We start from the raw sequence: 101,820 nt of genomic DNA on the forward strand, positions 1-101,820 counted from the left end.
GTTTACCAAGGAGTTTCCCGTTTCGACTGCGCCGGAAGTGGGGCGAATTATAGACGTCCAGAATCTGCCGTCAACACCTAATTACGCTTTTCTATAAGGATGTTCAAAATCGCTGCTATATATAGACGCGCCCGTAACGAATGCGCAGTATATTGCTCAATAACACTCTTGCTTTCTACTTCGGACGATGCCACGCAATGAATGACCAACCCCGCAGCCTTGCCTCGACTCTGTTTTCGGTTGGCCTGCTGTTGATAGCCATGGCATCGATCCAGTCGGGAGCCTCCCTTGCTAAAAGTATGTTCCCCATTATCGGCGCGCAGGGGACCACCACCCTGCGACTGATCTTTGCCAGCGTGATCATGATGCTGATACTGCGTCCCTGGCGAGCGAAGCTCACCGCAAAATCCCTGCGCACCGTCATCGTCTACGGAATGGCGTTAGGCGGCATGAACTTCCTCTTCTATATGTCCTTGCAAACCGTACCTCTGGGGATCGCGGTTGCGCTGGAATTCACCGGCCCACTGGCGGTAGCCATCTTTGCGTCACGTCGCGCGATTGACTTTTTGTGGATCGCCCTGGCTACCATCGGTTTACTGCTGTTAATACCTACGGGAGAAACGACTGCGGGAATCGATCTGGTAGGCGCCGGTTATGCATTGGGCGCGGGTGTCTGCTGGGCGCTGTACATTCTGTTCGGCCAAAAGGCCGGCGCCGACAATGGCGTGCAGACCGCGGCACTGGGGGTGATGATTGCGGCACTTTTTGTAGCCCCTATCGGCATCGTCCATGCTGGCGCCGCGCTGCTCACTCCCTCACTGATCCCCGTGGCCATCGCTGTCGCCATTCTGTCCACCGCCGTGCCCTACACGCTGGAGATGATCGCCCTCACCCGAATCCCAACCCGGACCTTCGGAACGTTAATGAGCATTGAACCTGCGATCGGCGCACTGTCGGGCCTATTGTTTCTTCATGAGTACCTCTCACTGTCACAATGGATGGCCATCATGTGCATCATTCTGGCTTCCATAGGCGCGACCATGACGATGGGGCGTGCGGCCAAGCCTGCAGTCGCTGCAGATTGAGACAGGATTTGACGAGGGTCTGGTATTTGCCGCGCAATTAGGCCATGTTTAGGCCCGTAACCCAGTGTCAGACATGGATTTTTCAGATAGGGATATCAGAACGCTTCAAGCGAAAGCGAATGCAGCCAGACCCGGGCGCAAAGATCCGGGACGCTATAAGGACAGCAATGAAACGAATTTTGATACTGATCGCCGTACTTGCGGTTGCGGGCTGCGCGGCGACATCGAAAACCCAGGTAAAACACGGCAAGAAAGGGCTGCATATCAACTGTTCCGGGCTCTCATCATCCTGGGACAAGTGCTACACCAGCGCTGCCAACTCGTGCGCACCCAAAGGTTACAAGGTCATCGCCAAGTCGGGGGACGCCGTGGAGGAACCAGGCGATTACCCGTTCGGCCTCAACCCTGCCGGCTATACCAGCCGCAGCATGATTGTCATCTGCAAATAGGTTGATACCGCCTTGTCAGGTTCGTGGACCTGCAATCTGGCGGCCAATCTCATCGTAACTGGACTTCAGCACCGTGCGCTGGATGTCTGGCGTGGCCAGCATTCGTGCCACAACCAACGCACCGATACATTGCGACAGAATTGCCCATGCCAGGCTGTCGCTTTCCAGAACCCGCGCCCAACTCTGCTGAAGCCGACAAATCCAGTTCTCCGCCTGCTGACGAATCATCACGTCTGAGCGTGCAATTTCAGCCCCCAATGCCGGCAAAGCACAACCGGATTCCGGGTGCTCGACATGGGCCATGCTCAGGTAGCGTTTCAGGCAGCGCTCGAGCTTGTCACGATTCTGGTCCGCCCCTAAACGCTCCAGGCTTTGGCACAACTCACGCTCGACGATTGAGGCGAATAGTTCATCCTTCGAAGAAAAGTGACTGTAGAAAGCCCCGCCACTCAAGCCGATCGCCTTCATCAGACCGTCGACACCTACCATTGAAAAACCTGACTTCTTGGCCGACACCGCACTGCTTTCAAGTAGTTTCTCTTTGGTTTCGAGTTTGTGATTGGCCGAGTAACGCATTGCCTTGCCCTCAGGATTGATCGCCTTGACGCTTGCCGAATCGTAGCATAACGTTCGTTTAGTTAACGATCGTTTAGCAAAGGGATCTACCCATGAATAACAAGAAAGTCGTACTGGTTGTAGGCGCAGGAGATGCCACAGGCGGCGCCATTGCGAAACGCTTTGCGCAGGAAGGATTTGTGGCTTGTGTCACCCGCCGCAGCGCGGACAAACTCCAGCCGCTGGTGGATACCATCAAGGCCGATGGCGGTGAAGCCCATGGTTTTGCCTGTGATGCGCGCAAGGAAGAGGACGTGATTGCGTTGGTCGAGCAGATCGAAAGCCAGATTGGCCCAATCGAAGCGTTCGTTTTCAACATCGGCGCCAATGTGCCTTGCAGCATTCTCGAAGAAACCGCGCGCAAATATTTCAAGATCTGGGAAATGGCCTGCTTCTCAGGTTTTCTCAACGCTCGTGAAGTGGCCAAGCGCATGGCCAAGCGTCAACGCGGCACTATCTTGTTCACCGGTGCCACCGCAGGCATGCGTGGAGCAGCAGGGTTTGCGGCTTTTGCCGGCGCCAAGCACGGGATTCGCGCCCTTGCGCAAAGCATGGCTCGAGAACTGGGGCCAATGAACATTCACGTCGCCCACGTCGTAGTCGACGGTGCCATCGATACCGATTTTATCCGCGAGAGTTTCCCCGAGAAGTACGCGACCAAGGACCAGGACGGCATTCTCAATCCTGAGCACATCGCCGAGAACTATTGGTACCTGCACAACCAGCCCCGTGACGCATGGACCTTCGAGCTGGACCTGCGTCCCTGGAGCGAACGCTGGTAAACCCACCCTAAAATAATAAGCAGAGCGCATCGACCATGAGCAAAACCGTAGAGTTCTATTTTGACCTCGGCAGCCCAGCCACCTACCTGGCTTATACCCAGCTGCCGAAGATCTGCGAGCAGACCGACAGCCAGCTGATCTACAAGCCGATGTTGCTGGGCGGGGTCTTCAAAGCCACCGGCAACGCGTCTCCGGCAACCATCCCGGCCAAGGGCCGGTACATGTTTCAGGACCTGGATCGCTATGCCAAGCGCTACGGCGTGCCGCTGAAGTTCAATCCACACTTCCCTATCAACACCCTGATGTTGATGCGCGCCATCACCGGCATGCAGTTGCGCCATCCCGAACGCTTTCAGGCGTTCATCGATTGCCTGTTTCACGCGCTTTGGGTTGAAGGCCGCGACCTTGTTGATCCGGCGACTGTCGCGACAGTTCTGACACAGAACGGTTTCGATCCTAATGAGGTGCTGGCCCTGACTGCCGACGAGGAAGTCAAAGCCACTCTCAAGGACAACACAGAGACAGCCGTGCAACGAGGCGTATTTGGTGCCCCGAGCATGTTTGTCGATAATCAGCTGTTCTTCGGTCAGGATCGCCTGGACTTCGTCCTTGAAGCCCTGCGTTAAATTTCGTCGACTACAAGAGCCAGGCGCTTGAAGAAGCGCCTGAACTCCAACCGATCAAATAGCCGCAGTGCGGGTGTTCAACCACTCAAGGGCTGCACCGTCGAGCAACGGGCTCAAGCGCTCGCGCACCTCGGCGTGGTAGGCGTTGAACCATTGTTTTTCGTCATCCGTCAGCAGCGACGGCTCCAGGCAACGAGTGTCGATCGGGCACAACGTCAGGGTCTCAAACTTCAGAAACTCACCGAATTCACTTGTGCCCGCCTCGCGGTTCAACACCAGGTTCTCGATCCGCACACCCCAGCGTCCCGGACGGTAAGTGCCCGGCTCGATGGAGGTGATCATGCCCGGCTGCATTGCAGTTTGTGGCGCGGCGGCGGCTTGGTAGGCGATGACCTGCGGGCCCTCGTGCACGTTGAGGAAGTAGCCGACGCCATGACCGGTGCCGTGACCGTAATCAACGCTTTCAGCCCAGATTGGCGCGCGGGCAATGGAGTCCAGCAACGGCGACAGAATGCCTTTCGGGAATTGCGCACGGGACAGCGCAATCACGCCTTTGAGCACCCGCGTGCAATCGCGCTTCTGCTCATCGGTCGGCGTACCGACCGGCACCATCCGAGTGATATCGGTGGTGCCGCCCAGGTACTGGCCGCCGGAGTCGATCAACAACAGACCATCGCCTTCGATCACCGCGTGTTCTTCTTCGGTGGCGTGGTAGTGCGGCATCGCGCCATTGGCGTTGAATGCGGCAATGGTGTTGAAGCTCAGCGATACATATCCCGGACGTCGGGTACGCGCCGCCGTCAGGTGTTCGTCGATGGTCAATTCGGTGATGCGCTCACGACCCAGCGCAGTGTCCAGCCAGGTGAAGAACTCGCATAGCGCCGCGCCGTCCTGCTCCATGGCCTGACGAATGTGCTCGGCATCGGCCAGGCTTTTTTGCGATTTGGCCAACGTCGTCGGGTTCAGGCCTTCGACCAGCTTCACGCCGCTATCCAGGTTATCCAGCAAGCCTGCGGTGACGCGCGCCGGATCGACTTGCAGACTCGCCCCGTTCGGTACGGCGCGCAAGGCGGCAGCCACTTCGCTGTAGTCGCGCAGGGTTACGCCGTCCTGTTCGAGGACTGCGCGCAGTTCGGTATCGACCTTGCTCAGGGCCACGAACAGGGTTGCCTGCTGCTGGCTGATCAAAGCAAAGGAAACAAACACCGGATTGAACGACACGTCGCCGCCGCGCAAGTTGAACAGCCAGGCGATGTCATCGAGGGTGGCGATGAAATGCCAGTCGGCACCGCGATCTTTCAAAACCTCACGCAGCTTGGCCAGTTTCTCGCCGCGGCTGACAGTCGCCTGAGGCGGCAGGTGTTGATAGATCGGTTCATTCGGCAGCGTCGGACGGTCGCTCCAGACTCCGCTCAACAAGTCGATGTCGGTGCGCAGGCGTGCGCCGCGTTCTTCGAGCTTGCCACCCAACGTACGCGCCGACGCCATGGCCATCACTGCACCATCTACCGCGACGACGCCGCCTTCAGGGGTTTGCTCGGCCAGCCAGTCCAGCGGGCCGGGTTGACCCGGTTGCAGCTTGACCAGTTCGATACCGCTGCCCTTGAGTTCCTTGGTCGCTTGTTCCCAATAACGGCTGTCGGCCCACACACCGGCAAAGTCCGGCGTAACAATCAGCGTGCCGACCGAGCCATGGAAGCCCGACAACCATTGCCGCCCTTGCCAGTAACCCGGCAGGTACTCCGAAAGATGCGGGTCGGCCGACGGCACCAGCAGAGCGTGAATGCCCTCCCGGCTCATCAGTTCGCGGGTTTGCGCCAGGCGTTGGGGCACCGATCCATTGATCGAAGGCTGCGTACTCATCGTGTCTCCTGCTAATCACTGCATCATTATTGTTGAGTGCCGATCAACGCCGGCACTTTCAGACCTTATTGCCAGAATGCCGGAGCACTGGCGCAGGCCGCTTGAATCAGGTGTACCGCTTGGTCGATGTCCTGCTCGGTACTGAACCGGCCGAGACTCAAGCGAATGGTGCGACTCGCCGAGCGGGCGTCATGCCCCAGGGCCAGCAGCACATGGGAGGGAGCATTGCTAGCGGAGTTGCAGGCCGAGGTCGCGGAAAACGCAATCGAATGGCTCAGCGCCGCAGAGTTGAACTCGCCTTCGTTGAAGGTCAGGCTCAGGGTATGGGGAATGCGTTGGGTCGGGCTGCCATTGAGCCGAACCCCGGGAATGCTCAGCAGCGGCTCAAGCAAGCGTTCACGCAGACGCACGATCGTGGCTTTCTCTTCGTCGAACGAGGCCGCCGCCAATGCAAAGGCCACACCCATGGCGACAATCTGGTGAGTCGCCAGGGTCCCGGATCGCAAACCGCCCTCGTGACCACCGCCGTGGATCTGCGCCTGCAAGCGCTGTTGCGCGCGAGGCCCGACATACAACGCGCCGATGCCTTTGGGACCATAGAGTTTGTGGGCGGAAAACGACATCAGATCCACCGGCCACTGGGCCAGATCGATCGCCACTTTGCCCGCGCCCTGGGCCGCGTCGACATGGAACAACGCATCGCGATCACGCACTACCTGACCAATGGCCGGGATGTCGTTGAGGGTGCCCAGCTCGTTGTTGACCAGCATCAGCGACACCAGAAAGGTGTCTTCGCGCATCGCTTCGCTGACCGCTTGCGGGGTAATCAAACCCTCGGCGTCAGGCACCAGATAAGTCACCGCAACACCGGCGTCCTGCAACTGCTTTGCCGTGTCGAGAATCGCTTTGTGTTCAATCTGGCTGGTGATGATGTGGCCGCCAGCAACGCCAAGGGCCTGGGCCACGCCCTTGAGGGCAAGGTTGTTCGATTCGGTGGCGCCGGAGGTCCAGACGATCTGTTGCGCCTGAGCGCCGACCAGTTCGGCGACCTGTCGCCGCGCCTGCTCGACCGATTGCCGGGCCTGTTGCCCGAACGCATGGGAGCTGGACGCCGGATTGCCGAAGTTGCCGGTAAAACCCAGACACTCGACCATGACCTTGATGACCCGCTCATCCACCGGCGTGGTGGCGGCGTAGTCGAAATACAGAGGACGTTTATTCATAGAAGACTCGCAGAGCGTGTTCCGGGATCAGGAAGCTCGTCACTGAAACGTCAAACGCAGCCTCGTGAGCTGCGCCGACCGTTCATAGCGTTAGAAATACCTGATTGGAGGCCGTTAAAGAAGAACAACTTCATTTAAAAGTGCGTAGGAACGCTCCTGAAGTCGAGCTTAACAGGCATCGGGCAACCGGTTGAAGCAATGCGTCAGTCAAAGCTTTCGAGCAACAACGGATACAGCGAAGCCACCAGCAGCAAGGCCATGCCCCAGTTGAACAGCCGCAACCAGCGGCGATCCTTCAGCACGTTGCGCAACAACGTGCCGCAACCAGCCCAGACACCAACGCTCGGCAGGTTGATCAAGGCAAACACGGCCGCAGTCACGATGACATTAGTGAAGTAGCCCTGCATTGGCGTGTAGGTGCTGATGGCACCGATGGCCATGATCCAGGCCTTGGGGTTGACCCACTGAAACGCTGCGGCGCCCAAATAGCTGATCGGCTTACTCTCGCCCTTTTCGCTCTCGGAAACCGGACCTGAATGGGCGATTTTCCACGCCAGATACAACAAATACGCCGCGCCGACGTAACGCAGAACGCTGTAGAGCAAAGGATAGGTTTGAAACACTGCCCCCAAGCCGAAACCTACCGCCACGACGAGCACGAAGAACCCACAGGTGACGCCAAGCATGTGGGGAATGGTGCGGTTAAAGCCGAAGTTCACACCCGATGCCAGCAACATTGTGTTGTTGGGGCCGGGAGTAATCGAGGTAACAAGCGCAAACAGGGCGAAGCCCAGCAGCAAATCGAGCGAGAGCGTCATAGCGGCGATCCATCAGGTCAGTCAGGTGTTGACCCTATCGCACGCCTTGAGGGAAACCCATGGACAGTTACGTAAAACTTCGACCCGTACAGTCTCAGCCAGGACGTCCGTGAAGCTGTACAGCACGTTCGGCATTCATTTCGCCTTGTTTGTCGAAACTGAACGACTTTTGCGGTTGGCCGAGCAATTCGGCTTTTTTCGCGTGGTACTCCTCAAAAGACAGACCGCGACGATTCAACGCCTCAAGTGCCAATTCCCTGGTTTTTTCCGCGGTGTACGGCCGTAATTCCGGGGAAACATGGCTGGTACATCCGGCGAGCACGGAGACCGCAAGCAGCAAGAAAGTAGCGATTAGAGGTTTCATTGTGAGCGTCCTGACATCTGGGTTCGAGGCAATGAACACAGGCTACGCCGGGCATCCGATCAGCAGAAATCAACGCTCTCGATAGTGGCTATCGACTTTGACTAATGCCGCTCAGGTAGACCGCCTTATATCTCCAAACGATCTATAAATAATAATTTAATGTCTTTTACGGAATAACACCGAGTCTTTATAACAACCATCGCTTCACGCACTGTTGCCCAAGCAACTGTTTGCCGAGCAACAGTCATTCAAAAAACAGCGCTTCCATTCGAAAAGCGTCAACCGGCCAACGCGCTGAAAGCCCCGTGAATAGGGGCTCCGAGGGATTGGTACAGCTCTTGCTCACTGTCAGTGACTACTCACTGCTCCCTGAGCAACTGTTTAAAAAGGAACTGATCATGTCGCGTCCATTGAAAGTCGTTGCCCTCTCCGGCGGTACCTGGCATCCGTCTCGCACGTTAGTGCTCACTCAGGCGCTGTTGACGCAGCTGGCCGAGCAATTACCGATTGAAGGCAAGCTGATTGAACTGGGTGACATTGCCCGACCGTTGGGCGCCGCGTTGTCCCGTCAGGAATTGAGCGCCGAGATCGAAGCCGAACTGCAAGCGATCGAACACGCCGGTATTGCTGGCCGCCACCGGTGGCAGCGAGCGTCATGCACTGGTGCTCGATCACCAGTTGCGACCGCTATTCAGTTTCTTCCAGGCCCTGACGTTGCCCATTGGCGTCTATGCCTCCGAAGCCGCCTTCTCCAATTACCAAATAACCAGTGAGCCCTTGAAGGCCCGCATTCGTCTTGCTGCAGAACGCGCCGCGCCGTTGTTCGGCGTGCACCCCAAAAATCTGCTGAAAATCGCTTAAGGGTCTCTTCATGGATGTTTTCTGGTTTCTGCCGACTCACGGCGACGGCCATTACCTGGGCACCACTCAGGGCGCACGCCCGGTGACACTCGACTACCTGAAACAAGGGGCCCAGGCTGCCGACAGCCTTGGCTACCACGGTGTACTGATTCCAACCGGACGCTCTTGCGAAGATTCGTGGGTCATTGCTTCGGCGCTGGTCCCGCTGACCGAACGGCTGCGTTATCTGGTGGCGATCCGGCCGGGGATTATCTCGCCGACGGTCTCGGCGCGCATGGCCGCCACGCTGGCTCGACTGTCCAATGGCCGCTTGCTGATCAACGTGGTAACGGGTGGCGACCCAGATGAAAACCGTGGCGACGGCATCTTCCTCGATCACAGCGAATGCTACGAAGTCACCGACGAATTCCTGAAAATCTGGCGTCGGGTGTTGCAAGGCGAATCGGTGGATTTCGAAGGCAAACACCTGCAAGTGCAGAACGCCAAGGCGCTGTATCCGCCGGTGCAAAAACCCTATCCACCGCTGTACTTCGGCGGCTCTTCCGAAGCCGCCCATGAACTGGCCGCCGAGCAGGTTGATGTCTATCTGACCTGGGGCGAACCACCGGCCGCCGTGGCGGAAAAACTGGCCGATGTGCGTGAGCGTGCAGCCCGAAACGGTCGCACGGTGAAGTTCGGAATTCGCTTGCACGTGATCATCCGCGAAACAGCCGAAGAGGCCTGGAAAGCCGCGGAAAAACTCATCGAACACATCAGCGACGAAACCATCGCGGCAGCGCAGAAGTCGTTCTCGCGTTTCGACTCAGAAGGTCAGCGGCGCATGGCGGCGTTGCATGACGGGCGTCGCGACAACCTGGAAATCTCACCCAACCTGTGGGCCGGCGTCGGCCTGGTGCGCGGTGGTGCCGGGACGGCGTTGGTGGGCGATCCGCAGCAAGTGGCGACGCGAATCAAGGAGTACGCGGACCTGGGGATCGAGCGTTTTATCTTCTCCGGCTATCCGCACCTCGAAGAAGCTTATCGCTTTGCCGAGCTGGTGTTCCCGCTGTTGCCTGAGCCATACGCCAGCCTTGCTGGGCGCGGCGTCACTAACCTCACCGGGCCGTTTGGCGAAATGATCGCCAATGATGTGCTGCCGGCTAAAGCCTCGGCCTGACAAGCAATCCCTGTGGTCGACTTCACTGAGGAACCCTGCGTGACAGCCAAACCACAAAGCGCCCTGTTGTCCCCCTTGCAGACCGCCCGCCGATTGGCCGCCGAGTTTGCCCTGGCCGCTGTCGAGCGCGATGAGCGTGGCGGTACGCCCAAAGCCGAACGTGACGCCTTGCGTCACAGCGGTCTGCTCGCGTTAAGCATTCCCACCCAGTACGGCGGCCTCGGCGCCAGCTGGAGTGACACCCTGACCATCGTGCGCGAGTTCGCCAAAGTCGACAGTTCGATTGCCCATGTCTTCGGCTTCCATCACCTGATGCTCGCCACCGTCCGCCTGTTCTCCCGGCCCGAGCAGTGGCAGCCGTGGTTCGAACAGACGGCCCGCAAGAACTGGTTCTGGGGCAACGCCCTCAACCCGCTGGACACCCGCACCGTGGTGAAAGACCTTGGGGGCTGGCGTGAGTTTTCCGGCAAGAAAAGCTTCTGCTCCGGCGCCAGCAATTCGCAAATGCTGATCGCCTCGGCGGTGGATGAAAGCGCTGGCGGCAAGCGGTTTGAAGAGGCCGACGGCGGCACGTTGTTCCTCGACGAAATCGGCGATTTGCCGATGGCGATTCAGGTCAAGTTGTTGCGGGTGTTGCGGGTGTTGCAGGAGCGCGAAGTGGTACGACTGGGTTCGCGCAAGAGCATTCCCATCGACGTGCGCGTGCTGGCGGCGACCAACGTGCAACTGGAAAAAGCCATCAACGCCGGGCACTTCCGCGAGGATCTGTACTACCGCCTCGACGTGGTCAGCCTGGAACTGAGCCCGCTGCGCGACCGCCCCGGCGACAGCCTGCCGCTGACCCGACACTTCGTCGAAGCCTACAGCCAGCGCCTCGGATACGGCGCCATCACCCTCAGCAAAGAAGCCGAACTGAAACTGCGCAGCTACAGCTGGCCTGACAACATCCGCGAACTGGAAAACGTCATTCACCACACCCTGCTGATCTGCCGAAACGGTGTAATCGAACGCGACGACTTGCGCCTGTCGAACATGCGCATCGAGCGTCACTCGAAGAACAGGCCGGAGCGCTGCATGAGAAAGTCGAAGACGCTTTGCTGCGGGCGGCCTATCGTTTCAGCCATTACAACCAGGTGCACACCGCCGCGCTGCTGGGGTTGAGCAGCAACGTAACGCGCACGCGACTGATCAAAATCGGTGAGCTGGCAGTGAACAAGCGCCGGCCCACGGAAAACCTACAGGGCGAACGTGTCATGCAGTTGTCGATCTAACCCACCAGATTGCAGTGCAGCGCGTTGTCGTGGCTGCGTTCCAGGCTGTGCAGCACCTGGAACGAGCCAAAAGTCACGGTTTTCGCCTGATGGGCGCGGATCAGTTGCCAGAAATCCTGCTCGCCGCTTTCAAAGCTTTGAAACGCGGCATCTCCCGCCTCGCGTGTTTGCCATTGCAGGTAGTTGAGCACTCGCCGGCCATCGTCGCTGGCCTGGATGCTCGCACTCAGAAAACCGCTGTAGCCTTGGGCGAGGCGCTCGGTCTGTTTCGACAAGGCCGCCACCAGCGCGGGCTGTTGATGGGGTTCGATCTCGAATTCGATCAGTTGGGTAAAGCTGCGATTTTTCTCAGACGCTTGCATGAATAGTCCCCACTTACGTGTAAGCCGGACCTTGCGATCCGAAGGCCTGCAGGGTAAAACCTCTAGCTAACTAGAGGTCAAGGGGCATTTTTAAATGATCACCTCGGAAAATCTGCCTATGGAACTCACCGTCGGCCAATTGGCTGCGCGCAGCGGCGTCGCGGTCACGGCGCTGCACTTTTACGAGTCCAAGGGTTTGATCAAAAGTAATCGCAACCCAGGCAACCAGCGGCGTTATCCACGGGAAGTGTTGCGGCGGGTGGCGTTGATCAAAGTAGCTCAGCGATTGGGCATTCCACTGGCGGAGACTGGAGAGGCATTGAAATCGTTGCCGGACAACCGGGCGCCGACGGCGGCGGACTGGAAGGTGTTGTCGGCGCAATGGAGTCGGGATCTGGATGAGCGGATCAATCAGCTCGTGCTGCTGCGGGACCGGCTTAATGGCTGCATTGGGTGTGGGTGTCTATCGATGGAGGCATGTCCGTTGCGTAATTTTGGCGATGTGTTGGGGGAGCAAGGGCCCGGGGCGCAGCTGCTTTAATGATAACTGAACAGTGATTACTGCTCGTCGGGGGTTCGGTCGAGCGAAAAACGCTGACCTATAGTTACTCGACCGGAAATCGGCGAAGGAACACTTTTCACTCACGACAAGAGAACAGGGAGAACCATCATGAGCGTCAAACCCATTCCAGAGGGTTATCACAGCATCACCCCGTATCTGGGCATTCAAAAAGCGGCCGAAGCCATCGAGTTCTACAAAAAAGCCTTTGGCGCCACTGAAGTCATGCGCCTGTCCATGCCCGATGGCGGCATCGGGCATGCCGAACTGCGTATCGGCGATTGCCCGATCATGCTTGGCACGCCTTGCGATCAGGGCCCTTTGAGCAATCCGGACACGTCGCCGTCCGTGGGCCTGCACCTGTATGTGAACGATGTGGACAAGTCGTATAAACAGGCAATTGCCGCCGGTGGCACGGTGGTGTCCGAGGTCAAGGATCAGTTTTATGGCGACCGTTCGGGGACCTTGAAGGATCCCTAAGGGCATCTGTGGTTTCTGGCCACGCGCAAGGAAGATCTGACTCAGGAGCAGATTGAGCAGCGGGCGAAGGAGATGTTCAAGCAGGGTTGAACCTAATGATCGTTCCTTCGCTCTGCGTGGGAACGATCATGGCTCTACACACTTCATGAACAATTTACGCACAGCCGCACCCAAGTAAACAAAATCCCGCCCCCCAGCAATACGAAACATTTTCTTTCACATCCCCGTTCGGGATTTCCAATGCTCATCCGTCTTATTTAGATGCAGTCGGCCCGCGTAGGCAAAAGCCACGGCCTGGCCTTTCATGGACCTCATTGCTGGGAAGCCCCTAGCTGCGGCCCACTCATCGAAACAAGACCTTTAATCATGTCGAAGAAATCCCGTTCAAAACTCTGGTTTCTGGTCCATAGCTGGCTGGCGCTGCCGATCTGGTTTTTCGTGCTGATCGTCTGCGTGACCGGCACCCTGGCGGTGGTCAGTCAGGAAATCGTCTGGCTGGCCAACCCGCAAATGCGCGCCAGCCAACCCTCGGACGATGCGCCGCTGCTCAGCTATGACCAGATCATCGCCGCCATCAAGAAGGCTGAGCCCAACACCCTGGTCGAGGCCATCAGTCGGCCCGATGAATCGCACTTCGCCCTCGACGTAGACGTCAGCTATCCCGATGGTCGCTCCGTGACGGTTTACGTCAATCCCTACAGCGGCGTCATTCAGGGCACTGCCCCGCCATTCAATTTCAAGGCGTTTACCCGCGCGCTGCATGGCTGGTGGCTGGTGCCGTTTACCAATGGCTACAGCTGGGGATGGTATCTGGTGTCGTTTCTCAGCCTGCCATTGCTGGCTTCGTTGGTCACCGGGCTGGTGGTCTACAAGCGCTTCTGGAAAGGTTTCTTCCGACCGACTTTGCGCATTCGTCACGGTGCACGGATTTTCTGGGGCGACTTTCATCGCCTCAGCGGCATCTGGTCGATCTGGTTCATCGCGGTAATTTCCGTCACCAGCACCTGGTTCCTGATTCAGGCGTTCATGTTCGATAACCAGATTTCGATTTCCACCGCGCCGGTGACTGCCGTGGTTGCGCGTGAAAGTGTCTCGCTGACGGCCGACGGTTCGCCTGCGCCGATGATCAGTCTGGAGACGGCCATTCGCCAAGCCAAGGAACGTATTCCCGGCCTGGACGACAGTTTCGTCAGCCTGCCCGCCAATGCCTATAGCTATCTATCGGTGGGCGGGCGCAGTTGGTATCCGCTGATGTTCCAGACCGCCGACATCAACCCGTATACCGGCGACATCGCCGCCACCCGCCTGTTGTCGGACCGCTCCGGCCTGGAGTGGGTGACCGAATCCATGCGTCCACTGCACACCGGCGATTTCGGCGGCATCTGGATCAAACTGATCTGGTTCTTCTTCGGCCTGATCCTCAGCATGATGGTCCTCAGCGGCCTGTTGATCTGGACCAAGCGCACCGCCCTGGCCACGGCCAACGCCCTCAGACGCAGCAACAAACGCCCACGCAGTCAGGCCGCTGCGGCCACCCGCCGCGAAACCACGGAGGCCAGCCAATGAGCCTGTTCGCCGCAGAAAAACCGGGCTCGAAACTGAGCCGTTTCTGGCACAAATGGCGCTTCCATATCAACGTGTTGCTGTTGCTGGTGCCGCTCGGGTTCATGCCCAAATACTTCGCCGACGCCGCGTTGTTTCGCGGTGACACCGGTTTGGGTGAGCGGGAAATCGGCGAGGTTCAGGTGGGTCCCTGGAGCCTGCGACTGGCCGAGTTGCGTAACGAAGCGCCGACGCTCGATGGCCCGGCCGGCTACATGAAGAACTTCAACGCGGCGCTGTGCGACCGCTGTCGTGATCAGGTCAAGGCCACTTACCTGCGCATTGGTAAACCACGCAGCCTGCGCGCGGCCGGGGTGATTTTCTTCGGTACGCCGTACCGCATGGGCGCGATGCTGCCGATTCCCGAGAAGACCAAAGCCGACGCCGAGCTGTGGATCACCATGGAAGGCTGGGATGGCGCGATGCATCAGGCCGCCATCCCGCTGAGCCAGGCATCCCCCGCCACCGTCGAGTGGCTGAACAAACAAGGAGGAAAACCATGACTTTTCGTCCTCTCAGCGCCGTGCTGCTGGTGCTCTGCGCCGGTTTCAGCGCCAGCGCCCTGGCCCACAACCCGATGTGCGAATGCAAAGTCATCGACGCCGAGCAGATCAAATGCACCGGCGGTTTCTCCGACGGCAGCGGCGCGCCGGGCGTGACCCTGGATGTGATCGGCTACGACGAAACCATCCTGGTGCCCGGCAAGCTCGGTGCCGATTCAACCTTGACCTTCAAGAAGCCGGGCGCCGAGTTCTACGTGCTGTTCGACGCAGGTCCCGGCCACGTCGTCGAGATCGACCAAGCGGACATCGAAGCCCCATGAGTACGCCAACCACCCACGTCGTCCGCCCGGCCGGTGCCGGCCATGAAACCCTTTATGTGTTGCTGTTGTGCCTGATGATCCTGGCGGTTGCCGGCTCGGTGGTCGCCTGGCGCCATGAATCTCAGGAAGTCAGTAGCGTAGGCAGCCATCAACTGGATGCCCGCCGTGACTTGAGCGCGTCCGAGCAAGGCATCTACGCCGACCTGCGGGTGACGCTCGACGAAATTCACCTGCTGCGTCAGGAGCAACAGGCGCTCCCCGCCCCCGCGGCCCTTGCCGATGAAGGTTTTGCGCCGTTCGCCCAGGACGCCAGTTCCGTCAGCCGCGGCGCTCATGCCTGGCAATTGCTCGACGCCAAGGCTTACTTCGGCCAGAGCCAGACACCCACCGTGGCGGGTTCGTTTTTGATGCGCTTGACCGCTGACGGCGATGCTCCGGACGTCTGGCTCAACCGCGGCAAAGCCCTCGCGGTCCCGAGCGATCTCACCGACGCCGCGCTCGAAAGCGCCGGCTGGCAGCAGATCGTCGCGCAGTTCGATGCCGGCGTGACCCGCCAGCACCGGCACTGAACCCTCGCCTTCACCCGAGAGAAGAACGCTTTCCCATGCCTATTTCATCTCAACGTCGTCTACTTTTGCGCCTGCTGCTGGTTGGCCTGTTTGCCTGTCTGCTGACACCCATGACCCATGCTGACGAGGCCAAGCGCCTGCGCATCGGCATCACCCTGCACCCTTATTACAGCTACGTGGCGAACATCGTCGGTGACAAGGCCGAGGTGGTGCCGCTGATTCCGGCCGGTTTCAACCCACATGCCTACGAGCCGCGCGCCGAAGACATCAAGCGCATCAGCGGGTTGGACGTGATCGTGCTCAACGGCGTCGGCCATGACGACTTCGCCGACCGCATGATCGCCGCCAGCGAAACCCCGAACATCCCCGTGATCGAAGCCAACGAAAACGTGCCGTTGCTGGCCGCCACCGGCGTCGCCGCTCGCGGCGCCGGCAAGGTCGTAAACCCGCACACGTTCCTGTCGATCAGCGCCTCGATTGCCCAGGTCAACAACATCGCCCGGGAACTGGGCAAGCTCGACCCGGCCAACGCCAAGACCTACACCCAGAACGCCCGCGCCTATGGCAAGCGCCTGCGGCAGATGCGCGCCGATGCCCTGGCGAAACTGACCCAGGCGCCGAACGCGCAACTGCGAGTGGCCACTGTCCACGCGGCGTACGACTATTTGCTGCGCGAATTCGGTCTGGAAGTCACCGCGGTGGTCGAACCGGCCCACGGCATCGAACCGAGCCCGAGCCAGCTGAAAAAGACCATCGATCAACTGCGGGATCTGGACGTGAAGGTGATCTTCTCGGAGATGGATTTCCCGCCCACCTACGTCGAGACCATCCAGCGTGAATCCGGGGTGAAGCTGTATCCGCTGTCGCACATTTCCTATGGCGAATACACCGCCGACAAGTACGAAAAGGAAATGACCGGCAACCTCAACACCGTGGTCCGGGCGATTCAGGAGTCTGGCAAATGACTGTTCAAGAAACCCTGACGGTGCAAAGCGCCGGCCCGACCCTCGATTTCTCCGACGTCAGCCTGACACTGGGCCGCACGTCGATCCTCGACAACGTCACGTTCCAGGTTCAGCCCGGCAGCGTGCATGCGCTGGTCGGCCCAAACGGTGGCGGCAAGAGTTCGCTGATCAAGACCCTGCTCGGGCAGATGCCGCATCAGGGCCGTTTGAGTCTGCAATGGCCCGGCACGCCGGGGGCCATCGGCTATGTGCCTCAAGCCCTGGAATTCGATCGGGGCTTGCCGATGACCGTCGATGATTTCATGGCGGCCATGTGTCAGCGCCGTCCGGCGTTCCTCGGCTTGAGCAAACACTACGCCGCCGCTATTGGCGAAGCCCTGGAGCGGGTCGGCATGCAGGACAAACGCAAGCGGCGCATGGGTGCGTTGTCCGGCGGTGAACGGCAACGGGTATTGCTGGCTCAGGGTCTGATTCCGGCGCCGCAGTTGCTGGTGCTCGACGAACCGATGTCGGCGCTCGATGAGGCCGGTATTCAGGTGTTCGAACGGCTGCTCGGCGACTGGCGCCAGAGCGGGATCACCGTGCTGTGGATCGAACATGATCTGGAAGCGGTTGGACGGCTGGCGGATCGCGTCACCGGGCTCAATCGCCGGGTGCTGTTCGATGCCGCGCCGAAACAGGCACTGACGCCGGAGCGATTGCTGACGCTGTTTTCGACCCATCCACGGAGCGCTGCCTGATGAGTTACGAAGCCTTTCGTTTGATGGTTCAGGGTTGGGCCTCGTCGGGTTATCTGCCCGAGGCGCTGGCCTACGGATTTGTGGTCAACGCGCTGCTCGCCGGCTTGCTGATCGGCCCGGTACTGGGTGGGTTGGGTACGTTGGTGGTGGTCAAGCGGTTCGCGTTTTTCTCCGAAGCGGTGGGCCATGCGGCGCTGACCGGCGTGGCCATCGGCATTCTGCTGGGCGAACCTTACACCGGGCCTTACGGCAGCCTGTTCGGCTACTGCTTGTTGTTTGGCATCTTGCTGAACTACCTGCGTAACCGCACGGGTCTGGCGCCGGATACGTTGATCGGTGTGTTTCTGTCGGTGTCGTTGGCATTGGGCGCCAGTCTGCTGCTGATTCTGGCGGGCAAGATCAACGTACACATCCTCGAAAACGTGCTGTTCGGTTCGGTACTGACGGTGAACGGTAATGACTTGCTGGTGTTGGCCATCGTCGGCTCGCTGGTCATGGCACTGGCCTTGCCGCTGTACAACCGCATCATGCTGGCCAGTTTCAACCCGCAACTGGCGGCGGTTCGCGGTGTGGCGGTGAAGACGCTGGATTATCTGTTTGTGATTCTGGTGACGCTGATCACCGTGGCGGCGGTAAAAGTCATCGGCGCGATTCTGGTCGGTGCCCTGTTGGTGATTCCAGCGGCGGCGGCGCGTTTGCTCAGCCAGTCGCTCAAGGGATTCTTCTGGTGCTCGGTGCTGATCGCCACGGTCAGCACGCTGTGCGGGATCCTCGCGCCGATTGTGTTCGACCTGCCTATCCCGTCCGGCGCCGCGATCATTCTGGTGGCCGGTATCGCCTTCGCTCTCGCTGCCATTGCCCGTGGCGTCGTCCCAAGCCTGAAAGGGAATCTCGGATAAATGTCTTTTTCTCTGCGTCAACTGACCCTGGCATTGACCTTCACATTGCCCCTGTGTGGGCTGGTCAATACATCCATAGCGGCTGACAGCGCCAAACCGCTGCGTGTATTGGCCTCCTTACCGATCACCTACGGTTTGGGCGAGGTCTTGCTCAAAGGCACCGACGTCAACCTAGAACGGGCCGCGCCAGCCAATCTGCCAGGCAGCCGTCAGACCGCGTACTTCACAGGTCGTGGCGCTCCGGCGCTGGCCAAACTGGCGGCCGATGCCGATGCGGTGATCGGCCTGCGCTCGCTGTGGGCGGATGACCCGCTGTACCCGATCGCCCGGCGCAGCAACATCCGTATTGTTGAGGTCGATGCCGCGCGCCCGGTGGATGGCGCCTTGCCCGGCATCGCCCTGCAAGCTGGCAACAAGGTCGATGGGTTGAACAGTCAGCCGTGGTTTTCCAGTAACAACATGGGGCGGATGGCGGACGTGATGGCGGCGGACCTGGTGCGTCTGGCGCCCGAGGCCAAGCCGACAATCGAGGCCAACCTGGCGGCGCTTAAACAGCGCTTGCTCACGTTCAGCGCCGACAGCGAAGCGCGGTTGGCCAGCGCCGACAACCTCAGCGTGATGAGCCTGACTGATCACTTTGGCTATCTGATTGGCGGCGTCAACCTGGAGCTGATCGGCCTCGATGCGCGGCCGGACGCCGAGTGGACACCTGAAGCGCTCAAGCAATTGGGCGCGACGCTCAAGGACAATGACGTGGCGGTGGTGTTGCATCATCGGCAGCCGTCGGATGCGCTGAAAGCAGTGATTGCCGAGGCAGGTAGCCGATTGGTGGTGTTGAGTGTGGATGCGGCGGATCCGGTGGCCGAGCTGGAAGGGAATGTGGATTTGGTGATCAAGGGGTTGAGCGGGGCGTAAAGTCAGACAACACAAACTCCAGATCAAAAAAAGCCCGCTGACCTTACCGGTTCAGCGGGCTTCTTTTCTGCGCCGTGACTTAATGAGCCACAGCCGCCTGTTCTTCCATTTTCTGACGCAGGCTCAGAGGACGCATGTCAGTCCAGGTTTCTTCGATGTAGGCCAGGCATTCCTTTTTCAGGCCGCTCTTGCCCACGGTGCGCCAGCCTGCAGGCACCGCTTTGTAGTCGGGCCAGATCGAGTATTGCTCTTCGTGGTTGACCACGACCTGAAAGAGGATGTCCTCGCGGTCGAATACTGAAGTCATGGTGTTTCTCCATCGCTGTAGGGTGGGCTGCACTGCGTGCGCAGCCGTTATGTAAAAGGAACGTGCCAGAGGTGGAAAAATTTAGAGACTGGCGGTGGCCGCGGCCATGGCCCTGCCGAAAATCTCGGCCACCCGATCGATTTCCGCCGCAGTGATCACCAGCGGTGGCAGGAAGCGCACCACGCCGCCATGACGACCGCCCAGTTCAAGAATCAAGCCGCGCTTGAGGCATTCACGCTGCACCAGCGGTGCCAGACGACCGAAAATCGGTGGATGACCCAATACATCTGGCGCACCCGTCGGATCGACCAGTTCAACGCCAAGCATCAAGCCGCGCCCCCGAATGTCACCCAGTTGCGGGAAGTCCCGTTGCAAGATGCGCAGGTGTTCGCTCAAGCGTTCGCCCATGGCAGCGGCGTGCTCGCAGACCTTGTGTTCAGTCAGGTAACGCATCACCGCAGAACCTGCCGCCATGGCCATCTGATTGCCGCGGAAGGTCCCGGCATGGGCGCCCGGCAGCCAGGTGTCGAGCCAGTCACGATAGACCACCACGGCCAGCGGCAAACTGCCGCCGATGGCTTTGGACATGACCACCACATCGGGAATGATCCCGGCGTGTTCGAAGGCGAACATCTTGCCGGTGCGGGCAAAACCGCTCTGGATTTCATCGACGATCAGCGCCACGCCGGCCTTTTCGGTGATACGTCGCAGGCCGCGCAACCAATCGAGATCGGCCGGGATCACCCCGCCCTCGCCCTGCACCGCTTCAACGATCACTGCCGCTGGCAATTGCACACCCGCCTCGGGATCATTCAGCAGGTTTTCCAGGTAATTCAGATTGACCTGCACGCCTTGCGCGCCGCCGAGCCCGAACGGGCAGCGGTAATCGTAGGGATACGGCATGAACTGCACGCCACTGCTGAGCAAGGCGCCCAAGGGCTTTTTCGGCCCCAGACTGCCCATCAGGCTCAGCGCGCCCTGGCTCATGCCGTGATAACCGCCCTGGAACGACAGCACAGTGCTGCGTCCGGTGGCGGTGCGCACCAGTTTCAGCGCGGCTTCCACCGCGTCGGTGCCGGTCGGGCCGCAGAACTGGATCTTGGCTTCAGCGGCCAATGTCGGCGGCAGCAAACCGAACAGGTCCTGAACGAACTGATCCTTGACCGGGGTGGTCAGGTCGAGGGTGTGCAGGGGCAGTTCATCGGTCAGCACTTGCTGGATCGCTTGGATCACCACCGAATGGTTGTGCCCCAGGGCCAGGGTTCCGGCGCCGGCCAGGCAGTCGATGAAACGGCGGCCTTCGACGTCTTCGACATAAATGCCCTTGGCACGTTTGAGGGCCAGGGGAATGCGTCGCGGATAGCTGCGGGCATTCGATTCCTGCTGGTTTTGACGGGCCAGCAACGGCGATTCATTGAACTGATAAAGCGTCTCAGTCGGCGCCGGAGTGATCCGGGCCGACTGATCTTCCATAAGGCTGGTAGCGACTGACATCTCTCGACCCCTCAATAAGGTTTTCCTGTTCTGGAAACGCGTCAGGGCGCCGAGGATTTAGACCCTCGATCAGCTTTCTATGAAGGGGGTGTCAGCGCTTTGCACATGGGAATGGCATGGAGCCCCGCCACCGCGAAGGTTTCAGCGCAAGGCTGGTAACCCAGATGACGGTAAAAAGCTTCACTGGTTCGCGTGCTATTGAGTCGTGCCTGGCGCAAACCCTGATCGGTCAACCAGCCTTCGAGATCGTGCACCAGTGCTTGCCCGGCCCCGCGACGAAACCATTCCGGCTGCACGTAACAGAACGCGACCTTGCCACTGATGCCGGCCATGGCGACCCCGACCGGTTTGTCCTGCAACAGGGCGATGTTCAGGTACAACCGCGGGTCGGTCAGCCAGGGCTGCACGTGTTCGATGGTCTTGTTGTGGGTCCAGGTGGCGACGGTTAGCGGATTGTTGCGATGGTCGAGCGCGCAACCCACGCGAATGGAGCGCTCGACGATCCGGCTGATGATGCCGGCGTCGGCGGGGGTTGCCTTGCAAATGTGTAGGGGTGCATCCATGGCGCTGTTACCTCAATCCATTGAGTCAAAGCTGCCGGGGACGATAGCGCCATGGTGAGTGGGTGGCTAATGGAGAGACGTTACATTTGGTGTGCGACACGGAACCCCTGAGGGGGCGATCAGATGGGTTGCAACGGCATGGTCAACTCAACCCGCAGCCCATCCGGCCGGCTGTCGAAATGCAGGGTGCAGCCGCAGCGCTGGACAATCGCCTGGACAATCGCCAGACCGAGACCGCAGCCGGTGCTCTGGCCGTTGCGCCAGAAGCGTTGGGTCAGGTGTTGCAGATCGTCTTCGGCAATGCCGGGCCCGTGGTCGCGAACCACAAACTGCACGCGATTGCCGGTGGTGACCAGACTCAGCTCCACCGCGCCGTCGCCCGGGGTGTGACGCAGCGCGTTGTCCAGCAGGTTGCGCAGCGCGGCAATCGACAGCACGGCGGGCATTTGCACCGGGGCGTGAGAGATCTTCGGCGGCACCTGAAACTTGATCCGCTGACGATCACCGCTGGCGGCGTCCTGAATCGCCAGTTTCGCCACCTGCTCGGCGCTGCATTGCACACCATCATCGAACGACAGACTGCCCTCGACCCGCGCCAGTAGCAGCAATTGCTCAAGGGTCCGGTGCAAGCGATCGGCACCCTCTTCGGCCCGGGCCAGGGATTGATCCCGGGCCGCGCCGTCGGTCATGCGCGCCACTTGCAGGTGGGTCTTGATCGCCGTCAGCGGGCTGCGCAACTCGTGGGCGGCGTCACCGGTCAGACGGCGTTCCCGTTCGATGGTCTTGCCGATCCGTTGAAACAGCTGATTCTGGGTGTCCAGCAACGGTTGCAGTTCGCTGGGCAGCGGCTGGATCTGCAGAGGTTCCAGGGAGTCGGCACTGCGGCGCATCAAGGCATCGCGCATGCGGTTGAGTGGCGCCAGCCCCTGGCCGATGCCCAGCCAGAGCAGGCACAGACAACCGAGCAAGGCCACGCCCACCGGCACCGAAGCCGCCAGCAGGATCGACAGGTTCAGAGCCTCACGTTCGATCTGTCGATCGGCGGTGGTGATGCGCAGATCGCCGCGGGCCAGAGTGAAACTACGCCACGGTGCACCATCGATCATCTGGTCGTGGAAACCCATTTTCTCGGCTTCCAGGGTTTGTTGCGGATCGGTGTGACTGCGGGCGAGGATTTCTCCACGCAACGAACTGACCTGACAGGCCATGCCGCCGGGGATGTTCAGTTGTTCCGCGCTGAAATGGGTGCCCTCACCCTTAGTCGGCAATGCGGGCAATTGTTCCATCAGGCCGGCGACCATGCGTGCCGAGGCCACCAGCCGCTGGTCGAGGGAAAACATCATTTGGTTGCGCAGGTCGCTGAGCATCCAGGCCGCAGCCAGGGCCCAGATCAGCGCAAAAGCGGCGCCAAGTGTCAGGCTCAGGCGCAAACGCAGGCTCATCACTTTTTCAATTCCTCTGCGCCATCGGCCGGCCCCAGGCGATAGCCCAGGCCGCGCACCGTCTCGACAATGCCATTGCCGAGTTTGCGCCGCAGGTGATGGATATGCACGTTGAGGGCGTTGCTTTCCAGTTCATCGTTGAAACCGTAGACGCTGTCTTTGAGTTGCTCGGTGGACAGCACCCGACCCCGGTTATGCAGCAAAGCCTGCAGCAGCGACTGCTCGCGACGGGAAAGGTCCACCGGCTGGCCGCCCAGCATGGTTTCGCGGCTGCTCGGGTCGTAAGTCAAACGGCCGTGCTCGATCAGGTTGACGCTGCGCCCCGCCACCCGCCGCAACAGGGTGTGCAGGCGCGCCGCCAGTTCGCGCAGGTCGAAAGGTTTGAGCAAGTAATCGTCGGCGCCGGCTTGCAAGCCATCGACGCGGTCGGTGACCGAGTCCCGGGCCGTCAGAATCAGCACTGGAATCTCCAGACCATGATGGCGCAACTGCTGTAACAGCTTCAGGCCGTCTTCATCGGGAAGGCCAAGATCGAGCACCATCACGTCGAATTCCGCCACTTTGAGCATCGCCCTGGCAGACGATGCGGTAGCGACGTGCTCTACCGTCAGGCCTTGAGCGGTGAGGCCGGCGACAATGCCGCTGGCAATCAGCTCATCGTCTTCGCAAACCAGTACGTGCATGGGGAGCCCCGTAGAAAAAAGCTGATTAGGCCGGTGGCCGATTAAGCGGACATTATGCCGCAAGCGCCAATGCCACAAGGCCACCGCGGTTAATCATCGGTTAATCGACGCCGCCCATTGTGCACCTCACTTGCACAGGGACAAGGCTTACCCATGCGTCGACTGTTTCTATTCTTTGTTCTCATGATCTCGGGTCTGGCCCAGGCAGGGACTGATCCGTTCGCGACCAAACCCGACTTTCTTCCCGTCGGCAAGGCGTTCATCTTCACCTCCGAACGCCTTGATTCCGGTGAAACCCAGCTCTATTGGCAAATCGCCGACGGTTATTACCTCTACCAGCAACGCCTGAAGTTCGATGGCTTGCCCGCGGAACACAAGCCTGTATTGCCTGACGGCGAAGCGCACAGCGATGAATTCTTCGGCGAACAGCAGGTCTATCGTCAGGGTCTGGAACTGAAGATTCCGGCAGGTGCGACCGGCCAGATCAAGGTTGGATTCCAGGGCTGCGCCGACGCCGGTTTGTGTTATCCACCACAAACTCAGGTGGTGGATCTGGGCGGCAAATCCGCTATCGCTGCGACAAACGAAGCGCCGGATGAAGCCTTGGCCAGTGACCTGCAGCAACGGGCGCTGGGCTGGAGCTTGCTGGTGTTCTTTGGTCTGGGGCTGTTGCTGGCCTTCACGCCTTGCTCGTTGCCGATGCTGCCGATTCTGGCCGGTTTGATCGTCGGCAGTGGCGCCACGCCCAAGCGCGGTTTCGCCTTGGCGACCAGCTACGTCGTGAGCATGGCGCTGGTGTATGCGGCGCTGGGCGTTTTGGCCGCGCTGCTCGGGGCGAATCTGCAGGCATTGTTGCAAAACCCTTGGTTGCTGGGCAGTTTCGCGGCGGTGTTTGTGTTGCTGGCGTTGCCGATGTTCGGCTTCTTCGAGTTGCAACTGCCGGTGGCTGTGCGTGATCGCCTGGAACATGTCTCGCGTAATCAGCGCGGCGGCAGCCTGTTCGGCGCCGGTGTGTTGGGTGCCTTGTCCGGTTTGCTGGTGGGCCCGTGCATGACCGCCCCACTGGCGGGCGCCTTGCTCTACATCGCGCAAAGCGGCAATGCGCTGCAGGGCGGGTTGATTCTGTTCGCCATGGGCATCGGCATCGGTGTACCGCTGCTGTTGCTGGTGACCGTCGGCAATCGCTTTGTGCCCAAACCCGGCGCCTGGATGAACCTGCTCAAAGGTGTGTTCGGCTTCCTGTTCCTCGCCACTGCCCTGCTGATGCTGCGCCCGGTGCTGGATGAATCCCTGTGGGTCGGTTTGTGCGGCGCCTTGCTGGTGATCGCGGCTTACAGCGCCTGGCGCCAATCCGACGGTTTCGGACGCACCGCTCATGTGTTCGGGGCCAGCTCATTGTTACTGGGTTTGTGGGGCAGCCTGCTGCTGCTGGGGGCCGCCGGTGGCAGTGACGATCTATTCAAGCCGTTGCAGGTCTACAGCACTTCAAACTCGAGCCGTGCGGCAAACCCTGTCGGCCACGATGCCTTCACCACCCTCAAGGACACCGCCGAACTGCAACGGGAACTGGACGCGGCACGGGCCCAAGGCCAGTGGGTGCTGCTGGACTACTACGCCGACTGGTGCGTGTCGTGCAAGGTCATGGAAAAACAGGTATTCGGCAAACCCCACGTACTGGAAGCCTTGAGCGATGTGCGCTTGCTACGCCTGGACGTCACCGCCGACAATGCCGCCAGCCGCGAACTGCTCGGCCGTTATAAAGTGCCGGGGCCACCGAGCCTGCTGTGGATCGGTGCCGACGGCATCGAGCGTCGCAGCCAGCGCATTACCGGTGAGGTCGATGCCGACACCTTCCTGCAACGCTGGTCCACCACCCGAGACGCCCGTTAATGCTGACCTTTACCCTCGGCACTTTTGCCATTGCGCTTAATCACCTGCTGCTGATCAGCGCCCTGGCGCTGGCGACCTTCGTCGGCTGGCGAGTGGCCAAGCGCGGCGGCGAGAACCCGGAGTCGGTGCTGTTCAGCCTGTTCCTGCTGGGCATGCTGGCCGCCCGGATCAGCTTCGTGATCGCCTACTGGGCGCAGTACCGCAACGATCCGTGGCAGATCATCGACCTGCGCGACGGCGGCTTTCTCGCCTGGCCCGGTGTGATCGTGCTGCTGCTCGCCGCGTTGCATCGAGGCTGGCGTCGCCCGGGCTTGCGCCGCCCCTTGGGCTTTGGCGTGGCCAGTGGCCTGGCGTTCTGGCTGCTGGCGACTTTCTCCCTGACGATTTACGAACAAGGCACGCGCCTGCCGGAAATTGCCCTGCGCAATACCGCCGGTGAAACCGTGCAATTGGCCGACTACAAGGGTGGCCCGTTGGTGATCAATCTCTGGGCCACCTGGTGCCCGCCGTGCCGCCGGGAAATGCCGGTGCTGGAAAACGCCCAGCAACACCGCCCGGACCTGACCTTCCTGTTCGTCAACCAGGCTGAAAGCATGCAAAGCGTCAGTACTTACCTGGAAACCCAGGGCCTGAGCCTGTCCAACGTGCTGTTCGACGGCAGTGGCCGTTTGGGCCAGGCCGTCGGCTCCATGGCGTTGCCGACTACGCTGTTCTATAGTCCCGACGGTCGCCTGCTGGGCAGCCACCTGGGTGAGCTGTCGGACGCCAGCCTGGCCCGCGCCCTGGAAAACTTCGATACCCCGAGTCCTGCCGCACCGGCCACCTCTTCAAGGAAACTGCCATGCCCCGCCTCCACCACCTGCTGACGTTGACCCTGGGCGCTGCCCTGCTGCATCTACCGTCGGTCCAGGCTGAAGAGCTGCCCGACGCGATTAAGAAAATCGAAGCCAAGGGCGCGAAAATCGTTGGCCAATTCGACGCACCCGACGGTCTGCGGGGTTATGCGGCGCAGTACCAGAGCCGTGGCATAGCGCTGTACCTGACTCCGGATGGCAAGCATGTGTTGCTCGGCAATTTGTACGATGCCGACGGCAACGACCTGAGCAGTGCGCCGCTGCAGAAGCTGGTTTATGCACCGATGGCCAAGGAGGTCTGGGGCAAAATGGAAACCAGCAACTGGATCGGTGACGGGAAGAAAGATGCGCCGCGGATCGTCTACCTGTTCAGCGATCCGAATTGCCCTTACTGCAACATGTTCTGGGAGCAGGCGCGGCCATGGGTCAAGGCTGGCAAGGTGCAGCTGCGGCACATTATGGTCGGCATCATTCGCGAAGACAGCCCGGGCAAATCGGCTGCGCTGCTGGCCGCCAAGGATCCGAGCAAAGCGCTGGAAGATCACGAGAAATCCGGCAAGGGCAGTTCGCTAAAAGCGCTGAAGGACATACCTCCGGCGATTCAGGCGAAACTGGCGGCGAACATGCAGCTGATGGAGGACCTTGAGTTGCAGGCCACCCCGGCGATTTTCTACATGGACGACAAGGGCGAGTTGCAACAGCAGCAAGGCGCGCCTTCGCCGGACAAGTTGGTGAAGATTCTCGGGCCTAAGTGACGTCACCGACCCCTTCGCGAGCAGGCTCGCGAAGGGGCCTTCACAATCGCTAGAGAATCAAAGCCCTTCCAACTCCGCCATCAGATCATTCAACCGATCCACCTTCTCCTCGGTGATGTCGCTCGCCGCCAGCCCTTCGATGTACTCGGCCAGTTCTTCCACCGTGCTGCATTCAAACATCGCCCGCAGCGGCACATCACGTTGCAGGGCTTTCTGCACCCGCGAAGCGATCTGCGTCGCCAGCAATGAATGCCCGCCCAGCTCGAAGAAGTTGTCACGCACCCCCACCTTCCCGACCTTTAGCACTTCGGCCCAGATATCAGCCAAGATCTGCTCCAGTTCATTGCGTGGCGCCTGATAGTCCTGGCTCTGCAACTGGCCGATTTCCAGCGCCGGCAGGGCCTTGCGGTCGAGTTTGCCGTTGGCATTCAGCGGCATCCGGTCGAGCCACAACCAATGCAGCGGCACCATGTATTCCGGCAGCTCGGCACGCAGCCGTTGCTTGATGCGCTCCAGTCGCTCGGTTGGATTGATCAAAGAATCAGCCGCTACCAAATAACCGACCAGATGCTTGCCGTTGACCCCTTCCTGCACACTTACTGCCGCTTCGCGGACTTGCGGCTGTTCATGCAGACGCGCCTCGATTTCACCCAGTTCGATGCGGTAGCCGCGGATCTTCACTTGATGGTCGATACGCCCGACGTATTCCAACACGCCGTCACTGCGACGACGGGCCAGATCTCCGGTGCGATACAGACGATCACCGGGCGCGCCAAACGAGTTCGGCACAAACACTTGAGCGGTGCGCAAGGGGTCACTGACGTAGCCACGGCCGACACCGGTACCCGCGACGCACAACTCGCCCACCGCACCCAGCGGCACCAGTTCCAGCGCGCCATCAAGCAAGTACAAACGGTTGTTGTCGGTCGGCGTACCGATCGGCAAATAACTGCCGCGAGTCGACGCCATGTCGACGCGGAAGAACGCCACGTCATCCGAGCATTCCGCCGGACCGTAAGCATTCACCAGACCGATCTGCGGGTAGCGCAGCAACCACTGGTGCGCCAGCTCCGGCGGCATTGCCTCACCGGTCGGCAGCATCCAGCGCAGTCCGTCGAGGCTCATGCGTTCCTGGGCGAGCATGCCCTGAATCAGCGATGGCACGCTTTCCAGCACGGTGATGCCCTGCGCCGACACATGCGCCAGCAACCCTTGCGGATCATGGGCGATGGTGTTCGGCACGATGTCAACCCGAGCGCCGAACAACGGTGCGGCGAGGAACTGCCAGACCGAAATGTCGAAACTTTGCGAGGCGGTCTGAGCGATCACATCGTCGGCGCTCAAATTCAGGTACGGCACCTTGCTCAACTGGTTATTGAGCATGCCGCGCTGCTCGACCATCACGCCCTTCGGCAGACCGGTGGAACCCGAGGTATAGATCACGTAAGCGAGGTTGTCCGGACCACTGTAGACACCCGGATTGACCACCGAAACATCGCTCGCCTGCACCTCTTCCCACACCAGCAACTTCGGCCGATTGGCGCAACTGAACTCATCCAGTAGCGCGACAGCTTGTTCACGACAGGCCTCAGTGCAAACCAGCAACGGCGTGCGGCTCAGGTCGATGATCCGGCTCAGACGCTGGCTCGGCAGGCCCGGGTCCAGCGGCAGGTAACCGGCGCCCGCCTTGAAGCTGCCGATGATCATGCCCAGCAGATCGAGGTTACGTTCGGCGAGCAATGCCACCGGTTGATCCAGCCCGACGCCTGCCGCAATCAGCGCATGACCGAGACGGTTACTGCGCTGGTTCAGCTCAACGTAGCTGTGCAACTTGTCGAGGCAACTCGCGGCAATCCGTTGTGGATGTTGCGCGACCTGAGCCTCGAACAACGCGACGTAGCTCTGCTCCAGCGGATAGTCGTGTTCACTCTGATTGCAGCCATGGATCAGGAAATCCTGCTCTTCGGCCCCCAGCAGCGGCAAGTCAGCCATGTTGCCATGGAAACCTTCGACCAGCGCCAGCAGCAACCGCTTGAACTCGCCGAGCATGCGTTCGACGGTCGACTCATCGAAGTAACGCTGGTCGTAAGACAGGTGCAAGCCCAGGTCATCGCCCGGATAGCACACCGCCGTCAGCGGGAAGTTGGTGTGGGTGCGGCCCGAATCCGACGTCGCGTTGAGGCTCTGCGCTCGGTCCAGCACCGAGACTTCCACCGGGGCGTTTTCGAACACGAACAGGCTGTCAAACAACGGCTGGCCCTTGGGCAGTTCGCTGTTTTCCTGAATGCTCACCAGCGGCAGGTATTCGTACTCGCGCAATTGCATGTTGCTGTCGAGCAAGCCACTGAGCCATTGACGAACGCTGCACCGCTGATCGTCCTCGGGCATTTTCACCCGCAGCGCGATGCTGTTGATGAACAGCCCGACGGTGCGCTGCATCGCTGGCATTGCCACCGGACGCCCAGCCACCGTGACGCCGAACAGCACGTCGCGATCACCGCTCAAACGTCGCAGCGCCAGCGCCCACGCCGCTTGAGCGAAGGTGTTGATGGTCAGTTGATGCGCCTGGGCCAGTTCGCGCAGTTGCGCACCGTCACGAGCATCAAGCCTTGTGTAGCGGTCGCCGACGATCATCCCGCCGCTTTCACCGGCATGTTCACGCAGGAACGGCCGGTCGCTCGGAATCGGCGTGGTCCGCTCGAAGCCTTGCAGGTTGGTTTTCCACCACTGCCGCGCCTCGGCCAGGCTCTGGCGTTGCAGCCAGCCGATGTAGTCGCGATAGCGCGGTGGCACGGCCAGCTGCGCGTCTCGACCTTCGCCCAGTGCGGTGTAGATTTCGAAGAAATCGTTCATCAACAGCGAACGGCACCAGGCATCGATCAGGATGTGGTGGTTGCTCATCATGAACCAGTAACGCGCCGCGCCCACCCGGATCAAACGCAGGTGGAACGGTGCCTGATTGAGCAGATCGAACCCAGCCTCACGCTCGCGTTTGAGCAGTGCCTGCAACGTCGGCTCCTGCTCGGCATCGACGATTGCGGTCCAGTCCAGATACTCGATCGGCGTGCTGCCTGGCTTGTGGATAACTTGCAGCATGTCTTCGCCGACGTTCCAGCAGAACGACGCGCGCAGGGCTTCGTGACGGGCGATGACGGCTTGCCAGGCCTGGGCGAAACGCTGCGGGTCGAGCTCGCTGTTGATGCGGTAGCGATCCTGCATGTAATAGAGGCCGGTGCCCGGTTCCAGCAAGGTGTGCAACAGCATGCCTTCCTGCATCGGGGTCAGCGGGTAGACGTCTTCGATAGCGGCGGCGGGGATGGGCAGCGCGTCGAGTTGTGGCTGGGTCAGTTTCGCCAACGGGAAGTCCGACGGCGTCAGGCCACCCGCATCGTCGCCCAGGCAATGCTCGATCAGGCTCTGCAATTCGCCAAGGTATGCGTCCGCCAGTTCAGTGATGGTCTGCGGGTCGTGGCGTTCGGCGCTGAAGGTCCAACGCAGCACCAGCTCACCGCCGTAGACCTGACTGTCGACGCACAGCTCATTGGGCAGCGGCGCGCGAGGATCATGGGCCGCGCCGACCGCTTCATCGAGAGGCAGGAACAAGGCGTCCGCGCCGAAGCTCTGGTCGAACTGACCGAGGTAGTTGAAGGTGATCGGTGCCACCGGCAAGGCCGCCATGCTCTGACGGCTCGAGTCATCGGCGAGATAACGCAACACGCCATAACCCAGACCTTTGTGCGGCACCGCACGCAGTTGTTCCTTGATCGCCTTGATCGAGGCGCCCTGCCCGTCCACTGGCGTCAGCCGCAACGGATAAGCGCTGGTGAACCAGCCGACGGTTCGCGTCAGGTCGATTTCGTCGAACAGGGTTTCGCGGCCGTGGCCTTCGAGTTGAATCAACGCCGACGCGTGACCACTCCAGCGGCACAGCACGCGCGCCAATGCGGTCAACAGCAAGTCGTTGACCTGGGTGCGATAGGCACTCGGCGCTTGCTGCAACAATTGTCGGGTGCGCTCGCTGTCGAGACGCACACTGACGGTTTGTGCATGACGATTCTGCCGGCCACCCTCGGGGCGATCACACGGCAACTCGACGCTTTCACCGGCCAGTTGCGACTGCCACCCGCTCAGTTCTTCACGCAGGGATTCACTGCCGGCATATGCCTGCAAGCGTGCGGCCCAGTCCTTGAAGGCAGTGGTTTTCGCCGGCAGTTTTGCCGACTGCCCCGCGTCCAGTTGGCGATACACCGCTTGCAGGTCGTCCAGCAGCACTCGCCACGAAACGCCGTCCACCACCAGGTGGTGAATGGCGATGAACAGCCGCTGTTGGCCCTCGGGGCCGTCGACCAGCAGCGCCCGCATCAACGGCCCCGCTTCGAGGTCGAGGCTGCGCTGGGCATCGGCGAACAGTGCCGCGCATTTGTCCATGGACGTAACGCGCACTTGCCACAGCACCGGCGCATCGGAAATCGCCTGATGCTCGGCCTGCCATTGACCTGCGACGTCGGTGAAACGCAAACGCAAGGCGTCGTGCTGTTCGATCACCGCCAGCAATGCTTGCTCGAGGCGATGGGGCTCCAGCGCCACGGTGGGCTCCAGCAGCAATGCCTGGTTCCAGTGTTGGCGCTGAGGGATATCGGTGTCGAAGAACCAGTGCTGGATCGGCGTCAACCGTGATTCGCCGGCAAGCAAACCTTGCTCGGCCGTGACCTGCTCAGTGCGGGTCGCCACGGCGGCCAGGGTCTGTACCGTCTGATGCTGGAACAGGTCACGCGGGCTGAAGTGAATGCCCTGCTGCCGCGCACGGCTGACCACCTGAATCGACAGAATCGAGTCGCCGCCCAGTTCGAAAAAGTTGTCGTTGAGGCCCACTTGTTCGACATTCAGCACTTCGCACCAGATCGCGGCCAGCGTCAGTTCAAGCTCATTGCTCGGCGCCACGTAGTGCTGACGGTTCAGCTCCGGATCCGGCGCCGGCAGTGCGCGGCGGTCGAGTTTGCCGTTGGCGGTCAGTGGCCAGCGAGCCAGCAAGATCAAGTGCGTCGGCACCATGTAATCCGGTAACTGGGATTTCAGGTGAGCCTTGAGGGCCTCGCGCAGTGAGGCTTGTTGGGTTTCGTCCTGCTCGGCAATGTCAGTTACCAGGTAGCCGACGAGTTGTTTTCCGCTCGGTGCATCAAGGGCCAACACCACGACCTCACGCACGGATTCATGCTCCAGCAGACGGGTTTCGATCTCGCCCAGTTCAATGCGGAAACCACGAATTTTCACTTGATGGTCAATGCGCCCGAGGTACTCCACCAGACCATCGGCGCGCTGACGCACCCGATCGCCGGTGCGGTACAGGCGCCCGCCATTGGCGGCAAAAGGATCGGCGACAAACCGCTCGGCCGTCATGCCCGGACGCTGGTGATAACCCTGCGCCAGCCCGGCACCGCCGACGTACAACTCGCCGGTCGCGCCTTGCGGCACCAACGCCAGATCGGCATCGAGGATGTAAGCCACCCGAGCGCCAATCACGCTGCCGATCGGCACACTGCCCATTCCCTCTTCAAGCTGCTCAGGCGCCAGACTGGCCAACGGCATGACCACGGTTTCGGTCGGGCCGTAAGCGTTGAAAAACAGACTCGGCTTGAACGCTGCGCGAATTCGCGTCAGGTGTTCGCCGGTCAAGGCCTCACCGCCGGTGATGCACATCCGCACCGGTAATGTCTCGCCCTGAGTCGCCAGCCATTGCGCCAACTGGCTGCCGTAGCTTGGGGTGAAGCCGAGGATGTTGATGTTGTGACGGCGAATCAGACCGCAGATTTCTTCCACACCCCACTGGCCCTGAGCGCGCAGAACGACTTGAGCCCCACTCAACAACGGCACCAGCAAACGCTCGGTCGCGGCGTCGAAGTTGATTGAATAGAAATGCAGCTCACAGTCGTCCGGGCGCATGCCGAAGCGCTCGATCACGGCGCGGCAGTGCATGGCGATTTCACCGTGGGACACCACCACGCCTTTTGGTTTGCCAGTAGAGCCCGAGGTGTAAATCAGGTACGCCTGGTGTTGTGGCAGGCTGATAAACGGCAGCTCGGTGTCCGGGTAATTGGCCAGTGTGGCGGCGTCCTCTTCGAGGCACCCGCGAGCCACGGTAGGCGGCAGTTCGCCAAGCGCTTGGAACATCGCCGCATCGCTGAGCAGCAAACCGATGCCGCTGTCTTCAATCATGTAGTGCAAACGATCCAGCGGGTATTCCGGGTCCAACGGCACATAGGCGCCGCCCGCCTTGAGGATCGCCAGCAGGCCGACGACCATTTCCAGCGACCGCTCAAGTGCCAGGCCGACCCGAACCTGCGGCCCAACCCCACGCTCGCGGAGCATCCAGGCCAGGCGATTGGCGCGACTGTCGAGTTCGGCGTAGCTCAGGGTTTGCCCGACGAAAGTCAGTGCGGGTGAATCTTTGCGGGCCAGGACCTGCTCGCTGAACAGGTGCTGAATGCACTGATCGAGTCGATGTTCGCCCGGCTCGACGCCGAGGCTGTCGAGCAGGTTTTGCTGTTCGGCAGCTTCCAGCAACGGCAGCTCACTGAGGCGCTGTTGCGGATCGGCCAGCAGCGCCTCCAGCAGGTTGCGCCAATGCCCGGCCATCCGCGCAATGCGTGGTTCATCGAACAGATCAGTGCTGTAGGTCAGGCAGCAACCCAGGCGATGGTCGAGGTCGGTGACTTCCAGGTTGAGGTCGAACTTGGTCGCTCGCGCATCGTTGGCCAGGTACTCGACGGTCATGCCGGCCAGTGTGCGGCTCTGCTGGAATTCCCAGCGCTGCACGTTGCACATCACCTGGAAAAGCGGGTTGTAGGCGGCGCTGCGCGGTGGCTGCAAGGCTTCCACCAAGTGATCGAACGGCAAGTCTTGATGGGACTGACCTTCGATCACGGTGTGGCGAACCTGCTCGAACAACTCACCCACGGACATCTGCCCGTCAAGCTGGCAACGCAGCACCTGGGTGTTGAGGAACGCACCGATCAGCCCTTCACTTTCGGGACGAATCCGGTTGGCCACCGGCGCGCCGATGCGCAAATCGGTCTGGCCGCTGTAGCGGTAAAGCAGCACGGCCAGCGCGGCGGTCATGGTCATGAACAGGGTCAGACCGTTGTGTGCATTGAAGGCGCGGACCCGGGCGGCAAGGTCATCGCTCAGGTCGAAACGGAACAGTTCGCCCCGATGACTTTGCACGGGCGGACGTGGACGGTCGGCGGGCAATTCCAGCAGCGGATGTTCACGCCCCAGTTGTGCGGTCCAATAATCGAGTTGGCGCTGACGTTCGCCGGATTCCAGCCACTGACGCTGCCAGACGCTGTAATCCAGGTATTGCACTGGCAGTGGTTGCAGCGGCGATTCGCGGTCATCGACAAAGGCTTCGTAGAGTGCACTCAGTTCCCGGGCGAAGATGTCCATCGCCCAGCCTTCGGTGACGATGTGGTGCAAGGTCAGTACCAGGTAATGCTCCTGCTCGGCGGTCTTGACCATGCAGGCGCGCAGCAGCGGTCCGGTTTCCAGATCGAAGGCTTTATGCGCTTCGTCGTCCGCGAGTTGCTGGACGCGCTGTTCGCGGCTATCAGCGTCGAGCGCGGAGAAGTCCTTCCAGTCCATGCGCATGCCGGTGTCCGGGTGAACCCTTTGCTGCGCCACGCCATCGATGCTCGGGAACGTGGTGCGCAAGGTTTCGTGACGCATGATCAATGCGTGCAGCGCTGCTTCAAAGCGCCCGACATCAAGTACCCCGCGCAGCCGCGCCATGCCGCCGACGTTATAGGCCGGGCTGTCCGGTTCCATCTGCCAGAGGAACCACATGCGCTGCTGGGAATAGGACAACGGCACCGGTTGGCTGCGGTCGACTTTCTCGATGGGCGGTTGCCGGTTGGTTTTGCCGCTGGCCTGAATCAAGCGAACCTGTTCGGAAAACACGCCAAGCTCACTGTTTTCGAACAGCGTGCGCAGCGGCAACTCGACGTCGCAGGCCTGACGGGTGCGGGAGATGATTTGCGTGGCCAGCAAGGAATGGCCGCCGAGGGCGAAGAAGTCGTCGCGCAGACCGATTTGCGCCAAGCCTAATACTTCACGCCAGATACCGGCGATGTGTTGTTCCAGCGCGGTGACCGGTTCGACGTGTTCGCGCACTTGCCATTGCGGTTCCGGTAAGGCGCGACGGTCGAGTTTGCCGCTGGGGCTCAGGGGCATTTCGTCCAGACGCATCAGCTGCGCCGGGACCATGTATTCCGGCAACTCAGCCGCCAGCGCTATTGTCAGGCGGGCGGTTTGAACGTCTTCAGTTTCACTGGTTTCAGTGGCGGTGTAGTAACCGATCAACTGTGCGCCGGCCGCCGTTTCGCGCACCAGCGCCACGGCTTGAGCGACGCCGTCCTGAGCCAGCAGGCGTGCTTCGATTTCTTGCGGTTCAACGCGGAAACCACGCAGTTTGACCTGCTGATCGAGACGGCCGAGGTATTCGATCACACCATCGGCGGTCCAGCGCGCACGGTCACCCGTGCGGTACAAGCGAGCGCCCTGCTCGCCCAGCGGATCGGCGATAAAGCGTTCGGCGGTCAGGCCTGGACGACCCAAATAGCCGCGCGCCAAACCAATGCCACTGATGCACAGCTCGCCCGGCACACCGGCCGGAACGGGATTGAGTGCCTCATCGAGTACGCGGCACAGCACATTGCCCAGCGGACGACCAATCGGTGAGCGTTCGCCATCGGCGGTTGTGCAGTGCCAATGGGTGACGTTGATCGCGGTTTCGGTCGGGCCGTAGCGGTTGTGCAATTGCACGGCAGGCAGGTGTTCCAGCACGCGGTTGCGCAGTTCGGCGGGCAAGGCTTCGCCACCGGAGAATACCCGACGCAGGCTGGTGCATTCGGTGGTCAGCGGTTCGTCGATGAACAGCGCCAACAGCGGCGGCACGAAGTGCAGCGTGGTCACGCCGTACTGTTGGACAAGCTGCGCGATGCGGTGCGGATCGCGGTGTTCGCCAGGGCCGGCGATCAGCAAGCGTGCACCTGTAATCAGCGGCCAGAAGCACTCCCACACTGACACGTCGAAACTGATCGGTGCCTTTTGCATCAACACGTCAGTTTCGTTCAGGCGATAGGTGTTCTGCATCCATTGCAGCCGCTCGGCGAGGGCTGCGTGGGTGTTGCCGACGCCCTTCGGCTGGCCGGTGGAACCGGAGGTGTAAATCACGTACGCCAGGTTGTCGCCGTGCAAGTGCAGACCCGGCGTTTGGCTCGGCCAGTTCTCCAGATGCAAGGCGTCCATGGCGATCACGCTGACGCCGTCGGCGGTCGGCAGGCGGTCAAGCAGCTCGGTTTGGGTCAGCAGCAATTCGACGCCGCTGTCGCTGAGCATGTAGGCCAGGCGTTCGGCCGGGTAATCCGGGTCCAGCGGCACGTAGGCGCCACCGGCCTTGATGATCGCCAGCAGGCCAATCAGCAACTGCGGCGAACGCTCGGCGGCGATGGCCACGCAGACATCCGGACCGACGCCTTTGTCGCGCAGGTAATGGGCCAGTCGGTTGGATTGGGTGTGCAGTTCGGCGAAGTTCAGGCTGCCGTCGTCCCACATCAGGGCGGTGCGCTCAGGGGTCAGGCGAGCCTGTTCATTGAGCAACTCGGGCAGCCAAACGCGGGCCGGCGTACACGGTGCGGCGCTCCACAAAGTTTGCTGATCGAGCTCGGACGGGTTCAGCAGTTGCAGGTCGCCGATAGCGGTTTTCGGTTGCTCGCAGATCGCTCGCAGCAGGTTGCTGAAATGCTCGGCCAGACGCTCGATGGTCGCGGTGTCGAACAGTTCGCTGGCGTAGTCGAAGGACAGACTGAGGCGACCATTACGGTCTTCTTCGCTGTGCAACTGCAGGTCGAACTTGGCTTCGCGGCTGTGCCACGGCAGCTCTTCGGCCAGCAACCCAGGCAGGTGACGCAGTGCGCTCAAGTCCCGCTGCTGGTGGTTGAACATGACCTGGAACAAACCTTGTTCGCGGGCTTGCGGGAAGGCTTCGAGCAATTGTTCGAACGGCAGGTCCTGATGCGCTTGTGCGCCCAACGCGGCCTGACGGGTTTGCGCCAGCAACGCCACAAATGGCAGCTGCGAATCCAACTCGGCGCGCAGCACTTGGGTGTTGATGAAGAAGCCGATCAGCCCTTGGGTTTCCAGGCGCGGACGGTTGGCGTTCGGCACGCCGATGCGGATGTCGCGCTGGCCACTGTAGCGGTGCAGCAGGCTCTGGAACGCCGCGAGCAACAGCATGAACGAAGTGGATTGATGGGCCTGGGCGGTCTGGCGAATGGCGTCGCTCAGGGTCGCGCCCAGCTTCACGCAATGGCGGGCAGCACGGTGAGTGTGTTGCGCCGAGCGTGGATGGTCGGTGGCCAAACTCAGGGTTGGATGATCAGAGCCCAATTGCGCTTTCCAGTAAGCCAGCTGACGCTCGCCCTCCCCTTGCGCCAGCCATTGGCGCTGCCAGCTGCCGTAGTCGGCGTATTGCGTGGACAATGCCGCGAGCGTCGCTGGTTGTCCTTGGGACGCTGCGGCGTACAGGCGCGAGAACTCGTCGATCAGCACGTTCAGCGACCAACCGTCGGCGATGATGTGGTGCATCGTCACCAACAGTTGATGGTCCTCATCATCGAGGCGCACCAGGGTCACCCACAGCAGCGGGCCTTTTTCCAGATCGAATTGAGTACGGGCTTCGTCCTCACGGATTTGCTGCGCACGGCCTTCACGCTCGGCCACCGGCAGGTCGCTGATATCGATCAGTTGCAGGTTGAATTCGCTCGCGGCATCGACCTGTTGCAGCGCCACACCGTCACGCTCGAAGAACCGCGTGCGCAGGGATTCGTGACGCTCGATCAGTTGCTGGAAACTGGCGCGCAAGGCGTCTTCATCCAGCTCGCCGCGCAAGCGCAAGGCACCGGGAATGTTGTAGGCACTGCTCTGCGGGTCGAGTTGCCAGGTAATCCACAGACGGTTCTGCGCCAGGGATTGCGGCATGGCTTCGGCGCGCGACAGCGGGGTGATCGCGCCTTGGGCGAGGCCACCCTCCTGTTGTTGCTGAGCGACCGCGGCGGCAAACGCGCCAAGGGTCGGCGCTTCGAACAACAGGCGCAGGTTCAGCTCCAGAGCGAGTTCTTCGCGCAGACGCGCGACCACCTGAGTGGCCGCGATGGAGTTGCCGCCCAACAGGAAGAAGTGATCGTCGGCGCTGACCTGTTTGACCTGCAATTGTTCGCACCAGATCTGGCCGATCAAGGATTGCAGTTCAGAACCTGATTCAGTTGTGGATTTACTGTCGACGTTTGCCGACGGGAACAGCGCATAGCTGTCGAGGCTGCCGTCCACCAGACGATTGCGGCATGCCGAGCGTTGCAGTTTGCCGCTCGAGGTCTTGGGCAGCGCGCCCGGATTGAGCAGCACCACCACGCTCGGCGCTTCCTGATACACCTCGGCCACGGCTTGGCGGATGGCTTTGATCAACGCGTCGGGCGGGAGGATTTTTTGCACGCTGCGGCTGATTTCCGCCGCAATGCCGATGCCTTCCTGGCCTTCGATGTTGACCGCGAAAGCGGCGACCCGCCCTTTGCGCACCACCTCCACGTCGCGTTCGATGGTTTGCTCGATGTCCTGTGGGTAAAGGTTGTGACCACGGACGATCAACATGTCTTTCAGGCGCCCAGTGATAAACAGTTCACCGTTGCGCATAAAGCCCAGGTCGCCGGTACGCAGCCAGGTACGGCCGGCATGTTGAACGAACGTCTTGGCGCTGGCTTCAGGGTTGCGCCAGTAGCCGTGGGCGACGCTTGGCCCGGCGGCCCAGACTTCGCCAACCGTGTTGTCCGCCAGCGCGTTGAGCGCAATCGGATCGACAATCAGCACCGCGTGCTCCGGCTGACTGATGCCGCAACTCATGATCGGGCTGCCGTCGCCTGCCTCCGCACGGTTTTGTGCCAGGGCTTGATCGTCCACGCACAGGTTGCCAATGCCCTGACCGCGAGGGCTGCCGGCCACGAACAGCGTCGCTTCGGCCAACCCGTAGGACGCCATGAAACTGTCTTGGGTGAAACCGCAGGCCGCGAACTTCTCGGCGAAGCGTTCCAGCGTATCGAGGCGAATCGGCTCGGAGCCGGAGTACGCCACGCGCCAACCACTCAGGTCCAGACGTTCCAGGGCCGATTCACTGACCCGCTCGCTGCACAGTCGATAGGCAAAATCCGGCCCACCGCTGATGGTGCCGCCGTACTCGCTGATCGCTTCCAGCCAGCGCAACGGCCGGCCGAGGAAATACGCCGGCGACATCAACACGCACGGCACGCCGCTGAAAATCGGCTGCAACAGACCGCCAATCAGGCCCATGTCGTGGTACAGCGGCAGCCAGCTGACGATCACGTCGTCAGGATTCACATCAATGCCAAAGCCGTGGCGAATCAGCAGTTCATTGGCCACCAGATTGCCGTGGCTGACTTGCACCCCTTTAGGCAACGCGGTGGAGCCGGAGGTGTATTGCAGGAACGCGATGTGGTCGTCTGCAAGGTTCGGCGCCACCCAACGTTCGGCCAATGCACCGTCGAGCGTATCGACACACAGCAACGGCGGCGCGCCCTCGATTTGCTGCAACGCATCGCGCAGACCGGCGCTGGTCAGCAGCAGACGTGGTTCGGCATCGCTGATGATCGACAGCAGACGCTCCTGATGATGACGACGAGCCGACTCCGGCGGATAGGCCGGCACCGCGATCACACCGGCGTACAGGCATCCGAAGAACGCCGCGACGTAATCCGGGCCGCTGGGAAACAACAGCACCACGCGGTCGCCAAACGCAGCCTCGGCCTGCAACGCGCCAGCCATGGTCCGCGCCCGCTGATCCAGCTCGCGATAACTGAGCACCACAGCCTGATCCTGGGTTTCGGCGAGAAAACGCAAGGCCACCCGGTCCGGCGTCAGGGCCGCTCGGCGCTGAAGGGCTTGGACCAGTGTGCTGGGGAGTTCGAACGCGTCGGTCATGAGGTTTCCTGCCTGAATTCGGCTTGCAAGTGAAATCGGTTTTCTGACGTCACGCCCCTTCGAGGGCGCGCAGGACGCGGTCTTCGCCGACCGCGCAAGGTTTGGGAATGCTGTTTTGGCCGCAGGTGCTACCCGGAACCCTTCACCAATGAGAACGGTTGACGTCTTCAAATAATTAGTCGGAAGACCAGATCGCCAATGGGGCTGCGGTGCGGCAAGCGGGCGCGGCAGCGTGTCGCCGTTCTCACTCTGCACCCTTGTCGATCATTAGTTCTGTTTCTCATTTGACAATCATTATCATTTAGAATAATTTGTCGCTCGATGTGTAGGACGGCTCAGCCCCGTTTGCCGTCCCACGAACCTATTGGCAGCAAGGTGATTTCCATGACGGAACAAATGTCCACAGGCAGGTGCGATTCACCGCTACTTCAGGCATTCGTCGACAATCGACTGATTCTGGTCAAGATTGCAGCCCGCATTACCGGTTGCCGGTCGCGTGCTGAAGACGTGGTGCAGGATGCGTTCTTCCGGCTGCAATCTGCGCCGCAGATCACGTCCTCGTTCAAGGCTCAGCTCAGCTACCTGTTCCAGATCGTGCGCAACCTGGCGATCGATCACTACCGCAAACAGGCACTGGAGCAGAAGTATTCGGGCCCTGAAGAGGAAGGCCTGAACGTGGTGATTCAAGGCGCTTCGCCGGAAACCTCGCACATCAACTTCTCGACCCTGGAAAACATTGCCGATGCGCTGACCGAGCTGCCCAGCCGCACCCGCTACGCCTTCGAGATGTATCGCCTGCACGGCGTGCCGCAAAAGGACATCGCCAAGGAGCTTGGCGTCTCGCCGACCCTGGTGAACTTCATGATTCGCGATGCGCTGGTGCATTGCCGCAAGGTGTCGGGCAGTCGTGTGGATACCTTTGCTCGCCGCTGACACGCAAGCGCACGCAGGAAAAACGCAGCCCAAGGCTGCGTTTTTTTGTATCAAGCCAACGCACACCGATCAAAAAACCGCTCACGCCCTAACATCATCAACGCCGCGCGCTTGTGCGGGAAGTCGAACTCTTTCTGGCAGTGAAAACCCTGGTTCTGCATATGCCCGATCATCTTCGCGTTGTCGGCGCGAGGCTCGGCAACCACCCGCTGAGTGCGTGGATCGTCGAGAAACAGGTAATGCGTCAACGCCGATAACCAGCTCGCCACCTTGTGCGGGCCACGGTGATTTTCCTCACCCACCAGCATGTGAATACCGCGGTCGTAATCGCCGGCGTCATAGAACGGCGCGATGCGATCTTCCTTGGCCCAATAGGCTTCAAAGTAGGCGAACGGCTGATCATCGAAACAACCGATCAGCGTCAGTGTGCGGGGATCGGCTTCAAGTTTGCTCAGGTACTCGCGATGCTGGTCGAGGCTGCCCTCCTCCTGCCAGAAACTCGCCACTCGCGGACTGTTCTGCCAACGATTGAAACGCGCCAGGTCCAGGTCGATGTCCACCCTGCGCAGGGAAATCCAGGCACCGAGGCGCGCATCAAAACGCCGATAGACTTCACCGCGCGGTTTCATCGGGCGCAGCGGATGACGCTTGCCGCCACTGATGATCATTTGCTGGGGATAACTCGAAGTCAGCGACACACCCAGCCAAGGCTGAGGCAATTGCCAGAACAGTGTTCGCTCACAGCGATACTGGCCGACGAGTTCGGTGGGGATCAGCAACCCGCTGAGCAATGCTTCGGTGGGGGCTACATCGAGTTGCCAGATCAGGCGCTGACAGCCCGGGTCACGGGCAAACAGCCAATAACAGGCCACCCATACTGCCTGACTGTCGGCGTGGTCGAAACGCTCTTCGACTTGCACATGCAGCTCGGGCTCGCGAGTCAGGCGCAGCTGGATCAGCGGCTGCCCTTCAAGGCTGAGGCACAGGCGGCGTTCGGTTTCATCAGCTACAAGACGGCTTCCTGTCGGCAAGGCCAGGGCAGTCAGGACATTCAGAGTGGACATGGGTCGGGCTCACGTTAATCGTCGGCAGTTCAACGATGTGACGTGAGCCAGCGCGGGAAATTTAAGAGAGGTCGGCAAATACGCGACCTGTGGCGCGATCTCAGCTTCCCGGGACCGGCACCACGGCGATCTTGTAGGGGTCGAAAATCTTCAGCATCTGGCCATTGTCCCGCAACCCTTGCAGCAACTTGCTGAACGCCACGCCGCTGATGGGTGCGGCCGGACGGAGGATGGCGTAGTGGTGATAAACCTGATCGATACGCTGGGACACCAGCAGTTGATCAGCGACTTCCTTGTTGCGCAGCAGGTAATCGCTCAGGTACGAGCGTGTCACCAAGGCAACGTTGGCACGCCCGCGCAGCACCATCAGCAGGTTACTGTCATGGGAATACGTCAGCGTGGCGTTGTAGTTCTGCGCGAGGAATTTTGGATCGGCATTGAAGTTGGCGAATTCGTAGTGATAGCCGCTGAACAGCGCCAGACGCTTGCCGGTGAGGTCGGCAAAGTAACTCTCCCGGCGATCGAGCTCCCGTTGTGCGACAAAAATCTCGGCATCTTCCAGGCCCATGTCGACGCTGGTGTGAGGGATGTCCTTCCAGCCCCAATCCGGATTCTCGAAAATCGCCATGTCCACCCGGCCTTGCTTGAAGTCACCGAAGCGCCGGGGAATGGAGGTAGGTACCAGGGCGAACTGATAGTCGCTTTGCAAGGCATTGAGTGCCTCGACCAGTTGCGGCAACAGACCGGTATCGGCACCGGACTCCGGGCGCACGGTATAGGGCGGAAAGTGTGCGGCACCGATCCGCACCAGTTGCGCAGCCTGAGAAGGCAACACCCAGAACACTGCAAGCGCCGCCAGCAAAAGCCGCGAGGCCGTCCGATTTGGCGAAGATATCAAAACAACCTACTCCCCGAGAAAATACGCATCAATGCATTCAAGCTAGGTGGTTTCGGCCACTTAGCCAGTTTCCGTCTGACTTGGAAAGCTATTGTTCTCTTCCAGCACCAGAATCAACGCCTCATCGGCCAACTGATCGAGGTTCGTGCTGCCGCCGGCGCGAAACCAAGTGGTGGTCCAGGACAACGCCCCCGTCAGAAAGCGGCGGGTGATGAACACATCCCCGCGAATAAAACCGGCGTCCTTGGCCTCGCCCAGCACCTGTAGCCAGAGATCTTCATAAATGTCGCGCAGCGCCAGCACCTGCGCCTGCCCGTCTTCGGACAGCGAACGCCATTCATACACCAACACCGCCATGGCCTCGCCACTGCCGCCCATGATCGACTGCAATTCACAACGAATCAGCGCCAGCACGCGCTCGCGCACACTGCCGGCGTCTGCCAGGGCTGCACGCATTAACGCGGTGTTGTAGCGAATGGTTTCCTCCATCACCGCCCGCAGGATCTCGTCCTTGCTTTTGAAGTGATGAAAAATACTGCCCGACTGAATGCCCACGGCGCCGGCCAGATCGCGCACGGTGGTGCGCTCAAAACCTTTGTTGCGGAACAGGTGAGCCGCCACTTGCAGCAATTTGCCGCGGGCGCTGTCCGGGTCGGTCAATTGGCCGTTGTCGACCAATTCGCGCATCACCCTCAGGGCTTTTTGCTCGTCCACCCGTTCTCTCCTACAGTCGATCAATCAAATACGCCAATCACCGCTAAAACAGCGGGGTTGCGCGGGCAATTTAAGCTGGCCGGGGCGCCCAAGCAAGCGCTCGGGAAGAAGATAGTTAAGCCGTTTACAAACCAAGCGCTTGCTTGGTAGTCTCGATGCACTTCTGTCGGAGGTGGCTATGGAGTTGACTGGGCCTAAAACAATTCGCATCGGGTGCGCCAGCGCCTTCTGGGGCGATACCTCGACCGCCGCCGCGCAATTGGTGGAAGGTGGGCGCCTGGACTATCTGGTCTTCGATTATCTGGCCGAAATCACGATGTCGATCATGGCCGGTGCGCGGATGAAAGAGCCTCAGGCTGGTTACGCCAGCGACTTCATCGAAGTCCTCAGCCCGCTGCTGGGTCAACTCGCCGAACAGAAAATCCGCGTCATCAGTAACGCCGGCGGAGTCAATCCGCAGGCCTGCGCCGCCGCCCTGACCGCTGCCTGCGACAAGGCCGGGGTGGCGTTGAAAATCGCCGTGCTGCTGGGCGATGACCTGCAGCCGCAGTTCAAACAGCTGAGCAGCAGCGGTATCCATGAAATGTTCAGCGGCGCGCCCCTGCCGCCGATGTGCGTCTCGACCAACGCCTACCTTGGCGCACCGGGCATCGTCGAAGCCCTGCGCCTGGGCGCCGACATTGTGATCACCGGGCGTGTGGTCGACAGCGCGGTGGTCAGCGCTGCATTGGTGCATGAATTCAATTGGTCCTGGCACGACTACGACAAACTTGCCCAGGCTGCACTGGCCGGCCACATCATCGAATGTGGCGCCCAGTGCACCGGCGGCAACTTCACCGATTGGCGCGAGGTGCCCGACTACGAACACATCGGCTTCCCCATCGTCGAAGTCAGCGCCGACAGCCAGTTCATCGTCAGCAAACCCGAAGGCTCCGGCGGACTGGTTACACCGCTGACGGTCGGCGAGCAGATGCTGTATGAAATCGGCGACCCGCAGGCCTATCTGCTGCCGGACGTGGTCTGCGATTTCACTGAAGTCAAACTCGTGCAACAAGGCAAACATGCGGTTCAGGTGCACGGGGCAAAAGGCCTGCCGCCGACCGATCAGTACAAGGTCAGCGCGACTTACCCGGACGGTTTTCGCTGCACCGCCAGTTGCCTGATCGCCGGGATCGATGCGGTAGACAAGGCGCGTCGAGTCAGCGAAGCGATCATCAACAAGACGTCGGAAATCTTCAGCCAGCGTGGCTGGCCGCCCTACAGCGAAGTGAACATCGAACTGCTCGGCAGCGAAGCCACTTACGGCCCCCACGGTCAGCGCCATGACAGCCGCGAAGTGGTGATCAAACTGGCGGTGCGCCATCCGGGTAAACAGGCGTTGATGGTGTTCTCCCGGGAAATTGCCCAGGCCGCCACTGGCATGGCGCCGGGACTGACCGGGATTGTCGGTGGACGGCCGACGGTGTATCCGCTGATCCGGCTGTTCTCGTTCCTTATCGACAAAACTGCCTGCACGCTGGAAATTGACCTCAAGGGCCAGCGCCACCCATGCGCCCTGCCCGCCGTGGATGTGCTCGACACCGCCGACCTGCCCGTGGCGTGTGCCCCACCGAAACCCTCAGACCGGGCCGATGCCAGTGTGGCCCTGGTCAAACTCGCCGTGGCGCGCTCCGGTGACAAGGGCAACCACAGCAACATCGGCGTCATGGCCCGCGAGCCGGAGTACCTGCCGTGGATTGCCGAAGCCTTGACGCCAGAAGTGATCGTCGACTGGATGAGTCATGTCCTCGACCCGATCCACGGCCGTGTTGAACGCTGGTATCTGCCGGGCACCCACAGCCTTAATTTTCTGCTGGAGAACGCCCTTGGAGGCGGTGGCGTGGCCAGCCTGCGGATCGATCCGCAAGGCAAAGCCTTCGCCCAGCAACTGCTGGAAATCCAGATACCGGTGCCTCAGCGCATCGCCGACCAAGTCAACTAGAGGACTGTCGCCATGGCATACGATTCGATTTTCAAAGGCGATTTGTTTGCAGGCCAAACCATCATCGTCACCGGTGGCGGCAGCGGCATCGGCCGTTGCACCGCTCACGAACTGGCGGCCCTCGGCGCCCATGTGCTGCTGCTCGGGCGCAAGGTCGACAAGCTGAAAAACGTCACTGCCGAGATTGCCGAAGATGGCGGCAAGGCGGATTGGATGGTCTGCGATATTCGTGAGGAGGAAGCGGTCAAGCATGTGGTCAGTGAGTTGATCCGCAAGCACGGACCGATTCACGGTCTGGTCAACAACGCTGGCGGGCAGTACCCGGCGCCGTTGGCGTCGATCAATCAAAAAGGTTTCGAAACGGTGTTGCGCACCAACCTGATGGGCGGCTTCCTGATGGCCCGGGAAGTGTTCAACCAGTCCATGAGCACGCACGGCGGCGCCATCGTCAACATGCTCGCCGACATGTGGGGCGGTATGCCCGGCATGGGCCACTCGGGTGCAGCGCGTTCGGGCATGGACAACCTCACCAAGACCGCCGCGTTCGAATGGGGTTACGCCGGGGTTCGGGTCAATGCCGTGGCGCCGGGCTGGATCGCGTCCAGCGGCATGGACACCTACGAAGGCGCATTCAAAGCGGTGATCCCGACGTTGAGCGAGCACGTGCCGCTCAAACGCATCGGCACCGAATCGGAGGTCAGCGCGGCGATCGTTTTCCTGCTCAGCCCGGCAGCGGCATTTGTCAGCGGCAGCACCTTGCGCATCGACGGCGCCGCCAGCCTGGGCGGGCGCGCCTGGCCGATACACAAGGCGCAGATCAGTACGTCGTATAACGGTTTCCACCGCGCGTACTTACCCGACGTGCTCAGACCCGACGTGCTCAAGGACAAGGAATAAGTCATGCCGGTGATTCAGTCGCAAGTGGACCCGTTCAGCGAGCAGTTCGCGCTCAATCGAGCGGCGATGCTGGTCGGCATCGAGCACGTCCGCCAGCTCGAACAGAACCTGCTGAACAAGGCTGCCGAAGCCAAACCCAGGTTCGACAAGCGCGGCCAATTGTTGCCCCGCGAACGCCTCAATCTGCTGCTGGACCCTGGCGCACCGTTCCTTGAACTGGCCAGCCTGGCCGGCTACAAACTGCATGACGACAAGGACGGCAATTCGGCTGGCGGCGGTTTGATCGCCGGGATCGGTTACGTGTCCGGCGTTCGGGTTCTGGTGGTGGCGAACAACAGTGCGATCAAGGGCGGGACCATTTCCCCCAGCGGTTTGAAAAAATCCCTGCGTCTGCAACAGATCGCCATGGAGAACAAACTGCCGGTCATTACCCTGGCCGAAAGCGGCGGCGCGAACCTCAATTACGCGGCGGAGATTTTCGTCGAAGGTGCCCGCAGCTTTGCCAATCAGGCGCGGATGTCAGCCATGGGGTTGCCGCAAATCACGGTGGTTCATGGTTCGGCCACGGCCGGCGGCGCTTATCAGCCGGGGCTCTCGGATTACGTCGTGGTGGTGCGTGGCAAGGCCAAGCTGTTTCTTGCCGGCCCGCCGCTGCTCAAGGCGGCCACCGGCGAAGTCGCCACCGATGAAGCACTGGGCGGCGCCAAGATGCACGCGCAAATCGCCGGCACCGCTGAATACCTGGCCGAGAGCGATGCCGATGGCGTGCGGCAGGTGCGCGAGATTGTCAGCCTGCTGCCGTGGAATGCCCGGTTACCTTTAGCGCCTGCGCGGCACTGGGAAGAACCGCTCTACCCCATCGACGAAGTGCTCGGACTGATTCCTGACGACACGAAAAAACCTTACGACGTGCGCGAGATCATCGCGCGGATTGCCGACGGCTCGAACTTTCTCGAATTCAAGGGCGAGTTCGATCAGCAAACGGTCTGCGGCCATTTGCAGATTCAAGGCCGCGCCTGCGGGTTCATCGGCAACAACGGGCCGATCACCCCCAAGGGTGCGAGCAAGGCGGCGCAGTTCATTCAGCTCTGCGACCAGAGCCAGACGCCGCTGCTGTTTTTCCACAACACCACCGGGTTCATGGTTGGCACCGAGTCGGAGCAGCAAGGCGTGATCAAACACGGCGCGAAGATGATTCAAGCGGTGGCCAACGCCCGGGTGCCTAAACTGACCCTCGTCGTCGGCGGCTCCTACGGCGCCGGCAACTATGCGATGTGTGGCCGCGGCCTCGACCCGCGCTTCATCTTCGCCTGGCCCAACAGCCGCACGGCGGTGATGGGCGGCGCCCAGGCCGGCAAAGTGCTGCGGATCGTCACCGAGGCCAAACAGGCCAAGGACGGCCTGGTGCACGACCCGAAAATGCTCGACCTGCTGGAACAGGTCACCGCGCAGAAACTCGACAGCCAGTCCACCGCGCTGTATGGCAGCGCCAGCCTGTGGGATGACGGGTTGATCGACCCTCGCGATACCCGGACCTTGCTTGGGTACTTGCTGGATATCTGCCATGAGGCCGACGTGCGGCCGCTGCAATCCAACAGTTTTGGTGTCGCCCGTTTTTGATGACGCAGAGCGTCTAAGGCTGCATTCCCACGCAGAGCGTGGGAACGATCATTCAGGAGAACAATAAAAATGATCTTCACCCAGGAACACGAAGCACTGCGCCGCACCGTCCACCAATTCGTCGATCACGAGATCAATCCACACGTCGAGGAATGGGAAAAGGCCGGACGCTTTCCGATCCACGAGATCTTTCGCAAGGCCGGCGATCTTGGCCTGTTGGGGATTTCCAAACCGGAAAAGTTCGGTGGCATGGGTCTGGACTACAGCTACTCAATCGTCGCTGCCGAAGCGTTCGGCACCATTCATTGCGGCGGGATTCCGATGTCCATCGGCGTGCAAACCGATATGTGCACCCCGGCCCTCGCCCGCTTCGGTTCCGATGAATTGCGCGAAGAGTTTCTCCGTCCGGCCATCACTGGCGAGCAGGTCGGCTGCATCGGTGTTTCCGAAGTCGGCGCCGGCTCCGATGTAGCCGGTTTGAAGACCACCGCCCGCAAAGACGGCGACGACTACGTGATCAACGGCAGCAAGATGTGGATCACCAACGCACCGAGCGCGGATTTCATCTGCCTGCTGGCCAACACCTCAGACGACAAACCGCACATCAACAAGTCGCTGATCATGGTGCCGATGAACTCGCCGGGCATCAGCCTCAGCTCGCACCTGGACAAGCTCGGCATGCGCAGCTCGGAAACCGCTCAGGTGTTTTTCGACAACGTGCGGGTACCGCAACGCAATCGCATCGGCCATGAAGGCGCGGGGTTCATGATGCAGATGCTGCAGTTCCAGGAGGAACGGCTGTTCGGCGCGGCGAACATGATCAAAGGCCTGGAGTACTGCATCGACAGCACCATCGAGTACTGCAAGGAGCGCAAAACCTTCGGCAATGCGCTGATCGATAACCAGGTCATCCACTTCCGACTGGCCGAACTGCAAACCGAAATCGAATGCCTGAGGGCACTGGTCTATCAGGCCACCGAGCAATACATCAAAGGCCAGGACGTCACCCGCCTGGCGTCCATGGCCAAACTCAAGGCCGGACGGTTGGGTCGTGAAGTCAGCGACAGCTGCCTGCAATATTGGGGCGGCATGGGCTTCATGTGGGACAACCCGGTGGCCCGCGCGTACCGCGATGTGCGGCTGGTGTCGATCGGCGGCGGCGCCGACGAAATCATGCTGGGGATCATCTGCAAACTCATGGGCATCCTGCCGGGGAAAAAGAAATGAGCACCCTGCCGGTTTGCCAGACGTTGCTGCTGGAACCCCATAACGGTGTCCTGCACATCACCCTCAATCACCCGCAAAGCCGCAACGCCATGAGCTTGGAGATGGTCGCTGAACTGCGCGCGGTGCTGGCGGCCGTGCACGATGACCGCGCGGTTCGTGCATTGGTGATCGGCGGTGCCGGCGGGCATTTCTGCGCCGGTGGCGACATCAAGGACATGGCCAATGCACGCGCTCAAGGTCCGAGCGCCTATCGCGACTTGAATCGAGCGTTCGGTGCGCTGCTGCAAGCGGTGCAACACGCGCCGCAAGTGGTGATCACGGTCCTGCAAGGCGCGGTGCTCGGCGGTGGTTTGGGTCTGGCCTGCGTCAGCGACGTCGCCTTGGCCGATCACCAGGCGCAATTCGGTCTGCCGGAAACCAGCCTCGGTCTGCTGCCGGCGCAGATTGCGCCGTTCGTGGTGCAGCGCATCGGCCTGACTCAGACTCGCCGACTGGCGCTGACCGCGGCACGTTTCGATGGCACACAGGCACGGCGCATGGGGTTGGTGCATTTTGTCGAGCATGACGCGCAAGCGTTGGCCGAGCGTCTCGATGAAATTCTGGCCCATGTGTTGTGCTGCGCGCCGGAGGCGAATGCGCGGACCAAAAAACTGTTGCTGGCGAGTGCGGGGCAGCCGTCGAATGCGTTGCTGGATGAAGCGGCCGAGTGGTTCAGCGAAGCGGTGACCGGGGCTGAAGGTATTGAGGGGACCATGGCTTTTGTACAAAAGCGTAAACCGGGGTGGGCGCCTTAACAGCATCTCCATCACATTGACCGCAACACTTAAGGGAAGAAGCCATGCCCACCCTGAAAAAAATCCTGATCGCCAACCGTGGTGAAATCGCCTGCCGCCTCCAGCGCACCGCCCAGGCCCTGGGCTATCGCACGGTCGCGGTGTTCAGCGATGCCGACGCCGATGCCCTGCATGTGCAGATGGCCGACGAAGCGGTGAACATCGGCCCGGCCCCGGCACAGCAATCCTATCTGAGCATCCCGGCAATGCTCGACGCTGCCCGGCGCACCGGTGCCGACGCGATCCACCCCGGCTACGGCTTCCTCTCGGAAAACGCCGGATTCGCCCGCGCCTGCCAGGATGCCGGCATCACCTTCATCGGCCCCAGCCCCGAGGCCATCGAACTGATGGGCAGCAAACGCCTGTCGAAACTCGCCATGATCAAAGCCGGTGTGCCGTGCATCAAAGGCTATCAGGGCGCCGAACAGGACAACGCCACCCTGAGCCGCGAAGCCGCACGCATCGGCTATCCGCTGATGATCAAGGCCAGTGCCGGCGGTGGCGGGCGTGGCATGCGCCTGGTGCACGAGGCCAAGGATTTGCTGGAGCAGTTGCGCACTGCCCGCTCCGAAGCGCTGCACGGGTTTGGCAGTGACGAGCTGATCCTTGAGCAAGCGTTGGTTGATCCGCGCCACGTCGAGGTTCAACTGTTCGGCGACCAGCACGGCAACCTGATCTACCTTGGCGAGCGCGATTGTTCGATCCAGCGCCGCCACCAGAAAGTCATCGAGGAAGCGCCCTGCCCGGTGATGACCGCCCACTTGCGTCAGGCCATGGGTGAAGCGGCGCTCAAGGCCGGTCGCGCGGTGAATTACGTCGGCGCTGGCACCGTCGAGTTTCTGTTGGATGCGCGCGGGGAGTTTTACTTTCTGGAGATGAACACCCGACTCCAGGTGGAACACCCGGTGACTGAATTAGTCACCGGCCTCGATCTGGTGGCCTGGCAGTTACGCGTCGCTGAAGGGCTGCCGCTGCCGCTGCGTCAGGAACACGTACAACTCAACGGACATGCCATGGAAGTCCGTTTGTACGCCGAAGATCCGGCGCACGATTTTCTGCCACAAACCGGTCGCATTGCCGCGTGGGAGCCAGCGTTGCAGGGCGATATACGAATCGACCATAGCCTGATCGAAGGCCAGAACGTCAGCCCGTTCTATGACCCGATGCTGGGCAAGATCATTGCCCACGGTGCCACCCGCGAAGAAGCCCGGCGCAAGTTGCTGCGGGCGGTGCAAGACAGCGTGCTGCTCGGCGTGCAAAGCAATCAGCGCTTGCTCGCCAGTCTGCTCGAACACCCGCAGTTCATCAGTGGCGAGTTCAGCACCGGGTTCATCCCGACGTATTTTGCCGACCATGCCTGTCTGCACCCCCGTGCACCCGGCGCCGAAGCACTGGCAATCGCCGCAGCGTTGTTCTATCAGGCCTCGGCGCAGGTTCATCCGGCGCCACTGGCCGGTTGGCGCAACAACGCCAGCGTGCCGTTGCACTATCGAATCGGCCTTGATGATCAGGATTGGTCAGTGGAATTGAACGCTGAGCCGGGCGAACCGTATCGGATTCAAGTTGCCACAACGCCCTTTGAACTGAAGGTCATCCAGTGTGACGGACGCTGGGCGAGTCTGGAAATCAACGGTATACGGCGACGCCATGCCTACCGTCTTGAAGCCGGACACCTCTGGCTGTTCACCCGACCCGGCAGTTTACGGCTGGTGGAACGGACCCAGGCCTTGGTCAGCAGCCAGGTCAGCGTCAGCACCGGCACCCTCAAGGCTCCGATGGACGGGGCGATCGTCGACGTGCTGGTCACTGAGGGCAGTCCGGTCATTAAAGGCCAGTTGTTGGTCGTGCTGGAGGCCATGAAAATGGAGCATCCGCTCAAGTCGGGCATCGACGGTGTGCTCAAACGCTTGCAGGTCAGGGTCGGTGATCAGGTGAAAAATCGTCAGATTTTGTTGGAGGTCGAATAAGCCGCTAGGCGGATCCGCCGGGTTTGGCTACGCTCAAGCCCTATCAGGACGCGGATACCAGGAACCCTGCGATGCCTCACTGGCTGGTCATTGATCTCGAAGCCACCACCGATCAGGGTGGTTGGCCAGTAACTGAAATGGAAATCATCGAAATCGGTGCCACCCTGGTGGACCGAAAAGGTCGAGAACTGGATAGCTTTCAGCGCTTCGTGCGCCCGACGCGTCGGCCTTTGCTGACGCCGTTTTGTCGGGAACTGACCCACATCACCCAGGCCCACATCGATGACGCCGAGTCGCTGAGCGAGGTCTGGGTGTCGTTCGAACGCTGGCTCGGCCAACATCACTCGCGCCTGGAAGGCTGGGCCAGTTGGGGCGACTACGACCGCAAACAGCTGCTTCAGGAATGGCAAAAACTGCAACTCGACAGCGCCCTGAGCCGGGTGCCGCACATGAACCTCAAGCAGCGCTTTGCCAAGGCTCGCCGGCTGGAACGCCCGCTGGGGCTCAACGGCGCGCTGCAACTGGCGGGTATGCAGTTCAGCGGCCAACAACATCGGGCGCTTGAAGATGCGCGCAATACAGCGCGTCTGTTACCACTGGTTCTCCCCCTCTAGAGAGGTGACGGCGCCAAGGGCCTTGTGCATACTGGCCAGCCCTTTTTAGCCCTTTTCGAGGAATCGCCCATGTTTAAAGTCAACGAGTACTTCGACGGCACCGTCAAGTCGATCGCCTTTGGCACCGCTGAAGGTCCTGCGACCATCGGCGTCATGGCACCGGGCGAATACGAATTCGGCACCAGCCAGCGTGAAATCATGCACGTGGTGACCGGCGCCCTGACCGTCAAACTGCCGGACAGCAGCGACTGGGAAACCTTCGCCGCCGGCAGCCAGTTCAACGTACCCGCCAACAGCAAGTTCCAGCTGAAAGTGGCCGTCGACACCGCTTACCTGTGCGAATACCGCGGCTAAACCCTCGGGTTTTCACAGCGACAAAAAATGCCCGTGTCCAAGGACACGGGCACTTTTTATTCAAGGACAGTCGTTCAGATTGTCTTATTCCAGGATCGTCACCGGCATACCGACTTCAAGCCGGCCATTGCCGTCATTGACCAAGTTCTGGCCGAACATTGCGCCGTCTTCCTGCGCGCGGTATTTCTGCAGGGTCGCCAGCGGTTCGCGATCTTCACTGCGCTCGCCGGTTTGCGGGTCGATGGTGGTCAAAATGCAGCGTGAGCACGACTTGACCACGCGGAACTCGACATCGCCGATGCGGATGCGCTTCCAGCCATCCTCGGCATACGCTTCGCTGCCCTCGATCACCAGATTGGGCCGAAAGCGCAGCATTTCCAGCGCACGGCCGACCTTTTGCGACAAGTCCACCAGGGAAGCCTGTCCGATCAGCAACAGCGGAAAGCCATCGGCGAAAGCCACTTGATCGTCGTCCCTTCCGTAGCCCGCTTGAGTGGTGCGCGCGCGACCCAGAGGAATTTGCACCAGTCGCGTCGGCTTGCCAATGAACTCACTGACCCAGGCACCGGCCTCATCACCGGCATCGGGCACTCGCAGACTGTCTCTAAAGATCGTCACGCCGCGCAGTTCAGCGTCGCTGGCCGGCAAGGCAATATCGATCGCTGAGCGCCCCGGAGCCCTGAGGGTCAAACCACCGCCGGCATTCCACAGCGCCGACAACTGACTCATCTGCCCCACTACGCGCTGGGTCAGGAAACGGCCGCTGGCCTCGTCCACCAGCATCCAGCGTCGATCACCGTCCAGGCCCAGCTTGTCGAGGCTGACCTGCTGCAGGATCTCGCCCTTGCCGGATTTCAACGGATAACGATAAAGCGCGCTCAGACGCAGCATGGCCAGCTCCCTGGTGGGCAAAAAACGCCACCCTATACGAGCTTGATCGCCGAATCAAAGGCTGACTTCAGGCCAGCCTCTGCGGGGGGTGTCAGGCAGGCACTTCGTCGAGCATTAGGCGCTGGCGCACCACATCGACGAGTTTGTCCGGCTGGAATTTGGAGAGGAAGTTGTCGCAGCCGACTTTCTTGACCATCGAGTCGTTGAAGCTACCGGACAACGAGGTATGCATCACCACGTAAAGGCCACGCAGACGCGGGTCGTTGCGGATTTCCGTCGTCAGGCGATAGCCGTCCATTTCCGGCATTTCCGCGTCGGTGAAGATCATCAGCAGTTTGTCGGTCATGTTCACACCGGTATCGGCCCAGGCCTTGAGCATGTTCAGTGCCTTCAAGCCATCGCTGGCAATGTGCATCTTCACGCCCAACTGACCCAGGGTGTCACGCAATTGCGAAAGTGCCACGTTAGAGTCGTCCACCAGCAGCACTTCACGGCCACGGGCACGTTCCAGAACCGGATCGTCGAGTTTGTCGCGCGATACCTTCGCGTTGTACGGGACAATTTCCGCCAGGACTTTTTCGACGTCGATGATTTCCACCAACTGGTCGTCGACCTTGCTGATAGCGGTCAAGTAATGTTGACGACCGGCGCTGGCCGGCGGCGGCAGAATGGCTTCCCAGTTCATGTTGACGATGCGGTCCACGCCGCCGACCAGGAACGCCTGCACCGAACGGTTGTACTCGGTGACGATGATCGTGCTGGTAGGGCTTGGCACCAGCGGACGCATGCCGATCGCCTGGGACAGGTCGATCACCGGCAAGGTCTGGCCGCGCAGGTTGACCACGCCGCAGACAAACGGATGACGCTGGGGCATCAGGGTCAGCTTCGGCAGTTGTAGCACTTCCTGCACTTTGAAGACGTTGATCGCGAACAATTGCCGTCCGGCCAGCCGGAACATGAGAATTTCCAGGCGATTCTCACCCACCAGTTGCGTGCGTTGGTCTACCGTGTCGAGAATGCCGGCCATCAATGACTCCTGGGCTTGTTCTGATGAATTCACTAAAGGAGGTTATCGGCTGTTTTTGCCGGACCTTGACCCCCCTGTAAAATGCCACGATCGAACATTGATGTCACATTAACATCATGCTTTACTGGCCACGTGATTTCACCTGCTTCATTCCCTCCCGCGAGACCTCGTTTCGGTCGGTTGGTTCCTCTGTGTAAGGGATTCCCCTAGTAGCAATCAGGTCTAACCTGATGTTCGCAATATCCAATAGCCATTAATGTGACGCCATTCTCATTGCATGAACGGAGTCAGGCTTTTGTGTGCGATCGCAGGTCAGTGGCCATCCACCCTATCGAATTCCCCAACCTGCAGCGAGACAGGCCGGAGCGCGATCCCACGATGGCACGGCAATGCCGGTACTCTGATCGTCCTCGTCGACACACACGACATTCCCTCATTTGACATGACGTTGTGGAGCTAAGCATGCCGAACGATCCTAAAGAGTTGGCTCAGCAGCTCGCGGAGTTTCTCGTCGAAGCTGAGACGCTCCTGGACAAAACCGAGGAATGCCTGAGTCATTTGCAACTGATCAGCAATGACATGGACGCCATCGACTGCATGCTTAGCACCCTGCTCAAACTGGCCAAAAAGGCTGATGCGCTCGCCCTGGCAGCCGTTTCGGAGTTCTCGTTGCACATTCATGGTTTGCTGAGCCACGCCCAGAATCACATGGACTTGCACGAGCAGGCCTTGGGTGCGCTGAAAGACTGCCTGACGTTGATCGCCTGGCAACTCGAGCTTATCGATCAGAACACCGGCCAACTCAGCCTCGATGACAGTGAACAGACCTCTCTGATCGAAGCCTTCGCCTGTCAGGTCGGACACAGTCAGTTTCATCCACCCGCTCATTCCAAACCGTTTGCACTCGTTTCCTTTTCAGGGCGACAAGCCTGAATTTATCGGAGCACTCTGCCGAGCTCCGATTTTTTATTGCCGTGACCGCCTCTCTATCTTTAGCGAAGTCATGTCGCAATTGAATATCCCCTACCTGTTAACGACAACTCGAAAACCATAAACAATGCCTGCCACCCAACTTTTTCCATTATGGAACTGCAGTCCATAACCTCTTATTTCCTGCCCCTGCGGACCTATATACCAAACGCGACCAACGGTATCTTAAGTGGTATTATGCCGCCCATTAGTTGACGTCAATTAATGGCAGAGTGACTCCAGACAGAGACCGTCATCCGTTATGACCGGTCTTCCCGCAGCGAACATCCATTGGCTCCATCCGCTATGTACGCCAGCCTCAAGTCAATCACCCTATGGCCACCCTCCCGAAAAAACGCGCGCTTGGTCACGCTTATGTTGTGTACCTGCTCGGCGATTGGCAGCCTGCTGATTTACAGTCTGTCCACTCGCCTGCCGCTGAGCCTGCTGGTGCTCAATGTGGCGGCGCTGACCTGCGTCTGGGTGGGGCATTGCCTCTCGCGCAAATCGATAAAGTTTCAACCTCAAGAGTTGGCCGACCGGCTGTTGGAGGTTCAAGAAAACGAACGTCACCGGCTCAGTCGAGAACTGCATGACGACATCGGCCAGTTGCTGACCGCGGCAAAACTTCAAAGTGACTGGCTCAAACGCCGAATGCCCGAAGAACTTCAGGGCCAGTGTTCGGTGCTTTGCGACACGCTGGAAGAAACTCTGACCAAAGTTCGGGATGTATCGGCCATTCTCAATCCCAGGCAGTTGACCAGTCTCGGGCTGGAAGCCAGTCTGCGTGCGCATTTACTCAAGACACTGGCCAACACGTCGGTGCACTGGAGCCTGGAATGCCATCAGCGCTTAACCGGTCTGCCGGAAGAAATGGCGGTGGCCGCCTTTCGAATAACTCAGGAAGCGGTCACCAATATACTGCGCCATGCCGACGCGAAAAATCTGCTGGTCCGCCTGCAACGTCTGCCTCAGGGACTGGCGCTGTCGATCAGCGACGATGGTCTGGGTTTCGCGCCATCGATGGATCCAGGTCGTGAAGGGCAACGCGGAATGGCGGGGATGTCGGAACGGATCGATCAGCTCGGCGGCACACTGAGCGTTACCAGCGAGCCGGGCAAAGGCACTCAAATCGAAGCTCTCTTTCCCTGGGCGCCTCGTGCGCTCGAACGGGCCAGTCCGAATAAGGTTATGCATTGACTTGTAACTTACTTCTGGTGGATGACCACTCGCTTATCAGGGCAGGTGTGCGCGCTCTGGTGCTGGATATTCCCGGCTACGCGGTAATCGGTGAGGCCAATGATGGCTCGCAGTTGCTCGAGATGGTCGAGCAACTGTCCCCGGACATCGTCCTGCTGGATATTTCCATGAAGCAAACCAGTGGCCTTGAAGCATTGCTGCGACTCAAGCGAGTACGCCCGCAGAGCAAGGTGCTGATCCTGTCGATGCACACCGATCCTGCACTCATCATGCAGGCACTGGAATCCGGTGCACATGGCTACCTGCTCAAGGACACCACGGCCACCGAGCTCGAACATGCCCTGCAAGCCTTGCGTAACAACGAACGTTACCTTAGCCCGGCCATCGCTCACACCGTCATCAACCAGGCGCTGACCCGATCTCAGAAACACCCGCCGGAACCTGCCGACTCGCACAACCTGACAGCGCGTCAGCTGGAAATCCTTCGGCTGATCGTTCGCGGAAAATCCACCCGAGAGATCGCCAACGGCCTGGGTCTCAGTATCAAGACGGTCGAAACTCATCGCTCGCAGGTCATGAAGCGCTTGCAGATCTACGATGTGGCGGGCCTGGTGCTGTTCGCCGTTCGCGAGCAGATCATCAGCCTGGATGATTGATCAATTGCGATGCCCCCAGCAGCGGCGAGTTTTCAGGCAAATGTACGCGCAGTGCCGCCGGACGTGCCGAGAAACGCAAGTTGTCGCCTTCCAGAGGCTCGCCATCGAGGTTGATATAGAGGCCTTCCGAGACCTTGATTTCGACCCAGGGCAGTCGGGCTCGCACAAACATATTGTCGATGCCGAAGCCATCGGCCAGCAGGTTTTTCAAGGTGCCGACGAGTTCCTGTGGCGCAGGTAGAATACTGATGTCCAGCAGGCCATCGTCGGCCAGCGCTTCTGGACACAACACATGTCCTCCGCCGGCCTGTCGGCCATTGCCGACGCCCAATGCCAACAGCTCGCCACTCCACTGAAAATCAGGACCCTGCAACTCGCCATAGGCCGCGTGCAGTTCACTGAATCGCGATAAACCGGTGAACAGGTAAGCCGCGCCCCCGAGGATTTTTTTCAAGTCCTCCGAGGTGTTCGCAGTGACCTGACTGCCAACCCCCCCCGTGGCCATATTCAGGAACACCTGCCCGCCAACTTCCCCCAGATCGATGGCACTCGGCGCAGTGTCGAGAAGATCCAGCGCCTGAGCGGGCTCCAGAGGCACACCGGCGGCACGCGCAAAATCATTGGCGGTGCCCAAGGGCATCAGTACCAGGCTGGCCTGCGTCGAATGCGCCGCCATGGCCTCGGCAATATCACGCAAGGTGCCATCACCGCCGCCGGCGATGATTTGCATGTAGCCTGCCGCCAGCGCTTCATCCACCAGCCGCTGTGCGTCGCCGGCCTCCCAGGTCACTCGAACGGCTAGCTCCCAACCCTGCTTACGCTTGCCCTCGACGGCAGAACGAACCGCCTCGTTGAGCGCTTGCTTGCCATGCAGAATCAACACCGCCTTGCGTTCGCTCATTGTTGTCACTCCCATGATTGAATTCCGTATGAGAGATGTTGACCTCGTCGCGCCACATAAAAGTCGCAAGAATTTGAATTATTTGAAGGCGAGCAGTATGGCGTCCTACAAGGCGGGGCTTTTTCTTACAAAACCTGAGGAATCGGCTCAATTGACCGGCAAGTGCGATTGGTACACCTTGGCGTCTGCGGTTATCAAACATCAGCAGGAAACACACAGGGACGTGCCATGCATAACCATGAGATCAGGTCACCGGTCATTCCGGTCGTACCGTACGCAGAAAAACGCGCCAATCATCAAGCTGAACTCAAAAACAGCGCACAACCCACTGGAGAAGTTGATATGGAACCTCGCGTCGTTGAATTGGAGACTCACCTCAAATACATCCGACGAGACATGGATGAAGTCCGTAGTGACGTCAAATCCATTAAACACAGGCTTGCCTATTCGGCTGGCGGAACAACCGTGGTTATCGGGCTGCTGGCCTGGATCGCCAATAGCCGTTTTGACCAGGTCGTGACACTCCTGGCTCATTAAGGGGTAGCCATGAATGCAAAACCCGGTTCGATCAACCGGGGTTGCGGCAAGCCTGCTGCAGGAATCAGCTCAGGACTTCGCTCAGCGGGATAAAGCTTACGCAGTCACCTTCGATCAGCGTGCGATCCTCCAGCACCTCAACCAGACCATCGGCCCAGGCGGCGCTACGCAGTACACCAGAACTCTGATTCTTGTAGATGATTGCCCGGCCGTTCTCCAGACGTCCACGCAAGTACTCGCGCCGATTGCCTGCTTTGGGCCAGGCAAACCCTGCCGGCACCTGGAACTTCAGGGGTTCAACCTCTTTTACGCCCTGTCGACGCAAGAGATAGGGCCTTGCCAACAAAGCAAAGGTCACCAGGGTCGACGCCGGATTGCCGGGCAAACCAATCACAGGTACACCGCGAAAATGCCCGAATGTCAGCGGTTTGCCTGGTTTGATGGCGAGTTTCCACAACGTCAACTCGCCCTCTTCACGCAAGGCAATGCCCAGAAAGTCAGCCTCTCCCACCGATACACCACCGGTCGAAAGAATCAAATCGACACCCTTCAGTTCACCAAGGCGAGCGCGAGTGGTTGCTAAATCATCCGGAAGAATACCGGCATCGATCACCTCACAACCCAAGCGCTGCAACCAACTGCAAAGCAACACTCGATTGCTGTTGTAGATCTGTCCCGGCCCCAGTGCCTGACCCGGTTCAATCAGTTCATCCCCGGTGGACAGAACAGCAACACGAACCTTGCGAATCACGTCCAGCTCTGCACATCCCAGCGATGCAGCCAGTCCCTGTTCGATCGGCCCGAGGCGCGTGCCGGCTGGCAGAATCAATTCACCGACAGTGGATTCCTGGCCTTGGGGACGGATGTTTTGTCCTGAAGCCATGGTTTCGGTGAAACGTACTCGCTCATCCGCCTGAACCTCGGCATTTTCCTGCATCTCGACGCAATCAGCCCCTGCGGGAACGGGCGCACCGGTGAAGATTCGTGCACAGGTGCCGCGCTTCAAGGGCTCCGGAGCCTGTCCGGCAAAAATCTTCTGGCTGACCACCAGTGACTCTCCAGTCCAGTCGGCCATGCGCAAGGCATAACCGTCCATGGCACTATTGGGCCAAGGTGGTAGATCAAGCGTCGAGACCAAGTCATCGGCCAGCACGCGGCCCTGAACCTGCGCCAATGGTAAGCGTTCACGTTCACGAATCGGGGAAGCTTCAGCCATTGCCAGCAAGCGTGCCAGAGCCACCTCGACAGCCAGCAGACTACCCGTCTTGCCTGGCTTACCCACGGGATTCACAGGGTGCCGCCTGTTTGAGATGAGCCACAAAATTGCACGGGCGGTGCCGCGAATCGAGCTGCTCGGCCAGAATGCCATCCCAACCGGTACGCACGGCATTGGTCGAGCCCGGCAAACAGCAGACTAGCGTGCCATTTGCCAGGCCGGCCAGGGCACGGGACTGAACAGTGGAGGTGCCGATATCCGCCACCGATATCTGCCTGAATAGCTCACCAAAACCGTCGACCTGTTTGTCCAGAAGGCAACTCACCGCTTCCGGAGTGCTGTCGCGTCCAGTGAAACCGGTACCGCCAGTAATTAACACGACCTGCACGACATCGTCGGCAATCCAGTTGGCGACTTGCGCGCGAATTTTGTAGAGGTCATCTTTGAGCAGAATACGGGCCGCAAGGTTATGACCGGCGGCACTCAACCGGTCGACGAAGACCTGGCCTGAGGTATCGGTTTCCAGGGTACGGGTATCGCTGACCGTCAGCACCGCGATATTGAGCGGCGCGAAAGGCACATCAGCCTTGGCTGTCATAGGCTCATCCAGTTGTAGGAGAAACAGCCCGGTGTTATATCACAGCGCCTCATTTTTTCGCCGCCCCCGTGGAGACCTGCCATGACCTCGAATACACATTTGCCACCCTGTTCCATTCTGCTCCTGGCAGGTGGTCGTGGCCAACGCATGGGCGGACAGGACAAAGGGTTGCTGGAATGGCACGGCGAACCACTGATTGCCCACTTGCACCGCAAGACCCGTTCGCTGAGCGATGACCTGATCATCTCCTGCAACAGAAACCTGGAAAAGTATGCGCCCTACGCCGACCAACTGGTTCATGACGATGAAGGCGACTTTCCTGGCCCCCTGGCCGGTATTCGCGCAGGCTTGAAGGCCGCCCGCCATGCGCATCTGCTGGTGCTGCCTTGTGACGTACCGCGCATCGACGCCGCGCTGCTCAATAGCATGCGCGAAACCGCCAGCCAGCACCCGGACCAACCGCTAATGCTGCGCCATGGTGAACACTGGGAGCCCTTGTTGTGCATTATCCCCGTGGCACTCTTGGCAGATTTCGACAGTGCCTGGAACCACGGTGAACGCAGCCCGGGTCGCCTCATGCGCAAACTGGGCACTACCGCCCTGCAATGCTCCGACAATGACCCGCGCCTGGCCAACCTCAACACGCCAGAACTGTTAAGTGCTCACAACACTGTGTCAGACTGACAGGAGAAGGAACTTGCGCGCGCTGTACACGTCTCAAGCACAGTAACCAAAAAATTCATATTCGGAGACACACTCATGACTCAACGGACCCTCGCCACTTTCATGCTCGCACTGGGCCTCGCTACCCTCGCCGGTTGTGCATCGCCTACAGTGATCACCTTGAATGACGGTCGAGAAATCCAGGCTGTCGATGCGCCACAGTTCGATAAGGATTCAGGTTTCTACGAATTCGAACAACTGGATGGCAAGCAGACCCGCATCAACAAGGATCAGGTTCGTACCGTTAAAGAGCTTTAATTTTTGCGGTGATAACCGGATATGGAAAAGCCCGCTTTATGCGGGCTTTTTCGTGGCTGAAGATCAGCAGGTTCGCTGAACTCGCGATCACCACTGCAGGGTGATGGTACTTTCGAACACTCTTTCCTGGCCGGTGACCGGATCCATAAACCGTAGCCCCTGAGCGAGCAGTTTCAAAGGATTGTCATAGTCATCCTCAACATCCTGGAGTACCTGCGGATAAAACGGGTCGTTGCAGATACTGGCGCCCAAGGCGGTCATGTGTACTCGCAACTGATGTTTCTTGCCCGTCACCGGGTAAAGCGCATAGCGCCAGAGGTCACCATTCTTCTCCCTGACCTCGACTGCCGTCTCGGTATTACTGACGCCAGGACCTTCCTGCATGCGGAAGAAAGGCTCGCCATCGATGAGCCGGCTCTTATGGACCAATGGAAAAGAGCGTTCAGGCAATGCTCGGGCAATTGCCTCGTAGCGCTTTTCGATCTGCCGCGTAGGAAACAACGACTGATACACCGAACGACTCTGAGGGTTGGCGGAAAACAGCACCAGCCCCGCCGTGTGACGGTCAATGCGATGCAAAGGCACCAGATGCGGGTTATCGAGTCGACGTATCAGCCGTCGCAGCAAGGTCTGCTCCACGTATTCACCCGCCGGAGTCACTGGCAGAAAATGTGGCTTGTCCGCCACTACCAGATGCTCATCCGCGTACAGAATCGACTCAACCACCGGAATCGGCTTTTCGTCCGGCACTTCGCGAAAATAGTGAATCCGCAGGCCTTCCTTGTAAGGCAAGTCCAGGGCGATTGGCATGCCATGGCCATCAAGCACACGACCGCGGGCGATTCTGTCCAGCCATTGATCACGGCCAATGGCACTGAAATGTTCGCACAGACAATCGAGTACGGTCTGCCACGGGCCAGGCGGCAAGTAGAGCGTGCTGGCCTGGTTGTGTGCAGCAGAAAAAGATGAAGTGGACATACGAAAGCTCTAACCCTCAATACAGGGCGGCATTATCCAACAGCGGCCGGGACGAACCTAGAAGAGAATCCTCAAGCCGTTATCTGCGTGCGCGCTGCCGCTTCGGTGAATTCCTTGAGCCAGCGCAACACATCGACCGCTTCCCAGCGACCGGGATCATAAAGCGCGTACAACAACCCCTGATAACCCACGACATCCAGCTGCCGGTGATAGCCCGCGCGCTGGAACAAGGCTTCGATTTCGGCGAAACAGGTATTGAAATGCAGTTTGTTGAAGGGGGTTTTTCCTTCTGTCACCAGGCCATCCAGACGCAATTCGAGGACAGCCTCGCGTACCACGTCCGCCGACATCCGGTTCACGCTGTTCTTCAATTGTTCGACATTGACCACGATTCATCCCTCTCACGCCCGGACTGCCTACGCGAGGCAGGCATTACGAATAACTGTATGCGCATACAGTATCCGAACAACACCGGTAAAGCCAAGGGGATCAATCGCAAAGTTCGACAGGCGGGAACACCGTCACCGTAAAAACCGCTTAACTCAGGAACGCCACTACCTGATCGGCACTAAACGGCCAACCCAGCTCCGCGCCGGTATCAACCCGTCGTAACAGCGGAATACGCAGACTGTAAGCTTCGAACCATGTTTCGTCGTCAGCGATATCCACCCGTTCCACCGGAAGACCGCGCTCGACAAATTCCATCAGCATGGCTTCAGCCACTTCACAGAGATGACACCCAAGGGTGCCGAACAGCTGACATTCAGGAAGCATGACCATAAGACCCGGCAAAGTAGGCGTTCATTCTAGGCCCGCCATGAAAAGCAGTCGAGCCAGTGATCCGGACGTCTGGACCAAAGCCGGGTTTCAAGAGATTTCGGCAACTCCCTGACGCACATCAATCGGCCTGAACATCACTTGCACCATGCTCACGGTTTTTTTTGCCTCTACGCTTGAGTGGCCAGCGTCCATCACCGGAGTTTTTTGTGTTCGCCAACCTGTTGATCATCCTCGCCTCCTCCCTGGTGGTGATTGCACTGTTCCAGCGCCTGCGATTACCACCGGTGCTGGGCTACCTGTGCGTGGGGCTGATGATCGGGCCGACGGCGTTCGACTGGATAAATGATAGCGAAGAGTTACCAGACCTCGCAGAGTTGGGCGTGGTGTTCCTGCTGTTCTCCCTCGGTCTGGAATTTTCCCTGTCGAAAATGCTCGCATTGCGCCAGGTGGTGTTCGGGCTTGGCAGTCTGCAGGTGTTGTGCTCGGGGATGCTGTTGGGCGGTTTGCTGATATTGCTCGGCATGCCGATCACGCCTGCGCTGTTACTCGGCGCCGGCCTGTCGCTGTCATCCACTGCCATTGTCAGTAAAGAGCTGAGCAGTCTTGGCGAGATTTTCAGCAGCCACGGCCAGAATGCCATCGCCGTGTTGCTGTTCCAGGACATCGTGGCTGTATTGCTGCTGACCCTGGTGCCAGTGTTCGCTGGCAGCAGCGATCAGGCCTGGTATTGGGCGCTGCCACTGACGCTGGGGAAAACCGTCGTGTTGTTCGTCGGCCTGCTGCTGGCCAGTCGCTGGGTGCTGCCGAGGCTCTTCCATGAAGTGGCGGCGGCCCGTTCCGCGGAACTGTTCGTGCTACTGGCGCTGGTCATTGTGCTGCTGACAGCGTGGCTGACTCACCTGCTCGGCCTCTCCCCTGCCCTGGGTGCGTTTCTCGCCGGCATGCTGCTGGGGGAAAGCCACTACCGGCATCAGATCGAAGCCGACATCCGCCCGTTCCGCGACATCCTGCTCGGGGTGTTCTTCGTCAGTATCGGCATGTTGATCGACTTGCAGTTGTTCGCCAGCCACGGCCTGCTGATTCTCGGCCTGACCCTGGGATTGTTGCTGATCAAGGGCAGCGTCGTTGCGCTGCTGGTCAAATGGCGCGGCAGCGATGGTGAAACCGCCTGGCGCAGCGGCTTGGCATTGGCCCAAGGCGGCGAGTTCTGCTTCGCGCTGATGGCACAGATGCAGCTGAACAAACTGATGCCCGCCGACCTCGGCGGCCTGCTGCTGGCGGCGACCTTCTGTTCGATGCTCGTCACCCCGTTGCTGCTGCGCACCGCGCCTCGTATCGCCACACGCCTGCACCGCAAACCCAACGAAGAAGCGAAACTTGAAGAAATCAGCGCGCTCAATGCGGGGTTACACAGCCATGTCGTGATATGTGGCTACGGTCGCGTCGGCCAGTCCATCGGCCGCTTTTTACGCTACGAGCATCAACCCTACATTGCGCTGGACAGTGATCCGGTGCGAGTCCAGGAAGCAGCCGTCGCTGAAAGCTGTGTGCATTACGGCGACTCCCGTCGCGGCGAACTGTTGGTTGCCGTAGGGCTGGAGCGCGCAAGGCTGTTGGTGGTTGCGGTCGACAATACTGACATCGCCCTGCTGATACTCAAGGAGGCACGGCGCTTCAACCCGACCGTGCCGATCCTGGTGCGCACCCGCGATGACAGTCAGTTGGCCGAGTTGAAGGCGGCCGGTGCCAGCGAAGTCGTGCCCGAGTTGCTGGAGTCCAGCCTGATGCTCGCCTCCCATGCGCTGATCATGCTCGGCTTGCCCGGACAGCAAGTGCAGGACCGGGTCGATCAGGTGCGGCATGATCGCTATCGCTTGCTGCACGGGTTTTATCCCGGTGCAGACGATGAAGAGAACTAGTCCTGGCTCACGGCGCCAATCTTGTGCACCGACAAGTCTGCACCGTAATACTCTTCTTCCTGACTCAGGCGCAAACCATGGAACGCCTTGATCACGCCATACACCGCAAAACCACCGGTCAGCGCGACGACCACGCCCAGTGCCGTGCCGATCAGTTGACTGATCAGGCTCACACCGCCCAAACCGCCCATAGCACTTTGACCGAAGATACCGCAGGCGATCCCGCCCCAGACGCCACACAAGCCATGCAACGGCCAAACCCCCAACACATCATCGATATGCCATTTGCCTTGGGCCGCGGTAAAGCACCAGACGAACAGAGCCCCGGCGATAGCGCCCGTCACCAGTGCTCCCACCGGATGCATCAGATCGGAACCGGCGCAGATCGCCACCAATCCGGCCAGCGGGCCGTTATGCAGAAAGCCCGGGTCATTGCGCCCGACGATCAGCGCCGCCACGGTACCGCCGACCATGGCCATCAACGAGTTCACCGCCACCAGCCCACTGACACCTTGCAGGGTTTGCGCACTCATCACGTTGAAACCGAACCAGCCAACGATCAGGATCCACGACCCCAACGCCAGAAAGGGAATGCTCGAGGGCGCGAACGCCACCAGGCGCCCTTCGCGATAGCGGCCTTGACGTGGCCCGAGCAACAACACCGCTGCCAGCGCCAGCCAACCGCCCATGGCGTGGACCACGACCGAGCCGGCAAAATCATGGAAGCTGGCGCCAAAGCGTTCCAGCAACCAGGCTTGCAGGCCAAAGTTGCCGTTCCAGATCATCCCCTCAAAGAAGGGATAGATGAACGCCACGATCAGTGCCGTCGCGCACAACTGAGGGACGAACCGGGCACGCTCGGCGATCCCCCCGGAAATGATCGCTGGTATCGCCGCAGCAAAGGTCAGCAGAAAGAAAAACTTCACCAGGCCATAGCCATGATCAGCATTGATCACAGCCGCCGGTTGCATGAAGGTCACCCCATAGGAAATCCAATAGCCTATAAAGAAGTAGGCCAGGGTCGAAATGGCGAAATCGCTGAGGATCTTCGATAAGGCGTTGACCTGGTTCTTTTGTCGAACCGTGCCGACTTCGAGAAAGGCGAAACCGGCGTGCATCGCCAGCACCATGACCGCGCCGGTCAGAATGAACAACGTATTAGAGCTATGGACCAGACTGTCCACAGCGCTTTGCAGATTTTCCATGGGTTGGCAGACCTTAAGGCTGAAAAAAGCACCAAAGCAGTTCGCGCAAACAATTCATGCACCAAGTTGCGACTTGCCGGAATCAAGGAGCCGATCGCGGTGAACCGCTTTGGCGCACAAAATTCATGAAGGCAAATCAAGACCGGGACGATTGCGCGAGTTTTGATTGTTTGAGTTAAGGTTTTACTGAAATCATGCCCAGCAACAGCGCAACGGCGCAGGCAAACGCACCACGACGTAGCAAAAGTTGTACCAGTCATTTGTACTGAACCTTCGCGCAAGGCTCATACTCGAAAGCAACAGAAACCACTTACGGAGATCCACCCATGGCCAGCATCAAGGCAAAGACTGCTCAAGAGATCCTGATGAACGATTTTCAGACACTGGTCAGCGACACCGAACGGTTGCTGGAACACACCGCCTCCTTGGCCGGCGATCAGGCCGATGAGTTGCGTGAGCAGATCCACGACAGTCTGTTGCGTGCCCGCGAAACCTTGAAATTGACCGAAGATTCCCTGCGCGAACGCGGCCAGGCCGCCGTCACCGCCACCGAAGATTACGTTCAGGCAAATCCATGGCAATCGGTCGGAATCGCGGCTGGCGTAGGTTTCCTGATTGGTTTGCTGGCAACGCGGCGCTGATATGGCGATCGGCGAATCCGGCTCGTCCGCGACGGGCACAAGCTCCTCTCCGCGGCGCCTGGGTGCCGCTTTTCTTGGATTGCTGCACAGCCATGTCGAACTATTCGGCATCGAATTGCAGGAACAAAAAGCGCGCACTGTAAGCCTGTTGCTGTTTGCAGGCCTGGCGCTGGTTTTTGCCTTGCTGTTACTGGTGGGGTTGTCGACGCTGGTGATGATCCTGTTTTGGGACACCTATCGCCTGGCGGCCATCATTGGGCTCTGCGTGTTCTACACACTCGCGGCCATATTCTGTGCAATGCGCTTGAGAGCGGCGATTTTCGATGAATCCTCGCCCTTCCACGGCACCCTGGAAGAATTGGCCAATGATCGGGAGCGCCTGCTGCCATGAGCCTGCCTGAACTGCCTCACAACAGCTCGCGCACAGAAATGCGCAAAGCGCTGATCCGCCTGCGCATGGAAATGCATCGCCAGGAAATTCGCCACGAATCCCGGGAATTGCTGCAACCCTTGCAGCGCATGCGCGGGATGACGCAAAACCTGCACGATGGTTTCGGCATCAAGCACGCCCCACTCTGGGGCGTGGCAGCCGTCACCTTGCTGGGCTTTTTGACTGGCAAGGGTGCCAAGAGCGGTGGCATAAGCAGCCTCACTCGACTGGTTCGTCTGGGCACCACGCTGGGGCCGCTGATCAAGCTGGTCATGCTGGGCTCTTCGCGCAACCGCTAAAGCCACCCTCTGGCTGCATTCTTGCAACATCATCGGGATGAACCTCTTTATCGAGGGGTTCAATCCTGCGTGCCTGACCGGTGACCAGGTTTTACCCCAGAACAAGACCTAACCAAGGAGGCCTCAGGGCTCTGGCGTTCAAGTGGATCCGCATCGTTTATCGGTGCTGGAAGACCAGCACCGTGTACGACGAAAACGTTTATTTACAGACCTTGCTTCGGCACGGCTCGCCTTTGATCAGCGAGCCGGACACAGCAACATCGTGTTGACGGAAAGGCTCAGGGCGTGATGACGGCAGGTCAATCGATAATGGAGTGCCTGACACACCCTCATCGCCGGCAAGCCGTGCTCCTACAGGTGTGCGTGTTTTTCCCTTGCAGGCCATGACGCGAAACGGGAAGCTAGGGGCTCAGTCACCTGACGGAGAGAACCAGCCTTGGATTGGCAAACCCTGCTTACCCGCGAACGCCTCGGAAAGCCTCTGCACAGCCCGGAAGAACTCGGCCGCAGCCCTTTCCACAAAGACCACGACCGCATCATTTTCTCGGGAGCGTTCCGCCGCCTCGGGCGTAAGACCCAGGTCCATCCGGTCACCAGCAACGATCATATCCATACGCGCCTGACCCACTCGCTGGAAGTCAGCTGTGTCGGCCGTTCGCTGGGCATGCGCGTCGGCGAAACCATCCGCAGCGCCTTGCCCGACTGGTGCGAGCCCAGCGACCTGGGGATGGTGGTGCAATCGGCTTGCCTGGCCCATGACATCGGCAATCCGCCCTTCGGACACTCCGGTGAAGACGCGATTCGCCACTGGTTCCAGCAAGCCGCCGGCCGTGGCTGGCTGGATGCAATGAGCGAAGTCGAACGCAATGACTTCCTCAACTTCGAAGGCAATGCCCAGGGCTTTCGGGTACTCACCCAGCTGGAATATCACCAGTTCGACGGCGGTACCCGGCTGACCTACGCCACGCTGGGTACTTATCTGAAGTATCCATGGACTGCAAAACACGCGGATTCACTGGGCTATAAGAAACACAAGTTCGGTTGCTATCAGAGCGAATTGTCGCTACTGGAACAGATCGCCCATAAACTCGGTCTGCCGCAACTCGAGGAACAGCGCTGGGCGCGCCATCCGCTCGTGTATCTGATGGAGGCTGCCGATGACATCTGCTACGCGCTGATCGACCTGGAAGATGGTCTGGAGATGGAGCTGCTGGAATACGCCGAAGTCGAGGCCCTGTTGCTGGACCTTGTAGGTGACGATTTGCCGGAAACCTACCGCCAGCTCGGTCCACAGGATTCGCGTCGGCGCAAACTGGCGATCCTGCGAGGCAAAGCCATTGAACACCTGACCAACGCCGCAGCCCGCGCCTTTGTCGAGCAACAGGACGCGTTGCTGGCCGGTACGCTGCCCGGTGATCTGGTGGAGCACATGCACGGTCCCGCCAAGCGTTGCGTACTGAATGCCAAGGACATGGCGCGCAAAAAAATCTTTCAGGACAAGCGCAAGACCCTGCATGAAATCGGCGCATACACCACGCTGGAAATCCTGCTCAACGCCTTCTGCGGCGCGGCACTGGAACAGCATAACGGTCGAACGCCGTCCTTCAAGAGTCGCCGCATCCTCGACCTGTTGGGCAATAATGCACCCGACCCTCACGGCCCATTGCACACCTCGTTTCTACGGATGATTGACTTCATCGCCGGTATGACCGACAGCTATGCGAGCGAAATGGCGCTGGAGATGACGGGTCGTTCGAGCCACTGATGAGACCCGGTTGATCAGCCATTACGCCGCCTGCAATGGTTGATTTACCTCTCAAAAACCCAAATGCACTCAACGTTCGCCGAATCCCCCTACAACATGTGCTGAGCTAGCTGATCGATTATTCAGTAACCTCGCGAAATAATCCCGCTTCTCTCAGTTCGACAGAAGAAGCGTGAATAATCCTATGTTCAAAGACGATCTGCGCATCTTGCTGGTGGAAGATCATCCCTTTCAACTCAAGGCGACTCAATACCTGCTTGAGAGTTATGGTTTCACCCAACTGACCACCACCGACAGTGCCGATGGCGCGCTGCAACAAATGCTCAAGGCTGTGCAACCGTTTGATATTCTTTTATGCGATCAATGTCTGCCCGACCTCTCCGGGCTCGAGCTGGTTGAATTCGCCAGCCACCGGGGGATGATTAGACAGGCAATACTGTTAAGTAGCCTGACATCCGCTGAACTGGACGAACTTGAAAAAAAGGCCAACGAACACGGGCTGCCACTATTGGGTTACTTGATCAAGCCGCTGAAACAATCAGAATTTAGGAACTTGTTGACCTTGGCCTCACTGTAAAAAACGCACACCAAACGCACTAAAAATTTCGCACAAATAGAACTCGAAACTTGCAACCCAACACTTGCAACACCTCGAATGCCCCTCAACAAACTTCGCCCTTCTTCATAAAAAATCCAGTTGATACGTAGTCCTATTCCTCTTCATCTGTAGGAATCATCCTATATTACCGCTACAGGTCCGTCAGTTCATGCGTCACCTCAACTATCTGAGCTAAGGTGCGCGCTTTATTTGAGCTCGTATGGGATTTGATTATGAACTCCGTTTTTATTGTCGACGATCACCCGGTCATCCGCCTTGCCGTCAGAATGTTGCTTGAACATGAAGGTTACAAAGTCGTCGGCGAAACTGATAATGGGGTCGATGCCATGCAGATGGTTCGCGAATGCACGCCCGACCTGGTCATTCTCGACATCAGCATTCCCAAATTGGACGGGTTGGAAGTTCTCGCCCGATTCAACGCAATGAGTACCCGTCTCAAAACATTGGTGTTAACAGCGCAGTGCCCGACACTTTTTGGTATTCGCTGCATGCAATCCGGCGCATCGGGCTATGTGTGCAAACAGGAAGACCTGAGTGAACTGGTCAGTGCTATAAAAGCCGTATTGTCAGGTTACAACTATTTCCCAAGTCAGGCCTTGAATCCTGTTCGCAGTGATGACGCGCGCTTTACCGACCTGGAACTGTTCAAGTCAGTCAATGACCGAGAACTGATGGTATTGCAACTCTTTGCCCAGGGACGCACCAACAAGGAAATTGCCAAAGGTATGTTTCTGAGCAACAAGACTGTCAGCACTTATAAAAAACGCCTCATGCAAAAACTCAAAGCCAAATCCTTGGTTGAACTCATCGATATGGCAAAACGTAACGCCTTAGTGTGAGAGACAGGATGCCCAGTCGTATAAAGGATTATCTGACACTGATGGCCGCCGGTTTATGCCTGAGCACCTCAGTGCTCGCTGCGCAGACCGTCAGCGAGAACTACACCCTGCTCAGTCGCTCAATGACCGGACACCAGGAAGTCCAACTGGATAAATTACAACGGCAATGGATCAAGAATAAACGGGAACTGATCCTTGGCACGTCAGCCCCGGACTACCCTCCTTTCGACCTGACCACCAGTGGTCACGACTACGAAGGTTATACCGCTGATTACGCGGGCCTCCTGGGTACATCAACCGGTTTGCCAATCAAGGTTCTGCGCTTTGCGTCCCGGGAGGCCGCAATCAAAGCACTCGAAAACGGCGAGGTCGACTTGCTGGGTAGCGCCAATGGATTCGAAGCACATAACGCCGACATTGTACTTTCCACACCCTACGCCGTGGACCAGCCGGTTCTGGTGACACGCGAAGGAGAAACCAGATCCTTGACCGATGGCCTGGCCGGTCTACGGCTGAGCATGGTGTATCACTATTTGCCGCGGGAAGAGGTCAAGGCAATGTATCCGAGGGCGATCATCACGTCCTTTCCGTCCTACCAGAATGCGATCAATGCAGTTGCCTTCGACCAGGCTGATGTTTTTCTGGGAGACACAATTTCCACCCATTACATGATCAACAAGGGCTATCTGAACAACATCCGCATGGCCAACTTCGGCAAACACGAAGCCCACGGTTTCAGCTTTGCCGTGCGCAAGGACAACCCGCAATTGCTCGGGATCATCGACGCAATACTCAGCGCGATCCCCACCAGCGAACGCGATAACATCGCCAAACGCTGGAGTGCCGGCAGTGACATTCTTCTTACCGATCAAAAACTGCAGCTCACCCACACCGAGGAACGCTGGCTGGCACAACATCCGGTAGTCCGTGTGGTGGTCAATGAGGCCTTTGCGCCGCTGACGTTTTTCGACAGTAATAACAACTTTCGTGGGGTTACCGCGGACTTGCTCGAGCTGATCAGATTGCGCACCGGGTTGCGATTCGACGTCCATCGCAGCCGCAGCGATGACGAGATGATCGAGCAGATCAGGGACAATAAGGCCGACTTGATCGCCGCCCTGCTCCCCAGCGCCCAACGTGAAACGACGTTGAACTTCACCCGCCCCTATCTGCAAGACTCCTTTGTTCTGCTGACTCGCAAAGCCGCCGACAGCCCGACAAGCCTTGAGCAGTTGCAGGACAAACGCCTGGCTATCGCCCAAGGCAACCCCCTGGTGGATTACCTGCGCAGCGAGTTTCCGCGGATCAGGCTGATTGAAACACCCGACGCATTCAGCGCCGTGGAGTGGCTGGCCGAGGGCAAGGCAGACGGCGCGGTGAACTCACTGGTGATTGCGAACTACTTCATCTCATCGCGGCTCTTTGAGCACACACTTCAAATCAGTACCACCATCGGTACCCGCGAGGCCGCGTTCTCCCTGGCCACAGGACGAGATACCAAAGAACTGAATTCCATCCTCAACAAGGCGCTGCTGAGCATTGCGCCGCAAGAGCTGGGCATCATCAACAGCCGCTGGCGTGGCTATTCGGCGTCCTCGCAAAGTACCTGGCGCCTCTATCACCGAATGTTCTACCAAATTATTTTCGGTTCCGGGGTGCTGCTGCTGATTTCCTTTGCCTGGAACGCTTACATGCGTCGCCAGATTAAGCAGCGTCAGGCGGCCGAGCGCGCATTGAACGATCAACTCGAATTCATGCGATCGCTGGTCAACGGTACGCCTCATCCCATCTACGTACGCGATCGCCAGGGACTGCTGCAAAGTTGCAACGACAGTTACCTGGAAGCCTTCTGCGCGAAACGTAAAGACGTCATTGGCAAAAGCGTCATGCAGGGCAACATGAGCAATGCGTTCGAAGCCCGGGAATATCAGGCCGATTACCAGCGTGTCGTGGCCGAGGGCATACCGCTGATTCTCGACCGCGCGTTGCACATCGGCGGCCGCAGGCTGACGATTTACCACTGGATTCTTCCCTACCGTGATTCGAGCGGTGAAGTGCAAGGCATCATCGGCGGCTGGATCGACATCAGTGAACGGCGGCAACTGTTCGATGATCTGCGCTGCGCGAAAGAGCGCGCCGATGAAGCCAACCGGGCCAAAAGCACGTTTCTGGCGACCATGAGCCATGAGATCCGCACCCCGATGAATGCGGTCATCGGCATGCTCGAACTGACGCTCAAGCGTATCGATCATGAGCACCCGGATCGCCCTGCCATCGATGTGGCGTACAACTCGGCGAAGGACCTGCTGGAACTGATCGGGGATATTCTCGACATTGCACGGATCGAATCCGGGCGTCTTAGCCTGAGCCCTGAGCGCGTCAATCCAAGTGAAATCGTGACCTCGGTCGTGCGGGTCTTCGATGGACTGGCACGCCAGAAAAATCTCCGACTGCTGCTGGAGTTCCGCCCTGACAATTCGGAGTTTGAAGTCCTGTTGGACCCGATGCGCTTCAAGCAGGTGCTGTCCAACCTGGTCAGCAACGCCATCAAGTTTACGGAGCATGGCCAGGTCAGGGTCATCGTCGACCTGCAGTCCACCGCCGAACCCGAGCGGGTTCAGATGCTGTTGCATGTTCAGGACAGTGGCATAGGCATCAGCGAACAGGATCAGCAGCGGTTATTCGAACCCTTCGCTCAAGCCGATAATTGCGCACAATCAGGCAGAGGTGGCGCAGGACTGGGTCTGGTGATCAGCCGCAGCCTGTGCGAGATGATGGGTGGCAGCCTGCAATTGAGCAGCCAGCCGGGTGTGGGCACTCAAGTCGAGGTTTCGTTACACCTGGCAACACTGCCACTCGAGCAGGTGCCGGAGACTGTTGAAGCGCACATACACACCACGACGACCCCCTTGAACGTTCTGGTGGTCGACGATCACCCGGCCAATCGCTTGCTCATGTGCCAGCAACTGGAGTTTCTGGGGCATCGATTCAGCGTCCAGGCGGATGGCGAAGCGGGATACGAGGCGTGGAAAGCAGAGCCGTTCGATCTGGTGATTGTCGATTGCAACATGCCGATCATGAACGGATACGAACTGGCCCGCGCCATTCGCCGACAGGAACAACAAACGCAACGCCCGCCCTGTACCGTTCTGGGTTTTACCGCCAACGCGCAACCGGAAGAAATACAACGCTGCAAACAAGCCGGGATGGACGACTGCCTGTTCAAGCCCCTCACCCTGACAGCCTTGAGTCAGTGGGTTGAAGGTATCAGGCCGACCGTCCGCGATCCGGCGTTCAGCCTGCAAGGGCTGCGTCTTTTGACGGGTGGAAATCCGCTATTGGACCAGCGATTGTTGGCCGAACTGTTGAACAGCAACCGTTTGGACCGACAAGAATTGCTGGCCCTGTCCCTATCCAAAGACCCACAGTCATTTCTCGACGTCGCCCACAAAATCAAGGGCGCCGCCCGAATCGTCCAGGCCTCCCGAGTGATCGACAGCTGCGAGGCGTTGGAAAAGGCCTGCCATGAAGTGTTCCATCACGACGAGGTGGCCGATTGCAGCAAGGCTATAGAGCGCGCCATGCTCGAACTGGAGCAAGCCTTGCAGCAACAAATTGGCCAAAACGACAACAGCAGAATGACAGAGCCTTAACTATGCTAGGACGCTGAGCAGTGTGTTAACCATCATGGAGAGACCTGCAATGCCCAGCGCACTGCGCCCGGATCAACGGCGGTTTCCCCTGCACGTCCATATCAGCGTGATGTTCACGCTCCTGTTGATGCTGACTGGAGTGGTGCTGGGCATTTTCAACTACCGGCACACCACGCAGATCATTCTTTCCAGCAGTGAAAAGCTCTTCAACCGCATCGAGCAGGACGTCCGCCTGGACCTGCACACCACCTATGAGCCGATTCGTCATCTGCTGAGCCTGTTGGCGGATTATCCAGCGACGCAGGCACCTGACCTGGAGCAACGCCTGGCGTTGTTCAAACCCTTCAGCCAGTCACTCAAGGACAACCCCGACCTGGCCTCGCTGTATCTGGGCTACGGCAATGGTGATTTCTTCATGGTTCGGCCCTTGCGAACCTCCGGTCTGAAAACGCTCCTGAATGCCCCGGACACTGCGGCTTATCAGGTGTGGAGCATTGAGCGAACCGGCAACAACGGGAAGGTCCGCTCCCAATCACTGTTTTTCGATCAAGATCTGACCCTCATCAGTCGCCAGGACAATCCCGACGAAACCTACGATCCGCGAACCCGCGCCTGGTATGCCAACGCCCGCAGCGACAGGGATCAGATCACCACCGAACCCTACATTTTTTTCTCCACCCACAATGTCGGCACCACCCTGGCCCGGCGCAGCGGCGAACACGCCGTCATGGGCGCCGATCTGACCCTGGCGGAACTCTCCACGACCTTGGCCAAACATGTGGTGACCCCCAGTACAGAAATTGTGCTGTTCGATGCCGAGGGCAATGCCATTGCTTATCCTGACAGCAGCAAATTGATCATCGACGATCAGACTGCCCGCCTGATCAAAGCCGCCGACCTGAGCCCCAGCCTCGGCGCGCTGCTCAACAATCCCCCCGAAGGTAACCGCCTGGATGTCGCCGGTCGTCAATGGATCGTTGCCCGCAGCAGCATGCAGGAGGGTGGCCCCCAGGGACTGCAACTGGCGCTGCTGGTACCGGAAGATGAATTACTCGTCGATGCCTACCGCATGCGCTGGCAAGGCGCGCTGATCACCTTGGCCACGCTGTTGCTATGCCTGCCGCTGGGTTGGCTGACCTCTCGGATTCTGGTTAAACCCCTGCGCGCGCTGGTGCGGGAGGCCGATGCGGTTCGCAGTTTCGACTTCAACTTTCCGCCCTCACGTCGCTCTCCCGTGCTCGAAGTCGACCAACTGAGCGTGTCGATGGCGCGCATGAAAGATACCTTGGCGAGTTTTTTCCAGATCACCGAAAGCCTGAGCGCCGAGGTCCGTTTTGCCCCCTTGCTGGAACGCGTGTTGTTTGAAACTGTGAAAATCGGCCAGGCCCAGGCCGGTCTGATCTACCTGCGCGAAAGTGATGGCGATCGCATGGAGCCACAGGGTCTGGTCATCAACGGCATCTCACAGGCGTTGCCGTCCTTTGATCTTCAAGGACACGAACTCCAGGCTCCGCATAGCCCTGCATGGCTACGGCAGCTGTCGAATGCCGACAACGTCGTCACCACGCTTGGTTTCGAACAGGCGGGGGATTTGCAGAAGGTGCTGCTTGCGCTGGAGTGCCCCCGCGTTCATCTGATCGGTATTCGACTGCACAATCGTCATCACGAAACCCTGGGCCTGCTGGTCCTGCTGTTGGCCGATACCGGCAACCAGAGCGATCTGGAAAAACTTCGTCCAGACCGCATCGCGTTCCTCCAGGCCGTATCCGGCGCGGCCGCCGTGAGTATTGAAAGTCAGCGTCTGCAAGCCAAACAAAAACAACTGCTGGACGCCTTCATTCAACTGCTGGCCGGTGCGATTGACGCCAAAAGCCCCTACACCGGCGGTCACTGCCAGCGAGTGCCGGCGCTGACCCTGATGCTCGCCCAGGCCGCAGCGGCCAGCCAGGACCCGGCCTTCAGTGGCTACCAACCCACCGACGATGAATGGGAAGCGCTGCACATCGCGGCTTGGCTACATGATTGCGGCAAGGTCACCACTCCGGAATACGTGGTCGATAAAGCCACGAAGCTGGAAACGCTTTACGACCGTATCCACGAAATCCGTACCCGTTTCGAAGTGCTCAAGCGCGATGTCTGGATCAACTATTGGCAAGCCATGACCCTGGGTGGTGACGAGCAGCACCTGACCGAACTGCGCAACGCCACTCTGGCGGGGCTGGACGATGACTTCGCGTTCGTTGCCCGCTGCAACCTGGGGGGCGAGGCGATGGCCGAGTCCGACCTGCAACGCCTTCACAGCATGGCCCTGCGCACCTGGACCCGAACACTGGATGACCGGCTGGGCGTTTCCTGGGAAGAGAACCGACGCCAGGCGCGAACCCCGGCACCGGCACTGCCGGTCAGCGAACCATTGCTGGCGGACAAACCCGAGCACCTGTTCGAACGACCCGAAGCCGAACTGATTCCGGAAGATAATCCCTGGGGGTTCAAACTCGATGTGCCGCGCTACAAGTACAACAGGGGCGAGCTCTACAACCTGAGCATTGCCCGAGGCACCCTGACCCGCGAGGAGCGTTACATCATCAATCACCACAGGGTGCAGACAATTCTGATGCTCAGCCACCTGCCCTTCCCCGGTCACCTCAACAACGTCGCGGAGATCGCCGGCGGCCACCATGAAAAAATGGACGGCACCGGGTACCCCAAACAATTGAAGCGTGAAGAAATGAGCCTGCCGGCGCGGATGATGGCGATTGCCGATATTTTCGAAGCACTGACCGCCGCCGATCGCCCCTACAAGAAAGCCAAGTCGTTGAGCGAAGCGCTGGGCATCATGGCCACCCTGTGCCGGGACGCCCACATCGATCCTGAGTTGTTTGGGCTGTTCATCAACGCACAAATCTATTTGCAGTACGCCGATCGATTCCTCGACCCCCAACAAATCGATGCGGTGGACCCGTCGAGCCTGCTGGTCAAGGCAGGCTTGAGGGCATGATCAGCAGTCGGTCAGGCGCAGGAAAATCGCCGCCAATTGCTCGATACCGGCCTGATCTTCAGCGGTAAAACGCGCCAGTTTCGGGCTGTCGAGGTCCAGCACGCCAATCAATCGACCGTCCTTGACGAGCGGCACCACCAGTTCGCTGTTCGACGCGCTGTCGCAAGCGATGTGTCCGGGGAACGCGTGCACGTCCTCGACCAACTGGGTCTGCAAGGTCGTCGCCGCAGCCCCGCATACGCCCCGACCGAATGGAATCCGCACGCAGGCGATCTGCCCTTGAAAAGGGCCGAGTACCAGTTCTTCGTTGCGATTGAGGTAGAACCCAGCCCAGTTCAGGTCATCGAGCAGGTTGTACAGGAACGCCGAGAACTGCGCGGCGTTAGCGATGAAATCCCGCTCGTCCGCCAGCAATGACTCCAATTGCGCCCACAGCATGCCGTAGCCTTCGAGGCCCTGGCCGCTCTTCTGTAAATCGATCATGCCTTGTGCTCCAACAGCTTCAGCCCGACCCAATAGCGGGCAAATTGATACGCGCAACGTCCGTTGCGATTACCCCGGCCCGTGGCCCAGCGCACCGCGAGGATGTCCAGTTCCTCGTCTCGTTGCCACTTAAGGTCCGCCTTGTCGGCCAGTTGACCGATCCAGTGTTCGACGACGTTGAGGAAGTGTTCTTGGGTAAACGGGTAGAACGACAGCCACAATCCGAAACGGTCCGACAGCGCAATCTTGTCTTCCACCGCCTCGCTGGGATGGAGTTCGCCGTCGACCCTTTTCCAGTTTTCGTTATCGCTTTCCTTTTCCGGCACCAGATGGCGACGGTTGGAAGTGGCGTACAGCAAAACGTTATCCGGCGCCTGTTCGAGAGAGCCGTCGAGCACGCTCTTGAGTACGCGATAGTCACCCTCGCCCGACTCGAACGACAGGTCATCGCAGAACAGCACGAAACGCTGGGGCAGCTTGGCGATTTGTTCGACCACTCGCGGCAAGTCTGCCAAGTGATCGCGTTCGATCTCGATCAACCGCAATCCCCCCTTGGCGTGTTCGGCCAGCAAGGCGCGAACCAGCGACGATTTACCGGTGCCGCGCGAGCCCCAGAGCAACGCGTGGTTGGCCGGCATGCCGTCGAGGAACTGTTGGGTATTTCGCCCCAGTTGCTCCAGTTGCCGGTCGACGCCGATCAGGTCGGACAAACGCATGTCGAGGCTGACTTGCAGCGGCAGCATGAAACCGCTGCGCCCCTCGCGCTGCCAGCGTGCAGCCAGGCAGTGATTCCAGTCGATGGCTTGCCGAGGTGCGGGCAACAGCGGTTCGATACGGGCCAAAACGGCATCGGCACGTTCAAGAAAAGCATTTAATCGGGAATCCACGTCTTCTCCTCGGGCACGTTCACAGTAATGATGGCGATACAGCGACGAAACACAGCGTTCGGTTCCGGTTCATTCCTTTGCACAAGGGCTCGCGAGAACATCGGTATCCATGCATGATCAACTATGCTTGAGCAGCGAAGGGAAACGGAAGTGGTTCGACACCCCATGGATATCAAGTTCACCAACCGACTGTCCTACAAGCAAGCCAGGCTTACTGTGCTGGTCGGTTTCATTCTGGGTACGCTGCTCAGTCTGATGCAAATAGGCATCGATTATGCCAGTGAAGACGCCTCCATCAACCGAGAAATCCTGTCTTTACTGGAAATCAGCCATAACCCCGCGTCCCGCATCGCCTACAACATCGATGCCGAACTCGCTCAGGAATTGACCCTGGGCCTGTTGCGCTCGCCGGCGATCACCGGCGCGCAATTGATCGACAACAACAATACCGTGCTGGCCAACGTCAAACGCCCAGGCGTGCAAAGCGGCTATCGGGTGATCAGCGACTTCCTGTTCGGCGCCAACCGGCAGTTCGAAGACCGTCTCTACCTGGATCACTTGCCGACCGAATCCCTCGGCACTCTGCGTCTGGACGTCGATACCTATTCATTCGGCAACCGGTTCCTGCGCCGGGCCGAGGTGACGCTGCTCAATGGCTTCGCCCGCAGCCTGCTGCTGACCGGCATCCTGCTGGCGCTGTTTTATGTGATGCTGACCAAGCCGTTGGTGCGGGTCATCCGTGAACTCAGTATTCGCGACCCGCGCAGCGCGGAGTCGACGTCGCTGGAGTGTCCGACGGACCATGAAAACGATGAAATCGGGGTACTGGTCAAGGTTGCCAATCAACAGTTCGAAAACATCGCCACCGAAATCCAGCAGCGACGCAACGCCGAAAACCGTCTGACCGACTACCTCGGGCAACTGGAGAACATCGTCTCGGCTCGCACGGCGGAACTCAAGGCGATCAACAATCGGCTCAGCCAATCCAATCAGGAGCTGGAGGTCGCCCGCAGCACCGCCCTGGGCATGGCCGACGCGCGCTCGGTGTTCCTGGCCAACATGAGCCACGAGATCCGCACGCCGCTCAACGGCTTGCTGGGGATGATCGCGCTTTCCCTGGACGGTCCGCTCAATGCCGAGCAACAGCAACAGCTGTCCATCGCCCATGACTCGGGCAAAGTACTGGTGGAACTGCTCAACGATATTCTCGATTTGTCGAAGTTCGATGCCGGCCAACTTGAGCTCGAACATATTCCGTTCGACCTCGGCTCGCTGATCGAGGACACCGCCAACCTGCTGTCACAGAACGCCGCGCCGAGCGTCGAGCTGAGCTGCCTGATCGATCCGCATTTTCCGGCACTGGTGCTCGGGGATCCGACCCGGGTCCGACAGATCGTCAGCAACCTGTTATCCAACGCCCTCAAGTTCACCCGTTTCGGTCGGGTCGATGTGCGCCTCTCGACATTCGAGGACGGCGTCAGAATCGAAGTCTGCGACACCGGTATCGGTATCGCCCAGGACGCCCAGGTCAAGATTTTCCAGCCCTTCACCCAGGCGGGTGCCGGCATCACCCGGCAATTCGGCGGGACCGGGTTGGGCCTGGCACTGACCTACAACCTCTGCGAAGTCATGCAAGGGCGCCTCACCATCAGCTCCGAAGCAGGCTTCGGCAGCCAGTTCTGCGCGGATCTGCCGCTGCCCAGCCACACCCGGGCCCTTCCCCCGGCCTCTTTACAAGGCAAGGTCATCGCAATCACCGCCGCGAGCAGCGGTCTGGCAGAACTGTTGAACAGTGTGTTGCCCGGCTGGGGGCTCGACTATCAGCAGCGTTTCATCGATGAATCGTTGCTGGGTCTGAACCCTGATGTACTGATTACCGATTGCCCCGAATGCCTGTTTGGCCTGCGCCCCTCGTGTACAGCCCCCATTCTGCTGGTCACCGCTTACGGCAGTTTCATGCCCAGCGAAGAAGCCGTCGCCCTCGCCCCCTTGCAGCAACAGGCGCGGCCTCTGGCGCGCAACGCGCTGTACCAGACGCTGCGACGAGTCCTGCAGCCGGAACTCAACACGATCAACGATGCCCGGCTCGACACCCTCTCCCCACAACGACGCGGACGCGTGCTGCTGGTGGAGGACAATCCGGTCAACCAATTAGTGGCCAAGGGGATGCTCGGGAAACTCGGATGCGAAGTGATCGTCGCCGGTCACGGTGGCGAGGCGATGGATCAGCTTGAGCAGAGCGAATTCGATCTGGTGCTGATGGACTGCAACATGCCGGTGATGGACGGCTACGAGGCCAGTCGGCAAATCCGTCGCAGCGGGCGCTGGCCACAACTGCCCATCGTCGCCCTGACTGCCAACGCCATGTCCGAAGAGCGCGAACGCTGTCGTGCGGCGGGCATGAGCGATTACCTGGCAAAACCCTTCCGTCGGGAAGAGTTGGCTGCCCTGCTGGACTTGTGGATCCCTAGTACGACAGTGCTTTGATTTGCCCCAACAAGTGATCAAGGCCATCGCGCAGATCATTCAGGCGATCCAGATCCACACCGCTGTCGCACAGCAAGCGGGCCTTGAGCGGCCCGACCTGATCGCGCAAGGCCTTGCCGGTGGGCGACAGGCTCAAGTGCACTTCACGCTCATCCCGCGCCGAGCGCTGACGCTGAACCAGTTGCAGTTGCTCAAGACGCTTGAGCAACGGCGTCAGCGTGCCGGAATCCAGCGTCAGGCGTTCGCCCAACGCCTTGACCGTCGGCTGCTCAGGGGCTGCCTCCTGCCATTCCCACAACACCAGCATCGCCAGGTATTGCGGGTAGGTCAGGCCGAGCTGATCGAGCATCGGCTTGTAGGCGCGGATCACCGCCCGGGAAGCGGCGTACAGTTTGAAGCACAGTTGGCTGTCGAGCTTCAGGGAATCGACTGACAAGGTGTTCATTTGAGCAGGGCTTCGATCTCGCGGCTCAGGTCCTGCGGCTTGGTCGCGGGGGCGAAGCGCTTGACCAGCTGGCCATCCTTGCCGATCAGAAACTTGGTGAAGTTCCACTTGATGCCCTGGGAACCCAGCACACCCGGCGCGCGCTTTTTCAGTTGAACGAACAGCGGATGGGCACCGGCGCCATTGACTTCAATCTTTTTGAACAGCGGAAAACTGACGCCGAAGTTCAACTCGCAGAACTCGGAAATCGCCCCTTCGTTGCCCGGCTCCTGCTTGCCGAACTGATTGCACGGGAACCCAAGCACCACCAGACCTTGATCCTTGTAGGTCTGCCACAACTCTTCAAGGCCTTTGTACTGCGGGGTGAAGCCGCATTTGCTCGCCGTGTTGACCACCAGCACGGCTTTGCCAGCGAAATCCGCCAGGGTCTTTTGCTCACCCTTGATGGTGGTGCAAGGGATGCTCAGCAGGTTGTCGCTCATGATTCGGACTCTAAATGAGGGAAGATGAGACAAACATAGCGAGCAATTGAATTGCGTGCAATTTAATTATCCGATGGGCGATCATCAGATCACCCTCTGGCTTATTTTCCGCGGGGTACCAGGTCCAGGCACACCGAGTTGATGCAATAACGCAGACCGGTCGGCGGTGGACCGTCGGGGAACACGTGCCCCAGGTGCGCATCGCATTTGCCGCAGACCACTTCGGTGCGGATCATGCCGTGGCTGACGTCACGGATCTCGACCATGGCGCTGTCGCCGATCGGCGCGTAGAAGCTCGGCCAGCCGCAGCCGGAGTCGAATTTGGTCTTGGAGTCGAACAGTGACTCGTTGCAGCAGATGCAGTGGTAAACGCCGTCAGTTTTGGTGTCGTTAAATTTGCCGGAGAACGGTCGCTCGGTGCCCTTGAGGCGGCAAACGTTGTACTGCTCCGGGTCGAGCATTGCTTTCCATTCTTCCAGGGTTTTTTCCAACTTTTCCATCATCACACCTCAGCAGCTGAAAAAGCCCGATCTGTACCTTTTCCACGGATCGGGCGGCACGTATGATTGCGCCTCGTCATACGCCAGTCTGGCAGCCAGACCGCGCGCATTCAAACGGATTTATGGGTGCTGCCTCTCAAGGCGTCAGGCCTGTGTGAATACGCAGGATTCCCAGCACGGTTGTTCATACGCCGCCTGGATCGTTCATTTTCGGGAACACATTGCCATGCAGGTCAGCAAATCGAACAAGCTCGCCAACGTCTGCTACGACATTCGCGGCCCAGTGCTCAAGCACGCCAAACGCCTGGAAGAGGAAGGCCATCGCATCCTCAAGCTGAACATCGGCAACCCGGCGCCCTTTGGTTTCGAAGCGCCGGATGAAATCCTCCAGGACGTGATCCGCAACCTGCCGACCGCTCAGGGCTACAGCGACTCCAAGGGTCTGTTCAGCGCCCGCAAGGCCGTCATGCAGTACTACCAGCAAAAGCAGGTGGAAGGCGTCGGCATTGAAGACATCTATTTGGGCAACGGCGTTTCCGAGCTGATCGTGATGTCGATGCAGGCCCTGCTCAACAACGGCGACGAAGTGCTGGTGCCGGCCCCGGATTACCCGCTGTGGACCGCCGCGGTGAGCCTGTCGGGCGGCAACCCGGTGCATTACCTGTGCGACGAGCAGGCCAACTGGTGGCCAGATCTGGCCGACATCAAGGCCAAGATCACCCCGAACACCAAAGCTCTGGTGATCATCAACCCGAACAACCCGACCGGCGCGGTGTATTCGAAAGAAGTCCTGCTGGGCATGCTGGAACTGGCCCGTCAGCACAACCTCGTGGTTTTTTCCGACGAAATCTACGACAAGATTCTGTACGACGATGCCGTGCACATCTGCACGGCCTCCCTGGCGCCAGATCTGCTGTGCCTGACGTTTAACGGTCTGTCCAAGTCTTATCGCGTGGCGGGTTTCCGTTCCGGCTGGATCGCCATTTCCGGCCCGAAACACCACGCCCAGAGCTACATCGAAGGCATCGACATGCTGGCGAACATGCGACTGTGTGCCAACGTGCCGAGCCAGCACGCTATCCAGACAGCCCTCGGCGGTTATCAGAGCATCAATGATCTGGTATTACCCCAAGGTCGGCTGCTGGAACAGCGCAACCGTACCTGGGAACTGCTCAACGCCATTCCCGGCGTAAGCTGCGTCAAGCCCATGGGCGCGCTCTATGCGTTCCCACGGATCGACCCGAAAGTCTGCCCGATCCATAACGACGAGAAATTCGTGCTCGACCTGCTGCTGTCGGAGAAGCTGCTGGTGGTTCAAGGCACCGCCTTCAACTGGCCATGGCCGGACCACTTCCGTGTGGTGACCCTGCCGCGTGTGGACGACCTGGACATGGCCATCGGACGGATTGGCAACTTCCTCAAGTCCTATCGCCAGTAAGCGGCCTGTCACCGTGCGACGCTTGCGCACGTCGCACGGTGATTGATTCAGCAACATATCTTTGCGCCCTGCCGAACATCGCTTCTTCAATTGCTGGCTGATGACTCGTTGCGCGCTCGCGTCTAACAAAGACGGGGCCTGCGACGTGAAATGACTGACAAACACTTCCCCTATCGACGTCGGAAATGCCCTTCAAATAGCTAGGCTGTTGCCGTAGGACACAGTTTGAAATAGTCACCCGGTTGAATAGCCCGGTTCAGCACCTTATATACCCCGCAGTACGCTACATCTTTAGCATGAGGAGATTTCTACAACCATGATGCGCATCCTGCTGTTTTTGGCCACTAACCTGGCGGTCGTGCTGATTGCCAGCATCACCCTGAGCCTTTTCGGCTTCAACGGGTTCATGGCGGCCAACGGGGTTGATCTCAACCTCAATCAGCTGCTGATTTTCTGTGCGGTCTTTGGTTTCGCCGGTTCGCTGTTCTCGCTGTTCATCTCCAAGTGGATGGCGAAGATGAGCACCAGCACCCAAATCATCAGCCAGCCGCGCACACGCCACGAGCAATGGCTGCTGCAAACCGTCGAGCAATTGTCCCGGGAAGCCGGGATCAAGATGCCCGAAGTCGGTATTTTCCCGGCCTATGAGGCGAACGCCTTCGCCACCGGCTGGAACAAGAACGACGCATTGGTCGCGGTCAGCCAGGGCCTGCTCGAGCGCTTCTCGCCGGATGAAGTGAAAGCCGTTCTGGCCCACGAAATTGGCCACGTAGCCAATGGCGACATGGTCACCCTGGCCCTGATCCAGGGCGTGGTGAATACCTTCGTGATGTTCTTTGCGCGGATCATCGGCAACTTTGTCGACAAGGTGATCTTCAAGAACGAAGAAGGCCAGGGCATTGCCTACTACGTGGCGACCATCTTCGCCGAACTGGTCCTGGGCATTCTGGCCAGCTCCATCGTCATGTGGTTCTCGCGCAAACGTGAGTTCCGTGCCGACGAAGCCGGTGCACGCCTGGCGGGCACCAACGCGATGATTGGCGCCCTGCAGCGCCTGCGTGCGGAACAGGGTCTGCCGGTGCACATGCCGGACACCTTGAATGCTTTCGGCATTAACGGTGGCATCAAACAGGGGTTCGCCCGCATGTTCATGAGCCACCCGCCGCTGGAAGAGCGCATCGACGCATTGCGTCGTCGGGGCTGATAGTTCTGCGGTGACAAAAAAAGGGGCGATCATCTGATCACCCCTTTTTTATGCCTTGCTGTTCCATCAACTCATCAGGCGATACACCCGCTCTTCAAGCCGCGTGACTCCGCTCTCGATAAACTTCCAGCTCTCGCCCAGAACGTCCTGATCCTCCAGAATCTTCAGCTCCCACGTCGCCCCGAACAACCGTTGCACTTCGTCATCCAACACTGCAAAGGGCGGTCCGTCCATTTGCGGCTGGTCGTAGTCCAGAGTAATCAGCAGCCCCTGCGAATCCTTCGGCAAAATTCGCTTCAGATGCTCGGCGTATTGATCGCGCATTTTAGGCGGCAGGGCGATCAACGCAGCGCGGTCGTACAGCGCACTGCAATCGGCGACATCGCCGGCAGTCAACGCGAAGAAATCACCACACCAGATCTCGATCGAGCCCGCCCGATAGACAGTGAAGGGGCCTTGGTCGCTGACGTCCGGATCAAATTGATGCTCGTGGAAAAAGTCTTCCACCGCTTTTTCCGACAACTCGACGCCCAACACTTCGTGACCGCATTTCGCCAGCCACAGCAGATCCAGACTTTTCCCACATAACGGCACCAGTACGCGCGCGCCCTCTTCCAGGCCCAGTTGCGGCCAGTACCGTTGCAGATATGGATTTACTTCCGGCAGGTGAAAGCCGATCTGATTCGACGTCCACCGCTTGTGCCAAAACTCCGGCTGCATAATTAATCCCGAAAATTCGATCAATAGACTCTAAAACTTATATTAGATTTAGATCAATGATCTGACTGAAGATGATGCCATCTTACGCCTCAGGAGCTCATTCATGTTCCCCAGCCTGCACATATCCCATGGCTCGCCCATGTTGGCACTGGAACCGGGCGCCAGCGGGCCCGCCCTCGCTCGCTTGGCCGCAGAATTGCCGAAACCCAGGGCCATCATCGTTGTTTCCGCGCATTGGGAAAGTAGTGAATTGCTCGTCAGCGGCAATCCCCAACCCGAAACCTGGCATGACTTCGGCGGATTTCCACAGGCGTTGTTCGACGTGCAATACCCGGCGCCCGGTGATCCACAATTGGCCGCAGAAGTTGTCGAACTGCTGAAGAGCGATGGCCTGCCCGCACGCATCGATGCCAAACGGCCGTTCGACCATGGTGTCTGGGTGCCTTTGTCGTTGATGTATCCACAAGCTGATATCCCCGTGGTGCAAGTCTCGCTCCCCACCCGTGGCGGCCCGACCCTGCAAACCCGCGTCGGCCATGCGCTGGCCAGTCTGCGCGAACATGGCGTGCTGTTGATCGGTTCCGGCAGCATCACCCACAACCTGCGCGAACTGGACTGGCACGCAGGCCCGGAAAGCGTCGAACCCTGGGCCCAGGCATTTCGCGACTGGATGATCGAAAAACTCGCTGCCAACGACGAAACCGCGTTGCACGACTACCGTCAGCAAGCACCGAATGCCGCGCGCAACCATCCGAGTGATGAACATCTGCTGCCTTTGTATTTTGCCCGTGGCGCCGGAGGAAACTTCAGCGTGACTCACAAGGGATTCACCATGGGCGCCCTGGGCATGGACATTTACCGCTTCGGATAAAGAAAGGAGCGTCCTGCGGCGGCCAGGTTCAGACCACATCAACCCCGACATGAATTGCATCATGCCGCCAAAACTCCAGATCACAATCGATCAGCCGTTCATGCTGATCGTAGTTGACCCGCGCAATCCGTAATCCCGGGCTCCCCACTGTCACCCGCAAGGCCGCCGCCGCATCCACCGACAACGCCGTCGGCACAATCTCGAAGCGCACCCGCCCGTAGTGCAAATCGTAATGCCGCGCGTACAGCTCGGTAATCGACTGATTCAAATCAAACTCCAGAATCCCCGGGAAAAACTGCGGATTCAAATAGTGCTCCACGTACAACACCAGCCGCTCATCAATCCGCCGCGCCCGGCAAATCTGAATCACGCTCGACAACGCCGGCAACTGCAACCAGGCACAGACCGCAGCCGACGCCGGTTGCAACCGCGCTGAAATCACCTCGGTGGACGGCACACGCCCCTGTGCACTGACCATCGCGTGAAAATGACTGCGCTGCATCAGGTTATACGCCAGGCGCGGTGGCGACACGAACCAGCCACGGCGCTCCTCCCGATAAATCTGCCCCTGGGCTTCCAACTGCAACAACGCTTCACGCACGGTGATTCGCGTGGTACCGAACAACTCACTGAGTTTACGCTCGGCCGGCAGTTTGCTACCGGGCGCCAACAGGCCATGGTCAAGCTGTTCCTGCAGAACCTGCCCGATCGCTGTCACCGCTTTGGTTGTCTCGATGCGCATCAACGTTACCTATCTGGACTAGACCAGCACTGTTTCGGGGCGGAACCGCGATTCAATCGGCTCCCATCAACTCTCTGCAAGCCTAGGCACTGCTTATGACTGACAGATGACAAAGGCGCCGAACGGTTGATCCAGACACCTGCAATTTCATGGCCAAGTCCTTTCATATCAGCTCTTTAGCCATGGTCTACGCTTACCCCGGAGCCTGAGCATTCCAGTACAGAACATAGAGGTAGACCGGTCGTCGACATCAAAATGTCATCCAACCGGCCTAAATTGGCTCAGGTATTGCTGACCTAGACCAACACAACCGCAATCGCAGCGTTGAAAACGCCCAAAGGAGCTTCGGATGAAAAAGCTTTTCCTGGCATCACTGTTAGGCTCGACCATTGCCATGTGCACCGCCGCCATGGCCGCTGATACCGACTTGAAAACTCTGGAAGCCGCTGCGAAAGCGGAAGGTGAGGTCAACAGTGTCGGCATGCCCGATAACTGGGCCAACTGGAAAGGCACCTGGGATGACCTGGCCAAGAACTACGGCTTGAAGCACATCGACACCGACATGAGCTCGGCCCAGGAAATCGCCAAGTTCAAAGCTGAAAAAGACAACGCCACGGCTGACATCGGTGACGTCGGCGCAGCCTTCGGCCCGATCGCGGTCAAGCAAGATGTGGTGCAACCTTACAAACCCTCTACTTGGGATCAGATTCCAGATTGGGCCAAGGACAAGGACGGCAATTGGGCGCTGGCCTATACCGGCACCATCGCGTTTATCGTCAACAAGAAGCTGCTGCACGGTTCCGAAGCCCCGACCAAGTGGGCTGATCTGAAAACCGGTAAATACAAGGTTTCCATCGGTGACGTGAGTACCGCCGCCCAGGCCGCCAACGGCGTACTGGCCGCAGCACTGGCCAACGGTGGCGACGAAAAGAACCTGCAACCAGCGCTGTTGCTGTTCGCAGATATCGCCAAACAAGGACGCCTGTCCATGGCCAACCCGACCATCGCCACGATGGAAAAGGGTGAAATCGAAGTCGGCGTGGTCTGGGACTTCAACGGCCTGAGCTACAAGGCCAAGATGGCGAATCCGGATGATTACGTGGTGCTGATTCCATCCGATGGCTCGGTGATTTCCGGTTACACCACCATCATCAACAAATACGCGAAAAACCCGAACGCCGCCAAGCTGACCCGCGAATACATCTTCAGCGATGCCGGTCAGATCAACCTGGCGCGCGGCAACGCCCGTCCGATCCGCGCCGACCACGTCAAATTGCCGGATGACGTCAAGGCCCAACTGCTGCCTAACGAGCAGTACAAAAAGGTCACGCCGATCAAAGACGCAGATGCGTGGGAAAAGACCTCCAAGGCGCTGCCTCAGAAGTGGAACGAAGAAGTCATCGTCGAGATGAAGTGATGCCGTGCTTCTTGTAGGAGCGAGGCTTGCCCGCGAAGAGGGACTGACATTCAACATTGATGTTGGCTGAAAGTCCGCTTTCGCGAGCAAGCTTCGCTCCTACAAGTTTCGCTGAAATCTAATGTTTTACGGAGTCATCGCCCCTATGAAGCACAACGTCATCCTTGTCGTGCTCGACGGCCTCAATTACGAAGTCGCGCGTCACGCCATGGGGCACCTGCAGGCTTATGTTGGCGCAGGACGCGCGTCGCTCTACAAACTGGAGTGCGAACTGCCGGCCCTGTCCCGACCGCTTTACGAATGCATCCTCACCGGCGTCCCGCCCATCGAGAGCGGCATCGTCCACAATAACGTCTCGCGCCTGTCCAACCAGCGCAGCATCTATCACTACGCCCGTGATGCCGGCCTTACAACCGCCGCCGCGGCCTATCACTGGGTCAGCGAGCTGTATAACAATTCGCCCTTCGTTGCCGCACGGGATCGTCACACCGACAACCCCGACCTGCCGATCCAGCACGGCCATTTCTACTGGAACGATCACTACCCGGACTCGCACCTGTTCGCCGACGCCGAGAATCTGCGCCTGCGTCATGCGCCGAATTTTTTACTGGTCCACCCCATGAACATCGACGACGCCGGGCACAAGCACGGTCTCGACACCCCGCAATACCGCAACAGCGCCCGCTCGGCGGACATTATTCTGGCCGACTACCTGCAAACCTGGCTCGACGCCGGCTATCAGGTGCTGGTGACGGCCGACCACGGGATGAACAACGACCGTTCCCACAATGGCCTGCTGGCCGAAGAGCGCGAAGTACCGCTATTCGTTCTGGGAGATGCCTTCAGTTTCAACGCCGACGCCGCACCGAAACAGACTGAAATATGCGGCACCGTCTGCGAATTGCTGGGTGTGACCCACGACAAACCTGTCTGCCGGGAATTGCTCAAGTGAACGCCATGACGCGCGGCAAATGGCTGGCAGCCTTGTGCCTGGTGCCTTTCGCACTGTTCTTTATCGTGTTCGAGATCGCCCCCCTCGTCTGGGTGATGATCAACAGCCTGCAATCGGAAGAGTTCGGCTGGGGCCTGGCGAACTTCACCAAGATCTTCAACTCGAAGTTCTATTTGCAAGCGATCCAGTACAGCCTCGAGATCAGTTTCTGGTCCAGCGTGTTCGGCATCATCATCGCCGTACTCGGCGCCTACTCCTTACGCCGGGTCGACTCGAAACTGCGCAACTTCGTCAACGCCTTCGCCAACATGACCAGCAACTTCGCCGGCGTGCCCCTGGCTTTCGCGTTCATCATCCTGCTGGGCTTCAACGGCAGCTTCACCATTTTGCTCAAGCAGGCCGGGATCATTCAGGACTTCAACCTGTACTCGAAAACCGGGCTGATCATTCTTTACACCTACTTCCAGATTCCATTGGGCGTGCTGCTGCTCTACCCGGCTTTCGATGCCTTGCGCGAAGACTGGCGTGAGTCCGCCCAATTGCTCGGCGCCAACGGCTGGCAGTTCTGGCGCCACATCGGTTTGCCGGTGCTGACGCCTGCGCTGCTCGGTACCTTCGTGATCTTGCTGGCCAACGCCCTCGGCGCCTACGCTACGGTGTACGCCTTGACTACCGGCAACTTCAACGTGCTGCCAATCCGTATCGCGGCGATGGTCTCCGGCGACATTTCCCTGGACCCGAACCTGGCCAGTGCCTTGGCCGTGGTGCTGGTGGCGTTGATGACCCTGGTGACCATCGTGCATCAGCTGCTGTTGAAGAGGAGCTACCATGTCTCGCGCTGAACTGGGCCCCATCGGTGTCTATCACCGGGTAGTGGTGTACTTGCTGTTTGCCATTCTGTTGTTGCCGTTGCTCGGGACGCTGATCTACTCGATCGCCAGCAGTTGGTCTGCGACCATTCTGCCCAGTGGCTTTACCTTCAAGTGGTACATCCAGCTGTGGAGCGATCCGCGCTTTCTGCATGCCTTCGGGCAGTCGCTGCTGGTTTGCGTCGGCGCGTTGATTCTGTCGGTGGTGCTGATTCTGCCGTTGCTGTTCGTGGTGCATTACCACTTCCCCAAACTCGATGCGCTGATGAACATCCTGATCCTGCTGCCCTTCGCGGTGCCGCCGGTGGTGTCGTCGGTGGGGCTGTTGCAGCTCTATGGTTCCGGGCCGTTTGCGATGGTCGGTACGCCGTGGATTCTGATTGGCTGCTACTTCACCATCGCGCTGCCGTTCATGTACCGGGCGATCACCAACAACCTGCAAGCGATCAACCTGCGCGACCTGATGGACTCCGCTCAGTTGCTTGGGGCCAGCACCTGGCAAGCCGCGTTCCTGGTGGTGTTGCCGAACCTGCGCAAGGGCCTGATGGTGGCGTTGCTGCTGTCGTTCTCGTTCCTGTTCGGTGAGTTCGTCTTCGCCAACATCCTGGTCGGCACCCGCTACGAAACCCTGCAGGTCTACCTCAACAACATGCGTAACAGCAGCGGCCACTTCACCAGTGCGCTGGTGATCTCCTACTTCTTCTTTGTGCTGGTTCTGACCTGGGCGGCCAATATTTTGAACAAGGACAAAAGCGAATGAGCTATGTCAGCGTCCAACACCTGCAAAAAAACTATTCGGGCACCACCGTATTCAGCGACATCAACTGCGAAATCCAGAAGGGTGAGTTCGTCACCCTCCTCGGCCCGTCCGGTTGCGGCAAGTCGACGCTACTGCGTTGCATCGCCGGGCTGACCTCGGTGGATGGTGGCAAGATCCTGCTCGATGGCGCCGACCTCGTGCCGTTGAGCCCGCAGAAACGCGGGATCGGCATGGTGTTTCAGAGCTACGCGCTGTTCCCCAACATGACCGTGGAGCAGAACGTCGCTTTTGGTTTACGCATGCAGAAGGTCAACGCCGACGACAGCCATAAGCGTGTTGCCGAAGTGCTGAAACTGGTGGAACTCAACGATTTCGCCGCGCGCTATCCACATCAACTGTCCGGCGGCCAATGCCAGCGAGTCGCCCTCGCCCGATCGTTGGTGACCCGACCACGTCTGTTGTTGCTGGATGAACCGCTGTCGGCCCTCGATGCGCGGATTCGCAAGCACTTGCGCGAACAGATCCGTCAGATCCAGCGTGAACTCGGCTTGACCACGATCTTCGTCACTCACGATCAGGAAGAAGCCCTGACGATGTCCGACCGGATTTTCTTGATGAATCAGGGAAAAATCGTACAAAGCGGCGACGCCCAGACCCTTTACACCGCACCCATCGATTTCTTTGCCGCAGGTTTCATCGGCAACTACAACCTGCTGGACGCCGACAGCGCCACAAAACTGCTGCAGCGACCCATTACCCAGCGCATCGCGATTCGCCCGGAAGCCATCGAGCTGAGCCTGAACGGCGAACTCGACGCGCAAATCCGCAGCCACAGCCTGTTGGGCAACGTGATTCGCTACCGGGTTGAAGCCCGGGGCGTGGAATTGGTGGTGGATGTGCTGAACCGCTCGGCGGCCGATCTGCATCCCGATGGTCAGCGTCTGGCGCTTTCCATCGATCCGACGGCCCTCTGTGAGGTAGCCTGATGCCTTTGCTGATGTTGAAGAGAGAACCGCACTGATGGCCCTGGCAATTTTTGATTTGGACGAAACCCTGATCCACGGTGACTGCGCCACCCTTTGGAGCGAGCAAATGGGCCGCCTGGGCTGGGTCGATCCCGAGTCGTTCATGCGTCAGAACAACGAACTGATGGATGCCTACAGCCACGGCAAGCTGCGGATGGAGGAGTACATGACTTTCAGCCTTGAGCCGATGATCGGGCGCACACCGCAAGAGGTTGACCATTTGGTAGGGCCTTGGGTGGAAGACTTCATCGAGCCGATCATTTTCAGTGACGCCACCAAAGCGATTGCAGCCCATCGCAAGGCCGGCGACCGGATTTTGGTGATTTCGGCGTCGGGCACGCACTTGGTGAGGCCGATTGCCGATCGCTTGGGCATTGACGAGATTCTTGGCATCGAGCTGGAAGTCGCGCACGGCGTTTATAGCGGCCACACCGTCGGCACGCTGACCTACCGCGAAGGCAAGATCACGCGCTTGCTGGAATGGCTGGATGCTGAAGAGGAAAACCTTGAGGGCGCGAGTTTCTATTCGGATTCACGCAACGATTTGCCGCTGCTGCTGAAAGTGGATTTCCCGCACGTGGTGAATCCGGATCCAGTGTTGCTTGAGCACGCCGAAAAAGCAGGCTGGCCGATCCATCTCTGGAAATAATCCCCCTTCCCCACTGATCGTCCCACGCTCTGCGTGGGACGATCTATGTCAGCCGGAAATCAGGTCAGGCTTTCGTCGATCACCAACACCAACTTCCCCGCCACCTTGTTGGTCGCCAACTCAGCAAACGCCGCTTCGGCATCCTTGATCGGGAAGGTCTTGGCCAGTTGCGGACTCAAACGCCCTTCGGCAAACAGCGGCCAGACATGCTGGCTCAGATCACTGAACAAATCCGCCTTGAACTGATCGTCGCGACTGCGCAAGGTCGAACCCAGCAATTGCACGCGCTTGGCCAGCACCTGCGCCAGATCCAGCTTCGCCTCACGTCCGCCCATCAGGCCAATCAACACCCAACGACCGTCGCGGGCCAGCAGTTTCAGATTCAACGTCGCGTAGTTACCGCCGACCGGATCAAGGATCACATCGAACGGCCCCAGATCGCCCAAGCTGTCCAGATCCCCGTTGCGCACTACCCCGCCTTGTGCGCCCAGCGCTTCGCAGTAAGCCAAACGCTCGGCGGAACCGACGCTGACCCAGCACGGGTTACCAAACGCCTTGCACAGCTGAATGGCAGCTGAACCGATTCCACTTGCTCCGGCGTGCAGGAGAACTTTCTCACCTGGCTTGAGCGCAGCCAATTGAAACAAATTCAGCCAAACGGTCGCATACACTTCCGGCAGCGCTGCTGCCTCAGCCAGAGACAAACCTTCGGGAACCGGTAACACATGCCGTCCGTCGACAACTACCTCCTCGGCCATCCCACCCCCGGCCAGCAAGGCGCAGACCCGGTCCCCGAGCTGCCAGGACGAACCCGGCCCCACCTCGCTAATCACCCCCGAACACTCAAGACCCAGCACCTGACTGGCTCCCGGCGGTGGCGGATAAAGACCCGCCGCCTGTAACAAATCGGCTCGATTGAGACCCGCAGCCGCCACTCGAATCCGAACTTGTCCTACATCGCATGTAGGACTGGGCTCTTCCACCCACGCCACTTGACCTTCAACGCCTTGCAATGCTTTCACAGTGCCTCCATAGTGAGTCTGGACTGAGCCCGTAGCTGTAGCGCCGGGCTTTCTTGCATTTTTTGACCGGCCCTTTGTGGAACCGGCGACTTCAAAGACGGCCTAATATGCGTGATCAATTGTCCCCGCGTCGAATCAGCATGAAGCATTTTTTCCCCAGCACCGCCCTAGCTCTATTCATTGGTATCGGCCTGTTGCCGATGTCGACCAATTCGTTTGCAGCCAATAGCTGGGACAAGCTTCAGCCTGATCGTGACGAAGTAATCGCCAGCCTGAACGTCGTCGAGTTGCTAAAGCGCCATCACTACAGCAAACCACCTCTCGATGATGCGCGCTCCGTGATCATCTATGACAGCTACCTCAAGTTGCTGGATCCATCGCGCAGCTACTTCATGGCCAGCGACATTGCCGAATTCGACAAGTGGAAAACCCAGTTTGACGACTTCCTCAAAAGCGGCGACCTGAACGCCGGGTTCACCATCTACAAGCGCTACCTGGACCGCGTCAAAGCGCGTCTGGACTTCGCCCTTGCCGAGCTGAACAAAGGCGTCGACAAGATCGACTTCACGACCAAGGAAACCTTGCTGATCGATCGCAAGGACGCCCCTTGGCTCAAGTCCACAGCAGAACTCGACGACCTGTGGCGCAAACGCGTCAAGGACGAAGTGCTGCGGATGAAGATTGCCGGCAAAGAGCCCAAGCAGATTCAGGAAACCCTGACCAAGCGTTACAAGAATCAATTGGCGCGCCTGGACCAGACCCGTCCGGAAGACATCTTCCAGGCGTACATCAATACCTTCGCCATGTCCTACGACCCGCACACCAACTATCTGTCGCCGGATAACGCGGAGAACTTCGACATCAACATGAGCCTGTCCCTCGAGGGCATCGGCGCCGTGTTGCAGAGCGACAACGACCAGGTGAAAGTCGTGCGTCTGGTGCCGGCAGGCCCGGCCGACAAGACCAAGCAAGTCGCACCGGCTGACAAGATCATCGGCGTTGCCCAGGGCAACAAAGAAATGGTCGATGTGGTCGGCTGGCGTCTGGACGAAGTGGTCAAGCTGATCCGTGGGCCGAAAGGCACCGTGGTGCGCCTGGAAGTGATCCCGGCCAGCAACGCGCCGAACGACCAGACCACCAAGATCGTCCCGATCACCCGCGAAGCAGTGAAGCTTGAAGACCAGGCTGTGAAGAAGTCGGTCCTCAACCTGAAACAAGACGGCAAGGACTACAAGCTCGGCGTCATCGAGATCCCGGCCTTCTACCTGGATTTCAAGGCCTTCCGTGCTGGCGATCCGGACTACAAGAGCACCACTCGCGACGTCAAGAAGCTGCTGACCGAGTTGCAGAAAGACAAAGTTGACGGCGTAGTCATCGACCTGCGCAACAACGGCGGTGGTTCCCTGCAGGAAGCCACAGAGCTGACCAGTCTGTTTATCGACAAAGGTCCGACCGTTCTCGTACGTAATGCCGATGGCCGGGTCGATGTGCTGGAAGATGAAAACCCGGGCGCCTTCTACAAAGGGCCAATGGCGTTGCTGGTCAACCGCTTGTCCGCCTCGGCTTCGGAGATTTTTGCCGGCGCCATGCAGGACTACCACCGCGCATTGATCATCGGCGGCCAGACCTTCGGTAAAGGCACCGTGCAGACCATTCAGCCGCTGAACCATGGCGAACTGAAACTGACCCTGGCCAAGTTCTACCGGGTTTCCGGCCAGAGCACCCAGCATCAGGGCGTACTGCCGGACATCGATTACCCATCGATCATCGACACCAAGGAAATCGGCGAAAGCGCACTGCCTGAAGCCATGCCGTGGGACACCATCCGTGCGGCCATCAAGCCTGCGGTTGACCCGTTCAAGCCGTACATCTCGCAGCTTAAATCCGAGCATGACGTACGCTCGACCAAAGACGCGGAGTTCGTGTTCATCCGCGACAAACTGGCCTTGGCGCAGAAACTGATGGCGGAAAAAACCGTCAGCCTCAATGAAGCTGATCGTCGTGCCCAACACGCCGATATCGAAGCCAAGCAACTTGCCATGGAAAACATTCGTCGCAAGGCCAAGGGTGAAGAGCCGCTCAAAGAGCTGAAGAAAGAAGACGAAGACGCGATCGCGGCCGAGCCAGACAAGACCAAACCAGAAGACGATGCTTATCTGAGCGAGACCGGGCGGATTCTGTTGGACTACCTGAAACTCAACACCGCGGTAGCCAAGCACTAAGTTGTTACAAGCAAGATGATGGCAATTTAATACTGATGCTCCCCGGAGCGTCATCAAACAGTCATCATTCTGTCGTGAAATACAGGACTGGGAGCCCTCTTTAAATCAAGAGTGTGCTCCCAGTCCTTTTTTTATCGCCAGAGATCGCCATGACCACTACCGAACAGCTGAGTGCCTTGAGTTCCATACTGGCTCAAAGCGGTTTGCACAGCCTGTTCCAGCCGATCATTTGCCTCTCTGAACGACGCATTCTCGGTTACGAAGCACTCAGTCGCGGCCCCTCCAACAGTCCGCTGCACTCCCCCATCGCACTGTTCGCCGTCGCCCGGCAGGCTGGCCGCCTGAGCGAACTGGAGATCGCTTGCCGTCAAAGCGCTTGCCGCCGCTTCAACGAACAACAACTGCCCGGCAAGCTGTTCCTCAACGTTTCCCCGGAATCCTTGCTCGAAGCCGCTCACCAACCCGGTCGCACCCTGCAACTGCTGCAGGATTTCGGCATACCGCCGAGTCAGGTGGTGATCGAACTGACTGAACAGACCCCGACCGACGATTTCGAGCTGCTGCAAACCGCGCTGCATCACTATCGAGCGATGGGGTTTTCCATTGCTCTGGATGATCTGGGTGCAGGCTACTCGAGCTTGCGGCTCTGGTCCGAATTGCGTCCGGACTACGTGAAGATTGATCGACACTTCATCGATGGCATTCACCAGGACGCCCTCAAGCGCGAATTCGTTGGCTCTATCCTGCAAATCGCCAAGGCGTCGCGGGCGCAAGTGATCGCCGAAGGCATCGAGCTGCCGGAAGAACTCGCGGTGTTGACCGAGATGGGCGTTGACCTGGTTCAGGGTTATTTGCTCTGTCGGCCTCAAGAGCAACCGCCTCGGGATGCCCGAGCGATGATGCCAAAACATGACAGCTCCGCCGTGGCGCTGAATGACGAAGGCAGCGACCTCAGCGCACTGCTCAACGATCAACCGGCCGTGGCCCGCGACACCCCGACCGCCACGGTGCTGGAAGCCTTCCGCCGCCAAGCCAACCTGAACTCACTGGCGGTGCTCGACGAGCAAGGCCACCCTTGCGGCATCGTCCATCGGCATTCGCTCTCGGACGCGTTGCTGAAGCCCTTTGCCACCGACCTGTTCGCCCGCAAGCCGATCAGCCGGTTAATGAGCGATGACTTCCTCGCCGTTGAGATGAGCCAGTCGTTGCAACAAGTGAGTCGCCTGATCACCAGCCGCGCGCGGCAGCGCATCGAAGAGGACTTCATCATCACCCTCAACGGCGGTTATCTGGGGTTGGGCCGGGTTATCGATGTGCTCAAACTGATTACCGAACTGAAAATCCAGCAAGCCCGCTACGCCAACCCGCTGACCCTGCTGCCGGGAAACGTGCCGATCCAGCAATGCCTGACACGGCTGCTTCAACAGCAACGGGAATCGGTGATCTGCTACGTGGACATCGACAGTTTCAAACCCTTCAACGACATCTACGGCTACGGCCGTGGGGACGAAGTCCTCCTGTGCCTGGCGCAATGCCTGAATGATCGCGTCGACCCTTCCCGCGACTTCGTCGGGCATATCGGCGGTGATGACTTCCTGCTGGTACTCGGCCCGGAAGACTGGCGCAAACGTTTGAACCAGTTGCTGGACGACTTCCAGAGCCAGTGCCGACGTTTTTATCGCAGCGAACACCTGGAAGCTGGCTGCTTCATCGCCCCAAACCGTCAGGGTGTGCGTCAGGAGTTTGCGTTGTTGTCACTGTCGATCGGCGTGGTGCATTTACATCCACAGGCCTGTGGACACCTCGATGCAAGTCAATTGGCGGAGCTGGCCTCGCAAGCCAAGCACCATGCGAAGAATGTGCCGGGGTATAGCGTGCATGTGATTGATAGTTTGGCGGTGCCGGTACAAGAAGATGAATTGCTCCTGGGTCATCGCTGATTTCCCTGACGTCTTCGCGGGTAAGCCCACATTAGATCTACGGTGAACACAAATTTGTGAACATCAGAGAATAAGTGTGGGAGTGCCTTGCCCGCGAAGGCGCCTGTTCAAACGACACAATTCTTCAATGCTGAAAACTGGTCAGGAAGGCCGCGCCCGCAACCGCCGGCCAAGCACATCCAGCACATCACACCCATCCCGCAACGGAATGGCGCAGAGCAAGGCAAAGTCACTGAGAATGAAGGACTGACACTCAATCGAACCACGCATGGACAGGTTCTCCATCACTTGAGTGACGGCGCGGATTCGGTAGCTGGCAGCGTCATACAAAACATCAAGCGGCGCTTGGGTATCAACGAACAGTGTGGGCATGTCGTCGCAGTTGCTGGTGAGCGCCATGAAGCGGTTTTCGGGGTGGGGAGTTGGTTTTTTGTAGGGTGGGTCGGGTGTAAGGGTCGTCATCAATCTGATTCCTAACGTGTGAATTGGAACCGCCAACAATCACTTCCACGCAATAGGTGGCGGCTGTACGCAGGTGTGGAAGACCGAGACGTTAGGCACCCGGCGCACTCGAAAGCGCCCCGCGCACAGCCACCATAAAACACAGACGATAAAAAACGCCGAACTGGTGGCGCTTGATGCGCCTAACGATAGAAGGACTTCCACGCCCTGTCACTGAATTTGCAGTGACCGCCCAAAGACTATCGATGAGGTCCGTTGCGCACCAGTTCATGGAAACCGCTACAACTTGAAGGAAACTTCCGACGACCTTGCCCAGAAATTTCGCTGCCACATCACTGACGTCATCTCACCAAGTGGATTGATCCTCAAGGCTTGCCTTTAGCAGCTGACCTTTCCACTCATCGCTCAAAACACTGTATATATCTTCAAAAAAAGCACGAGGACTTTTCATCTCATCCCAGCCACCTGGAAAAAGATTGGTGCTTTCGCAGTCATGTTCTAGTAATGCCTTAAAATCATAAGACTCATCTTGTAGTGCAGACTCAAGGACAGCAACCAGTAAAAACTTATGCCTATAACTCAAAAAATCGTAACTAACTAAAATATAATTTCTCGCAAGCATCCTTCTATCAGCAGAAAGGTTAATGTCGTATTTCTCGAGTTCTAGACCAAGTGTGTGCTCCCTATCATAGATATCAAAATCGCCTATGAGCTCCCTCACTGTTGGCGCGTATGGCTGATCTAAATACGGATCTTTAATCATTTAATTATCACCGGATGAGATGTAAATGGCTTAGGGTTTCCACCTTTACTAAATTTTGTTTCCGAACCGTGCATATTTTCAAACAGTTGCGGATTTTCAGGGTCTTTTCTGTTCGGCTTATATCCTCGCCCAACATTTTTATTCTCCCTTCTAACCACATTGTAGCCATTGACATCTTTTCCAGTGAATTGCGGAAGCCCTCGAACAACTCTTGTCATATCATCGTTCAGCGTATGCATTTGCAAGTTCCAGCTTTTATATTGCGAGCTTAAGTTTCCTCTATTTTCTCTATGGGGAATCTTAGTTATAGGATCCGTACCGTCTACCGAGCGCTGTCGAATTACCGCATCAGGAACCTCGACACCATGCTTACCAATGGAATGCATTCCAGGGTACTTTCTCTCAAAACGCTCAACCCAACGCTTAGCGATCTCCTCCTTAAGAACCTCAATCCGCTCCCGCCGCTGCTCACCCGTCAGCTTCGGCAGTTGCGGCTCACCCTCATCAACCTTAGCGCCAGCCGTATCATCCGGCGCCTGACACCCTGGCTTATTCGGCGGCGGACAATTCCCGCTCAACCCCAACGGATCAATCCACCCCGTCGGATTCGGCGTGTATTGATACTGGTTCAGCCCGCCCGCCAACTTGATCGGGTCCGGCGTCAGGTACCGACCCACCTGCGGATCATAGTACCGATGCCGGTTGTAATGCAGGCCGCTCTCGGCATCAAAGTACTGCCCTTGAAACCGCAACGGCTGCTCGAGCTGTTCTCCCCCACCGAACGCCAGGCGCGTGACCTTGCCGTAGGCGTTGTATTTCGCCGACCAGACGATCTCGCCACCAAAATCGGTCAGTTCCTGCGGCGTGCCGAGGTGATCGAGTTGGTAATAGAACGGGCAGGCGTGGCGCGGGCCTTTGCCGTCGAGCATGGCCAGTGGGCGGAAGCTGCCCGGTTCGTAGACGTAGCTGCGGTAGTGCTCGCGGCTGCTTTCGGCGGCGAGGTTGTCGCCCTGCCAGAAGAACTCGGTGGTGTGGCCATCGACGGTTTTGGCGATGCGGCGGCCGAAGGCGTCGTAGCGGTAGCTTGAGCAACGACCGTCCGGGGTGGTGACGCCGATCAAGCGGTGTTGGCAGTCGTAGCGGTATTCGGTGACGAGTTTTTGCGCGGTGCCGCGGCGTTCGCGGATCAGGTTGCCGAAGGCGTCGTAGTCGTAGTGGCG

At 59.3% G+C, this 101,820-nt stretch carries 88 protein-coding genes and 5 pseudogenes; 58 read left to right on the forward strand and 35 right to left on the reverse strand.

Annotated elements, in window-relative coordinates; genetic code table 11:
* Nucleotides 1-197 precede the first annotated feature (197 nt).
* A complete protein-coding gene (rhtA, locus tag QK293_RS19505; protein ID WP_282380000.1) occupies nt 198-1,085 on the forward strand; it encodes a threonine/homoserine exporter RhtA in 888 nt (295 codons plus the stop codon).
* A gap of 167 nt (nt 1,086-1,252) precedes the next feature.
* The gene (locus QK293_RS19510) at nt 1,253-1,534 is read left to right on the forward strand and encodes a hypothetical protein (RefSeq protein ID WP_041069802.1); all 282 of its coding nucleotides are present in this window, start codon (nt 1,253-1,255) and stop codon (nt 1,532-1,534) included.
* Between the two features lie 15 nt (nt 1,535-1,549).
* Here the strand turns inward: QK293_RS19510 and QK293_RS19515 are convergent, their stop codons facing one another.
* Complete coding sequence (locus QK293_RS19515; RefSeq protein WP_282380006.1) at nt 1,550-2,110, reverse strand: TetR/AcrR family transcriptional regulator; 561 nt, start codon at nt 2,108-2,110, stop codon at nt 1,550-1,552.
* A 92-nt stretch (nt 2,111-2,202) separates the two neighbouring features.
* On the opposite strand from QK293_RS19515, the gene QK293_RS19520 reads away from it, so the two are divergent.
* Complete coding sequence (locus QK293_RS19520) at nt 2,203-2,931, forward strand: SDR family oxidoreductase (RefSeq protein ID WP_282380008.1); 729 nt, start codon at nt 2,203-2,205, stop codon at nt 2,929-2,931.
* A 35-nt stretch (nt 2,932-2,966) separates the two neighbouring features.
* A complete protein-coding gene (locus tag QK293_RS19525) occupies nt 2,967-3,557 on the forward strand; it encodes a 2-hydroxychromene-2-carboxylate isomerase (RefSeq protein ID WP_282380010.1) in 591 nt (196 codons plus the stop codon).
* 54 nt (nt 3,558-3,611) lie between these two features.
* Here QK293_RS19525 and QK293_RS19530 read toward each other — a convergent pair whose 3' ends face one another.
* The 4 genes from QK293_RS19530 to QK293_RS19545 form a co-directional block, all read right to left on the reverse strand.
* Nucleotides 3,612-5,420, reverse strand: a complete 1,809-nt coding sequence (locus QK293_RS19530) for an aminopeptidase P family protein (protein ID WP_282380012.1) — start codon at nt 5,418-5,420, stop codon at nt 3,612-3,614.
* A gap of 65 nt (nt 5,421-5,485) precedes the next feature.
* The gene (locus QK293_RS19535; protein WP_282380014.1) at nt 5,486-6,643 is read right to left on the reverse strand and encodes an aminotransferase class V-fold PLP-dependent enzyme; all 1,158 of its coding nucleotides are present in this window, start codon (nt 6,641-6,643) and stop codon (nt 5,486-5,488) included.
* Nucleotides 6,644-6,846: 203 nt separating this feature from the next.
* Nucleotides 6,847-7,461, reverse strand: a complete 615-nt coding sequence (locus QK293_RS19540; RefSeq protein WP_282380015.1) for a LysE family translocator — start codon at nt 7,459-7,461, stop codon at nt 6,847-6,849.
* Nucleotides 7,462-7,555: 94 nt separating this feature from the next.
* A complete protein-coding gene (locus QK293_RS19545) occupies nt 7,556-7,825 on the reverse strand; it encodes a hypothetical protein (protein WP_282380016.1) in 270 nt (89 codons plus the stop codon).
* 398 nt (nt 7,826-8,223) lie between these two features.
* Between QK293_RS19545 and QK293_RS19550 the strand changes: the two are divergent.
* The 4 genes and pseudogenes from QK293_RS19550 to QK293_RS19565 form a co-directional block, all read left to right on the forward strand.
* Nucleotides 8,224-8,686: pseudogene (locus QK293_RS19550) on the forward strand (NAD(P)H-dependent oxidoreductase).
* A gap of 10 nt (nt 8,687-8,696) precedes the next feature.
* The gene (gene ssuD, locus QK293_RS19555; RefSeq protein ID WP_282380017.1) at nt 8,697-9,842 is read left to right on the forward strand and encodes an FMNH2-dependent alkanesulfonate monooxygenase; all 1,146 of its coding nucleotides are present in this window, start codon (nt 8,697-8,699) and stop codon (nt 9,840-9,842) included.
* Between the two features lie 39 nt (nt 9,843-9,881).
* Nucleotides 9,882-10,388, forward strand: a pseudogene (locus tag QK293_RS19560) (acyl-CoA dehydrogenase family protein); the annotation flags it as partial.
* A gap of 3 nt (nt 10,389-10,391) precedes the next feature.
* Nucleotides 10,392-11,113: pseudogene (locus tag QK293_RS19565) on the forward strand (sigma 54-interacting transcriptional regulator); the annotation flags it as partial.
* Here QK293_RS19565 and QK293_RS19570 read toward each other — a convergent pair.
* Nucleotides 11,110-11,475, reverse strand: a complete 366-nt coding sequence (locus QK293_RS19570) for an antibiotic biosynthesis monooxygenase (protein ID WP_282380019.1) — start codon at nt 11,473-11,475, stop codon at nt 11,110-11,112. The pseudogene QK293_RS19565 and the gene QK293_RS19570 overlap by 4 nt on opposite strands.
* Nucleotides 11,476-11,569: 94 nt before the next feature.
* Here QK293_RS19570 and soxR point away from each other — a divergent pair, with 94 nt between their 5' ends.
* The 10 genes and pseudogenes from soxR (at nt 11,570) to QK293_RS19620 (ending at nt 19,027) form a co-directional block, all read left to right on the forward strand.
* A complete protein-coding gene (gene soxR, locus QK293_RS19575; protein WP_282380021.1) occupies nt 11,570-12,016 on the forward strand; it encodes a redox-sensitive transcriptional activator SoxR in 447 nt (148 codons plus the stop codon).
* Between the two features lie 129 nt (nt 12,017-12,145).
* Nucleotides 12,146-12,604, forward strand: a pseudogene (locus QK293_RS19580) (VOC family protein).
* Nucleotides 12,605-12,880: 276 nt separating this feature from the next.
* Nucleotides 12,881-14,080 (forward strand): PepSY domain-containing protein, encoded by a 1,200-nt coding sequence (locus tag QK293_RS19585; RefSeq protein ID WP_282380023.1) that lies wholly within the window; start codon nt 12,881-12,883, stop codon nt 14,078-14,080.
* The gene (locus QK293_RS19590) at nt 14,077-14,619 is read left to right on the forward strand and encodes a thiamine pyrophosphate-binding protein (RefSeq protein ID WP_282380025.1); all 543 of its coding nucleotides are present in this window, start codon (nt 14,077-14,079) and stop codon (nt 14,617-14,619) included. The genes QK293_RS19585 and QK293_RS19590 overlap by 4 nt, the downstream gene beginning before the upstream one ends.
* On the forward strand, nt 14,616-14,939 hold the full coding sequence (locus tag QK293_RS19595) for a hypothetical protein (protein WP_282380028.1): 324 nt from the start codon (nt 14,616-14,618) through the stop codon (nt 14,937-14,939). The genes QK293_RS19590 and QK293_RS19595 overlap by 4 nt, the downstream gene beginning before the upstream one ends.
* On the forward strand, nt 14,936-15,508 hold the full coding sequence (locus QK293_RS19600) for a DUF6162 family protein (protein WP_282380030.1): 573 nt from the start codon (nt 14,936-14,938) through the stop codon (nt 15,506-15,508). Before QK293_RS19595 ends, QK293_RS19600 begins: the two co-directional genes overlap by 4 nt.
* A gap of 35 nt (nt 15,509-15,543) precedes the next feature.
* Nucleotides 15,544-16,473, forward strand: a complete 930-nt coding sequence (locus tag QK293_RS19605; protein WP_282380032.1) for a metal ABC transporter substrate-binding protein — start codon at nt 15,544-15,546, stop codon at nt 16,471-16,473.
* Complete coding sequence (locus QK293_RS19610) at nt 16,470-17,213, forward strand: metal ABC transporter ATP-binding protein (protein WP_282380034.1); 744 nt, start codon at nt 16,470-16,472, stop codon at nt 17,211-17,213. Before QK293_RS19605 ends, QK293_RS19610 begins: the two co-directional genes overlap by 4 nt.
* Nucleotides 17,213-18,112, forward strand: coding sequence for a metal ABC transporter permease (locus QK293_RS19615; protein WP_003226663.1), 900 nt, complete (start codon nt 17,213-17,215; stop codon nt 18,110-18,112). The genes QK293_RS19610 and QK293_RS19615 overlap by 1 nt, the downstream gene beginning before the upstream one ends.
* Complete coding sequence (locus tag QK293_RS19620; RefSeq protein ID WP_282380039.1) at nt 18,113-19,027, forward strand: zinc ABC transporter substrate-binding protein; 915 nt, start codon at nt 18,113-18,115, stop codon at nt 19,025-19,027.
* 79 nt (nt 19,028-19,106) lie between these two features.
* Here the strand turns inward: QK293_RS19620 and QK293_RS19625 are convergent, their stop codons facing one another.
* The 5 genes from QK293_RS19625 to QK293_RS19645 form a co-directional block, all read right to left on the reverse strand.
* The gene (locus tag QK293_RS19625; RefSeq protein WP_008152757.1) at nt 19,107-19,334 is read right to left on the reverse strand and encodes an MbtH family protein; all 228 of its coding nucleotides are present in this window, start codon (nt 19,332-19,334) and stop codon (nt 19,107-19,109) included.
* Nucleotides 19,335-19,415: 81 nt separating this feature from the next.
* Entirely contained in the window at nt 19,416-20,828 is a 1,413-nt protein-coding gene (locus QK293_RS19630) for an aspartate aminotransferase family protein (RefSeq protein ID WP_282380041.1), read from the reverse strand.
* 77 nt (nt 20,829-20,905) lie between these two features.
* The gene (locus tag QK293_RS19635; protein WP_282380043.1) at nt 20,906-21,391 is read right to left on the reverse strand and encodes a GNAT family N-acetyltransferase; all 486 of its coding nucleotides are present in this window, start codon (nt 21,389-21,391) and stop codon (nt 20,906-20,908) included.
* Nucleotides 21,392-21,510: 119 nt separating this feature from the next.
* Complete coding sequence (locus QK293_RS19640) at nt 21,511-22,836, reverse strand: ATP-binding protein (RefSeq protein WP_282380045.1); 1,326 nt, start codon at nt 22,834-22,836, stop codon at nt 21,511-21,513.
* Nucleotides 22,833-23,516, reverse strand: a complete 684-nt coding sequence (locus QK293_RS19645) for a response regulator (protein ID WP_282380047.1) — start codon at nt 23,514-23,516, stop codon at nt 22,833-22,835. Before QK293_RS19645 ends, QK293_RS19640 begins: the two co-directional genes overlap by 4 nt.
* A gap of 153 nt (nt 23,517-23,669) precedes the next feature.
* On the opposite strand from QK293_RS19645, the gene dsbD reads away from it, so the two are divergent.
* Genes dsbD through dsbG form a run of 3 tightly spaced genes read left to right on the forward strand, consistent with a single transcriptional unit; the run spans nt 23,670 to nt 27,015 of the window.
* Nucleotides 23,670-25,406, forward strand: a complete 1,737-nt coding sequence (dsbD, locus tag QK293_RS19650; protein ID WP_282380049.1) for a protein-disulfide reductase DsbD — start codon at nt 23,670-23,672, stop codon at nt 25,404-25,406.
* Nucleotides 25,406-26,272, forward strand: coding sequence for a TlpA disulfide reductase family protein (locus QK293_RS19655; protein WP_282380051.1), 867 nt, complete (start codon nt 25,406-25,408; stop codon nt 26,270-26,272). The genes dsbD and QK293_RS19655 overlap by 1 nt, the downstream gene beginning before the upstream one ends.
* Nucleotides 26,248-27,015: a thiol:disulfide interchange protein DsbG gene (dsbG, locus tag QK293_RS19660; protein ID WP_282380053.1), complete on the forward strand. Its 768-nt coding sequence runs from the start codon at nt 26,248-26,250 to the stop codon at nt 27,013-27,015. The genes QK293_RS19655 and dsbG overlap by 25 nt, the downstream gene beginning before the upstream one ends.
* Nucleotides 27,016-27,072: 57 nt before the next feature.
* Here dsbG and QK293_RS19665 read toward each other — a convergent pair whose 3' ends face one another.
* A complete protein-coding gene (locus QK293_RS19665) occupies nt 27,073-40,056 on the reverse strand; it encodes a non-ribosomal peptide synthetase (RefSeq protein ID WP_282380055.1) in 12,984 nt (4,327 codons plus the stop codon).
* Nucleotides 40,057-40,440: 384 nt separating this feature from the next.
* Here QK293_RS19665 and QK293_RS19670 point away from each other — a divergent pair, with 384 nt between their 5' ends.
* The gene (locus tag QK293_RS19670) at nt 40,441-40,989 is read left to right on the forward strand and encodes an RNA polymerase factor sigma-70 (RefSeq protein WP_282380058.1); all 549 of its coding nucleotides are present in this window, start codon (nt 40,441-40,443) and stop codon (nt 40,987-40,989) included.
* Nucleotides 40,990-41,039: 50 nt separating this feature from the next.
* Here the strand turns inward: QK293_RS19670 and QK293_RS19675 are convergent, their stop codons facing one another.
* The 3 genes from QK293_RS19675 to QK293_RS19685 all read right to left on the reverse strand — a co-directional run bounded on the left by QK293_RS19675 (nt 41,040) and on the right by QK293_RS19685 (nt 43,665).
* The gene (locus QK293_RS19675; RefSeq protein WP_282380060.1) at nt 41,040-42,053 is read right to left on the reverse strand and encodes a GNAT family N-acetyltransferase; all 1,014 of its coding nucleotides are present in this window, start codon (nt 42,051-42,053) and stop codon (nt 41,040-41,042) included.
* 100 nt (nt 42,054-42,153) lie between these two features.
* A complete protein-coding gene (locus QK293_RS19680) occupies nt 42,154-42,951 on the reverse strand; it encodes an ABC transporter substrate-binding protein (protein WP_282380063.1) in 798 nt (265 codons plus the stop codon).
* A 60-nt stretch (nt 42,952-43,011) separates the two neighbouring features.
* On the reverse strand, nt 43,012-43,665 hold the full coding sequence (locus QK293_RS19685) for a TetR/AcrR family transcriptional regulator (RefSeq protein ID WP_282380065.1): 654 nt from the start codon (nt 43,663-43,665) through the stop codon (nt 43,012-43,014).
* Between the two features lie 178 nt (nt 43,666-43,843).
* Here QK293_RS19685 and QK293_RS19690 point away from each other — a divergent pair, with 178 nt between their 5' ends.
* The 8 genes from QK293_RS19690 (at nt 43,844) to QK293_RS19725 (ending at nt 53,158) form a co-directional block, all read left to right on the forward strand.
* Nucleotides 43,844-45,646, forward strand: coding sequence for an acyclic terpene utilization AtuA family protein (locus tag QK293_RS19690; RefSeq protein WP_282380067.1), 1,803 nt, complete (start codon nt 43,844-43,846; stop codon nt 45,644-45,646).
* A 12-nt stretch (nt 45,647-45,658) separates the two neighbouring features.
* Complete coding sequence (locus QK293_RS19695) at nt 45,659-46,543, forward strand: SDR family oxidoreductase (RefSeq protein ID WP_282380069.1); 885 nt, start codon at nt 45,659-45,661, stop codon at nt 46,541-46,543.
* Between the two features lie 3 nt (nt 46,544-46,546).
* Nucleotides 46,547-48,163, forward strand: a complete 1,617-nt coding sequence (atuC, locus tag QK293_RS19700; protein WP_282380070.1) for a geranyl-CoA carboxylase subunit beta — start codon at nt 46,547-46,549, stop codon at nt 48,161-48,163.
* Between the two features lie 69 nt (nt 48,164-48,232).
* Nucleotides 48,233-49,390 (forward strand): citronellyl-CoA dehydrogenase, encoded by a 1,158-nt coding sequence (gene atuD / locus QK293_RS19705; RefSeq protein WP_282380073.1) that lies wholly within the window; start codon nt 48,233-48,235, stop codon nt 49,388-49,390.
* Complete coding sequence (locus QK293_RS19710; protein WP_282380075.1) at nt 49,387-50,184, forward strand: enoyl-CoA hydratase-related protein; 798 nt, start codon at nt 49,387-49,389, stop codon at nt 50,182-50,184. The genes atuD and QK293_RS19710 overlap by 4 nt, the downstream gene beginning before the upstream one ends.
* Nucleotides 50,185-50,228: 44 nt before the next feature.
* A complete protein-coding gene (locus tag QK293_RS19715; protein ID WP_282380077.1) occupies nt 50,229-52,190 on the forward strand; it encodes an acetyl/propionyl/methylcrotonyl-CoA carboxylase subunit alpha in 1,962 nt (653 codons plus the stop codon).
* 71 nt (nt 52,191-52,261) lie between these two features.
* A complete protein-coding gene (locus tag QK293_RS19720; RefSeq protein WP_282380079.1) occupies nt 52,262-52,804 on the forward strand; it encodes an exonuclease domain-containing protein in 543 nt (180 codons plus the stop codon).
* A gap of 69 nt (nt 52,805-52,873) precedes the next feature.
* On the forward strand, nt 52,874-53,158 hold the full coding sequence (locus QK293_RS19725; protein WP_054614024.1) for a pyrimidine/purine nucleoside phosphorylase: 285 nt from the start codon (nt 52,874-52,876) through the stop codon (nt 53,156-53,158).
* Between the two features lie 84 nt (nt 53,159-53,242).
* Here the strand turns inward: QK293_RS19725 and QK293_RS19730 are convergent, their stop codons facing one another.
* Both QK293_RS19730 and QK293_RS19735 read right to left on the reverse strand, forming a co-directional pair.
* Nucleotides 53,243-54,049 (reverse strand): MOSC domain-containing protein, encoded by an 807-nt coding sequence (locus tag QK293_RS19730; protein WP_282380086.1) that lies wholly within the window; start codon nt 54,047-54,049, stop codon nt 53,243-53,245.
* 91 nt (nt 54,050-54,140) lie between these two features.
* Nucleotides 54,141-55,076 carry a chemotaxis protein CheV gene (locus QK293_RS19735; protein ID WP_282380088.1) on the reverse strand — a complete coding sequence of 312 codons (936 nt, stop codon included), beginning with the start codon at nt 55,074-55,076 and terminating at the stop codon, nt 54,141-54,143.
* Nucleotides 55,077-55,538: 462 nt separating this feature from the next.
* Here QK293_RS19735 and QK293_RS19740 point away from each other — a divergent pair, with 462 nt between their 5' ends.
* The 3 genes from QK293_RS19740 to QK293_RS19750 all read left to right on the forward strand — a co-directional run bounded on the left by QK293_RS19740 (nt 55,539) and on the right by QK293_RS19750 (nt 57,901).
* Entirely contained in the window at nt 55,539-56,009 is a 471-nt protein-coding gene (locus QK293_RS19740) for a hypothetical protein (RefSeq protein WP_282380090.1), read from the forward strand.
* A 342-nt stretch (nt 56,010-56,351) separates the two neighbouring features.
* Entirely contained in the window at nt 56,352-57,245 is an 894-nt protein-coding gene (locus QK293_RS19745; protein ID WP_282380163.1) for a sensor histidine kinase, read from the forward strand.
* Nucleotides 57,242-57,901: a response regulator transcription factor gene (locus tag QK293_RS19750; protein WP_282380092.1), complete on the forward strand. Its 660-nt coding sequence runs from the start codon at nt 57,242-57,244 to the stop codon at nt 57,899-57,901. The genes QK293_RS19745 and QK293_RS19750 overlap by 4 nt, the downstream gene beginning before the upstream one ends.
* Here QK293_RS19750 and yegS read toward each other — a convergent pair.
* A complete protein-coding gene (yegS, locus tag QK293_RS19755) occupies nt 57,885-58,802 on the reverse strand; it encodes a lipid kinase YegS (RefSeq protein ID WP_282380094.1) in 918 nt (305 codons plus the stop codon). The genes QK293_RS19750 and yegS overlap by 17 nt on opposite strands.
* A gap of 228 nt (nt 58,803-59,030) precedes the next feature.
* Between yegS and QK293_RS19760 the strand changes: the two genes are divergently transcribed.
* A complete protein-coding gene (locus QK293_RS19760; RefSeq protein WP_282380095.1) occupies nt 59,031-59,339 on the forward strand; it encodes a hypothetical protein in 309 nt (102 codons plus the stop codon).
* Between the two features lie 64 nt (nt 59,340-59,403).
* Here QK293_RS19760 and glp read toward each other — a convergent pair whose 3' ends face one another.
* Both glp and moaB read right to left on the reverse strand, forming a co-directional pair.
* Nucleotides 59,404-60,630 carry a gephyrin-like molybdotransferase Glp gene (gene glp, locus QK293_RS19765; RefSeq protein ID WP_282380097.1) on the reverse strand — a complete coding sequence of 409 codons (1,227 nt, stop codon included), beginning with the start codon at nt 60,628-60,630 and terminating at the stop codon, nt 59,404-59,406.
* On the reverse strand, nt 60,614-61,153 hold the full coding sequence (moaB, locus tag QK293_RS19770) for a molybdenum cofactor biosynthesis protein B (RefSeq protein ID WP_282380099.1): 540 nt from the start codon (nt 61,151-61,153) through the stop codon (nt 60,614-60,616). Before moaB ends, glp begins: the two co-directional genes overlap by 17 nt.
* An 81-nt stretch (nt 61,154-61,234) precedes the next feature.
* On the opposite strand from moaB, the gene mobA reads away from it, so the two are divergent.
* Nucleotides 61,235-61,837, forward strand: a complete 603-nt coding sequence (gene mobA, locus QK293_RS19775) for a molybdenum cofactor guanylyltransferase MobA (RefSeq protein WP_282380101.1) — start codon at nt 61,235-61,237, stop codon at nt 61,835-61,837.
* A gap of 75 nt (nt 61,838-61,912) precedes the next feature.
* Nucleotides 61,913-62,134: a YgdI/YgdR family lipoprotein gene (locus QK293_RS19780; RefSeq protein ID WP_282380102.1), complete on the forward strand. Its 222-nt coding sequence runs from the start codon at nt 61,913-61,915 to the stop codon at nt 62,132-62,134.
* An 87-nt stretch (nt 62,135-62,221) separates the two neighbouring features.
* Here QK293_RS19780 and QK293_RS19785 read toward each other — a convergent pair whose 3' ends face one another.
* The 3 genes from QK293_RS19785 to QK293_RS19795 form a co-directional block, all read right to left on the reverse strand.
* Nucleotides 62,222-63,112, reverse strand: coding sequence for a pseudouridine synthase (locus QK293_RS19785; RefSeq protein ID WP_282380103.1), 891 nt, complete (start codon nt 63,110-63,112; stop codon nt 62,222-62,224).
* Between the two features lie 71 nt (nt 63,113-63,183).
* Nucleotides 63,184-63,501: a transcriptional regulator gene (locus QK293_RS19790; protein ID WP_282380104.1), complete on the reverse strand. Its 318-nt coding sequence runs from the start codon at nt 63,499-63,501 to the stop codon at nt 63,184-63,186.
* Between the two features lie 148 nt (nt 63,502-63,649).
* Nucleotides 63,650-63,886 carry a glutaredoxin family protein gene (locus QK293_RS19795; RefSeq protein WP_282380105.1) on the reverse strand — a complete coding sequence of 79 codons (237 nt, stop codon included), beginning with the start codon at nt 63,884-63,886 and terminating at the stop codon, nt 63,650-63,652.
* A gap of 212 nt (nt 63,887-64,098) precedes the next feature.
* Between QK293_RS19795 and QK293_RS19800 the strand changes: the two genes are divergently transcribed.
* Nucleotides 64,099-65,811: a monovalent cation:proton antiporter-2 (CPA2) family protein gene (locus QK293_RS19800; protein ID WP_282380106.1), complete on the forward strand. Its 1,713-nt coding sequence runs from the start codon at nt 64,099-64,101 to the stop codon at nt 65,809-65,811.
* On the opposite strand, the gene QK293_RS19805 is transcribed toward QK293_RS19800, so the two are convergent.
* Nucleotides 65,808-67,016, reverse strand: coding sequence for an ammonium transporter (locus QK293_RS19805; RefSeq protein ID WP_282380107.1), 1,209 nt, complete (start codon nt 67,014-67,016; stop codon nt 65,808-65,810). The two genes, QK293_RS19800 and QK293_RS19805, sit on opposite strands and share 4 nt — an antisense overlap.
* Before the next feature lie 326 nt (nt 67,017-67,342).
* Between QK293_RS19805 and QK293_RS19810 the strand changes: the two genes are divergently transcribed.
* The 9 genes and pseudogenes from QK293_RS19810 to QK293_RS19845 all read left to right on the forward strand — a co-directional run bounded on the left by QK293_RS19810 (nt 67,343) and on the right by QK293_RS19845 (nt 78,260).
* Nucleotides 67,343-67,657, forward strand: a complete 315-nt coding sequence (locus tag QK293_RS19810) for a YqjD family protein (RefSeq protein WP_282380109.1) — start codon at nt 67,343-67,345, stop codon at nt 67,655-67,657.
* A gap of 1 nt (nt 67,658) precedes the next feature.
* Nucleotides 67,659-68,048, forward strand: coding sequence for a phage holin family protein (locus tag QK293_RS19815; protein ID WP_282380110.1), 390 nt, complete (start codon nt 67,659-67,661; stop codon nt 68,046-68,048).
* Nucleotides 68,045-68,386 (forward strand): hypothetical protein, encoded by a 342-nt coding sequence (locus QK293_RS19820; RefSeq protein ID WP_282380112.1) that lies wholly within the window; start codon nt 68,045-68,047, stop codon nt 68,384-68,386. Before QK293_RS19815 ends, QK293_RS19820 begins: the two co-directional genes overlap by 4 nt.
* A 98-nt stretch (nt 68,387-68,484) precedes the next feature.
* Nucleotides 68,485-68,655 (forward strand): annotated as a pseudogene (locus QK293_RS27605) (IS110 family transposase); the annotation flags it as partial.
* Between the two features lie 167 nt (nt 68,656-68,822).
* Nucleotides 68,823-70,151, forward strand: a complete 1,329-nt coding sequence (locus QK293_RS19825; RefSeq protein ID WP_282380114.1) for a deoxyguanosinetriphosphate triphosphohydrolase — start codon at nt 68,823-68,825, stop codon at nt 70,149-70,151.
* A gap of 184 nt (nt 70,152-70,335) precedes the next feature.
* Nucleotides 70,336-70,728: a response regulator gene (locus QK293_RS19830; protein ID WP_282380116.1), complete on the forward strand. Its 393-nt coding sequence runs from the start codon at nt 70,336-70,338 to the stop codon at nt 70,726-70,728.
* Nucleotides 70,729-70,982: 254 nt separating this feature from the next.
* Nucleotides 70,983-71,609, forward strand: coding sequence for a response regulator transcription factor (locus QK293_RS19835; protein ID WP_282380117.1), 627 nt, complete (start codon nt 70,983-70,985; stop codon nt 71,607-71,609).
* Between the two features lie 8 nt (nt 71,610-71,617).
* Entirely contained in the window at nt 71,618-75,262 is a 3,645-nt protein-coding gene (locus QK293_RS19840) for a transporter substrate-binding domain-containing protein (RefSeq protein ID WP_282380119.1), read from the forward strand.
* A gap of 49 nt (nt 75,263-75,311) precedes the next feature.
* On the forward strand, nt 75,312-78,260 hold the full coding sequence (locus QK293_RS19845; protein ID WP_282380120.1) for an HD domain-containing phosphohydrolase: 2,949 nt from the start codon (nt 75,312-75,314) through the stop codon (nt 78,258-78,260).
* Here the strand turns inward: QK293_RS19845 and QK293_RS19850 are convergent, their stop codons facing one another.
* Together QK293_RS19850 and QK293_RS19855 are read right to left on the reverse strand one after the other, a co-directional pair.
* Nucleotides 78,261-78,743: a GAF domain-containing protein gene (locus QK293_RS19850; protein WP_282380122.1), complete on the reverse strand. Its 483-nt coding sequence runs from the start codon at nt 78,741-78,743 to the stop codon at nt 78,261-78,263.
* On the reverse strand, nt 78,740-79,630 hold the full coding sequence (locus QK293_RS19855; RefSeq protein ID WP_282380123.1) for an ATP-binding protein: 891 nt from the start codon (nt 79,628-79,630) through the stop codon (nt 78,740-78,742). The genes QK293_RS19850 and QK293_RS19855 overlap by 4 nt, the downstream gene beginning before the upstream one ends.
* Nucleotides 79,631-79,795: 165 nt before the next feature.
* Between QK293_RS19855 and QK293_RS19860 the strand changes: the two genes are divergently transcribed.
* A complete protein-coding gene (locus QK293_RS19860) occupies nt 79,796-82,117 on the forward strand; it encodes a response regulator (protein WP_282380124.1) in 2,322 nt (773 codons plus the stop codon).
* Here QK293_RS19860 and QK293_RS19865 read toward each other — a convergent pair.
* The 3 genes from QK293_RS19865 to msrB all read right to left on the reverse strand — a co-directional run bounded on the left by QK293_RS19865 (nt 82,098) and on the right by msrB (nt 83,544).
* Nucleotides 82,098-82,562 (reverse strand): MarR family transcriptional regulator, encoded by a 465-nt coding sequence (locus QK293_RS19865; RefSeq protein ID WP_282380127.1) that lies wholly within the window; start codon nt 82,560-82,562, stop codon nt 82,098-82,100. The two genes, QK293_RS19860 and QK293_RS19865, sit on opposite strands and share 20 nt — an antisense overlap.
* Complete coding sequence (locus QK293_RS19870; RefSeq protein WP_074878825.1) at nt 82,559-83,044, reverse strand: glutathione peroxidase; 486 nt, start codon at nt 83,042-83,044, stop codon at nt 82,559-82,561. Before QK293_RS19870 ends, QK293_RS19865 begins: the two co-directional genes overlap by 4 nt.
* Nucleotides 83,045-83,145: 101 nt before the next feature.
* Nucleotides 83,146-83,544, reverse strand: a complete 399-nt coding sequence (gene msrB / locus QK293_RS19875; RefSeq protein ID WP_282380131.1) for a peptide-methionine (R)-S-oxide reductase MsrB — start codon at nt 83,542-83,544, stop codon at nt 83,146-83,148.
* A gap of 226 nt (nt 83,545-83,770) precedes the next feature.
* Here msrB and QK293_RS19880 point away from each other — a divergent pair, with 226 nt between their 5' ends.
* On the forward strand, nt 83,771-84,982 hold the full coding sequence (locus QK293_RS19880) for a pyridoxal phosphate-dependent aminotransferase (protein ID WP_282380133.1): 1,212 nt from the start codon (nt 83,771-83,773) through the stop codon (nt 84,980-84,982).
* A 316-nt stretch (nt 84,983-85,298) separates the two neighbouring features.
* On the forward strand, nt 85,299-86,186 hold the full coding sequence (gene htpX, locus QK293_RS19885; RefSeq protein ID WP_282380135.1) for a protease HtpX: 888 nt from the start codon (nt 85,299-85,301) through the stop codon (nt 86,184-86,186).
* 66 nt (nt 86,187-86,252) lie between these two features.
* On the opposite strand, the gene QK293_RS19890 is transcribed toward htpX, so the two are convergent.
* A complete protein-coding gene (locus QK293_RS19890) occupies nt 86,253-86,906 on the reverse strand; it encodes a thiopurine S-methyltransferase (protein ID WP_282380165.1) in 654 nt (217 codons plus the stop codon).
* A gap of 103 nt (nt 86,907-87,009) precedes the next feature.
* On the opposite strand from QK293_RS19890, the gene QK293_RS19895 reads away from it, so the two are divergent.
* Complete coding sequence (locus QK293_RS19895) at nt 87,010-87,777, forward strand: class III extradiol ring-cleavage dioxygenase (RefSeq protein WP_282380137.1); 768 nt, start codon at nt 87,010-87,012, stop codon at nt 87,775-87,777.
* A 28-nt stretch (nt 87,778-87,805) separates the two neighbouring features.
* Here QK293_RS19895 and QK293_RS19900 read toward each other — a convergent pair whose 3' ends face one another.
* Nucleotides 87,806-88,519, reverse strand: a complete 714-nt coding sequence (locus QK293_RS19900) for a UTRA domain-containing protein (RefSeq protein ID WP_282380139.1) — start codon at nt 88,517-88,519, stop codon at nt 87,806-87,808.
* Nucleotides 88,520-88,868: 349 nt separating this feature from the next.
* On the opposite strand from QK293_RS19900, the gene QK293_RS19905 reads away from it, so the two are divergent.
* From QK293_RS19905 to QK293_RS19930, 6 genes are all read left to right on the forward strand, one after another.
* The gene (locus tag QK293_RS19905; protein WP_282380140.1) at nt 88,869-89,936 is read left to right on the forward strand and encodes an ABC transporter substrate-binding protein; all 1,068 of its coding nucleotides are present in this window, start codon (nt 88,869-88,871) and stop codon (nt 89,934-89,936) included.
* A gap of 145 nt (nt 89,937-90,081) precedes the next feature.
* The gene (locus QK293_RS19910; RefSeq protein ID WP_282380142.1) at nt 90,082-90,888 is read left to right on the forward strand and encodes an alkaline phosphatase family protein; all 807 of its coding nucleotides are present in this window, start codon (nt 90,082-90,084) and stop codon (nt 90,886-90,888) included.
* A 5-nt stretch (nt 90,889-90,893) separates the two neighbouring features.
* The gene (locus QK293_RS19915) at nt 90,894-91,730 is read left to right on the forward strand and encodes an ABC transporter permease subunit (protein WP_282380167.1); all 837 of its coding nucleotides are present in this window, start codon (nt 90,894-90,896) and stop codon (nt 91,728-91,730) included.
* Nucleotides 91,717-92,517, forward strand: coding sequence for an ABC transporter permease (locus QK293_RS19920; protein WP_282380144.1), 801 nt, complete (start codon nt 91,717-91,719; stop codon nt 92,515-92,517). The genes QK293_RS19915 and QK293_RS19920 overlap by 14 nt, the downstream gene beginning before the upstream one ends.
* A complete protein-coding gene (locus QK293_RS19925) occupies nt 92,514-93,503 on the forward strand; it encodes an ABC transporter ATP-binding protein (protein ID WP_282380146.1) in 990 nt (329 codons plus the stop codon). Before QK293_RS19920 ends, QK293_RS19925 begins: the two co-directional genes overlap by 4 nt.
* A gap of 34 nt (nt 93,504-93,537) precedes the next feature.
* Complete coding sequence (locus tag QK293_RS19930; RefSeq protein WP_282380148.1) at nt 93,538-94,191, forward strand: HAD family hydrolase; 654 nt, start codon at nt 93,538-93,540, stop codon at nt 94,189-94,191.
* A 59-nt stretch (nt 94,192-94,250) separates the two neighbouring features.
* Here QK293_RS19930 and QK293_RS19935 read toward each other — a convergent pair whose 3' ends face one another.
* Nucleotides 94,251-95,213 (reverse strand): zinc-binding dehydrogenase, encoded by a 963-nt coding sequence (locus QK293_RS19935; RefSeq protein ID WP_282380150.1) that lies wholly within the window; start codon nt 95,211-95,213, stop codon nt 94,251-94,253.
* Nucleotides 95,214-95,353: 140 nt separating this feature from the next.
* On the opposite strand from QK293_RS19935, the gene QK293_RS19940 reads away from it, so the two are divergent.
* Nucleotides 95,354-97,435, forward strand: coding sequence for a carboxy terminal-processing peptidase (locus QK293_RS19940; protein ID WP_282380152.1), 2,082 nt, complete (start codon nt 95,354-95,356; stop codon nt 97,433-97,435).
* Between the two features lie 149 nt (nt 97,436-97,584).
* Complete coding sequence (locus QK293_RS19945; protein ID WP_282380156.1) at nt 97,585-99,375, forward strand: bifunctional diguanylate cyclase/phosphodiesterase; 1,791 nt, start codon at nt 97,585-97,587, stop codon at nt 99,373-99,375.
* Nucleotides 99,376-99,516: 141 nt separating this feature from the next.
* Here the strand turns inward: QK293_RS19945 and QK293_RS19950 are convergent, their stop codons facing one another.
* The 3 genes from QK293_RS19950 to QK293_RS19960 form a co-directional block, all read right to left on the reverse strand.
* The gene (locus tag QK293_RS19950) at nt 99,517-99,837 is read right to left on the reverse strand and encodes a hypothetical protein (RefSeq protein ID WP_282380158.1); all 321 of its coding nucleotides are present in this window, start codon (nt 99,835-99,837) and stop codon (nt 99,517-99,519) included.
* Nucleotides 99,838-100,183: 346 nt separating this feature from the next.
* Nucleotides 100,184-100,600, reverse strand: coding sequence for a hypothetical protein (locus QK293_RS19955; RefSeq protein ID WP_282380159.1), 417 nt, complete (start codon nt 100,598-100,600; stop codon nt 100,184-100,186).
* A partial coding sequence (locus QK293_RS19960) for an RHS repeat-associated core domain-containing protein (RefSeq protein ID WP_282380161.1) occupies nt 100,597-101,820 on the reverse strand: 1,224 nt, incomplete at its 5' end. The genes QK293_RS19955 and QK293_RS19960, both read right to left, overlap by 4 nt.

The sequence above is a fragment of the Pseudomonas sp. AL03 genome (assembly GCF_029960815.1).
Classification (GTDB): domain Bacteria; phylum Pseudomonadota; class Gammaproteobacteria; order Pseudomonadales; family Pseudomonadaceae; genus Aquipseudomonas.

Bases quoted from the DNA above. Each gene is read 5' to 3' on its own strand.
- QK293_RS19845 (WP_282380120.1), top strand. From the start codon at position 75,312: ATGCCCAGCGCACTGCGCCCGGATCAACGGCGGTTTCCCCTGCACGTC.
- QK293_RS19745 (WP_282380163.1), top strand. From the start codon at position 56,352: ATGTACGCCAGCCTCAAGTCAATCACCCTATGGCCACCCTCCCGAAAA.
- msrB (WP_282380131.1), bottom strand. From the start codon at position 83,544: ATGGAAAAGTTGGAAAAAACCCTGGAAGAATGGAAAGCAATGCTCGAC.
- QK293_RS19535 (WP_282380014.1), bottom strand. From the start codon at position 6,643: ATGAATAAACGTCCTCTGTATTTCGACTACGCCGCCACCACGCCGGTG.
- QK293_RS19920 (WP_282380144.1), top strand. From the start codon at position 91,717: ATGTCTCGCGCTGAACTGGGCCCCATCGGTGTCTATCACCGGGTAGTG.
- atuD (WP_282380073.1), top strand. From the start codon at position 48,233: ATGATCTTCACCCAGGAACACGAAGCACTGCGCCGCACCGTCCACCAA.
- QK293_RS19810 (WP_282380109.1), top strand. From the start codon at position 67,343: ATGGCCAGCATCAAGGCAAAGACTGCTCAAGAGATCCTGATGAACGAT.
- QK293_RS19675 (WP_282380060.1), bottom strand. From the start codon at position 42,053: ATGTCCACTCTGAATGTCCTGACTGCCCTGGCCTTGCCGACAGGAAGC.
- QK293_RS19785 (WP_282380103.1), bottom strand. From the start codon at position 63,112: ATGTCCACTTCATCTTTTTCTGCTGCACACAACCAGGCCAGCACGCTC.
- QK293_RS19615 (WP_003226663.1), top strand. From the start codon at position 17,213: ATGAGTTACGAAGCCTTTCGTTTGATGGTTCAGGGTTGGGCCTCGTCG.
- QK293_RS19720 (WP_282380079.1), top strand. From the start codon at position 52,262: ATGCCTCACTGGCTGGTCATTGATCTCGAAGCCACCACCGATCAGGGT.
- QK293_RS19940 (WP_282380152.1), top strand. From the start codon at position 95,354: ATGAAGCATTTTTTCCCCAGCACCGCCCTAGCTCTATTCATTGGTATC.
- QK293_RS19725 (WP_054614024.1), top strand. From the start codon at position 52,874: ATGTTTAAAGTCAACGAGTACTTCGACGGCACCGTCAAGTCGATCGCC.
- QK293_RS19880 (WP_282380133.1), top strand. From the start codon at position 83,771: ATGCAGGTCAGCAAATCGAACAAGCTCGCCAACGTCTGCTACGACATT.
- QK293_RS19890 (WP_282380165.1), bottom strand. From the start codon at position 86,906: ATGCAGCCGGAGTTTTGGCACAAGCGGTGGACGTCGAATCAGATCGGC.
- dsbD (WP_282380049.1), top strand. From the start codon at position 23,670: ATGCGTCGACTGTTTCTATTCTTTGTTCTCATGATCTCGGGTCTGGCC.
- QK293_RS19735 (WP_282380088.1), bottom strand. From the start codon at position 55,076: ATGGCCGGCATTCTCGACACGGTAGACCAACGCACGCAACTGGTGGGT.
- moaB (WP_282380099.1), bottom strand. From the start codon at position 61,153: ATGACAGCCAAGGCTGATGTGCCTTTCGCGCCGCTCAATATCGCGGTG.
- yegS (WP_282380094.1), bottom strand. From the start codon at position 58,802: ATGAGCGAACGCAAGGCGGTGTTGATTCTGCATGGCAAGCAAGCGCTC.
- QK293_RS19910 (WP_282380142.1), top strand. From the start codon at position 90,082: ATGAAGCACAACGTCATCCTTGTCGTGCTCGACGGCCTCAATTACGAA.
- QK293_RS19860 (WP_282380124.1), top strand. From the start codon at position 79,796: ATGGATATCAAGTTCACCAACCGACTGTCCTACAAGCAAGCCAGGCTT.
- QK293_RS19950 (WP_282380158.1), bottom strand. From the start codon at position 99,837: ATGACGACCCTTACACCCGACCCACCCTACAAAAAACCAACTCCCCAC.
- QK293_RS19915 (WP_282380167.1), top strand. From the start codon at position 90,894: ATGACGCGCGGCAAATGGCTGGCAGCCTTGTGCCTGGTGCCTTTCGCA.
- QK293_RS19525 (WP_282380010.1), top strand. From the start codon at position 2,967: ATGAGCAAAACCGTAGAGTTCTATTTTGACCTCGGCAGCCCAGCCACC.
- ssuD (WP_282380017.1), top strand. From the start codon at position 8,697: ATGGATGTTTTCTGGTTTCTGCCGACTCACGGCGACGGCCATTACCTG.
- QK293_RS19930 (WP_282380148.1), top strand. From the start codon at position 93,538: ATGGCCCTGGCAATTTTTGATTTGGACGAAACCCTGATCCACGGTGAC.
- QK293_RS19795 (WP_282380105.1), bottom strand. From the start codon at position 63,886: ATGCTTCCTGAATGTCAGCTGTTCGGCACCCTTGGGTGTCATCTCTGT.
- QK293_RS19595 (WP_282380028.1), top strand. From the start codon at position 14,616: ATGACTTTTCGTCCTCTCAGCGCCGTGCTGCTGGTGCTCTGCGCCGGT.
- QK293_RS19625 (WP_008152757.1), bottom strand. From the start codon at position 19,334: ATGACTTCAGTATTCGACCGCGAGGACATCCTCTTTCAGGTCGTGGTC.
- QK293_RS19805 (WP_282380107.1), bottom strand. From the start codon at position 67,016: ATGGAAAATCTGCAAAGCGCTGTGGACAGTCTGGTCCATAGCTCTAAT.
- QK293_RS19610 (WP_282380034.1), top strand. From the start codon at position 16,470: ATGACTGTTCAAGAAACCCTGACGGTGCAAAGCGCCGGCCCGACCCTC.
- soxR (WP_282380021.1), top strand. From the start codon at position 11,570: ATGATCACCTCGGAAAATCTGCCTATGGAACTCACCGTCGGCCAATTG.
- QK293_RS19690 (WP_282380067.1), top strand. From the start codon at position 43,844: ATGGAGTTGACTGGGCCTAAAACAATTCGCATCGGGTGCGCCAGCGCC.
- QK293_RS19710 (WP_282380075.1), top strand. From the start codon at position 49,387: ATGAGCACCCTGCCGGTTTGCCAGACGTTGCTGCTGGAACCCCATAAC.
- QK293_RS19900 (WP_282380139.1), bottom strand. From the start codon at position 88,519: ATGCGCATCGAGACAACCAAAGCGGTGACAGCGATCGGGCAGGTTCTG.
- QK293_RS19620 (WP_282380039.1), top strand. From the start codon at position 18,113: ATGTCTTTTTCTCTGCGTCAACTGACCCTGGCATTGACCTTCACATTG.
- QK293_RS19780 (WP_282380102.1), top strand. From the start codon at position 61,913: ATGACTCAACGGACCCTCGCCACTTTCATGCTCGCACTGGGCCTCGCT.
- rhtA (WP_282380000.1), top strand. From the start codon at position 198: ATGAATGACCAACCCCGCAGCCTTGCCTCGACTCTGTTTTCGGTTGGC.
- QK293_RS19665 (WP_282380055.1), bottom strand. From the start codon at position 40,056: ATGACCGACGCGTTCGAACTCCCCAGCACACTGGTCCAAGCCCTTCAG.
- QK293_RS19760 (WP_282380095.1), top strand. From the start codon at position 59,031: ATGCATAACCATGAGATCAGGTCACCGGTCATTCCGGTCGTACCGTAC.
- QK293_RS19515 (WP_282380006.1), bottom strand. From the start codon at position 2,110: ATGCGTTACTCGGCCAATCACAAACTCGAAACCAAAGAGAAACTACTT.
- QK293_RS19590 (WP_282380025.1), top strand. From the start codon at position 14,077: ATGAGCCTGTTCGCCGCAGAAAAACCGGGCTCGAAACTGAGCCGTTTC.
- QK293_RS19740 (WP_282380090.1), top strand. From the start codon at position 55,539: ATGCCGAACGATCCTAAAGAGTTGGCTCAGCAGCTCGCGGAGTTTCTC.
- QK293_RS19630 (WP_282380041.1), bottom strand. From the start codon at position 20,828: ATGTCAGTCGCTACCAGCCTTATGGAAGATCAGTCGGCCCGGATCACT.
- QK293_RS19645 (WP_282380047.1), bottom strand. From the start codon at position 23,516: ATGCACGTACTGGTTTGCGAAGACGATGAGCTGATTGCCAGCGGCATT.
- QK293_RS19925 (WP_282380146.1), top strand. From the start codon at position 92,514: ATGAGCTATGTCAGCGTCCAACACCTGCAAAAAAACTATTCGGGCACC.
- QK293_RS19870 (WP_074878825.1), bottom strand. From the start codon at position 83,044: ATGAGCGACAACCTGCTGAGCATCCCTTGCACCACCATCAAGGGTGAG.
- QK293_RS19510 (WP_041069802.1), top strand. From the start codon at position 1,253: ATGAAACGAATTTTGATACTGATCGCCGTACTTGCGGTTGCGGGCTGC.
- QK293_RS19945 (WP_282380156.1), top strand. From the start codon at position 97,585: ATGACCACTACCGAACAGCTGAGTGCCTTGAGTTCCATACTGGCTCAA.
- QK293_RS19730 (WP_282380086.1), bottom strand. From the start codon at position 54,049: ATGCTGCGTCTGAGCGCGCTTTATCGTTATCCGTTGAAATCCGGCAAG.
- QK293_RS19570 (WP_282380019.1), bottom strand. From the start codon at position 11,475: ATGCAAGCGTCTGAGAAAAATCGCAGCTTTACCCAACTGATCGAATTC.
- QK293_RS19830 (WP_282380116.1), top strand. From the start codon at position 70,336: ATGTTCAAAGACGATCTGCGCATCTTGCTGGTGGAAGATCATCCCTTT.
- QK293_RS19865 (WP_282380127.1), bottom strand. From the start codon at position 82,562: ATGAACACCTTGTCAGTCGATTCCCTGAAGCTCGACAGCCAACTGTGC.
- QK293_RS19715 (WP_282380077.1), top strand. From the start codon at position 50,229: ATGCCCACCCTGAAAAAAATCCTGATCGCCAACCGTGGTGAAATCGCC.
- atuC (WP_282380070.1), top strand. From the start codon at position 46,547: ATGCCGGTGATTCAGTCGCAAGTGGACCCGTTCAGCGAGCAGTTCGCG.
- QK293_RS19600 (WP_282380030.1), top strand. From the start codon at position 14,936: ATGAGTACGCCAACCACCCACGTCGTCCGCCCGGCCGGTGCCGGCCAT.
- QK293_RS19585 (WP_282380023.1), top strand. From the start codon at position 12,881: ATGTCGAAGAAATCCCGTTCAAAACTCTGGTTTCTGGTCCATAGCTGG.
- QK293_RS19655 (WP_282380051.1), top strand. From the start codon at position 25,406: ATGCTGACCTTTACCCTCGGCACTTTTGCCATTGCGCTTAATCACCTG.
- QK293_RS19895 (WP_282380137.1), top strand. From the start codon at position 87,010: ATGTTCCCCAGCCTGCACATATCCCATGGCTCGCCCATGTTGGCACTG.
- QK293_RS19520 (WP_282380008.1), top strand. From the start codon at position 2,203: ATGAATAACAAGAAAGTCGTACTGGTTGTAGGCGCAGGAGATGCCACA.
- QK293_RS19670 (WP_282380058.1), top strand. From the start codon at position 40,441: ATGACGGAACAAATGTCCACAGGCAGGTGCGATTCACCGCTACTTCAG.
- QK293_RS19840 (WP_282380119.1), top strand. From the start codon at position 71,618: ATGCCCAGTCGTATAAAGGATTATCTGACACTGATGGCCGCCGGTTTA.
- htpX (WP_282380135.1), top strand. From the start codon at position 85,299: ATGATGCGCATCCTGCTGTTTTTGGCCACTAACCTGGCGGTCGTGCTG.
- QK293_RS19850 (WP_282380122.1), bottom strand. From the start codon at position 78,743: ATGATCGATTTACAGAAGAGCGGCCAGGGCCTCGAAGGCTACGGCATG.
- QK293_RS19635 (WP_282380043.1), bottom strand. From the start codon at position 21,391: ATGGATGCACCCCTACACATTTGCAAGGCAACCCCCGCCGACGCCGGC.
- QK293_RS19605 (WP_282380032.1), top strand. From the start codon at position 15,544: ATGCCTATTTCATCTCAACGTCGTCTACTTTTGCGCCTGCTGCTGGTT.
- dsbG (WP_282380053.1), top strand. From the start codon at position 26,248: ATGCCCCGCCTCCACCACCTGCTGACGTTGACCCTGGGCGCTGCCCTG.
- QK293_RS19530 (WP_282380012.1), bottom strand. From the start codon at position 5,420: ATGAGTACGCAGCCTTCGATCAATGGATCGGTGCCCCAACGCCTGGCG.
- QK293_RS19695 (WP_282380069.1), top strand. From the start codon at position 45,659: ATGGCATACGATTCGATTTTCAAAGGCGATTTGTTTGCAGGCCAAACC.
- QK293_RS19820 (WP_282380112.1), top strand. From the start codon at position 68,045: ATGAGCCTGCCTGAACTGCCTCACAACAGCTCGCGCACAGAAATGCGC.
- QK293_RS19955 (WP_282380159.1), bottom strand. From the start codon at position 100,600: ATGATTAAAGATCCGTATTTAGATCAGCCATACGCGCCAACAGTGAGG.
- QK293_RS19545 (WP_282380016.1), bottom strand. From the start codon at position 7,825: ATGAAACCTCTAATCGCTACTTTCTTGCTGCTTGCGGTCTCCGTGCTC.
- QK293_RS19905 (WP_282380140.1), top strand. From the start codon at position 88,869: ATGAAAAAGCTTTTCCTGGCATCACTGTTAGGCTCGACCATTGCCATG.
- QK293_RS19835 (WP_282380117.1), top strand. From the start codon at position 70,983: ATGAACTCCGTTTTTATTGTCGACGATCACCCGGTCATCCGCCTTGCC.
- QK293_RS19540 (WP_282380015.1), bottom strand. From the start codon at position 7,461: ATGACGCTCTCGCTCGATTTGCTGCTGGGCTTCGCCCTGTTTGCGCTT.
- QK293_RS19815 (WP_282380110.1), top strand. From the start codon at position 67,659: ATGGCGATCGGCGAATCCGGCTCGTCCGCGACGGGCACAAGCTCCTCT.
- mobA (WP_282380101.1), top strand. From the start codon at position 61,235: ATGACCTCGAATACACATTTGCCACCCTGTTCCATTCTGCTCCTGGCA.